The organism is Rhodococcus sp. NPDC003318 (genome assembly GCF_042879035.1).
Lineage (GTDB): Bacteria > Actinomycetota > Actinomycetes > Mycobacteriales > Mycobacteriaceae > Rhodococcus_G.
This window is the reverse complement of sequence record NZ_JBIAOU010000002.1, coordinates 324,684-438,064: the sequence shown is the minus strand read 5'-3', so window position 1 is coordinate 438,064 and position 113,381 is coordinate 324,684. Positions and strand designations below refer to the sequence as shown.

The window sequence follows — 113,381 nt, the reverse complement described above, 5'->3', positions numbered from 1 at the left end:
CACGACGTCGGGTGTAGCGGGCCGTCCCCCGGATCCACAGCGCCGCCCACGCGACGCCGAGTGCCCATCCGGCCATCACGTCGGTGAGCCAGTGCGCGGCCAGATACACCCGCGACAACCCGATCACCAGCGTCCACAAGGCCAGACCCACGAACAGGACCGCGCTGCGCCGGCCCATGACCCGCACCAGGGCCGCGCCGACCACGCACACCAGGATCGCCGACATCATCGCGTGCCCGGACGGGAAGGAGTGCGTGATCTCGTCGACCAGGCGGTCGGGCCTCGGTGGCCGGCCCCGCGCGAACACCAGCTTCAACCCGCTCATCAGCAGGTACCCGCTGATCATCGCCCCGGCGACCATCACCGCGTCCACCGACCGACCGCGAACACGCAGCGCGACCACCACGGCCACGGTGATCACGCCGGCAACCACGGTGTCACCGAAGTGGGTGATCACCTCGACGAGGTCGTCCACCCAGGGTGTTCGCCAACTCAGTATCCAGTCGAGCACCACCTGATCGAGCGGATCACCACCCATCGGTCGCCCCCGGCCCGAGTCGTCGAGCATCCACATGGGTGCGGCCGGAGTCGTCGACCCACCACGGCACCTCGACGTCGGCGTGCACCGCGCCGGTCAGCCGCACCGTCAGCGTCTCGTGCACGACGACGACACCCGACGGCATCGCCCGGCCGGTCACCACGGACGCCAGGACCGCCGTCGGCTCCCGCTCCCACTCCGCGACCCGGCCGACCCCGAGCACCTCGCCCCGCACCGCCTCGGACGCGGGCGGCAGGTCGAGCAGTTCGGCCAGCGCCGCGGCGGACGCGAGATCACCCACGACGAGCCGGTCCGCGGGAACCGCCGCCGCGAACCAGGCCCGGTCCAGCACCACCGCCTGCGCCGGGTCCGCCGTCGTGCCGTCGACGGTGCGGACCGCCGCGGGCGGCGACAGCTCGTCGAGATCGAGGACCCCGGCCGCGGTCGCTTCCGCCAGCAGCCGGTGCGTCCGCACCACGACAGCCGGGGTCGGGTGCCGCTGCGCATCGGCGAGCCGGTCGAGCAGCAACTCGGCCATCGCGGTGCCGTCGACGCGGTCGCCGGCGAGTGCGCCCGACACCGCGGCCGCGTCGGGGTGCTCCAGTGCGTCGAGCAGGACGTCGAAGGTGCCGTCGTCGGGCGCGCGCAGCGAACCGAGGGGCACCCCCGCGACCCGCGCGTGCCTGCGCAGCCACCAGGACGTGTAGCCGTCGCGGTCGGCGAGCTGATTCGCCGTCGCCGGATCCGACGCCAGCAACGTCAGCGCCGCGGGCCAGGCGTCGGGGTCGACCAGGTCGAGGTCGCGGACCGCGACCAGCACCTCGGGATCGTCGGGCAGGGTGTCCCACCACGACGATTCGTCGTCGAGGTCGTGGTCGGGTCCCGTCGGCAGCTCGGCACGCAGCACCGGGAAGCCCCACCCGACGCCGAGCGCCCGCAGGACATCGGGTCCGTGGGCGTCGACGACGGAGTCCGCGACGGTGCCGAACGGTGAGTCCGGGGCCAGGACCGCGGCGAGCGGCGCCCGCGGGAGCAGCAGCTCGTCGGCGGCGCGCAGTTCGCCCTCGGTGTCGGGCAGCGGTAGCAGACCCAGCCAGTCGGGCAGCGCGGCGTGGGTGTCCGCGGCGGCGACCAGCGGCAGCACCACGTCGACGAGTTCCGTTGCGGCGTCGTCGAAGTCGAGGTCGAGGTCCTCGATCCGTTCCCGCAGCGCCGGGTCGGTGAGCACGTCGAGGGCCGTCGCGGACCCCGCACCGAGCCTGGTGAGCAGGGGGTGCGCGGCCTCCGCCGGCACCAGTCGCAGCCAGTCCACGCCCGGTCCGGCCGACCCGAGGTCGTGGCCGACGACGACGGTGCGCGGACCGGTGACGGTGCGCCCGTCGGTCAGCGGGACCGGGATCGCGGCCAGTTCCTCGACCGCGACGGCGTCCACGACCAGCGGGGTGAGCGCCTCGTACAGCTCTGCCCACCACCGCGGTTCCCGCGCGGCGCCGGACAACTGCTCCGCGAGGTGCGCGAGGCCGAGCCGGTGCACACCGACCGCCGTCAACGCACCCGCCGCGGACGGGCCGGACAGGTCCGGGGTCAGCAGTCCCGGCACGACGTCGACGAGCAGGTCGGCGAGTTCGTCCGTGAGCCCCGGCAGCACTGTCGCGTCCCGCGGTCGCAGCTCCCGCCCCGCAACCGCAGGCAGCCAGGGATGCTCGGTGAGCTCGTGCAGCACCGCCTCCCGCAGCTGCGCGTCGACCTCGCCGAGGGTGAATCCCGGCAGCGGCACGAGCACGGGTCGCATCGAACCAGGCAGGGCTGCAACGAATTCCGCGTAGCCGGCGCCGAGGCGGCCGATCGCCGCCCCGGGCAGGATCCGCCGCCGGTCGGGCTGCAGTGCGACGTCGGCGACGACGAGCGCGGGCAGCGAGAGCTCCTCGTCGGACCGGGTCGGGGCGCGCAGCACGTCGCCGTGCGAGGGCGCAGGAACGCCACCGACGATCGGGACCAGCCACCGGGCCGCGGCCGTGGTGTACTGCCACCAGGTGCGATCGCCGACGGCGACCTCGCTCAGTCCGCCGCCGAGTTCCCGCTCCGCGCGCGAGAACTCACGCCCGCAGATCCGAATCGACTGCAGCGCAGTAAGTTCGAGAAGAAGGTCGACCACCTCGTCGCCCATACCCGCCGCGAGCGCGGCACCGTCGACGCCGGGACGCAGCGTCAGCACGACCTCCGTGTCGAATCCCGGCGCCGGGGGGTGGTCGGTGGCCCAGACGAGCCGCAGCACCGGAAGTCCCTGCTCCGGCACGGGAAGTCCGGCGCGGTCCAGTTCGGCGGCCGTCCGGGCAGCGGAGAACGTCACCGATCCCGTGGTCGAGCGCAGGTCGATCTCGTCACTGATCGCACGCACCGCGGTGAACCCGACACCGAACCTGCCGACGCCCTCGCTCTTGCCCGACACCCGCAGCGCCGACAGCGCCTGCACACCGGACCGGTCCAGCGGCGCACCGACATTCGCGACGGACAGCCGGTCGCCGTCGAGCCGCACCTCGAGCCGGCCCGGCACGCCCGCCCGCGCCGCGGCGTCGGCGGCGTTCTGCGCCAGCTCGGTGAGCACGCGATCGCGGTACCCGCCGCGCACCAGGTCCGCTTCCGTCGCGGCGTCCTCCCGCAACCGCGTCGGCGAGGACGTCCACGCCAGCAGGGTCGCGGCCCGCAGCCCGTCCGCGTCGAAGGGGTCGGCTCCCGTCAGTCGGTCGATGCCGCGTCCGTTTCCGTGTCGGCCGGCGTGCTCTCGGCCTGCTCCGGCTCCGCGCTGCCCGCGACCGGCTGCTCGACCTCGGCGCTCGCCCCCGTGGGCTCGGCCTCGGTCTCGGTCCGCGGCGTCTCGGTCTCGGCGCCTTCGGCGCTCGCGCCCCCTGCGGTCGGCGGGAGGGTGACCACCTCGACGGCGCCGTCGTCGAACGCGTCGTACTTCGGGGTGCCCGCGCCGGACGGCAGTTCGGTGTCCGAGTGCGCGCCGCAGCCGTACTCGGCGTGCACCACGTGCCCGTCGGCGGACATCTCGTTTCCGCACACCCCGAACGCGGCGCGCAGCGACCCGGCGAGGGGAAGGTAGAACCCGCACAGCGCGCAGGTCGACGGCGCGGCCTTCGCCATCTCGGTGTCCGGACCGTGGTCGCCGTCGTGCCAGCGCTGCGCGGCGTCCTGTCGACCCTCCAGGCTGAGCACCTGCTTGCGGCCGAGACCGACCTCGCGGGCCAGGTCGTCGACGACCGGGTCGCCGTTCGCGACGTACCCGGGCACCAGCCGCGGGTCGTCGACACGCGGAGCCAGCAGGTCGCCGGGCGTCAGGTCACCGGGGCGAACCCGCTCCTCCCACGGCAGCCACTCGGGCGCCACCAGCGCCTCGGGACCGGGCAGCAGCGCCGACTCGTTGACCGTGACGCGGTCGGAGTCGGGCAGCGCGGACAGCACCACCGCCCACTGCCATCCGTGGTAGCCGGGCAGCGTCGTGTCGAACCGGTGCGTCGCCGTGTACTCGTCGTCGGCGGTGACACCGAGGTGAGCACCCACCGCAACCTCACCGAGATCGGTCAACGCCTGGCGGGCGAACTCCACGGCGTCGGCCAACAGCGGACGCACGGGGGCAAGATCGGGGGCAGACTGCGCACTCACACCCCTATTTTGCCGCATCGTGTGCTCCGTGCACCCGATCGGGCTGCCATGCTTGCCCCTGTGACTGTGCATCGGCTCCTCGGCCTCGTCGCGACACTGACCGCTCTCACCGTCGGCGGGTGCGCCGCGGCCTCCGACACCGGCAGTACCGCGGACTCGCCGAGCCCGGTGCAGCGACTGCACGCCGAGGTCGTCGGCACCGCGCCGCACGACACCGCGGCGTTCACGCAGGGGCTCGAAGTCTCCGGCGGCGAACTCGTCGAGGGGACCGGTCTGGTCGGCCGCTCGTACATCAGCGCCCGCGACCTCGACACCGGCGTCGAACGGGTCCGCGTCCCACTGCCGGACGAGATGTTCGGCGAGGGCCTGACGGTCGCCGGGGACACCGTCTGGCAGTTGACGTGGCAGGACCACGTGGCTTTCGCCCGCGATCGCGACACCCTCGCCGAACGGTCGCGGGTCGAGTACGAGGGCGAGGGGTGGGGACTGTGCGCGCAGCCGGACCGGCTGGTGATGAGCGACGGATCCGACACGTTGACGTTCCGCGATCCGGAGACGTTCGACCCGGTGGGCACCGTCGCGGTGACCCTCGACGGAGAACCGGTCGAGATGCTCAACGAACTCGAGTGCACGGACGACGGGCTGGTGTACGCGAACGTGTGGCAGACCTCGGACATCGTGCGGATCGACCCGGACACCGGCGCCGTCGTCGCGGTCATCGACGCGTCCGGCCTGCTGACCGCCGAGCAGCAACGCGGCGCCGACGTCCTCAACGGAATCGCCGCACTGCCGGGCACGGATCGATTCCTGATCACCGGCAAGCTGTATCCGCTCGTGTTCGACGTGCGTTTCGTCTCCTGACCGGACCACACGCGGTGGGGCCTGTGGTAGTCCACGCGTGAACTAGGAGAGAATTGGACCCGTGACCGGACCGCGCGACCCCTCCGAACCCGACAGGCACCGGGTTCAGGCCGACGCCGGTCGCGGTGGCGTCCACCCCGGTTACGAGAACTACCCCCCGTCGCGGCGCGTGTCCGGACGCCGCGAACCGCTTCCCCCGACCGGCACCCCGCAGTCCGGGGCCAACGGCACGGCCGCACCGAACGACACACCCCGTGAGCAGCCGACCGAGCAGATCCGGTCGTCGAAACCGGGTGGTCCGAAGCCGCCCCCGATTCCGCGCAAGCTGACCGTCACCCGGGTCGCGGCGATGCGCAGCCGGGAGCTGACGAACCGCGGTATCGCCACCTTCCGCCGCGCCGCGACCGCGGACGGCGCCGACGAGTCCGGCCTGACGCACCTGACGTACGCGGTGATGGCGAACTTCGCCACCGACGCCGCGATCGCCGTCGCCCTGGCGAACACACTGTTCTTCTCCGCCGCCACCGGCGAGGACAAGACGAAGGTGGCGCTGTACCTGCTGATCACGATCGCCCCGTTCGCGGTGATCGCGCCGCTGATCGGCCCGGCCCTCGACCGGTTGCAGCACGGCCGCCGACTGGCTCTCGCCGCGTCGTTCGCGCTGCGCACCGTCCTCGCCGTCCTGCTGGTGTTCAACTTCGACAGCTGGGCGCTGTATCCGTGCGCGCTGGGGATGCTGGTGCTCAGCAAGTCGTTCTCGGTGCTCAAGAGCGCCGTGACACCCCGGGTGCTGCCACCGGACATCGACCTGGTGCGCACGAACTCCCGACTGACGGTGTTCGGCCTGATCGGAGGCACGATCTTCGCGGGCGCGGTCGCCGGTCTGGTCGCGATCGCGTTCGGGTCGACCGGCGTGTTGTGGCTGACCGCCGCGATCACCGTCGTCGGCGCCTACCTGAGCATGCGGATCCCGGCGTGGGTGGAGGTCACCGAGGGCGAAGTCCCCGCGACCCTCGCCTACCACCGCGGCGACGCCGTCACCGAGGTCATCACCCGGGAGCAGAAGGACGCGATCTCGCCCGCCACACGGCGGCAGCCCCTCGGCCGCGCCACGATCACCGGGCTGTGGGGCAACAGCACCATCCGGGTCCTGACCGGATTCCTCACCCTCTACATCGCGTTCGTCGCGAAGTCCCGCACCGAACACGACCCACTGGTACAGGCCGCGATGCTCGGCCTGGTCGGCGCCGCGGCCGGCATCGGCAACTTCGCGGGCAACGCCACCGGCGCCCGGCTCAAGCTCGGCCGGCCCGCGGTGATCGTGCTGCGCTGCACCGCGGCCGTGACGTTCGTCGCGATCCTCGCCGCCGTCACCGACAGCCTGCTGTCCGCGGCCCTGGCCACCCTCGTCGCATCCGCGGCGAGCGCGTTGGCGAAGGTCTCCCTCGACGCGTCACTGCAGCAGGATCTGCCCGAGGAGTCCATCGCGTCCGGATTCGGCCGCTCCGAAACGGTGCTGCAACTGAGCTGGGTGATCGGAGGCGCGCTGGGTGTGCTGCTCCCGACGCAGTACTGGATCGGTTTCACCGTCGTCTCGGTCGTGCTGGTCTTCGGGTTGATCCAGACCGTGCTGACGTACCGTGGCCGCACGCTGCTTCCCGGCCTCGGCGGCAAACGCCCCGAGCACGCGAACCAGGAGGCTCCCGCAGAGCCCACACCACAGCATTCGGCCGCAGCCCGGCCGACCGACACGGACCCGTCCCACCGGGCGGGTACGAAGAACGAGAACGGAACCTGATGACCTTGCAAGCCCGGACGAAGAAGATCCTCGCAGCGGTGGTCGTGGTGGTGCTGGTGGCGGCCGGCGGACTCGCCGCGGTCGTCACGATGCTCGTCCGCGACGCCCCCGAGACCCTGCCGACCATCACCGCCTTCGCGCACGGCAACACCGTCGACGTGGAGGCGGGCCTCTGCGACGCGAGCCTGCGCTGCGCGGACCTCACGGTCGCGAACCTGGCGGTGCCCGCCGGGTCGCCGCTGCAGCTCTCGCTGCCGAAGGAGGTCGCCGAGGGCGACTGGCGGCTCAACGTCCAGTTCGGCGATCCGCGCACCGGTGAGGTGTTCGACGGCTACCGGGACTACACCGCGGGCGACGCGTACTCGGTGACGGTGCCCACACGCGAGAACGAGCAGCTGCTCGGCGTGATCATCCAGCAGCCGTCGTCCGGCGACTTCGCTCCCGTGTGGGCGATCCAGACGCTGCCCGAGGACATGCGGGCGCCCGCCGAGCAGTCCGCAGATCAGTCCGCGGAGTAGCCGAGCGCACCCACAGACAACTGGAGCCCCCGGTCGATTCGACCGGGGGCTCCAGTTGTCTGTGCAGCTTGTCGTGCGCAGCCTGCGGGTGGTCAGCTGTCGAGTTCGCGGGCGACCGCCCGGACGACCTCGGAGATACGCTGCGCGGTCTTGCGGTCGGGGTACCGACCCTTGCGCAGGTCCGGCTGCACCTTCGCCTCGAGCAGCGTGATCATGTCCTCGACCATGCCGTGAAGCTCGTCGGGCGTGTGCTTGCGGGTGCCCTCGTCGCGGCGGCTGCCGCCGCTCTGCCGCAGCGTCGGTGCCGGGTCGAGCACCTTCAGGCTCAGCGCCTGCGGTCCGCGGCGTCCGGCGGCCATGCCGAACTCCACCCGCTGGCCGGCCTTGAGACCCTCGACTCCCGCGGGCAGCGCCGACGACCGGACGTACACGTCTTCGCCCTCGTCCTGCGAGAGGAATCCGAAGCCCTTGTCAACGTCGTACCACTTCACCTTGCCGGTAGGCACTGCGTCACCTGCTCATCCACGTCGATTACGACCACATAAACGAACGCGCCCCACCGTGTGTGGGACGCGATGACTCGCATTCTACCCCTGCGTGCCCTGCTCCGGCACACGGGTTTGCGAGGGATACGGTGGGCATGTGGCCCCTCAATCACCCGGCACCGAGACCCCCTCCGACGGCACCGCGCCCGCGTCCGGAGGACTGCTGTTCCGCATTTCCCTGGCCCTGTTCGTCATCGGCGTCGCGGCCGTCGTCGCGATCTTCGTCGTCGCGGCGACCGGGCACACCCCGGGTCTCGCGCTGTACCTGACGGCCCTCGCCTTCCCGCTCGGATTCCTGCTCGGCATCGTGTCCGCACTGCGCGCCGGACGTCGCGTCCGGAGAGATGGGCAAACATGAGACTGATCCTCAACATCATCTGGCTGATCTTCGGTGGCCTGTGGCTCGCGCTCGGCTACTTCGTCGCCGGGGTGATCTGCTGCATTCTGATCATCACGATCCCGTTCGGCATCGCCTCGTTCCGGATCGGCGTCTACGCGCTGTGGCCGTTCGGCAAGACCGTGGTCGACAAGCCGACGTCGGGGGTGGGGTCGCTGATCGGAAACGTGATCTGGCTGATCCTGTGCGGAATCTGGCTCGCCATCGGCCACCTGATCAGCGCGATCGCGATGGCGATCACCATCATCGGTATCCCGTTGGCCCTGGCGAACCTGAAGATGATCCCGATCTCCTTGATGCCGCTCGGGAAGGACATCGTCGACGTCTCCACGCCGTCGTACCCGTCGACGCCGTACCCGTACCAACCCGGCAATCCCTGACGCAGTCCCGGACGACCCCGCCGCGCATCACGGATGCGGGGCGGTCGGCCCCTCCCCTCCGCTCCGGCGCGCTCGCCCTGCCACCGCCGCCGCGTGACCGCCGGCGGGGACCTCGCGCGGCCCGGTGTCCGCGCCCCCGACCGCACCCGCCGCATCCCCCAGGTCGCGCCCACCAAGGCTTGTGATCTGCCTCACGTAACGGTTGCATCACGGCCCGGTCTCGGCCGGACACAGTCGCTTTGACCTGCGGAAACGCGCCAAATTTCGATCAACACGCCGAAAAACACGCGATCTCGGTTGGAGGTGACTCACCGCGGTCGGGCACGTACGGTCGAACCCGGTCGGAGTTCCGGCCAGTCCGGACCGCCGCGCCAAACCTTGTCCCGCGGAACGGATTCCCACAGGAGAACCCAGGGACGAGGACGGGGGACCCACGTCCCCGGTGGACACCGGAAGGCGAGCACACGGCCTTCCTTGGGGTGAAGCCGTTTTTCGCGCCCATCACGGAGCGATCACGGCCGGGCGACCTCTCAGCCCGAACCCGACAGCTGACCTCGCAGGCGCGTGCGGAGAGGAACCTCCATGAGCGCTGGACGCCATCGCAAGCCCACGAACACGCGCAAGACCGCTGCGAAGGTCGTCGTGACCACCGCGGTGTTCAGCGCGGCGGGTGCGGCCTTCGCGGCCCCCGCCAACGCGGCCCCCGACTCCGACTGGGACCGGCTCGCTCAGTGTGAGGCCGGCGGCAACTGGTCGATCAACACCGGCAACGGCTACCAGGGCGGCCTGCAATTCTCCCCCAGCACGTGGACCGCGCACGGCGGCGGGCAGTACGCCGCCACCGCCAACCAGGCCACCCGTGAGCAGCAGATCGCGGTCGCCGAGAAGGTCCTCGCGTCGCAGGGCTGGGGCGCGTGGCCGTCCTGCTCGGCGAAGCTCGGCCTGACCAGCGGCCCGACCCCGCGGACCGCGCCGGTCGCCGAGCCCGAGGCGCCCGCCCCGGCCGAGACCCCGGCCGTCACCAGCATCCCGACCGTCGACGGCACCGCCGACGTGCTCGAGTCCCTGGACAGCACCCTCGAGGCCGTCAAGGCGCAGGGCATCGCCGTCGATCCGCAGATCGAGGCCCTCTACGCGCAGGCCAAGCTCAACCCGCAGGTCATCGAGTTCCTCAAGACCTACGCGCCCCTGCTCGCGCAGGGCTGACGGTCCGGCTCGCGCAACGCCGACCCCTCGGCACGAGAAAGGCCCCGCACCGATTCGGTTGCGGGGCCTTTCTGCGCTCGGTCCGGGTCGTCACCGGTTGATGACGGTAACCGGATGGGTGTAGGGCAGTTCCTCCACCGGACGCGGGAACTCGGTCTCCTCGCCGAACGGGGAGAGTCCACCGGAACGGGCGGACGAGAGTTCGGTGACCGCGTGGTCACCTTCCTCGAGGTGCGACGGCCAGCCCGGATCAACGTAGTTGTTCTTGTTCGTTTTGTTAGCCACGAGGCCATTTTGACACCGAGTCCGTACGCGGTACAGCCCAGGTGTGGGAGAAGGCACCCGGTCGCGCCACCGACAGTGTCCGGCGAATCCCGGTTCGGGACGTACGCCCTACTCTGATAGGCGATGACCGACACGGACCCCGCCCCCGCGACCGACAGCCTCGCGACCTGGCTCGGTGCCCGCAGCGACGATGAGCTGGCCGAACTGCTGCGGTTGCGCCCGGATCTCGCGGTGCCGCCGCCGGCGAACCTGTCGGTGCTGGCCACCCGGGCGGAGCAGCGCGCGTCGGTGCTGCGGGCCGCGGACGACCTGAGCGTGCTCGAACTCACGCTCATCGGTCTGCTCGCGCGGGAGGGCGCCGCCGAGGCGGGGGTACGGCGCGAGCAGCTCGCGGACGCGGTCGCGGGGCGCGCGCCGGTCAGGGCCGTGGACCGGGCCCTGACGGCGTTGCGCGACCGGGCCCTGGTGTGGGGCACGAAGGTGCTGCGGGTGGTGCCCTCGGCCCGGGAGGCGGTCGGCTGGCGGGTCGACCAGTCCGTCACCCCGCTGACCGCCGACCAGATCAGCGCGGCGCTCGCCGAGCTCACCGAGGCGGAGCGCCGCCTGATCGACACCCTCGCGACCAGCTCGCCGATCGGCCGCACCCGGGACGCCGCCCCCGGCACCCCGGCGGATCGCCCGGTGCAACGGCTCCTGGCGGCGGGCCTGCTGGCCTGGATCGACGAGCAGACGGTCGAACTTCCGTATCAGGTCGGTCAGGTCCTGCGCGGCGAGACCGTCACCGATCCCCGCACGCTGACGCCGCCGCCCGTCGCCGGCCGCAAGCACAAGATCGGCGACGTCAACGCGGCGGCCGCGGGTGAGGCACTCGAACTGCTCCGGCACTGCGAGATCCTGCTCGGTGCCCTCGGCGACCACCCCGCGCCGGCGCTCAAGGCGGGCGGCCTCGGCGTCCGTGAGGCGCGCAGGCTCGCGAAGGTCACCGGCGTCGACGAGGCACGGATCAGCCTGCTCGCCGAACTCCTGGCGGCCGCGGGGCTGATCTCGAGCGGCCTTCCCGACCCGTTGCCCGCCGCGGACACCGGCGACGACTACTGGGCGCCGACCTCGGCCGCGGACGCGTGGCGCGACAGCGCACCGGCCCACCGCTGGCAGCTGCTCGCCCAGACTTGGCTCGACCTGGCCCGGCGCCCGTGGGTCGTCGGGCTGCGCGACCCCAACGACAAACCGATCGCGGCGCTGTCGGAAGAGGTGCGGGCGTCGGGCGCGCCGCGGGACCGTCGGTTCGTCCTCGACGTCGTCGCCGAACTCGGTTCCGGCGTCGGTGCGGCCGCGGCCGAGGTGGCCGCGATCGTCGCCTGGCGGCGGCCGCGCTGGTCGGCGCGGCTCGGGGCGTCCGCGATCGAGCACACCCTGTCCGAGGCCACCGCGGTCGGGCTGATCGGCCGGGGCGCGCTGTCCTCGCCGGGCCGCAGCATGCTGCACGGCGCGCCGCCGGAGTCGGTGCTCGCCGAGATGGTCGCGGCCCTGCCGACGCCGATCGACTACGTCCTCGTGCAGGCGGACCTGACGGTGGTGGCGCCCGGACCGCTGGTGCCCGACCTGCTGGCCCGGTTGACGCTGGTCGCGGACGTCGAGTCCGCGGGTGCGGCGACGGTGTACCGGGTCGGCGAGGCGAGCGTGCGGCGCGCCCTCGACGCCGGACGCACCGCGACCGAACTGCACGCCCTGTTCGAGACGCACTCGAAGACGCCGGTGCCGCAGGCGTTGACGTACCTGATCGACGACGTCGCCCGCCGCCACGGCCGGCTGCGGGCGGGGATCGCGCAGTCGTTCGTCCGGTGCGACGATCCGGCGATGCTCGCGGAGGTGCTGTCGTCGCCGGTCGCGGAGTCGCTGGCGCTGCGGGCGCTGGCGCCGACGGTGGCGGTCTCGCAGGCCCCGCTCGGCGACGTGCTCGAACTGCTGCGCGGTGCCGGGTTCGCGCCGGCGGGCGAGGACTCGTCGGGCGCGATCGTCGACCTGCGCCCGCACGGCGCACGGGTCCCCCGACGCCGCGAGCGGGGCACCCGCCGGCTGCCCGCTCCCCCGACCGCGGACCAACTCGACCAGCTCGTCCGGCAGCTGCGGGCCGGGGAGCGCGCGGCGTCGACCCCGCGCGGGAGCGGGGTCCGTTCGGACGGCACCCGCGCGGGCAGCGCCGCGACGATGGCGCTGCTGCAACTCGCGGTCAAGGTCAAGCGCAGCGTTCGGATCGGTTACGTCGACCCGCAGGGCATCGCGTCGGAACGGATCGTCGACCCGGTCAGTGTGGGGGGCGGTCAGCTCGACGCGTTCGACCCCGTGGACGGCGCGATCCGGCGCTTCACGCTGCACCGGGTGACGTCGGTGTCCCTCGTCGACTGAGTCGTCACGGGACGCTCAGGGGCACCGACGGCGCGTAGGCGTCCCACAGCTCGCGGTACGCGCCGCCGCGCCGCAGGAGCTCGTCGTGGGTGCCGACCTCGGCGACCCGGCCGCGGTCGAGGACCACCACCCGGTCGGCCTGCGCCGCCGTGGTCAACCGGTGCGCGACCACGAGCGTGGTGCGGCGCCGGGTGAGTTTCGCGGTCGCCACCCGCACCCGCTCCTCGGTGGCGAGGTCGAGGGACGCGGTGGCCTCGTCGAGCAGCAGCAGGTCGGGGTCGACGAGTTCCGCCCGGGCGAGGGCGAGCAGCTGACGCTGCCCGGCGGACAGGTTGCGGCCGTGTTCTCCGATCGGCTGCAGGTACCCGCGCGGCAGCGCCGCGATCATGGCGTGGGCGCCGACGGCGCGGGCCGCCGCCTCAACCTCGGCGTCGGCGGCTCCCGGCCGTCCGTAGGCGATCGCGTCGCGGACGGTGGCGCCGAACAGGTGCGGTTCCTGTGGCACCACCCCGAGCCGCTGCCGGAACGCGGCGAGGTCGAGGTCCCTGGTGTCGTGGCCGTCCACGCGGACCGCGCCGGAGGTCGCGTCGTAGAACCGCGCGAGCAGTTTGAGCACGGTCGACTTCCCGGCACCGGTCTGCCCCACCAGGGCGACGGTCTCCCCCGGTTCGATCCGCAGCGCCACCCCGCGCAGCGCCTCCCCGGCGCCGGACGCGTAGGAGAAGTGGACGTCGTCGAATTCGACTGCACCACTGAGCTGTTCGACGACCACCGGGTCGTCGGCGTGGGGTGTGGTGGTCGGTGTGCGCATCAGGTCGCGCAGGCGGCCGAGCCCGATGACGGCCTGCTGATACCCGTCGAACACCTGCGAGAGCTGCTGGACCGGGGCGAAGAACAGTTCCACGTAGAGCACGAAGGCGATCAGCGTCCCGACGGTGAGGGTGCCCGCCGAGATCCGGGCGGCGCCCACACCGAGCACCAGCCCGGTCGCCACGACGGACAGGAACTCGACGAACGGGAAGTACACCGCCATGTAGCGCTGCGCCCGCAGCCGCGAGTCGCGGAACGCCCATGCCCGCCGGGCGAATTGGAGTGCGTTGCGGTCCTCCCGGCGGAACGCCTGGGTGACCCGAATGTTGGTGACGTTCTCCTGCAGGGTGGCGTTGACGATGCCGACCCGGTCGCGGGCATCCGCGTACGCGGGCACCGACTTGCGCCGGAAGACCACCGTGGAGATCACCAGGACCGGCACCAGCACCACCAGCGCCAGCGCGAGCCGCGCGTCGATCAGCAGCAGGGTGACCAGCACCCCGCCCATGGTGAACACGCTGACGACGGCCGTGGCGAGCCCGGTCTGCAGGAAGTTCGACAGGCTGTCGACGTCGGTCGTCATGCGGGTCATGATCCGGCCACCGAGTTCGCGTTCGTAGTACTGCAGTCCGAGTCGCTGCAGTTGCGCGAACGTCTTGACCCGCAACGTGTACAGGAGACGTTCGCCGGTGCGTCCGGTGACCCGGATCTGCGCGACGTTCACCGCCCAGTCCGCCAGCACCACCAGCAGCGTCGCCAGCGCGGCGAGCAGCAGCGCGGCGTGGACCCCCGAGAGGACTCCCCGATCGACCCCGGTCCGCACGAGCACCGGCACCGCGATCTGGGCGAGTGCGTCCAGCCCCACCAGGAGCAGGCCCAGCGCGAGCGGTCCGCGCAGGGGCCGGATCAGTCGGCGCAGGCCGAATTCCGGGTCCGCGGCACGGGTGTCCGCGCGCGGAACCTCGGGTTCGCCGGTCAGCGCGGGGAGGCCCTCGATGCGGGCGAGCACCTCGGCGCTGGGCGGTGCCGCGGACAGCAGCCCACCACCCGCACCGCCGCGGACGATGCCGCCCGAGCCGGCCGCCGCGGTCGCGAAAGCCGTCGCAGCCCGCGCGTCGAGGCCGGCCGACTCCGCGACCCCGTCCTCCCGCCGCCACAACTCCGCGGCGACCTCCGCGACCTCGGCACCGTCGGCGAGTTCCTCGGTGTCCCGGTGGCTTTCGGGAACGAGACCCTCCTCCCCCGACAGCAGCGACCGGAACAGCGGACATCGGGCGTCGAGTTCGGCACTGGTGCCGACGTCGACGATCCGCCCCTGCGACAGCACCGCGATGCGGTCGGCGAGGGCGAGCGTGGACCGGCGGTGGGCGATGATCAACGTGGTGCGCTCGGTGGTGGCCGCGTGCACCGTCTCGTGGATCGCCGCCTCGATCCGGGCGTCGACGGCGGAGGTGGCGTCGTCGAGCACCAGGATCCGGGGGTCGACGACGAGAGCCCGCGCGAGGGCGATGCGCTGCCGCTGGCCGCCGGACAGGGTGACGCCGTGCTCGCCGACCACGGTGTCGAGGCCCTCGGGCAGGCGGGCGACGAAGTCGTCGGCCTGCACCGCCCGCAGCGCGGCCCACACGTCGTCCTCGCTCGCGTCGGGACGGCCGTAGGACACGTTGGCGCGCACCGATTCCGACATCAGGTAGCTCTCCTCGAAGACCACCCCGATCGACGACCGCAGCGATTCGAGCGTCACCTGTCGGGTGTCGACGCCGCCGACGGTCACCGCACCGGCGTGCACGTCGTAGAGCCGCGGGACGAGCATCGCGAGGGTCGACTTACCCGAGCCCGCGGCGCCGACCACGGCCACCGTCTCGCCGGGTTCGATGCGCAGCGACAGTCCTCGCAGCAGCGGAGCGGACGGACCGTACCCGAAGGTGACGTTCTCGAACGCGATGCCGAGGGGGCCGTCGGGCAGGGCTCCGGCGCCGGGTGCGTCCGCGATCGAGGGTGCGGCGTCGATCACCTCGCGGACCCGTTCGACACTGGCCCTGCCCTGCTGACCGACGGTGATCAGGGTGGCGAGTTGCCGGACCGGCGAGGCGAATCCCGCGAGGTAGGTGGTGAACGCGACGAACGTTCCCAACGTCAGGTGCCCGCTCAACGCGAGCCAGCCGCCCAGTGCCAGCACCAGCGCCTGCCCGAGCATCGGAACCGCCTGCATCGCAGGGTTGTACCGGCTGGTCAGCCGGGCGACCCGCAGCCGGGACCGGAACAGGTCCCGTGCCCGGACTTCGAGGTCGGCCAGTTCGCGTTCCTCCTGCCCGAAACCCTTGACGACGCGGACCCCGGTGACCGCGGCTTCGACTCCGCTCGCCACCACCGCGGCCTGTTCCTGCGCGTGCCAGTTGGCCGGGAACAGGTCGGTTCGGCTGCGCATCGAGATCCACCACAGCGCAGGCAGAATCGCCAGGGCCACGAGGGTCAGCAACGGCGAGAGCACCGCCATGATCACGAGCGAGATCGCGAACATCACCACGTTGCCCATCAGGTGCGGCAACAGTTGCAGCAGCATCTGGATCAGCGTGATGTCGGAGATCGACCGGCTCACCACCTGTCCGGTCTGCAGGCCGTCCTGGCCCAGCCCGTCGAGCCGCAACAGCGACCGGAAACTGTCGCCACGCAGGTCGTACTGGACGCCGAGCGACACCTGCCCGCTGCGGTATCGCCGCGTGTACGCCGCGCCGAAGCGGATCAGGGCCAGCAGGGTGAGCGCCGCGATCCAGGGTGCCAGTGCGGTGTTCGTGGTCCCGGCGGCGGAATCGATGATGTGGCGGATCGCCAGCGGGAGAAGGGCGGTCGCGGTCGCTGCGACGGCGGCCGCGCCGAGGGCGAGCACCAGGTTGCGGCGGTGCCGCAGGCAGTAGCCGAACAGGTAACGGATCCACCCCGGATCATGCTGTGCCGGTGCGGTGTTCACACCGGCGACGACGGGACAGTCGGGGTCTGTGGTCGTGGAACTCACCGGGCGGACACCAGGCCGGTACTCCGGTCGACGGTGAACTGGTTGACCGGCCGCGGCAGACCGTAGTGGCCGCGCAGCGTGGACTCGGTGTACTCGGTGCGCAGCAGCCCACGCTCCTGCAGGATCGGGACGACGGAGTCGACGAACTTCTCCAGACCCGACGGCAGGACCGCCGGCATGATGTTGAACCCGTCGGCCGCACCGCTGCGGAACCAGTGTTCGATTGTGTCCGCCACCTGTACCGGGGTCCCGGTGAAGGTGCGGTGGCCGCGGCCGCCGCCGAGCCTGCCGATCAGCTGGCGGACGGTCAGCCTCTCCCGCCGGGCGAGGTCGACGATCAGCGTGTACCGGCTCTTCGCACCTTCGATCTCGTCCTCGGACGGCAGGTCGTCGGGCAGCTCCGCGTCCAGATCGAGGTCCTCGGGTTCCCGCTTGAACAGCTCCGCCAGCTGACGCCGGGCGTGTTCCGGGGAGATCAGCCGCTCGAGTTCGGCGTCGAGCTCCCTGGCCTCCGCCTCGGTGTCGCCGATGACGGGCACGATTCCGGGGAGGACGAGCACCTGCTCCGGGTCCCGGCCGACCTTCACCACGCGGTCCTTGAGGTCGGAGTAGAAGGCCGTGCCCTCCTCGAACGTGGGCTGGGCGGTGAAGATCGCCTCCGCGTACAGCGCGGCGAAGTCCTTCCCGTCCTCCGAGGAGCCGGCCTGCACGAGCAGCGGGTACCCCTGCGGGGAGCGGGGCACGTTCAACGGGCCGCGCACCCGGAAGAACCGTCCCTCGTGGTCGACGGTGTGCACCTTCGTCGAGTCGGTGTGGATCGCGAGGTCCTTGTCGGCGAGGACGGCGTCGTCCTCCCAGCTGTCCCAGAGTTTCGTCGACACCTCGACGAACTCCGCGGCCCGCTCGTAGCGGGACCGGTGCGCCGGGGTGTCGTCGAGCCCGAAGTTCCGGGCCGCGTCGGCGCCCGCCGTCGTCACGATGTTCCAGCCGGCGCGGCCGCCGCTGACGAAGTCGAGGGACGCGAACCGGCGGGCCAGGTTGTACGGCTCGTTGTAGCTCGTCGACGCCGTCGCGATCAGCCCGATCCGGGTGGTGGCGGCGGCGATCGCCGTCAGGATGATCGTCGGCTCCAGCTTTCCGCTGGGCCGCCGTTCCGGGCTGGTGAACAGCACGGGACTGTCGGCGAGGAAGACGGAGTCGAACTTGCCGCGCTCGGCCGTCCTTGCGAGCGAGATGTAGTGGTTGATGTCGAGATTCGCGTTCGGGTCGCTCTCCGGAAGACGCCAGGCCGATTCGTGGTGACCGATCGGCATGAGAAACGCGTTGAGGTGCAACTGACGTCGATCCGAGCTCATGAATTCCCCTCACTGGTCGGCCGTGTCGACGCCCGGGACGACGATGGGAACACGGCGAAACATGCTGTTGCCGAGCGCTGTTCGAGCTCAGCGGATCGTCCCGGCCGCCAGTGGCGACCCGGGACACCGAATCTGTTCGCGACGCTAATCGGCGGTGTGGCCCGAGACAATGAATTCGCTACCGCTGAGTGCAATTGCCTGCGGGCCGTCGATGCTCGGCGCACCACCGGCGGAAAGTGTGGACAATGGAGTGGTTGTCCACGCTAGGAGGCGCACGTGACCGACGGACCGCTCATCGTCCAGTCCGACAAGACCCTGCTGCTCGAGGTCGACCACCCGCTGGCGAACGAAGCCCGGCAGGCGATCGCGCCGTTCGCCGAGCTCGAACGCGCCCCGGAGCACGTGCACACCTACCGGGTGACGCCGCTGGCGCTGTGGAATGCGCGGGCGGCCGGACACGACGCCGAACAGGTCGTCGACGCCCTCGTCACGTACTCCCGGTTCGCGGTTCCGCAGCCGCTGCTCGTCGACGTCGTCGACACGATGGCCCGGTACGGCCGGCTGCAGCTGGTGAAGAACCCGGCGCACGGTCTGGTCCTGGTGAGCCTGGACCGGGCGGTGCTCACCGAGGTGACCCGGCACAAGAAGATCGCCCCCATGCTCGGCGCCCGCGTCGACGAGGACACCGTCGTCGTGCACCCCTCCGAACGCGGCCACCTCAAGCAGATGCTGCTCAAGATCGGCTGGCCGGCCGAGGACCTCGCCGGGTACGTCGACGGCGAGGCGCACGCGATCGAACTCGACTACGACGGCCGGTTCCCCGGTTCCGCCGACGGCGGCTGGCACCTGCGCGACTACCAGGAGATGGCCGCCGACTCGTTCTGGGCCGGCGGGTCCGGTGTGGTGGTGCTGCCGTGTGGCGCGGGCAAGACGATGGTCGGCGCCGCGGCCATGTCGAAGGCCAAGGCCACCACACTGATCCTGGTGACCAACACGGTCGCGGGCAGGCAGTGGAAGCGGGAACTGATCGCGCGGACGTCGCTGACGGAGGACGAGATCGGCGAGTACTCGGGCGAGAAGAAGGAGATCCGCCCGGTCACCATCGCGACGTATCAGGTGATCACCCGCAAGTCGAAGGGCGAGTACAAGCACCTCGAACTGTTCGACTCCCGCGACTGGGGCCTGGTGATCTACGACGAGGTGCACCTGCTGCCCGCACCGGTGTTCCGGATGACCGCGGACCTGCAGTCGCGGCGGCGGCTCGGGCTGACCGCGACCCTGGTCCGCGAGGACGGCCGCGAGGGCGACGTCTTCTCCCTGATCGGCCCGAAGCGGTACGACGCACCGTGGAAGGACATCGAGGCGCAGGGCTGGATCGCGCCCGCCGACTGCATCGAGGTGCGGGTCACGCTCACCGACGCCGAGCGGATGGCCTACGCGACCGCCGAACCGGAGGAACGCTACAAGCTGTGCTCGACGGCCCACACCAAGAACACGGTGGTCAAGTCGATCCTGGACCGGCATCCCGATTCGCAGACCCTGGTGATCGGCGCCTATCTGGACCAGCTCGACGAACTCGGTGAGGCGCTCGGCGCGCCGGTCATCAAGGGGTCGACGAAGACGAAGGAACGCGAGGCGCTGTTCGACGCGTTCCGGGTCGGCGAGATCAAGACCCTGGTGGTCAGCAAGGTCGCGAACTTCTCGATCGACCTGCCGGAGGCGTCGGTCGCGGTGCAGGTGTCGGGCACGTTCGGGTCCCGGCAGGAGGAGGCGCAGCGTCTGGGCCGGCTCCTGCGGCCCAAGCACGACGGCGGGCAGGCGCACTTCTACTCCGTCGTCGCCCGCGACACCCTCGACGCCGAGTACGCGGCGCACCGGCAGCGGTTCCTCGCCGAGCAGGGCTACGCCTACCGGATCACCGACGCAGACGACCTGCTCGGCCCGGCGATCGGGTAGGAATAGGACCGTGCGTTCCTTCGACTTCCCGGTAGACACCGCCCATGCCCGTTCGGTCAACGAAACCGTCGGCGACGTCCGCCGGCTGCGCTGGTCCGCGATCATCACCGCGCTGCTGTTCGTCGCGGTCGCGGTGTGGCTGGTCGTGCTCGCCCACCCGTGGTCGTACGTGCTGGCCGCGGTCGCGGTCGTGGTGGCGGTCGCGTCGCTGTGGATGTCGTTCTGGGCGCCCCGCAAGGTCGGGTCGGTCGAGGACCTGTACGCCAACGGCGAGCTGGTGCCCGCCATCGTCGCGGTCACCCGGCCGCGCGGGGCGACGCTGCTGTCGCTGGTGAACACCGCCAAGCCGGGCGCCGACCGTCCGCACTACGCGCTGGTCACCCGCACCGTCCGGTCGTTGCCGGGGCATTCGCTGACGAACGTCGGCGAGCGGGTGCCCTCGATCTCGGTGCTCTCGGACCGCACCACGAACTCGACATCGGAGACCTGGCAGATGGTCAGCCCGATGCCGATCGCGTGGGGCACCCGCGACCCCAAGGTCATCCGCCGCGCGATCGAACGCATCCCGAACGCGGAGTGGAATCTGCTGACCAAGTCGATCCCGCTGACCGAGGACGTCCCCCGCGCCCACAACCAGCAGCTGCCCGTCGACCTGTAAGCGGCTCTACAGGTATTCCTGCTCGGGACGGCCGGTGCTGCCGTAGCGCAGCTGCATGCGCAGCCGGCCCTTCGCGACCAGTGCGGCGAGGTAGCGCTGCGCGGTGGCCCGGGACACCCCGATCTCGGCGGCGACCTCGGCGGCCGACAGCGGTGCGGGGGCGTCGGCGAGCAGGTCGACGATCCGGGCCCGGGTGACGGAATGCTGCGGCGCATCCTCCCGGGGTGGGGCCGCGCGCAGCGACGCGAGCGCGGTGTCGATACGTGCCTGGTCGAGTTCGGCGGCGTCGACGATGCGCCGGTAGTGCGTGTACGCGGCCAACCGGCGGGCGAGTTCGGTGTCGGAGAACGGCTTCACCAGGTAGACCAGGGCGCCGGCGGTCATGGCGTCCCGCACCGCTCGACCCTCGGTCGCGGCACCGAGAACGAATGCGTCACATCGCAATTCGCGGACGAGTTCGATTCCGGAACCGTCGGGGAGGTACACGTCGACGAGCGCGAGGTCGATCGGATGCTCGTCCACGGCGGCCCGTGCGGCCGCGAGCGTCGCCGCGGTGGCCGCCACCCGGAAGCCGGTCATGGCGGACACGATGCGGGCGTGGAGGTCGGCGACACGGAAGTCGTCGTCGACCACCAGAACGGTCAGTTCGGGTCCGGCCACTGCTCGTCTCCTTCACACACGCCGCGCATCGTCGCCACGAACAATGCTCCCCCGGTGGGGTTCTCGTCGGTGCGGCGACCTCCCGGATCACCGATCACGACGTCGCCACCGTGTTTGCGTGCCAGCTGCCGGCTCAGGGCGAGCCCGATGCCGCGGCCACCCGGCCGGTCCCCCGCCGGTTTCGTGGTGACCCCCTCGCGGAACACGTCGTCGGGGTCGGCCTGCGACAATCCCGGTCCGGTGTCGGCGACCGTCACGACGAGATCGCCCTCGTGCTCGACGAGTTCGATCTCCACCTCGACGGGGCGATCCCCCGTGCCGGTGCTCGCGGCGGCGTCGATCGCGTTGTCGACGAGATTGCCCGCGACGGTGGTGACGTCGACCGGATCGCGCAACCGGGCCTGCACCCACGTGTTCTCGCCGAGCACCAGGGTCACGTCGTGTTCGCGGGCGTGAGCGGCCTTCGCCATCAGGAACGCCCGCAGGTACGGGTCGGTGACGGCGTCGATGCCGGGCAGGTCCGCGCCGGCCGGTCCGGCGCCGACGAGCCGGTCGAGGTACGCGGTGGCGGCGGCCGTCTCCCCGCGGGCGAGCAGTCCGTGCAACAGGTGCAGCCGGTTGCCGAACTCGTGTCGTTGGGCGCGCAGGACGGTGCCGAGCGCGGTGACGGCGTCGAGTTCGCGGGTGAGGTTCTGCACGTCGGTGCGGTCGCGGACGGACATCACGATCCCCAGGTCACGCCCATCGCGGACCACGCGGCTGGCCATCGCGAGGACGACCCGGTCGCCGCCCACCGCGGCGGCGACCGGGTCGGCGGTCGGGGCGCGCAGGACGTCCCGAAGGCGCGGCGTGAGCCCGATGTCGTCGACATGGTCACCCGGTCCGCCGTGCAGGTCGAGCAGTCGCACCGCCTCGGCGTTGGCGACGGTGACGATGCCGTCCGAGTCGACTCCGACGATGCCTTCGCCGAGGCCGTGCAGGACCGCTTCCTGTTCGCGGACCATCCGGGCCAGCTGTTCGGGTTCGAGCCCGAGGGTGAGGCGTTTGAAGCGGGACGCGAGCAGGAGCGAACCGCCGACCCCGGCCGCGAGCGCGAGCGCCGCGACGGCGGCCGCCGACCACAGATCGGACCGCAGGTCGGCGGACACCTCGGCGGTGGAGATGCCGACGCTGACCTCGCCGACGACCGTCCCGGTGCCGGGCGCGGTCACCGGGACCTTCGCCCGCACCGAGTCCCCGAGGGTGCCACGCTCCTGCACCACGACCTCGCGGCCGGTCAGCGGTCCCGAGGGGTCGGTGCTCACCCGCTCCCCCAGCCGCTCCGGGTCGGGATGGGCGAGCCGGAGCCCCTTCTCGTCGGTGACCACGACGAACAGCGCCCCGGTCGCGGCGCGCGCCGACTCCGCCGTCAGCTGGACGGCGGAGTCGGCGAGTTCGACGTTCCCCGGCGCCACGACGTCGTCGTCGTCGGCGGCGAAGCGGGCGACCTCGGCGCGGACCGTGGGATCGGCGGCGACGGTGCGGGCGACGGCAAGCGCTCGTTCGCCGTGTTCGTCGGCGACCCGGTCGGCGGTGGTGGTGGCGAAGAACCCGAACCCGATCGCCAGCGCAACCGCGACGACGCCGCTCTGCAGGAGCAGCACCTGCGTGCGCAATCTCATCGTCGCTCCCTGCCGGGCATGCCCTCAGTGTGCACCGGGACGGGTCAGCCCAGCGGGATCTGCCCCAGCAGCACCCCGACGACGAGCATCGCGACCGACACGATCGCGGCGCGCCACAGCACCTTCTTGTGGTGGTCGGCGAGGGACACCCCGGCGAGGGTGACGAGGAGCAGGATCGCGGGCACCAGCGGGCTCTGCATGTGGACGGGCTGTCCGGTGATCGAGGCCCGCGCCATCTCGACGGGTTCGATGCCGTACTGCGCGGCGGTCTCGGTCAGCACCGGCAGCACGCCGAAGTAGAAGGCGTCGTTGGTCATGAAGAACGTGAACGGGATGCTGAGCAGTCCGGTGATCACGGCGAGGAACGGCCCGAGGGAGTCGGGAATGATCCCGCTCAGCCACAGCGCCATCTCCTCGACCATGCCGGTGCCCTGGAAGACGCCGGTGAGGACGGCGGCCGCGAACACCATCGCGACGACGGAGACGATGCTCGACGAGTGCCGCGCGATCGCTTCGGACTGGTCGGCGACGCGTGGGAAGTTCACGGCGAGCGCAACGGCCGCGGCGACCATGAACAGGACCGGGATCGGAAGGATGTCGAGGCCGAGCACGACGAGCAGGGCGACGGTCAGGGCTGCGTTGAACGGCAACAACTTCGGGCGCAGGGTGGCGCGGTTCGGGTCGAGGCCGCCGGCCAGTTGGCCGACCTCGGAGGGTGCGTCGGCGTCACCACCCGCCGACCCTCCGCCACCGCTGCTGCTGCCCGGGGCCGTGCCGACGCCCCAGCCACGCGAGCCGACCTCGGCCAGCAGCGGCTCGGAGGTGAGCACCAGTTTCCCGAGCCGGCGACGCTCCAGCACACCCAGATGCAGCGAGAACAGCAGGACGATGATCAGACCGGCGATCAGCGACGGGATCATCGGGACGAACACGTCGGACGGGGACAGGCCGAGCGCGCTGGCGGCACGGACGGTGGGTCCACCCCACGGGATGATGTTCATCGTCGCGTTCGCGAGGCCGGCGACGACGGTGAGGACGATCGGGCTGACCCGCAGCTTCAGGTAGAGAGGCAGCAGCGCGGAGGTCGTGATGATGAACGTCGTCGAACCGTCGCCGTCGAGGGAGACCACCATCGCGAGGACGGCGGTACCGACGACGAGACGGGCCGGGTCGTCGTCGACCAGTCGCAGGATCAGCCGGACCAGTGGGTCGAACAGGCCGACGTCGATCATGATGCCGAAGAAGATGATGGCGAAGAACAGCAGAGCCGCCGTCGGGGCGAGGCTCTCGATGCCGTCGAGGACCATCGATCCGATGTCGGTGCCCGCTCCGGCGAACAGCCCGAACGCGACGGGCACGAGGATCAGCCCCACGACGGGCGTGGCCCGCTTGGCCAGGACCAGATACATGAACGTGGCCACCATCAGGAAGCCCAGTGCTACGAGCATTGTTGCCCACCTTCTCGTTTCGGGCCGCGGCACGGGACGGGGGCCGGTGTGTCGCGGTTTCGAACGAGTGTGGGCCAGAACACATATCGATCGCTCGGTTGCGTGCGATTGCCACCTTGTGCGCATTCTGCTCAGTACGGCAGGACCGATTCCCACCCGCCCGGGACGGGCGACCGCGAGTCGCCGGCCAACAGTCCCGCGACCCACATGTCGCGGCGCAGACCACGCTGCAGCCCACCGCGACGTGCGACGCCTTCGAAACGGAACCCGACCCGACGCGCGACAGCCGCGGACGCGGTGTTCCCGACGAACGCCCGCCACTCGATCCGCTCGAGGGCCAGGGTGTCGGCGCGGAAGGCGAAGTCGCACACCAGCTGCGCGGCCTCGGTCATCAGTCCGCGACCGCGCGCGGCGGCGCCCTGCCAGAATCCGATCTCCGCGGCGGACTCGTCGAGCGCCCGCAGCCCGATCATGCCGGCCACCGGGCCGTCGGGGTCCAGGCGCAGCGCCCAGGTCGGACTGCGGTCGGCCCACCCCGTCGGGACCATCCTGGTCACGAAGGCCACGGCGTCCGCCCGCTCGTACGGGACCGGCATCGTCGTCCATCGGCCGACGCTCTCGTCCCGGCAGAGCCGCGCGATGGTGTCGACGTCGGCCACGGTCGGCGGCGTCAACGTCAGCCGCCGACCGGACAGGTTCACCACGAACACCAGGGCGTGTCTCTCAATTCCACTCGGATGCACCTGGCGATTGAGCGCCAGGGGCGCCGACAAGGGAATTGGGAGACATGCCCTATCCGCGCAGTGCGGGGATGACTTCGCGTTCGAAGAGTTCGACACCGGACGTGTCGTACGCGGCCTCGGGGAAGTAGCAGATCGCGTAACCGAGGCCCTTCTCGCGCAGCGCGGTGAGGTTCTCGACGATCTGCTCCGGGGTCCCGACGCCCGGCATGCCGCGGTACGCGGACATCGAACCCTCGGCGAGCTCGTCCCCCGCGTACTTCGCGATCCGCGCCTTCGTCTGCGCCAGCCGCTCCTCGACCTCGGCCTCGGTGGCACCGATCACGACGTTGTAGTTCGAGGACCGGACGATGGCGTCGAAGTCCGTGCCGACCGTGGCGCAGTGTTCCCGCAGCAGTGCGGACTTGTGAGTGAACCCGTCGAGGGTGCCGTCGAAGTTGGTGTACTGCGCGTACTTCGCGGCGATCTTCAAGGTGACCTTCTCGCCGCCGCCGGCGATCCACAGCGGAATACCGCCGTCCTGCAAGGGCTTCGGCCGTACGATCGCGCCGTTGACCTGGTAGTGCTTCCCGTCGAGGGTGGCACTGCCGGTGGCCCAGGCCTGCCGCATGATCTGGACTCCCTCGTCCAGCCTTCCGAGCCGCTCACCGGCGGATGGGAATCCGTAACCGTAAGCGCGCCATTCGTGTTCGTACCAGCCGGCGCCGATACCCATCTCGATGCGGCCGCCCGAGATCAGGTCGGCGGTGGCGGCGACCTTCGCCAGGTACGCCGGATTGCGGTAGGCCATCGCCGTGCACATCTGCCCGAGCCGGATCCTCGACGTCACCGCGCCGAGCGCCGACATCAGGGACCACGCCTCGTGCGTGGCCTCCTCGGTCGGCGCGGGCACCGTGTGGAAGTGGTCGTACACCCACGCCGACTCCCACGGGCCGGCCTCGGCGCGCAACGTCAGGTCCTTCATCGTGTTCCACTGATCGGCCGGATCGATTCCCGCCAGGTCGAGCCGCCATCCCTGCGGCACAAAGATTCCGAATCGCATGAGTCCGAACTCTACCGAGGTTCGGGGACGGCAGCAGCGTTCGGCGGCACCGCCTCCCGCGCCACGTCCTCCTGCACAGGTGGACGCGGCCACGGGGAGTAGACGGGGATGTACCGGTACATCACGGCCGCGCCGGCGCCCGAGACCAACCCGATGCCCACGACGGCCAGACCGAGGGGCACCACCGCGGCGAGTGCCCCGACCGCGAGCGGCCCGGTGAACATTCCGGTGTCGTGGGTCAGCCGCCAGGCCGCGAGGAACTCGGCTCGGGTCGCAGGGGGTGCCACGTCCGCGCCGAGGGTCATGATCACGCCGTTCCCCAGCCCGTTGCCGATCCCGAGGAGGATCGAGATCGCGCCGAGGGTGACGAGATCACGCGCGAACGGCAGCAGCACGAACGCCACACCGATCACCACGAGCGACGGGACGGCGATGAACCGCCGTCCGTAGCGGTCCATCAGGTACCCGGCGGGATAGGAGCACAGCAGGTCGACGGCCGCGCCGATGCCGAACAGCACCGACACCGCGGCCGCGTCGACCCCGATGTGGTCCGCCCACAGCGGCAGCACGGCCTCCCGGGACGCGCGTGCGGCGCCCATGAGCAGCGAGCCCGTGCCGAGTGTGGACAGGAGCCTGCGGTGTCGGCGGAGGATCTGCGGCAACGTCGTCACCGTCGGCACTGCGGCCCCGGACTCCCGGGGCGGGTCGGGCACCCGCGCCATGAGTGCGCCGGAGAGCACGACGCCGACGAGCTGGATGGCGAACCCGCCGCGGATCCCGAACGCGACGATGACCGCGGCGCCGAGGAACGGGCCGACGAAGAACCCCAGTCGCCACATCAGCGCGAATGTCGCCATCGCGCGCGCCCGCATCCCGATGGGCACGACCTCGGCGAGATAGCTCTGGCGCGCCAATCCCCAGACGGCGGTGGAGAATCCGGTGAGCACGGCCCCGACCGCCAACGCGATCGGGTTCCACGCGAGCAGAGACAGCAGGACACCGATCGCGCCGAGTGTGCTGCCCCCGATGATCGCGCGGCGTTCGCCGAACGTGGCGACGATCCGGCCCGCGGGGAGGTCTCCGAGCACCGCGCCGAGACCGACCAGCGCGACGATCACGCCCGCGACCGGCACCGACGCACCGAGATCCCGCGCGAGCAGCGCGATGACCGGTGCGCCGGCGCCCTGGCCGATGCCGAAGATCGCGGACGGAACGAAGACCGTCGTGATCAGTGGCCGCAGGTTGTGTGCCGTCGTCACGCGGTGACGGCAGCCGCGGTATGGGCGGCGAAGCGGTTGCCCGGGTCGCCCAGCCCGTAGTGCCCACGCAGCGTCGAGGCAGTGTACTCGGTGCGGAACAGCCCACGCTCCTGCAGGATCGGGACGACGCGGTCGACGAAGTCGTCCAGCCCGCCCGGCAGGTACGGCGGCATGATGTTGAATCCGTCGGCGGCGCCCTGCTCGAACCAGGTCTGCAGTTCGTCCGCGATCTGCTCCGGTGTGCCCGCGAACGTCCGGTGCCCGCGACCGCCGCCGAGCAACCCGATCAGCTGACGCACGGTCAGGTCGCCGTCCGCGGCCAGATCCTTGACCAGCTGGTAACGGCTCTTGTTGCCCTGGATCTCGTCCAGGGTGGGCAGCGGCGGCAGCGGGGCGTCGAGGGCGTGCTCGGTGAGGTCGACGCCGAGCATGGTGGACAGCTGCCGCAGCGAGTACTCCGGCGAGATCAGGTCGGTGAAGGACCGTTCCAGTTCCTCGGCCTCCTCCTTGGTGTCCGCGATGTAGGGCACGATGCCCGGCAGCACCTTGAGGTCGTCGGCGTTGCGGCCGTGCCGCACGACCCGCGCCTTGAGGTCACGATAGAACTCCTGCCCCTGCTCGAGGGTGCGCTGAGCGGTGAACACCGCCTCCGCGTGCCGCGCAGCGAATTCCTTTCCGCTCTCGGACGATCCGGCCTGGACGAGCAGCGGACGTCCCTGCACCGACCGCGGCGAGTTCAGCGGGCCCTGCACCCGGAACCGCCGTCCCTCGTGGCCGACGGTGTGCACCCGGTCCGGATCGGCGAAGGTGCCGGTCTCCTCGTCGAGGACGACGGCGCCGTCCTCCCAGCTGTCCCACAGCGCGAGGGCAACGTCGACGAACTCCTCGGCGCGTTCGTAACGTCCGTGGTGCGCGGGGATGCCGTCGACCCCGAAGTTCGCGGCCTCGTCGGCCCCGGCCGAGGTGACGATGTTCCACCCGGCCCGGCCCCGGCTGATGTGGTCGAGGGACGCGAACTTGCGGGCCAGGCTGTACGGGTCGCCGTAACTCGTCGATGCCGTCGCGATGAGACCGACCCGTTCGGTGGCGACCGCGATCGCGGACAGCAGGGTCACCGGCTCGAAGATCGCCTGTGAGTTGTGCTTGATCCGCGGTCCGACCGCGAGGGCGTCGGCGAAGAAGACCGAGTCCAGCTTGCCACGTTCGGCGATCCGCGCGAGCTCCTGGAAGTGCGCGACGTCGAGGACCCGCTGCGCGTCGGTGCGCGGGTGGCGCCACGCCGCCTCGTGGTGCCCGACCCCCATGAGGAAGGCGTTGAGATGGAATTGCTTGGCAGACTGTGCCATTGGTTTACCTTTCGAGTGCCTTCTCGCCTCACGCACGCCAGCGGGACAGCCGGCGTTCGACGAGGACGAGGACTGCGTTCAGGAACAGGCCGAGCAGCGCGATCGCGACGATCCCGGCGTACATGTTGGGGATCTGGAAGTTCAGCTGCGACGAGGTGATCAGGTAGCCGAGACCGGCCTTGGCACCGACCATCTCGGCGGCGATGAGCACCAGGATGGATGACGCCGCGGCCATCCGGATGCCGGTGAAGATCGTCGGAACGGCGGCCGGCAGCACCACCTTCTGGAACAGTCGGATCGGGGGCAGGCCGAGCGACGAGGCCGACTTGATCAGCAACGGGTCGACCGTGCGCACACCGGAGATCGTGTTGAGGAGAATCGGGAAGGTGCACGCGTAGATGACCAGGGCCACCTTCGACTCCTCACCGATGCCGAGGATCAGCACGAACACCGGCAGCAGCGCCAGGGCGGCCGTGTTCCGGAACAGCTCCAGTACCGGGTTGAGGAACTCGGCCACGGGCCGGTACCAGGCGATGGCGATGCCGAGCGGGATCGCGATCACCACGGCCACGGAGAAGCCGGTCAGCGCACGGGACAGGCTCGCGGACACGTGCTCCCACAGTTCGCCGCTCTGCGCGAGGTCGACGAACGCACCGAAGACGGTGCTGAACGGTGGCAGGAACACCTCGTCGACGAGGCCGAACCGCGGCGCCAGTTCCCAGATCGCGAGGAGCGCGATGATCGCCAGGGACGGCTTGAGGACCCGCACCACCGTCGCCGCGATCCGGGAACCCAGCCCGGGACCACTCTCGGAAACTGTTGGTGCGCTGGTTGTTTCCGGGGCGACGATCGGCGTTTCGGGGCTCGCCAGCGCACTAGACATGGGTCGTCTCCTTCTCGATCACCTGGGCGCGCTCCACCTCGTCGTGCAGCAGGGTCCAGATGTGGTGCCGGTAGTGGCGGAACTGCTCGTCGGAGCGGACGTCGACGGCGGAGCGGTCGATGTCGATGTCCACGAACGCCTTCACGCGACCGGGCCGCGAGGTGAGCACCGCGACGCGCTGCCCGAGGTAGATCGCCTCGTCGATACCGTGGGTGATGAACAGGATGGTCTTGCCGGTCGCCTTCCAGATCCGCAGCAACTCGTCCTGCAGGGATTCGCGGGTCTGGGCGTCGAGTGCGGCGAACGGCTCGTCCATCAGCAGGACCTCGGGGTCGAACGCGAGGCTGCGGGCGATGGCGACGCGCTGCTTCATGCCGCCGGACAGCTCGTGCGGGAATCGGTCACCGAATCCCTTCAGCCCCACCAGTTCCAGGTAGTGCTCGGCGCGCTCGCGCCGTTCGGCCCGGGGCAGACCCTTCGCCTCGAGCCCGAACTCGATGTTGTGCCGCGCGGTGCGCCACGGCAGCAGTGCGTACTGCTGGAAGACGATGCCGCGGTCCAGGCCGGGGCCGCTGATCGGCCGGCCGTCGAGCAGGATCCGGCCCGACGTCGGGGTGGTGAGACCGCCGAGAAGGTCGAGCAGCGTGGACTTGCCGCAGCCGCTGGGGCCGACGAGGACGAGGAACTCCCCGTCGGCGACCTCGATGTCGATGTCCGCGATCGCGGTGAACTTCTCCTTGGACCCACGCACGTCGAACTGTTTCGTGACGTGCTCGAGCCGGAGCTTGGGGCTGGTGCTCATCGTGCCTCCTCTCACTTCGCCGCGAGCGCTTGGCCGTCGGCGCCGCTCTCCGGCGGGTAGGTTCCGTTGAAGTACGGGTTGAACTCGTTGGTGTAGACGTCGGAGGTCTTCAGCGCGCCCTTCTCGAGTTCGCCGTTGCGGACCAGCCAGTCGATCCAGATCTGGATCTCCTGCTCGGCGATGACGCCGCCCGGGCCCGCCACGCCGGGCGACTTCCAGTAGCCGGCGAGGTCGGTGTTCTCGTTGCGGCCGCGTTCGGTGATGATCTCCTTGAACTTGGCGATCACCTCGTCGCGCGGCGTCGTCTGGGTCCAGCGGATGGCCCGTGCCGTGCCCTGCACGAAGTCGGCGACGGCGTCCTTGTTGTCGGCGATGAAGTCGTCTCGCATCAGGTACGTGCCGTAGGTGAAGCTGCCGAAGAGCGACTCGTCGGTGAACAGTGCGCGGAGGTCGCCACGCTCGATGGCCTTGTCGCGGAACACGCCGTTGAGGGTGCCGACGTCGATCTGCCCCTGCCGAAGTGCCGATTCGGTGTTGACGGGCGGAACGACGATGAGCTCGACCTGCTTGATCTCGTCGGGCGTCAGACCTTCCCGGGCCAGCCACTCCCGAACCACGAATTCGTGGTGTGCGCCAAGGGTGTTCATGCCGACCTTCTTGCCGATCAGGTCGCGTGCGGTCCGGATCGGGCTGCCGTCGAGCACGTAGTAGCCGCTGAAGGTCTCCTTGTCGGAGCCGTAGTAGCCGATCACCGACGTGACGGGCGACTTCGCGGCGGCGAGCTTGAGTACCGCGCCGTTGAACGCGCCACCGAAGTCGGTCTGGCCGGTGGCCGTGTTCTGGATGGACTGCGGTCCGCTGGTGTTGTCTCCGACCCAGTTCAGTTCGACCTTGTCGAAGTAGCCGAGGTCGGCGGCCAGCTCGGGGAAGCTGACCTGACCGGCGCTGCCCTCGTACCGGAGGACGGTCTTTCCGTCGGCCGTGGTCGCGGTCGACGACTCCGAGTCGGAGCACGCGGTGGCGAGTCCGGTGAGGGCGAGCAGAGCGGCGGCTGCCGCGAGGGTCCGCGTGAGACGTGGACGAATCATTGAGGGGTTCCTACAGGTGTGAGGCCCGCCGGGCGACGGGAAGAGGGCGCTCCGGCATCCCGCGTTCTCACGAAGGTGCGGCGGAGCGTGTGAAGTGTGGTGCGTCAGAGCGATTCGGTCAGCGGACTCGAATACAACACTCGAACATGGCGCAACTCCCTGGGCGTCTGTGGTCTGGGCACACAGTACGGTTTCCCCTACCCCCAGGGGCAATGATTAGGTGCAGGGCAGATTTTATCTCTGGTCGGCCGCGTAGGATCGGGATCGTGCCCGAATCCGTGCTCGCCGGCGAGTTCGAAGCGCAGCGCAGGCATTTGCTGTCCGTTGGCTACCGCCTGACCGGGTCGGTCGCGGACGCGGAGGACGCCGTGCAGGAAGCGTGGCTGCGACTGCGGGAATCCGACGCCGACACGATCGTGAACCTGCGTGCCTGGCTGACCACCGTCGTCGGGCGGATCTGCCTCGACCACCTGCGCAGCGCCGCGGTTCGCCGGGAAAGCTGTGTCGGCCATAGGATTCCGGAGCCGATCACGGCACCGCTGGCCGGCTCGGCGCCGGTCGACCCCCTGGACGCGGTGGTGCACGACGAGGAGGCCCGGCTCGCCGCGACGATCGTGCTCGACGCTCTCGGGCCGGACCAGCGGACCGCCTTCGTGCTGCACGACGGTTTCGGCGTGCCGTTCGCCGAGATCGCGGCCGTACTCGGGACGTCGGTCGCCGGATCCAGACAGCTCGCCTCGCGGGCACGACGGGCGGCCGCGGCGGCGGACGTGCCGCCGCCGGCCGGCGACCGCGACGGCGCCCTCGGTCGGGTGTGGCCGGGCGGCGTCAGGACCGCGAGTCGGACGCGTCCGCCCACGGAACCCGGCACGAATCGGTGCTGAACCCCTGGTCGACGATGCCGAGAGCCGAGTTCATCCGGGACCGCTGGTTCTCCAGGGCGATCTGGTAGGTCAGTTCCACCACCCCGGCCTTGCCGAATCGGCGCTCGAGGTCCGCGACCTGCTCGTCGGTGACGGTGGTGGGGGTGGTGGTCATCGCGTCGGCGTAGTCGATGGCTGCGCGTTCGTCGTCGCTGTAGCGCGGCGACGTGCGGTACTCGTCGATGTCGCGCAGCCGGTCGATGTCGAGGCCTTCGAGCCTCATCATCATCGACCCGAAGTCGACGCACCACGAGCAGCCGATGGTGTACGCGACGCGGTACACGGCGATGTCCCGGACGGCGGCGGGCAGCACCGTCGACGCCTTCTGCGCGGACAGTTCCGCCACCGCGGACGTCGCGAACAGCTTGCGGTGGTGCGCGAGCACGGTGAACGGTTCGGGGACCCCACCGAACCGGCGGCCCGCGAAGCGGTACGCGAGACGGACGAGCGGCCCGGCCTGCTCCGGGGCGAGTGGGGTGATACGGGTCATGACGGCATCCTCCTGTCGCCGGGGCGGCGTGGAACCACCCTCACACACTGGACGAGATGGGGCCCGCGAACGTGACAGTGGGCGCGCCGCCCGCCCGTGCACGCTCGATAAGCTGTGACGATGCCCGCCGCACCGCACTGCCAGACGGTCACCCGCCTTCAGCCCTTCACATCGACCATCTTCGCCGAGATGACGGCGCTCGCGGTCCGCACCGGCGCGATCAACCTCGGGCAGGGCTTCCCGGACACCGACGGCCCCGCCGCGATGCTGGAGGTGGCGCGCGCCGCGATCGCCGACGGGCTCAACCAGTACCCGCCCGGCCCGGGCATGCCGGTGCTGCGGGAGGCCGTCGCCGCCGACCGCGCGCAGCGGTTCGGGCAGGGCTTCGACCCGGACACCGAGGTGCTGGTGACGGTCGGCGCGACCGAGGCGATCAGCGCCACCCTGCTCGGCCTCGTCGAGCCGGGACAGGAGGTGGTGCTGATCGAGCCGTACTACGACTCGTACGCCGCGGCGGTCGCCCTCGCCGGCGGGATCCGGCGGACGGTGCCGCTCGTCGCGGACGGTGACGGATTCGCCCTCGACGTGGACGCGCTCCGGGCCACGGTCGGTCCGGACACCCGGATGATCGTCGTCAACACCCCGCACAATCCGACCGGCACAGTCCTGAGTGCGGCCGAACTCGCCGCGATCGCCGAGGTCGCGGTCCGCCACGACGTGCTGGTGCTCAGCGACGAGGTGTACGAGCACCTGCTGTTCGACGGCCGCGCCCACACCCCGATCGGCCTGCTGCCCGGGATGGCGCAGCGGACGGTGACGGTGTCGAGCGCGGCCAAGACGTTCGCCGTCACCGGATGGAAGACCGGCTGGGCGTGCGGTCCCGCCGAGCTGATCGACGCGGTCCGGGCGGCGAAGCAGTTCATGTCGTTCGTCGCGGGCGCCCCGTTCCAGCCCGCCGTCGCCCATGCGCTGCGCCACGAGCAGGACTGGGTGATCGGCCAGCGAAACGCTCTGCAGCGCAAGCGCGACCTTCTGAGTTCGGCGCTCGCCGACGCCGGGTTCGGCGTGCGGGCCAGCGCCGGAACGTATTTCGTCTGCGCCGACATCTCCCCGTTCGGCATCTCCGACGGCGTGGCGTTCTGCCGCGCCCTGCCCGAGCGCGTGGGCGTCGCCGCCGTCCCGGTGAGCGTGTTCGCGGATCACAAGGAGCCGTGGAATCATCTGGTGCGCTTCGCCTTCTGCAAGCGGGACGACGTGCTGGCCGAGGCGACGCGAAGGCTGCACGACCTGGCGGCGCGGTGGTGATCGTGCGTGGGTGACCAGGTGACGAGCGGACGCACCGTGCCTGCGGATTTCGTGCGGCGTGCGGCCACTCTGGCCGCGGGCGCCGGTTTCGACATGGCCGCGCCGATGGCCGCGGCCGGCATCTCCCCGGCGATCCTGGGTGAGAGCGCCGGACCCATCACCCCCGAACAGCTGACCCGGTTCACCCAGGCGGCGTGGCGGCTGACCGACGACGAACTGTTCGGCCTCGGCGCCGCACCGGTGCCGCGGGGCACGTTCCGCGTGGTGTGCCTGACGCTGATCCACCGGCCCGACCTGGGCAGCGCGCTGGAGCGGCTCGCCGACGTGATCCGGGTGTTCCCGGGTCTGTCGCCGCTGCGCCTCGACACCGGACCCGAGACCACGGTGCTGCACATCCAGAAACTGCGGCGGGGTGACGGGCTGCCACCCGAGATCGCCGACGCGGCCGACCGGTTGCACATCGACTTCATCCTGATGCTGCTGCACAGGTTCGCGGCGTGGCTGGTGGGCCGCCGCGTCAAGCTCGTCGCGGTGCGGGTGCCCCACCCCGAGCCGGACCGGACGCTGGCCCGCACGTACGACGCCATCTTCGGGGTCCGAGTCCACTTCGGCGCCGACCACGCCGCGATCGAACTGGACAACGCGGTGCTGCGCGCCCCGATCATCCAGACGGAGGAGACGCTCGAGGAGTACCTGCGGGAGTCGCCGAATCTGCTGTTCTCCGAACGGGATTACGACAGCACCGCCGCCGCGCAGGTCCGCAAGGCCCTCGAACGGGGTGCGGCCATGCGGGCGGCATCCGCCGAGGACATCGCGGAGATGCTCTCGATCAGCGCCGCCCACCTGCGGCGCCTGCTGCGGCACGAGGGGACGTCGCTGAACCAGCTGCGCGAGGAGGTGCTACGCGACACCGCGATCTCCGGGCTGGCCCGCGGCGAGTCCGTCGACGAACTGTCCACCCGGCTGGGGTTCTCGGAGCCGAGCGCCTTCCGGCGCGCCTTCAAACGCTGGACGGGCACCACTCCCGGGGCCTACCGCTAGGGCTTGCAGTCGGACGACGGTCGCGCAGGGTGCATCCGAGAGGGCCTCAGCAAACGCAGAATTCGTTGCCCTCGGGGTCGGCCAACGTGATCCACCGGAACGGTCCCTGCTCGCCGTCGTGGAGGAACGTCGCGCCGCGCGCGATCAGGGCCTCCGCGACCGCCTGCCTGTCGTCCCCGACCTGCACGTCGAGATGCACCCGGTTCTTCACCGTCTTGCCCTCGGGCACGAGCTGGAACAGGACCCGGGGACGATCGGGATGCTCGGGATCACGGATCGCGGCGCCCACCCTCCACACCAGGACGCCGTCGTAGACGAGCGTGTCCTCCTCTCGGGCCCGTCCGGCCTCCACCAGACCGCGGATGAAGCCCTCGTCACTGGGCTCGACCTCCCAGCCGAGCGTCTGCGCCCACCACTTCGCCTGATCGTGGGGTCGCTGCGAATCGAAGGTGACCTGGAATTCGTGTCCCATGCCCGGACGCTACCGCCGGACTCCGACACATCACCCGACTTCGCCCCGACCACGCGCACATTCCGGCGAAAGAGGCGTCCGTGCCCTCCCCGGGATTGCAGCATTCCGTGCAGCGGAATGGTTGGTATCCATGGGGTCGCGGAGTCTATAGCCTCCCCTCGGAGACCAAGCCGGCGCTCTCGATCGAGGCGGCCCCTTGGACTCGAAGAGACGTTGCTCTCGAACGGACGTCGCTCTTGAAGACCGTACGGATGGCTGGAACAACCGAGGACAAAGGAGCGGATTGATGGGGCATGCACACCAGGACGTCGACGGCTGGTTCAGCGGCAAGGCGGCAGTGGTCACCGGGGGGTCGCGCGGCATCGGACGCGCCGTGGTCGGGCAACTCGCAGCACGAGGCGCGTCGGTGGTCCTCAACGGGCGCGATCAGGAGGTTCTGGATCTCGCGGTGAAGGAGATCCGGGAGGCCGGCGGCTCGGCGATCGGGGTTCAGGGCGACTTCACCGACCCCGACTTCCCCGCGAAGCTGGTCGGTGCCTGCACTTCCGAGTTCGGCCGAATCGACTTCGTGGTCAACAACGCGGCGGCCAGCGCACATTCGGGACGGGTCCTGGACTGCGACCGGGAAGCCTTCGCGACGACGATCCTGTCCAACACCTGGCCGGCCGTGTCGATCGTCCAGGCAGCCGTGGCGGCCGGTCTCCCGGACGGTTCGGCGATCGTCAACATCTCGTCGCTCGGTGCGCGACGCGTCCACGAACTGGCGGGTGTCTACACCGCCGGCAAGCTCGCACTCGAAGGTCTGACCTTCACGCTCTCACGCGAACTCGGACCGCGCGGTGTCACGGTCAACGCCATCGAACCCGGCATCATCAAGACCGATCTCGCCGGAACGATCTGGAGCGGCGACCGCGAAGCCGCGGAGAGCCGGCTCGTCCCGATGGGTCGTCTCGGACTCCCGTCGGACATCGCGAGCGCCGTGCTCTATCTCCTCGGCCCCGACGCGCGATGGATCAACGGCTCGGTGTTCCGCATCGACGGCGGCCGCTTCCATGTGGGGTTCGAGTCCGCCGACAAGATCGGCGTCTACGAATGACACCTCCCTCGGAGTTCCCCGAACCACAAGCGTGACTGCCGGAAAACCGGCAACCTTATCGAACGGATGGGTACAGAAAACATGACAGTAAGAGTTGGTGTGGTCGGCCTGAGCGCGGCGGGAAGCTGGGCGTCGTACTCGCATCTGCCCGCGCTGCGGGCCGTCGAGGGCTTCGAACTCCGCGCGGTGGCGACGAGTTCCCCCGAATCGGCGCAGGCCGCGGCCGAGAAGTACGGGGTGCCGTTGGCATTCTCGAGCGTCGCGGATCTCGCTCGCAGCGACGAGGTCGACCTCGTGGTGGTGGCGGTCAAGGTCCCCCATCACCGGGAGCTCGTCCTCGAGGCCCTGGCCGCGGGGAAGCCGGTGCTGTGCGAATGGCCCCTCGCCAACGGGGTTGCCGAGGCCGAAGAACTGGCCGCCGCCGCCGAGGGCAAGCGCTCGTACGTCGGCTTCCAGAGCACGGCTGCCCCCGCGGTGCGCTACCTGAAGGACCTGATCGCCGACGGATTCGTCGGCGAGGTGATCTCCACCAGTCTGATCGCGACGTCGGGCCCGTGGGGTGGGCCGGTCGGGACTCGCACCGAGTACCTGCTCGACAAGTCCAACGGCGCGACCCTGCTGTCGATCGTCTTCGGCCACCTCGTGGACTCGTTCAGCTACATCGTCGGCGACCTCACCAGCCTGAACGCCACCACCGCGGTGCGGCACCCCAAGGTGCTCAACACCGAATCCGGTCAGCTCGTGACCGCCACGGCGGAGGACGAGATCGCCGTGACGGGCACCCTCACCGGTGGCGCGGTCGCTTCGCTCCATCTCCGGGGCGTCAACGACCACTCCAGCAAGTTGCTGTGGGAGATCAACGGCACGGAGGGTCACCTTCGGATCGAGGGCACCGGGGCCACGCTGGCCAACCCGGTGACCATCCGGGGTGCGCGCGGCGATGCCGAGCTGAGCGAACTGCCGGTTCCCGACAGCTACGAGAGCCACGCGGATCTGGTCGGCCCCGCGCACGCCATGGCCCACGCGTACGACCGTATCCGCGCAGACCTCACCGAGGGCAACGGGCAGGCACCGGACTTCGCGCACGGCCTCCAGCGCCACCGTTTGCTCGACGCCATCGAGCGTGCCGCCGAAACCGGTGCACGCCAGGACATTCGCAACCAGTGAGCGAGGGCCGCATGAACTCGGACGACCAACTGCAGCAGTTGCTGGCCATCGAATCGATCAAGAGGATGCGTGCCAGTGTCGCGCGCTTCCTGGACACCAAGCGGTGGGACGATTTCGGGGACTGCTTCACGGTCGATGCCACGCTCGAAGCGCCCGAGGCGAATCTCCGCTGGGAGGGTCGGGCCGCGATCGTGCAGGGACTCGTCGCCGGCATGGGCGAGGTACGGAGCGTGCACCACCTGCACGCCCCGGAGATCGAGATCACCGGTCCGGACTCCGCGACGGGCGTGTGGGCCATGTCGGACATCCTCGAGCGCGACTCCCCGGCGGGGCCGACGACCATGGGCGGCTACGGCCACTACCACGAGAACTACGAACGGCAGGACGGAGTGTGGCGGATTCGATCGTTCCGCCTGGAACGACTCCGCATCGACAGCTGACACGTAGGTGGTTCGCCCCAGAGGCGATGGCGAGGCGCCGTCGGGATCATCCCGGCGGCGCCTCGTGGTTTCTCGCCCTCGGCGGGTCGCGCTTGACCTTGACACCGTGACAAGCACTTCACTGGTCGCCGAAGGAGGTGGCAGACCATGAACACCACACGCCATCTGAACGCCGCGTTGACCGACCCCCGCTCGTCCACCCGACTGCGGGCGGCACTGGCCGCAGGCACGCACGACGACCCGGCCCTCGTCGAGACCCTCGTCGCCAGGTGCGCGGTCGAGCCCGACTTCTTCGTCCGCGACATGCTGACGTGGGCGCTGTGCCGCCGGCCCGCCCAGCTCACCGTACCGAGGCTGCTCGACGAGCTCGGATCGGTGTCGCCGCAGGCCCGCAGTCAGGCACTGCACACGCTGTCGAAGATCGGCGACCGGCGCGCCTGGCCGGTGGTGTCGACGATGCTGCACGACCCCGACCACGAGGTCGCACGCAGCGCGTGGCGGGCCGCCGTGGCCCTGGTTCCCGACGACGAGAAGGGCGCGCTGGCAAGCACTCTCGTAACAGCACTCGGCCGGGGTGACGGGGACATGCAGCTGAGCCTGAGCCGCGCTCTGGCGGCACTCGACGAGGCCGCCTCGAGCCCCCTGGACGCCGCGCGCACGCACCCCGACCCGCGGGTCCGCGCGCACGCGGACGCGACGGAGCGGCTGCGCGCCGACCCCGACAGCGGATTCGCCGTCGAGGAGGCCAAACGTGTTGCGGTCGCGGGGCCGCAGGCGTAGGAGGGACGCATGCTGATCGGTGAGGTGTCGCGGCGCTCCGGGGTGAGTGCGCGCATGTTGCGTCACTACGACCGGTTGGGGCTCGTGCAGCCCACCGGACGCACGTCCGGCGGGTACCGCGAGTACTCGCCCGACGACATCCGCCGGCTCTTCCACGTGGAGAGCCTGCGGACGCTGGGGCTGTCGCTGGACGACGCGCGCCGGGCACTGGACGAGCCCGGCTTCGCACCGTCCGAGCTGATCGGCGAACTGGTCCGGCACACCCGGCAGCGGATCGCGGCCGAGCAGGAACTGCTGACGCGGCTCGAGCGGGTGGACGCCGCCGCGCCCGCGCAGTGGGGTGACGTGCTGAGGATCGTCACCCTGCTGCGCGGCCTCGAGTCGGAGTTCGAGGCGCGCCGGCAGCAGGCGGTCCTCTCGCAGGACGCCGAGTTGCCCGTCGACGCGCTCGTCGAGGCGGCGCTCGCCGAGGACGACCCGAACGTGGCCGGTGCGCTGCGCTGGTCGCTGGCCCGGTCCGGCGGTGACGGACTCGGCGGCCTGGCCGCCGGGCTCGAATCGGATTCCGTCGACGTCCGGCGCCGCGCCGTCGCCGCTCTGGGAGCCGTGCGCACCGCGGAGGCGACCGCCCTGCTGCGGCACGTGCTGGACGACCCCGACCGCGACGTGCGGGACCGGGTGGCGATCACACTCGGTGCACGAGGCGACGCCGACGCGATCCCCGCCCTCCTCGAGATGGCCGTCGAGGGGCGGCGGGACGTCGAGGCCGCCGAGACGCTGGGACTGCTCGCGGAGACCTCGGGGTCGGGCGAGGACATCGTCTCGGCTCTGCGCGGCGCGCTCGACGCCTCCGAGCCGGCTGCGCGCCTGCGAATCACGCAGGCGCTGGCCGAGATTCCGGGGCCGGCGGCCGTCGCGGCACTGGCTGCGCTGACCCGGGACGCCGACCGGACCGTCGCGGCCACCGCGGCGGCGATCGCCACCCGGCGCGGAGAGTGATCGAACTCGTGTTCGATCACTCGTAGGATGGCGCCGTGGAGCTTTCCCTGCAGGCGTCACTGTTCGACGACCCCACCGACGGCGCGCGGTTCGGACCGCTCGCCGACGGGATGCGCCGACGCCACCTCACCGCCGGCGCGTGGGTCGACGTCCTCCCCGGTTGGCTCAGCGGATCCGACGCGCTGTTCACCCACCTCGCGGACGCCGCGCACTGGCGGGCCGAACGCAGGCAGATGTACGACCGCGTCGTCGACGTGCCGCGGCTGGTGGCGTTCTACGACGAGGACGCCCCGCTCCCCGACCCGCTGCTGGACGAGGCGCGCGATCTGCTCAGCCGCCACTACCTGCCCGAGCTGGGGGAACCGTTCGCCACCGCCGGCCTGTGCTGGTATCGCGACGGCCACGACAGCGTCGCGTGGCACGGCGACACCATCGGCCGCAGCGCCACCGAGGACACGATGGTCGCCATCCTGTCCCTCGGTGCGGCGCGCCCACTGACCCTGCGACCCCGCGGCGGTGGCGAGGTGCTCAGGTTCGCCCTCGGCCACGGCGACCCGATCGTGATGGGCGGATCGTGTCAGCGCACCTGGGAGCACGCCGTCCCGAAGACGACGCGTCCCACCGGCCCGCGGATCAGCGTGCAGTTCCGGACGCGCGGCGTGCGGTGACGACCGCCTCGGCGAGGCGGTCCAGCTGCGCGGCAGTGGTGTTCCAGTCGATGCAGGCGTCGGTGATGGACCGCCCGTAGGTCAGCTCGTCCGCCTTGCCGAGCGTGAGGTCCTGACGTCCGGCCTCGATGAAGCTCTCGAGCATGATGCCGACGACGCCCTTCTCCCCCGCCGCGATCCGCGACGCGATGTCGGTGACCACGTCGACCTGACGCTCGTGGTTCTTCTGGCTGTTGCCGTGGCTCGCGTCGATCACGACACGCTCCGGCAGACCCGACTTCCCAAGACGCGCAAGGGTGTCCGCGACGGACTCGCGATCGTAGTTCGGGCCGGCGCTGCTGCCGCGCAGGATGACGTGGCAGTCGGGGTTGCCGACGGTGCGGATCAGCGCGGAGTGCCCGTCGAGGTCGGTGCCCGGGAAGACGTGACTGGCGCCGGCGGCGCGGGTGCCGTCGACCGCCACCTGCACGTCGCCCTCGGTGGAGTTCTTGATGCCGACCGGCATCGACAGCGCACTGCACAGCTGCCGGTGCACCTGGCTGGCGGCGGTGCGGGCACCGATCGAGCCGTAGCTGACCAGGTCGGCGATGTACTGCGGGGTGATCGGGTCGAGGAACTCGCAGCCGACGGGCAGCCCGAGTTCGGTGATGTCGACGAGCAGCTTGCGGCCGATCCGCAGGCCGGTGTTGATGTCGAAGGTGCCGTCCAGATGCGGGTCGTTGATCAGACCCTTCCAGCCCAGCGTGGTGCGCGGCTTCTCGAAGTACACCCGCATCACGACGTGCAGGTTGTCGCGGTGCTCCGCGGCCTTCGCCGCGAGCCGCCGCGCGTAGTCCGTCGCGGCCTCGGTGTCGTGCACCGAGCACGGCCCGACGACGACCATCAGCCGGTCGTCCCGACCGGTCAGGATGTCGACGGTGGCGGCGCGACCAGCGCGAACGGTGGCGGCCACGGCCTCGTCGGCGGGGTGCTCGGCGCGGATCTCACGCGGCGCGGCGAGCGGGGAGATCGAGATCGTCCGCTGGTCGTCGAGGTCGCGGGCGGTGTCAATCGTGAGGGTCATCAGTCGTCCTGTTCTGGTGGCTGCTTGGTGGAGGCCGACCCAGGAGACGTGATTGCATCCGCGAGCCGGTCTGTTCCGGCTCGGGGTGGAGAAGTCAGCGCGCGGTTACGCCGACCGACCCACCCGGGGCCGGCCTGCTAAACCAGAAATATGCGCGCTGCATGGCGGCCACTGTAGCAGGGCCTCAGGCGGGGTGTGTGAACGGCCACCCTTGTCGGCCATTCGTCAAGGTGGTCGGCGACTTCGTCATCATGGCTGGCCGAGGCCCGGGTGATGCGGCAGACTCGCTCCTCCCACCAGGTTGACGAGAGGATCACAGGTGTCCGGACAGCTCGATGAGGGACCGTTCTTCCATGGCACGATCGCGGACCTGCACGTGGGTGAGTTCCTCACCGCAGGCCGGCCGTCGAACTACCGTCCCGAGATCGTGATGAACCACATCTACTTCACCGCCGTCGTTGACGGAGCCGGCCTCGCTGCGGAGATCGCTGCAGAACTCTCGGAGAGTGACGCAATTCCACGGGTTTACGCAGTGGAGCCGACCGGGGAGTTCGAGAACGACCCGACGTGACCGACAAGAAGTTCCCCGGTAACCCCACTCGGTCGTACCGCAGTAGCGCCCCACTGCGGGTCGTCGGAGAGATCACCGAGTGGACGCGACTGACACCCGAACAGCTGCAGACCTGGAGAGATCGGCTGTCGGCGCTTCTCTCGAGCGAGCGTGGCGAGATCCTCAATTGAGGCGCACGTGGAACTGTCGTTGGACGCCTGGATCTGACACCCCGCGGCCAGAGCCCGGCCGCTGTCACACCCTCCGCAACCGACACCAGCGCGTTCGGTGATCATCGTTTCGACCGCCGTCGGCCTGGGTATCCACACGCTGACCCGCACGGTCGATCCTGACGCCCCTCCTCCGGAGATGAAGACAATGTCTACCTCTACCCACGGCCCCATCCACACCCATCCCGACATCGTCGAATTGCGTCAGCGCTACGACGAGGCGGCCGAACAACCACCCGCGCAGATCGCCGACGGGCTCATGCTCATCGCCGGCCTGTATGCGGCCGCGTCGGCCTGGATTGTCGGCTTCGCGGGGCAGATGTCGCTGACCATGAGCAATCTGATCACCGGACTCGCGATCGCGGCACTGGCGGTCGGTTTCCTGTCCGCATACGGACGCACCCACGGTATGACGTTCGTTGCCCCGGTCCTCGGGATCTGGTTGATCGTCTCTCCGTGGATCGTGGTCGGCGTGGACACAACCACCTCGATGATCTGGTCCAACGTGGTCGCCGGAGCGGCGGTCTGCATCCTTGCCCTCGCCATGGCCGCCACCGGCCCCAATCTCATGAGGCGCTCGCGACAGCGGTGAACCGAGGAGCCGGAGCGGTACGACTTGCGGCGACTACCGTCTCCTCGCGGACCCTGCCCGTCCGTTTCCAGGAGTGCTGCATACGTCGACTCCAGGCGCGCCCCTCCGGCCCGAACAAATGGCAACCATGGTGACGAGGCCGAACGCCGGTTTCGTCACCATAGTTGAGCCCTCGCGTCCTCGTGCGGCGCCTGTGTCGGTGTCTGCTTTCCAACCGCCGTCGCGGGCGATCGGGCAGGTCGTCAGGGTGGGATGTCGTGTCGGCCAATATGATCCAGGGGTTCGGGGAAGCTTGACAGGGCGTGCCCCTGCGCATGATCCGAAACAGCTGGTCCGTTCCACCCACACGACATTCCAGAGGAAGTGTTCATGAGCGTCCACAACTTCACCGTCGCGACCGCCGACGGCACCACCGAGGACCTGAGCGGCTACGCCGGCAAGTACCTGCTCATCGTCAACGTCGCCAGCAAGTGCGGTCTGACCCCGCAGTACGAGGGCCTCGAGGAACTGAACCGCAAGTCCGACGTTCTGGGCCTGCAGATCATCGGGTTCCCGTGCAACCAGTTCGCGGGCCAGGAGCCGGGCACGGACGCCGAGATCCAGGAGTTCTGCCGCATCAACTACGACGTCACCTTCCCGGTGTACGGCAAGATCGACGTCAACGGTGACGACGCGCATCCGCTGTACCAGCACCTGCGCGCCGAGGCGCCCGGCGACTTCGGCCCGGAGCACGGTTTCCTGTACGAGCACATCAGCAAGACGATGCCCGAGTCGATCGGCACGGACGCGGTGAAGTGGAACTTCACCAAGTTCCTCGTCGACCCCGAGGGCAAGGTCGTGCAGCGCTTCGAGCCGACCGTCCTGCCGGCGGACATCGAGGCGGCGCTCGCCGACCTGGTCTAGACGCAGCTCGGAATCCAGCTCACCGCCCCGGGGGACCGGACCGCACCGGTCCGGTCCCTCGGGGCGGTTCCGTGAGCGCCACAAGGACTGCCGATTCATCCACGCCTTCCGGAGCGCACACCACACGTCGGCGAACTCGGCTCCGAGTTCGTTGTCGCGCAACGACGAATCCGTCTCCCACGGCAGTCAGGCTCGACACCGCCGATCTCCCTCCTGCGGCGGCCGATTCCCAGTGACCGTCACGTGACCCGACGGCACGTTGGGGACGCGGAAGCGGTCCCGGGGACATGCTGCGAGGGTATCGGCCTCCTCTTCGACTGCGACACGAAAGCGGGTCGACAACAGGAGATTTCACGGCCTGTGGTTGACAATGAGTTGCCCGGGCGGCCGCCCGGAGCAACTGGGATCGGTCATTCCTACGGAAGGGGAAGGGTCATGTCCGAACCATCATCGACCAAGCAGGCGTGGGCGGAGGGTGCGACGCTCGGTGCCGCCATCATCATGGTGACCGTCGGCATCGTGCAGTTCTTCCAGGGAATCGCGGCCGTCGCCAAGGACGAAGTGTTCGTGGTCGGCATCGAATACGTCTACAAGTTCGACCTGACCACGTGGGGTTGGATTCACATCGTGCTCGGTGTGATCGTCGCGGTCGTCGGCTTCGCACTGTTCACGGGTGCGGGGTGGGCGCGGATCTCCGCGATCGTGGTCGCGGCGATCTCGATCATCGCGAACTTCCTGTGGATTCCGTACTACCCGTGGTGGTCGATCCTGATCATCGCGCTCGACGTCGTCGTGATCTGGGCCGTGTCGACCTGGAAGCCGGCCGCCGTCTGACACTCCGCGACCCGGCCCGATGCGCGTCAGCGCTCGGGCCGGGTCGTCGGGGTTACCGGGTCGGCGGGGACGCGGGGCAGGAGCGCCGCCGCGACGAAACCGACCGTTCCCGCGGCGGCCAGCACGATCATGGCGAGGGCGTACGACCGCTCCGGGGTGGCGGTGATCCCCGCGACGAGGACGGTGCCGGCGATCGCGGCGCCGAGGGACGAGCCGAGGTTGGACACACTCCGCGAGAGCCCGGATATCTCCCCCTGGAGGTGCTCCGCGAATGCGGACTGCACGATGTTGACCGACGGCGTGAGCATCACCCCGAGACCCAGACCGATCAGCAGGAGTCCCGGCACGAACGCCCAGGCGGTCGCCGCCCCGCGCACCATCGTCAGCAGGACAGCGATGCCGGCGATCACCACGACGAAGCCCGCCAGGACGAGGGTACGTTGCGCACAGCGTTTCGCGAGCCTTCCCGCCGCGAGGGACGCCACGAGAAGCCCGGCCGTTTCCGCGGTGAACACCACCCCGGTCTCGATCGCGTCGTACCCGCGCACCACCTGCAGGTACGCGGACACGACGAACGAGATGCCGGTCAGGAGCAGCCACTGGGTGTTCTGGGTGACCAGTCCCAGATTCGAGGTGCGGACGTGGAACAGCGCAGTCGACAGCAGCGCCTCTACCCCGGCGCGCTCCTTCGCTCGGGTGGCGCGGAAGAACCACACCAGTACGACGGCTCCGGTGGCGATCAGACCGACCATCAGCCAGGCGTTCTCGTCGGCGGCGAGAATGCCGGCCACCACGAGGACGAGGCCGCCCGCCGACAGCATCGCGCCGCCGGTGTCGAACGGTCGGTCGCGGTCCGCGGGCAACGGATCGGTGATGCTGCGGGCCAGCCACACGATCACCACGATGACCAGGGCCTGGAACACGAATGCCGCCCGCCAGCTGATCGCGGACGTGATCAGGCCCCCGATCAGCGGACCTGTGGCCGCGCCGATGCCTCCCATCGCGCTGATCGCCCCGAATGCGCGCGCCCGCGAGGTGATCTCGGTGAACAGCAGCGTCGTGAGGATGTACACCGGCGGGATGAGCAGTGCGGTGCCGACACCTTCGAGGATCGAGTTGCCGATGATCAGCACTCCGAGATTCGGCGCGGCCGCGCTGAGGAGGGCACCGACCGCGTAGACGACGAGGCCTACCGTGAAGCACCGCTTCCGCCCGAACTTGTCGGTCAGCTTGCCTCCCGGGATCATCAACGCCGCCATCACCAGGAGGAAGATCGTGATCGCGACCTGAACTCCCTGCACGGTGGTGCCCAGGTCCGTGCTGATGTCGCTGATCATCACGTTCATGTTCGAACCCGCGAAGCTGCAGATGAACTGGGCCAACGCCAGCGGGATCAGCACCCGGCGGAGGGTGGTGGGGCGCCGTACCGGCTCGTCTCGCGTAGTCATCTCGCACCTGCTTCTCGGTGTACAACGCCTGGTGCCACGGTTCGACGGTCGCTGACCCTACCCGCTGATCGCGGCCGCGGCCTGTCGAGTTCCGGCCTCCGGCGGAGGAGAGCGTCGATGCGCTGCGTGGAGCGCTTCGAGCGGTGACAATGGACCGGCCCGGCGTGACACCTGTCGTCACAACGGCGTCCGGCAGCGGGAGATCGGCATGCGCATCGAGGACTACGGGCTCGTCGGGGACCTGGAGACTGCAGCTCTCGTCAGTCGGGACGGCAACATCGACTGGCTGTGCCTGCCCCGTTTCGACTCGGCGTCGTGCTTCGCCGCCCTCGTCGGCGACGATCGGCACGGTCGCTGGAGCCTGTTCCCCGACTGTGAGATCCGAGGAAGGGCCCGACGCTACCGGCCGGGAACGCTGGTGCTCGAGTCCGAGATCGAGACCACCGACGGCGCGGTGCGCGTCATCGACTTCATGCCGCGGCGCGCGGACGGACCACCGCGGCTCATGCGGATCGTCGAGGGTATCCGTGGCCGGGTGCCGATGCGGATGCGGCTGGTGATCAGCCCCGACTACGGTTCCGTTGCACCCTCGGTGGATCCGGCGCCGGACGGGATCCGCGTCACCGCGGGACCGGACACGTTCCGCCTGGCCACCGTGGTGCCGCTGCGTGTCGACGACGGAGCCGTGGAGGCCGGCTTCACCGCCACCGAGGGGCTCCGCGCCCGATTCACCCTGTGCTGGCATTCCTCCTTCGAGGAGGCGCCGCCGGTCGAGGACGCCGACTCGGCGCTGGCCCGCACCGAGCAGTGGTGGCGGCAGTGGAGTGGGCGCTGCGTGTACTCGGGCCCCTACCGCGAGGAGGTGCTGACCTCACTGATCGTGCTCAAGGCCATGACCTCGGCGACCACGGGCGGGATGGTGGCCGCGCCCACCACCTCCGTTCCCGAGGACCTCGGCGGGGAGCGCAACTGGGACTACCGCTACTGCTGGCTCCGGGACTCCGCGCTCGCGCTCGAGGCGCTCCTCGACGCCGGGTACACCGACGAGGCGCTCGCGTTCCGCGACTATCTCACCCGCGTCGGCACCGGCGACCCCACGCAGATCCAGATCATGTACGGCATCGGCGGGCAGCGGCGCCTGACCGAGTTCGAACTCGACCACCTCCCCGGCTACGAGAACTCGAGGCCGGTCCGTGTCGGCAACGCCGCGTCCGAACAGTTCCAGCTCGACGTCTACGGCGAGGTGATCGACATGGCGTTCACCGGTGTGGAGATCCTCGGACGCATCGACCCCCGGTTGTGGCCACGGTGGCGTGCCGTGATCGAACACGTCGAGACCATCTGGCACAAACCGGACGACGGCATCTGGGAGACCCGCGGTCCCCGCCGGCACTTCACCCACTCCAAGGTCATGGCCTGGGTCGTCTTCGACCGCGCCGTCCGCATCGCCGAACGTCACGGCCTGCCCGCCCCGCTCGAGCGGTGGGCCGCCGTGCGCGACGAGATCCACCGCCAGGTCTGCGATCTCGGATTCGACCCGGAGCGCAACACCTTCACCCAGTACTACGGGTCCACCGAACTCGACGCCAGCGTGCTCACCATCCCCCTGGTCGGGTTCCTGCCGGGCACCGATCCCCGGGTCGGCGGAACCATCGACGCCGTCACCCGGGAACTCGGCCGCGACGGCTTCGTCTCGCGGTACTCGACAGCACAGACCGACGACGGCCTGCCCGGCGGCGAAGGACAGTTCCTCGCCTGCTCCTTCTGGTTGGTCAGTGCGCTGGCGATGAACGGGCACACCGACCAGGCGCGGGCCCTGTTCGAGCGGCTCACCGCCCTGAGCAACGATCTCGGTCTGCTCGCCGAGGAGTACGACGTCGCCCGCGGCCGCCTGGTCGGCAACTTCCCCCAGGCGTTCAGTCACCTCACCCTCATCGGCGCCGCGTACGCCATCGCCCACGCCGACGAACAGCACCACGACAACCCGATGTGACGTCACGGCACCGAGTTCACGCGGGCGCCGCGCCACCTGGCCGGGCACGACACTCGGACGAACGTCGCGATGCGAAAGTTGCCCGCCCGCAACGACACGCGCTGAACCGGTACGCCGACCCGGGTCGAAGGCCACCGGCCACCTCGGTCGTGTGCGGTCGGTCGGTGACAATCGGCCCTAACCCGTGGACCGGTCGCGGAGGGACACTGGTCTCGTGCACCGGAACCGGCACCGCGAGGGCCGGGGGTCGACGGGCCGAAACTGGAGACGACCGTGAACACCACCATTCCCGACGAGAACGTGATCCGAATTGCGGTGGACCTCGCCGGTCGTGCGCCGTCGGTCCACAACAGTCAACCGTGGCAGTGGGCGTACGCGGCGGGACAGCTGGAACTGCACGCCGACCGCAGTCGCCTGTTGCCGGAGGCCGATCCGACCGGTCGGCAACTCGTGGTCAGTTGTGGTGCGGCCTTGCACCACCTGGAGACGGCGTTGACCACACTGCGATGGGCGACGGACACCGTGCGACTTCCCGACGGCGCGGATTCCCTGCACCTGGCGACGGTACGTTTCCACCGGGATGCGCAACCACGGTCGCACGATTTCGATCTGCTCACCGCGATCCGGCACCGGTACTCCGATCGCAGGCCGTTCGGAGCGGTCGGCGGGAGCCGGCAGCTTCCGCACGCGTTGCCGGAACTGGTGGGTCGGCGCGCCGTTGCACTCACCGTTCTGCCGCCGGATGCGCGGCCGACGCTGGCCGCCGCGACCGCGGCGACGGCATCCGCACGCAGGTACGACTCCGCGTACCAGGCGGAGTTGCACTGGTGGACCGGTCATTCCGCGCCCTTCGGCGGCATTCCTCCGGAGGCGCTGGCAACGGCCGAGAGCCGTTCCCGTGTCGACATCGGTCGAGGATTCCCCGCCGGGGAGGACGACGACACCACCGGGGCGATCGACGCGGAGGCGATCGACCACTCGACGGTTCTGGTCCTGAGCACGGACACCGACGGACCGCGCGATTGGCTGCGCGCCGGTGAGGCACTGTCGGTGGTGCTGCTCGAAGCCACTGTCGACGAACTCGCGACGTGCCCGCTCACCCACGTCACCGAACTGCGGCAGAGCCGCGCGATGATTCGCGAACTCCTCCCCTCCGGCGGGTTTCCGCAAGTTCTCGTCAGGATCGGCGTCACGGCGAGAGCGGCCGCTCCCCGCCAGACCCCGCGGCGCCCCGTCGAGACGGTGCTGTCCGTGGGGACACCTCGCACCGGCCCGTGAGGGCGCCCGGACGCCCGGGCGCGTCAGGCCGAGGGCGGGGGCTCCGGTGCACGGGCCCGATCGAGCAGGATCCGACGTTCGGCGGCCGCGATCACGCGCCGGGTGCGGGCGGACACGTCCGGGGCCACCGACACCGACGTGATCCCCTGCCGGACCAGGTGCTCGGCGAACTCCGGGCTCGTCGACACCGCCTGCCCACACAGTGACGTGGTGAGCCCCGCACGGGTCGCCCGTCGGATGATCGTGTCCACGGCGTCGAGAACGGCCGGGTCCATCGTGTCGAACAGGTCCCGGCAGATCTCGGAGTCGCGGTCGACCCCGAGGACGAGTTGCGTGAGGTCGTTCGTACCGATCGACACTCCGTCGATGCCGAGGGTCGCGTAGTGCGGAATCCAGTAGGCGACCGACGGGACCTCGGCCATGATCCACCGCAGCATCCGCCGGTCCGACCCGAGTGGATGGGCGTCGAGGTGCCGCAGGCAGCTCTCGAGTTCCCACCGGGTCCGCACGAACGGAATCATCAGGTGCACGTTCGGGCTGTGCTGCCGGACGGCGTGGACCACGTCGAGGTCGAGGGCGAACAGCTCCGGCTCCCGCACGTACCGGTAGCAACCGCGGTAGCCGATCATCGGATTGTCCTCGACGGGTTCGGTGTCACCGCCGACGAGGTTCGCGAATTCGTTGGTGCGCAGGTCGATTGCGCGGTACACGACCGGTCTGGGCGCGAAGGCCGCGGCGATCCGACGGACCCCGTCGGCCATCTTCGCGACGTACTCGTCGCGGCGGCCCTCCGCGAGCAACGTCGCGGGGTGCGTCCCCTGCAGCGCGTCCATGATCATGAACTCCGCGCGCAGGAGTCCGACCCCGTCGACATCGGTCGCCGCGACCCGATCGGCGGCGTCCGGGGTGGCCAGATTGACGTACACCGCGGTCGCGGTGGTTTCGGCCCGCGCGGGTTCGGCAGCGAACGCGCCTGCCGGGGCCGTGACGGTGACGCGGGCCGGCGTGACCACGGCGCCCTCGGACACGGTGCCCGCATCGCCGTCGACAGTGACGACGCCGCCGTCGACGAGCACCGTCGTGGCGTTCCGGGTGCCGACGATGACGGGCCGGCCCAGTTCCCGTCCGACGATCGCGGCGTGGCAGGTGATTCCGCCGCCGTCGGTGACGATCGCCGACGCGCGACGCAGCGCGGGCAGCCAGTCGGGCCGGGTCATCGGGGCAACGAGGACGTCACCGTCGTGCAGCCGGTGCGCGTCGGCCACCGACCGCAGCACGCGTGCGGGACCGGACACCGTTCCCGGGCTGGCACCGAGTCCCTGAGCGAGAATGCGGCCGGTCGGCGCCGACGCCGTGTCGGCCTGCTCCCGTGCGGCGCCGAGGGTCGTGATCGGGCGGGTCTGGACGAGCCAGAGGTCGTCACCGGCGAACGCGAACTCGACGTCCTGCGGAGCCGCGTAATGCTCCTCCACCGCGGCGACCAGGCGCCCGAGGCGCTCGACCTGCTCGTCGGTGAGGACTCGTCTGCCGCGTTCGGCGATCGGGATCTCGACGCGGTGTTCGCCGGTGCCGTCGGCGGTGATCGCGAAATCCTGTGCGCCGACGTGTACGTCGAGCAACCGGTACCCGTCCTTGGCCACCACGTAGGTGTCCGGTTCGACCTCGCCGCCCACCACCACCTCACCGAGGCCGGCCGCCGCCTCGACCACGATGCGATCCCGGGCGCCGGTTCGCGGGTCGGCGGTGAAGGCCACCCCCGACCGGTCCGAGGGCACCATCGTCTGGACGACGACCGCGATCGCCGGCTCCGTCTCGACCGCCTGGACACTGCGATAGGTGAGCGCCCGCTCGGACCACAACGACGCCCAGCACTTGCTGACGGCCTCGACGAGGGCCTCCGGACCGACGACGTTGGTGAAGCTGTCGTGGATACCGGCGAAGGATGTGTCGGCGGCATCCTCCCCCGGCGCCGAGGACCGCACCGCGACCCGGACCTCGTCACCGAGGTCGTGGTAGGCCGATTCGATCCGGGCGCACAGGTCGTCGGGCACGGATGCACCGAGAACGAGGGCGCGCAGTTCCCGGGCGGCGACGGAGAGTTCTTCCTCCGTGGCCCCGGCGGGCGGGACGCTCCGGGCGCGCAGGGTGTCCCGCACGCCCGCACCGTCCATCGCGGCGAGGTAAGCGTCCTTGGTCACGACGAAGCCCGCGGGGACCGGGAAGCCCGAGCACGTCAGCTCACCGAGGTTCGCGGCCTTGCCGCCGACACCGGGTGTATCGGTCAGACGGAGGCGATCGATCTTGCGCAGCCAACGGTTCTCGACGGGTGCTGGGGTGGTGGTCATCGGAACTCCTCGTCGTCTCCTTCCAGCCAACACCGCAGCCGCGTCGATCGGACAGGGCCGAATGTCATCGCTGCGGCCGCGCCGAGACCGGCCGCCGACGCGCCGCACAGCCGTCGGACGGGCAGGAAGGGACGAACGACCCTTCCCCGCCCGGCCTCCGGTGGCGACGCTGGATTCGAGGGGAAGGAGCCGTCATGCACGCGCGACACATCATGAGCAGCCCGGTCACCACGGTCACCGAGGCGACTCCGATCGACGAGTGCCTGCGCATCGTCGAGGAGTCCGGGTTCACCGTCCTGCCCGTGGTCGACGACGCCCACAAGCTCGTGGGCATCGTCTCGGAGGGGGATCTGCTCCGGGAGAAGTTCCGCCGTCATCCCAGCCCCGACGCGTCGGCGGCGGAGACGATGACCAGTCCGGTGGTCGCGATGCGTCCGGACGCCGACGTCAGCGACCTCGCGTCCGCGATGCTGCGGTCGGGCCTGCGCGGCATCCCCATCGTCCAGGACCACGACATCGTGGGAATCGTGACCCGGCGCGACCTGATCGGTCTCCTGGCCATGGACGACAGTCACATCCAGCGCGAGGTGCAGCACCGGCTCGACGTGTACGCGGGGGCGCGCCGCTGGACGGTCGAGGTGCTCGACGGCCGGGTCGAGGTCGCCGGACTCACCGGGGACGACCCGGAAGCGGGGGTGGTCACCGCGCTCGCCGAGACGGTTCCGGGGGTGACGGCCGTCCGGTTCCCGCAGGGCTGATCCGCCCCGTCCGCCTCGCTCCTGTCACGTGTGTCGCGACGGGTGCGTGTCCCTGCCGTGGTCGGCCCGATCGTCCCCGTCCGCGACCGAGGTCCGGAAATCGGTGGCGACCGCGGGATCGGTCGGCGGCCGACGATCGACGTCCGGGCCGGGCACCACGGTCGTGTCCACATCGTCCGGACACAGCGTGAGCACAGCACGAAATCCGTCTACGAGCGACCGAATCAGCTCGTCGAGATCCGGCACGGCGACGACGTCGGCGTTCACCCCGACGCCGTACCGCGACGTGTGGGACAGCAGGGTCACGTTGAACGCCGACCCGAGGGTCGGGCTGAACGCGTAGAACCGGAGGATCTCCGCACCCGCCGTGAACAACCGCACCGGTGAACCGACCACGTCGGAGGCGACGAAGTCGACGTGCGCGAGCATCTCGCCCAACACCGACGCGGGAAGAAGGTTCAGCGCGCCGGCGATCACGGGAGAGAGCGACACCGCCGGCTCGTGACGCCACCGCCCGACGACCGCGTGGACGTGGCGGATCAGCTCGGCAGGGTCGTCGATGTCGGTCGGCAGTTCTAACCGTGCGAGCGTGATGCGGTTGCCTCCCACGGGGTCCCGTTCGGTGCGCAGGCTGATGGGCATGGTGAGCCGTAGGCGGGAGACGTCGCTTCCGTGGTGTCGGTGGTACCGGGCCATGCCGAGCAGGACCGACGCGAGGAAGGCGTCGTTGACGGAGCCCCCGGCCGTCGCGGCCGCGGTGTCGAGCGCCTGCGCAGGCACGTCCAGCACTGCGAGGTGTCGCCGCGTACTGCGCTCGGTCATCACCGGCGACAGCGTGCTCAGGACCGGACGGGTGAGCCGCATCGTCGATCTCACCGCGGCGACGCCCGCACGCAGGGCGCCCACCGGGTGGCGGGTGAGGCCGATGCCCTGCCGGGCCAGAGCCGTCGGCGCCCCCACCAACCGGATCGCTGAGTTCCGGTAGCCGCCGAACCGCGAGGACGCCCCCTCCGGTGTTGCCGGTGTGCCGACGGGCGAGACCTCCCGGCGACCGCCCTCCCGGCTGAAGTCCACGATCTCCCGGGTGATCTGCATGCCGCCGACTCCGTCGGTCAGGCTGTGATGCACCTTCATCACGAGTGCGGCCCGCCCGCCGTCGAGGCCGTCGAGCACGGTGAACTCCCAGAGCGGACGCTCCTTGTCGAACGCTGTCATCGCGCACACTCGGGCGAAGTCGAGCACCTCGGACCAGCCGCTGCCGGCGGGGAGCGCGAGACGGCGCAGATGCCAACTCGGGTCGAAGTCGGGGTCATCCATCCATCGGGGCGGAGCCGGCCGAAACCGGGCCGTGACGACCTTGCGCCGCAAGGCCGGCATCCGCTGCGTGCCGCGTTCCATCATCTCGACGAACCGCGGCCAGTCCGGTGGCCGATCGAGCAGCGCGACGGCGACGATCGTCGAACGCAGGATCGGATCCGACTCCATCCGCCACGACATGAAGTCCGTCTGTGTCATGTGGTTCATGGGGACCTCCACGGCGCTGCACCCCGCCGTTCCACAGTGTCCCGCGAACTCGTGCACCGTCACAGGGTCTTTCGACCTCGCGTTGCCCGCGTCCCCGCCGCCCGTGACGTTTCCCCGAGAACACCCGTGAGGTCGTTCGGCCCTAGCCCGCGACCGGGGTGAGCGGGTTTCATGACAGGCAGTGGCCCTGCGCCGCAGGGTTGTCCGAGCCGCAGGGTCGTTGAAGGAGGAATCGTCATGCGGACACTCGTCGTCTACGAATCCATGTTCGGAAACACCCGCCACGTCGCGGAAGCGATCGCGCGGGGTGCTGCCGCATCCGGTGCCGTCACAACCCTTCCGGTGTCCCAGGCCCGGCAGGAGGACCTGTCGGGATACGACCTGGTGGTCGTCGGAGGTCCGACGCATGCACACGGGATGAGCCGGCCGTCGACGCGACGCGGAGCGGTGAAGACCGCGAGCGACCCGGACAACGACGTCACGCTCGAACCTCACGCCGCGGACGACGGCATCCGGGACTGGCTCGCGTCCCTTCCGCACGGCCACGGCAACGCCGCCGCATTCGACACCCGGGGGCACGCGCCCGCGTTCCTGACCGGCAGGGCGTCCAAGGGAATCGGGCGCAAGCTCCGCCACCTGGGGTACGACCTCGTCGTCGACTCGGAGAGCTTCCTGGTCGACAAGCAGTCGCATCTCGAGGACGGTGAAGAGAACCGGGCCGAGCAGTGGGGACGGTCGCTCGCACGACAGGGCTGACCGCACGGAGCCCTCGACGCGTACACCCGGCGCCACAACCGGACTCGCTGCCGCTCCTCGGCAGCGAGTCCGGCCGCGGTGCACCCCCGGGACGGCTCAGGTCCTCTCTCCGGCGACGACGGTTCTCCTCGGCGGACCGGGACACGGGTCACCGCACCCGGTCGACGATCTCAATGCGAATGGACGATCAGCAGTGGACGGCCGACGGTGTGCAGCAGTGCCCGGCTCGTGGACCCGAGCAGCAGGCCGGCGAATCCGCCCCGCCCCCGACATCCGACGACCACGAGCTGCGCCTGCACCTGCGCCGACCGCTCGGCCGGTTCTCGTGCGGGCCGGTCCCTGGCTACGGCGCGAGTGACCCGAGCATGACACCGGTCACCTCGCCGAGTCCGCGCGACCCGCCCAGGGACGAAGGTCATCGTTCCCTCGTCATCGGTCGTGCCCGTCGCGGCGCGGTTCGTGCCGCCGGAATCGATCTCCCAGCCCTGCCCGCGGGGCGTGGAACTGAAGTACGGTGGGACTGGCTGCGAAGCTGCGGGCACGGAGGTTGCCGCATGATCAAGGTCTTTCTGGTCGACGACCACGAGGTGGTTCGTCGGGGTCTGGTCGAGCTTCTGGAGTCGAATCCCGACCTCGAAGTGATCGGGGAGGCAGGCAACTGCTCCACCGCGCTCGCTCGGATCCCTGCTCTGCGGCCGGACGTCGCCGTTCTCGACATGCGACTGCCGGACGGCGACGGGATCGAACTGTGCCGCGAACTGATGGGGCGGCTACCCGACCTGCACTGCCTGATCCTGACGTCCTTCACGGACGAGGAGGCGATTCTCGGCGCGATCCTCGCCGGGGCGAGTGGATACGTGGTCAAGGACATCAAGGGATTCGAACTGGTCCGGGCGGTGCACGACGTGGGTCTGGGCAAGTCCACGCTCGACTGCAACGCCACGGCCGCGCTGATGGCGAGGCTACGGGCCGGCGACCAGGAGGAAGGGAGCCCCTTCTCCGGGCTGTCGGATCAGGAACGGAAACTGCTCGAACTGCTCGGTGAGGGATTGACCAATCGGCAGATCGCAGCGCGAATGTTCCTGGCGGAGAAGACCGTCAAGAACTACGTCTCACGTCTGCTCACCAAGCTCGGGGTCGAGCGACGCACCCAGGCGGCGGTTCTGGCGACGAAGATCGAACCGAGGACGCGCTCGTGACGACGGCGGAGGCCGGCCGGTGATCCTCGGAGGGGACCGATCGTGACGAGGGACGATCCGGACGTCAGCGACCGATTCCTCGACGTCACCCGTGCGCGGGACCAGGTGGGCGGACTGCTCGCCGCGATGCTCGGAGTGGCCTCCGGCCTCGATCTCGACAAGACGCTGCGAACCATCGTCCATGCCGCGATCAGCCTGGTCGATGCACGGTACGGTGCGCTCGGGGTGCGTGGCGCAGGCACCGAGTTGACCGAGTTCATCTACGAGGGCATCGACGAGCACACCCGGGACCTGATCGGCGACCTTCCCCGCGGCCGCGGAGTCCTCGGTGTCCTGATCGCGAACCCCGAGCCGATCCGGCTGGCGAATCTCTCGGAACATCCTGCATCCGTGGGATTTCCGCGTAATCATCCGCCGATGCGAACCTTCCTGGGGGTGCCGGTCACCACCCACGACACCGTCTTCGGAAATCTGTACCTGACCGAGAAGGCGAACGGGCGACAGTTCACCGCGGACGACGAGGCCGTTCTCGAGGCACTGGCCGCGGCCGCGGGCATCGCGATCGAGAATGCGCGTCTGTACGCGCGGTCCCAGCGGGAGCGGGCCTGGCTGGAGGCGACCCGTGAGATCACCGTCGCGCTGCTCGGCGGAGACGAGCCGCCCGCGGTGCTCCAGCTCGTCGCGGACAAGGTGGTCGCACTGAGCGGATCGGACTGTTCCTTCCTCGCCGTCCCGGACGATCCCGACGCCGAGCAGGATGCGCTGACCGAACTGGTGGTCAGCGTGACCTCCGGAACGGCGCCCTCCCATCTGATCGGCCGCCGGATACCGCTGTGCGGGTCGGTACTGGGCGAGGCTTTCCGACGTCGCAGTCCGGCGCAGACCGACCGTCTGGATCTCGATTCCGACGGCGGCTCGACGCCCGTACCCGGTGCGGTGCTCGCGCTGCCGCTGCGCGCCGCCGGCGCGGTCTCCGGTGTTCTCGTGTGCCTGCGCGGTGCCGATCGTGAGCCGTTCACGTCCGAGGAGTGGGACCGGATGTCGGCGTTCGCCGATCACGCGGCCGTCGCCCTCCGCCTCGCGAACGCCCAACGGCAGATGCGTGAACTCGACGTGCTCGCCGATCGTGATCGGATCGCCCGGGACCTGCACGACCACGTGATCCAGCGCTTGTTCGCCACCGGACTGTCGTTGCAGGGGACGGTGCAACGCGCGAAGTCGCCCGAGGTGCACCGGCGGCTCGTCGACACGGTGGACGACCTCCAGGAGATCATCCAGGACATCCGCACCGCGATCTTCGACCTGCACGACGACGCCGACAGCGCCACCCGGCTGCGACGGCGGTTGCACAAGGTGGTCGCGGACACCACCGCCGACTCGGGTCCGAGGACCACGGTGCACATGTCGGGCCCGCTGTCCACGGTCACCGCGGACCTGGCCGACCATGCCGCGGCGGTGCTCCGCGAAGGGCTCAGCAACGTGACGCGGCACGCCCGGGCGACGGCGGTCACGGTCGCCGTCACCGTGGACGACGACCTGACCGTCGAGATCAGCGACAACGGACGCGGAATCGTGCCGGGCCCGCGTGGACGCGGCCTCGACAATCTCCAGGCGCGCGCCGATGCGGCCGGCGGCTCGATGACCGTCGACAGCACCCCGACAGGGGGGACCACGGTTCGCTGGCGGGCACCGGTGCACCGATGACCGGCACGGACGACGCGACCCGGCCCGTCATCGACCTGCGCCGGCACCACGTCGTCGTCTTCGACCTGGACGTGGTGACGCCGGTCGCCGACCGGTATCGGTCGATCGACGCGACGGCCGCGCTGGCGGACCGGCTGCGCGGCGCCGATGCGGCATGTGCGGTGTACTCGGCCGGACGCGAGTCGGCCCTGCTCGAGACGGCTGAGGTCGTGCGGTGTTTCTCGGCCCGCACCCGCACGGCCCGGCCGCAGGACGCCGTGGCCGAGCTCGGCATGTCGCTGTCGGGCGCCGTGCTCGTCGCCTGCGGCGAACACCTCCTCGACGCGGCCGCCAGCGCGGGATTCGCGCTCGTGATCGCCGTGGACACCCCGCAGCGCGCGGCCGAGTTGCTGCGACTCGGGGTCGACGCGGTCGTGCCGACGACGGCCGAGATCGACCTGCGAGCCGGTGACGCCTTCGTCACCGACATCCCCGACGCCCTCACACTCCGCGACGAGCTGGCCGCTCCGTTGCGCATCCGCAGGCCCACCGTCCTGCTGGACTTCGACGGAACCCTCTCCGAGATCGCGACCGAGCCCGCGGCTGCCGCCCTCGTCGACGGTGCGGCCGCCGCACTCGACCGGCTGGTGGCAGCGGACTGCACGGTCGCCGTGATCAGTGGACGCGATCTGACGGACGTGCGGGCGCGGGTCGGGGTGCCCGGCATCTGGTACGGCGGCAACCACGGGTTCGAGCTGTCCGGACCCGCGGGCCAACGGTACGAGAATCCCGATGCGGCAGCGTCGATTCCGGCGCTCGAACGGACCGCGCGGCGACTCGGCGAGCGGCTGCGGCACGTCACGGGGGCCCGTGTCGAACGCAAGCGGTTCACCGTGACGGTGCACCTGCGCACCGTCGCCGCCGAGCGGGTGGACGAGGTGGCGGCCGCAGTGCACGACGTGGCCGCCCCGGAGCCCACCCTGCGCGTCGTGGCCGGCCGCAAGGTGCTGGAACTGCGCCCCGCCGTCGCCTGGGACAAGGGCCGGGCGGCGCGGTGGCTGCTCGAGCACTTCGCCGATTCACCACCGACGCTCCCGCTCTTCGTCGGGGACGACCTCACCGACGAGGACGGCTTCGACGCGGTCACGCCCGGCGGTGCGGGGATCGTGGTGCGCAGTCCCGAGTCCGAGGATCGGCGGTCCGGCGCCCGGTTCGCCGTCGACGGGCCGGACGGGGTGCGAGAACTGTTGGAGCGCCTCGCCGATGTCGCGGACCGGGATCCGAGCGGCACGTCCCGGGGCGACGGCTGGATCGTCGAATTCGACGGGTACGACCCCGGCAGTGAGCGGCTGCGCGAAGCGCTCTGCACGGTGGGCAACGGGTACTTCGCCAGCCGCGGTTGCGCACCCGAGGCCGCGGCGGGCCCCGGCCACTACCCGGGCACCTACGTGGCAGGCCTCTACAACCGCCTGCACGAGGAGCGGGCGGGTGTGGCCATCTCGAACGAGAGCCTGGTGAACGCGCCGAACTGGTTGACGACGACGTTCCGCGTCGACGGCGGGCGGTGGTTCGACGTCGACGACGCCGACCTGCTCGCGTACCGGCAGACGCTCGACCTACGGCACGCCGTTCTCACACGCCGGTTCCGGTATCGGGACGGGGACGGACGGACGACGAGCGTCGTGCAGCGGCGGTTCGTCGCGATGGACCAGCCGCACGTGGCCGCACTCGCGACGACGCTGGTGGCCGAAGACTGGTCCGGCACGGTCGAATTCCGTTCGGCACTCGACGGTTCGGTGCGCAACACCCTCGTCGATCGGTATCGCGACCTCGCCAGTGACCACCTCGAACGACTGCACGCCGGCGAGCCCGCGCCGGATTCGGTCCTGTTGACCGTGCAGACCAGCCAGTCGCGCGTCCCGATCGCGACGGCCGCGCGCACGGTGGTGCGACGCGATCACGCCCCGGAGGAGGGCAGGCGGCGGTGGTTCGACTCCGCCGGTCTCGTGGGCCACGACATCTGCGTCGACGTCGAACGGGGGCAGTCCGTCACGGTGGAGAAGACGGTGGCCCTGTTCACCGGACGCGACCACGCGGTGTCCGACCCCGCCGACGCGGCGGTACGCCGGGTGGCCGGGCTGGGAGGGTTCGACGACCTCCTCGCCGGGCACGCGCTGGCCTGGGAACAACTGTGGGATCGGGTCGGCATCCACCTCGCCGACCACCTGGTGGCGTCTCGGATCCTGCGGTTCCACCTGCTGCATCTGTTACAGACGGTGTCCCCGACCACGGCCGACCTGGATGTGGGGGTGCCGGCGCGCGGGCTGCACGGAGAGGCCTATCGCGGCCATGTCTTCTGGGACGAACTCTTCGTCCTGCCGGTGTTGAACCTGCGGGTGCCGTCGTTGACGCGGGCCCTGCTGCGCTACCGGTACCGGCGGTTGCCGGAGGCCCGCCGCGCCGCCCGCACCGCCGGGCACGACGGCGCGATGTTCCCGTGGCAGTCGGGCAGCGACGGCCGTGAAGAAAGCCAGCAACTGCACCTCAATCCCCTTTCCGGACGGTGGCTTCCGGACGTCAGCTGGCGGCAGCACCACATCGGGATCGCGATCGCGTACAACGTCTGGCAGTACTACCAGGTCACCGGTGACGTCGAATTCCTCGCCGACCACGGAGCGGAGTTGCTGGTGGAGATCGCTCGCTTCTTCACGAGTCTGGCCTCGTACGACCGGGATCGCTCCCGGTTCGTCATCACGGGTGTGGTGGGCCCGGACGAGTTCCACACCGGGTATCCGGACGCGCCGTTCGACGGTGTCACGAACAATGCGTACACCAATGTCATGGCGGTGTGGGTGATCCGGCGGGCGCTGGACGCCCTGGACACGCTCTCCCCCGCGAACCGGACCGAACTGGTGGACGGGCTCCACCTGGGGGCCGGGGAGATCGCCCGCTGGCTCGACATCGGCCGACGCATGTTCGTGCCGTTCCACGACGACGTGATCAGCCAGTTCGAGGGATACGCCGACCTGGCCGAACTGGACTGGGACGGCTACCGGGACCGGTACCCGGACATCCGGCGACTGGACCGCATTCTCGAGGCGGAGGGCGACGACGTCAACCGCTACCGGGCCTCCAAACAGGCGGACGTGCTCATGCTCTTCTACCTGCTGTCCGCTGACGAACTGCGGGACCTGTTCGGCCGTCTCGGCTACCGGCTCGAGCCCGAAGCGATTCCCCGCACCATCGACTACTACATCGCGCGCACGTCGGAAGGGTCGACGCTCAGCGCAGTCGTGCACTCGTGGGTGCTCGCCCGCGCCAACCGCGACAGGGCGATGGAGTACTTCGAGAGGGTGCTCGCCTCCGACATCACCGACATCCAGGGCGGCACCACCGCCGAGGGAATCCACCTCGCCGCGATGGCGGGAAGCATCGACCTGGTGCAGCGGTGCTTCACCGGTCTGGAAACCCGCGGCGACCGATTGACATTCGGGCCGTACTGGCCGGAAAGCCTGGGCGCCCTGGAGTTTCCGATCTCGTACCGCGGGCACCGATTGTGGTTGACGATCACCGGCCGCGAAGTGCAGGTGAGCGCGGCCACCGGCGATCGACGGCCGATCGAGATCGAGTGCCGCGGCCGGACCGCGTGGCTGTTGCCCGGCGGCACCGTCACTCTCGGTTAGGGCATGTCTCCCAGTCCAGTGCGTCGACGCCAGGCACGACGACATCGGCGCCGCTGCGCACGAGCGCCGTCGCGCGCAGCGGCGGGGCGATGCCGACGACCAACCCGAAACCGCCGTGCCGAGCGGCCTGGACACCCGATTCGGCATCCTCGACCACGGCCGCGTCCGTCGGCGCTACCCCCAATCTCCGGGCCGCTTCGAGGAACAGCGCGGGATCCGGTTTCCCCGGAAGCCTCAGTCGGGCCGCCTCCAGTCCGTCCACCCGGACGTCGACGGCGTCGGCGAGACCTGCGGCGGAGAGTACCTCTGCCGCATGACGACTGGCGCTCACCACCGCGACCGGAATCCGTCCGTGACGCAGCCGGCGGATGAGACCGACGGACGGCGCGATCGGATGGGGCCCCTCCGCGGCGAGGAGGTCGCGGAACATCCGGTCCTTGCGCTCGGCGAGCCCGGCGACGGTGTCACGGTCGTCGCTGGTGGACGATTCGTCGAGGCTGATCGAGCGTGCCGACAGGAAGGACCGGGTTCCGTCGGTCCGGGTCTTCCCGTCGACGTAGGTCAGGTAGTCCTGCTCGGTGAAGTGCTGCTGCGTCGGGTCGTATCGAGCGAGGAACTCGTCGAAGACCGCGGTCCACGCGCGGCGGTGGAGGACAGCGGTGTCGGTGATCACCCCGTCGAGGTCGAAGATCACCGCACGCACCGCTCGACCGCACACCGCGACCAGAGACGGGGGCCGGGGCACGTGTGCCGACATCGTCTCGTCAACTCCCGTCCGGCGAACCGGCAGGGCCGGATCGGACGATCATGAGTGGGCAGGTCGCCGTGTGCAGCAGTTCGGCACTGGTCGAGCCGAGCAACATGCCCGCGAGACCTCCCCTGCCCCGGCTGCCGACCACCAGCAGTTCGGCATCCGCCGAGCGTTCCTGCAGTTCCCTGGCCGGCTTGCCCTGCGCGACCACTCGATCGACGCGGGTCTGCGGGTAGCACTCCGACCACCCGGCGAGACTCTCGGCGAGAACCGCTTGCTCCGCGACTCCGGATGCGTCGGAGGACAATCCGAGTTGGTCGACGAAAACCGAGGATTGCGAGAACTGCGACCAGGTGTGGACCGCGACGACACCGACCCCGCGCAGCGCCGCTTCCTCGAAGGCCGTTGCGAGTGCCGGTCGGCTGTTGTCGGTGCCGTCCACACCCACGACGACGGATCCGGTGTCGGAGGTCTGTCCGGCGTGTCCACGTATGACGACGACGGGACTGTGCGCGTGGGCACCGAGCGCCGTGGCGACGGAACCCGCCAGGACCGCCGTCATCTGTCCGAGACCTCGGCTGCCGACCACAACCATCCGGGCGCTCTTCGAAGCCTCGATCAGTGCCTGCCGCTCGCCGCCCTCCAGGATCGCGGTGGTGATCTCGGCGTGCGCGGCGTCGGGGTACGTGGTCCGCGCGATCGCCGACGCTTCGTCGAGGTGCCCGCGAATCACCTCATCTCGCTTCACGAAATAGTCCGGCGGCAGGCTGATTTCGTCGTACGGACCGAGCGCGCCGACCGCGGAGACGATCCTCAGTGCACATCGGTGGAGCTGAGCCTCGCGGGCGGCCCAGGCAACGGCCGCATACGCGGAGGTCGACCCGTCGACGCCGACGACGACCGGCGCGTCCTGGCTCGTCTCGTCCACGGCGAACACCTCCACGACGGGCTGATGGTCCCAGCCTCCCGCCGACGGCCCGGATTCGGTAGGGCCGAAGGTCACCGGGCAGAGGAGGCCGGGGGTCCGGCGCGGGACACGCCGACGAGGGTTTGCCGAATGAACTCGGGGGTATTTGTCGTTACGGTCGCAGGGAACCGAATTGGGAGGCCGTGATGATCGTTCGCCGTATCGCCCGTCCGCTGCTCTCCACCGTCTTCATCGCCGGTGGTATCGACTCGTTGCGCAACCCGGCCGCCAAGGTGCCCGCCGCGAGCGCCGTCGAGCAGGCCGCAACCAAGCTGCCCGCCTCGGTCCGGGACAAGATTCCCACGGATCCGGAAACGCTGGTCAAGATCAATGCGGCGGTGCAGGTGGGCGCGGGTGCACTGCTCGCGGTGGGGAAGGCGCCCCGGCTCGCGTCGCTGACTCTGGCCGCCAGCCTCGCCCCGACGACCGTGGTGAGCCACTCGTTCTGGAACGTCGAGGACCCCGCCGAGCGGTCTGCGCAACGGATCCAGTTCTTCAAGAACCTGTCACTGCTCGGCGCCCTCCTGATCGCGGCCGTCGACACCGAGGGCAAGCCGTCGCTCGGATGGCGGGGCCGGCGGGCCGTCCGGCACGCGCAGGACCGGGTGACGGAGGTGTTCGCGAACGACTCCGGGCATCCTGCGCTCGCCGCCGTGTCCGACCGCGCGCAGGAGGCGGCCGAGCATGCCGGAGTACTCGGCAGCGAGGCCCTCGGGGTTGCCCGGGAGCGCGGCAGCGAGGCCCTCGAGGTCGCCCGCGAACGGGGCGGCGAATGGGCCGACCTGGCCCGCGAACACGGCACCGAACTCGCCGAACTCGCTCGCACCCGTGGGGGCGAGCTCGCCGAGCTGGTCCGCGAGCGCGGCGGGGAACTCGCGGAGCTCGCCCGCGGGCGCGGCGGGGAACTGGCGGAGATCGCCCGCGAACGCGGCGGGGAACTGGCCGAGATCGCCCGGGAGCGGGGCGGCGAATGGGCCGCGACAGCCGGAGGACAGGCCGAGGTGTTCGGACGTCGCGCGCGTCGGCAGGCGCAGCGTGCGATCGAGTCCGCCCGGGAACGCGCCGTCGAGCTCCACCACTGAGTTCCGGCGCCTCACCGCCACACCGGGACCAACGACACCGGCGCCTCACCCGCGGTCCGGACCACACCGGGACCAACGACACCGGCGCCTCACCCGCGGTCCGGACCACCCCGCGTGCGCGGCGGGTTCGTGACCGGCCACTCGAGACCCGTGTGCGCGGCCAACTCCGACCGCCGCGCCTCGACGGCCTCCTCCACGGTGCGGTGGCACTCGAAGTGATCGAGCAGACCGGTCACCAGAAGGGGCCGCACGACCGCCCGCCCACCCGGCACCAGCAGCATGACGACGTCCCGCCCTTCGGCGTACATCTGCTCGACGGCAAGGAGTTGTGCTCCGGCGAGTCCGAGAAAGTCGACGCCCGTCAGGTCGACGATCAACGTCTGCGGTGTGGCGTCGACGGCGGTACGGATCTCGGTGGCGAATCGGTACGCGGCCGGCTCGTCGATGTCCCCCGTGACCGCGGCGACCACGGTCCCGGCCGAGGGCGCTGTGCATGATCCGGGCCCGATGCCCGGGTCGAGGTACCGAAGTGTCACGGGCATGAGTGGCCTCCCTTCCTCGACGCGACGCGGCCGGCGAGACGCACGGGGACTCGACTTCCGGCAACGCCGTGTCGCATCCGCGGTGAATCGTGAAATCGCAGGGCATTTCCCTGTAGAACGTCGAACTCCGCTCCCCGCACCCGGCGGAGAGGACTGTTCGGGAGAGACCACCGTCCAGAGCCGGGCTCTGGACGGTGGAGCGGCGCCGGGTCAGGCCTCGACGGCCTTGCTCTCACCCGAATTGGACACCGCGATCACCGCCGGCTGCGCCATCGTCCCGAGCACCTGTCGTGCCAGTCGGTCGAAGTCACGGAAGGGATCGGTACGCATCAACATCGCTGTCACCTCCGGATACTTAACTTCGCTTGGTTCTGACGGTTATCTATCTCAACCACCATAGATTTATGGTGCCATCGTCGCTAGCATGATTCAAGAGGCATCACTTCCGGCACGAAGGAAATCATGGCAACGGACCCGACCGCCCGCTCACGGCTGGGGGTGTACGGCATCTCGGTGGCGTCCGAGCTGTCCGGAATCGAACCTCAGACGCTGCGCCTCTACGAGCGTCGGGGCCTGCTCACCCCGGCCAGAACGGGCGGGGGAACGCGCCGCTACAGCGACGACGACCTGGTCCTTCTGCAGCGCATCGGCGAACTGGTCGAAGCCGGCGTCAACCTGGCCGGCATCGCGCGGATCCTGCAACTGGAGGCCGACAACCTCCGTCTCGCGGTCGACAACGCAGACCTTCGGGCACGGCTCGACGTTGTGTCAGCGGATCTGCATGACGAGAACTGACCACGCCCCGCCACCCCGACCTCCAAATCTATGTCTTGAACACCAGAGAACTGTTGTCACAACGATGAGCATTTCCCGGCGGTCGGTCTCGGCGTCGGCAATGCGTGCAGGGCGCGTCAGCCGGGTACCTCGTACGCCGTCTCGGGCGACGGCATCGCGAGGAGCCGGTCCAGCCAGCCGACCGCATCGAGCAGTGCCAGGGCCTGCTGCGCCGCCCCCGTCACGTGTACGACCGGGAACAAGCGCTCCGACACCTCGATCAGCTCACCACCGAGCCGGACGGTCACGGCCTCCCACACGTGGCACAGAGGGGCGGGCAACTCGTCGATCGGCGTGAACGTGCCGTCCGGCGTCTGGATGGTGATGGAGATGTCGCCGGTGTCGTCGTTGCCCGAATCCATCTTCTCGACGATCAGGTCCGCGATCGAGATCACCACCCACTCGAGCACGTCTCCGTACCGGCGCGGGTGGTCGGGCGCTTCGGGTAGCACCAGCGACGTCACCGCTTCGAGGAGCGCGGACTGGTTGCGGTCGCCCGCCAACGTCAGCAGGCGGCCGCCGTACTCTGCTCCGGGATGAACTGCCATGGCGGTTGGGTTCCCGAAAGCGCGTGGTTCACACCTGTTTCACCGCGCTTGCGGCCGAGTGCCGCGGGTGAGCCGGTCGGCGGCGATGTCGGCGGTCCACACCGGTTGGAGCATGTGCCAGTCGGCCGGGTGAGCGGCGATTCCGGCCTCGAACCGGTCGGCCAGAAGCTGCGTCGCCCGTTCCACGCCACGGCCGGTGTCGATCGGCTCGCCCACGTGGAATCCCCAGCCGCCGGGGGTGAACCAGCAGCTGACCGGCAGCAGTGGCACGCCGGTGTCGATCGCCAGGCGCGCCGGGCCCGCCGGCATGCGGGTCGGTTCGCCGAAGAACCTGACCGGGACGCCCGCACCGGTCAGGTCGCGTTCGGCGAGGAGGCCGACGATCCGACCCTGCCGGAGGCGGCCGACGAGTTGATCGAACGGCGGCGTCGCCCCACCGGTGAGCGGGATGATCTCGAACCCCAACTGCTCGCGGAACCGCACGAACCGCCGGAACAGCGACTCCGGTCGGAGCCGCTCGGCGATGACGGTGGGTGATCCGACCCGCTGTGCCAGCCACACACCCGCCACGTCCCAGTTCCCGCTGTGCGTCAACGCCAGCACGGCGCCGCTGCCCTGCCCGACCGTCTCCCGGATGTGGTCGAGTCCGGTAGCCGAGGACTCGACGACCTCGGCCAGACCCACCGGATCGACGGACGGCAGCCGAAAGGCTTCGCACCAGTAGCGGGCGTAGGAGCGCAGGCTCGCCTGCACGAGGTCGTCGGGAACCCGGTCCGGCCGCGTGGACGTCACCCGAGCGAGATTGCGGCGCAACTGATCCGGTCCACCACTGCGGGCAGCACGATCGGCCGCCAGGTCGAACAGGCGCATTGCCCACTGTTGCGGAAGGGCGCGCACCAGCCGCCAGCCGGCGGCATAGCCGAGATCCCAGACTCGATCGATCATCGCCATCCGATCGCCGAAGGGTGCCCTGTCGACGGTACCCCGCTCGGGGCGCACGAACCCCGATCTCCGCGATATCGAGGCCTACTGAAGCACGAACCGCCACCTGATCACCGGGTCCGTACTGGAGGTCGGCGAACGGACCTACACCGAGACCTTCGGCGAGGACGTCCAGCGTGGACACCCGAAGATCGAAGAGTTGTCCGGGCAACCGGTCACCCGATTCTCGTACCCGTACGGCCGTTTCGACGACGGCGCCCTCGCGGCGGTCCGGGAACTCGGCATCGACGTCGCCTGCTCCAGTGTGCCCATACCGGCCGTCACCAGCGACCACCGAGCGGCGCTGCCACGACTATAGGCGACGGAGATCGACGGCGACCGGTTCACCCGGTGGCTCCGAACGGGCCACGGCCTGCTCACCCGGGCCGGGATCTGACAGCCTCGGGGCCACCACTCGGCCGCTCGACCCGTGGTGCGCCGGTTTACCCCTCCGGTCGCACGGGTACGGGTGTCGCATGAGCACCGTTACCGAAGCAGTAGACGTCGATGTCCCGGTCCGCGTGGCCTACGACCAGTGGACGCAGTTCGAGACCTTTCCGCAGTTCATGGACGGGGTCCGCGAGATCCGGCAACTCGACGACCTTCACATGCACTGGGTGCTGGACATCGCGGGGCAGACCCGCGAGTTCGACGCCACCATCACCGAGCAGCATCCGGACGAGCGGGTGGCCTGGCACTCCGACGCCGGACCCGACCATTCCGGAGTGATCACCTTCCACCGGCTCGACGACACCCACACCCGGGTGACCGCGCAGATGGACATCGACCCGGAGGGATTCGTCGAGAACGTCGCCGACAAGGTCGGTGTCCTGAGCCACCGGGTCAAGGCCGACATGAAGAACTTCAAGCACTTCATCGAGGAACGCGGCTCCGAGACCGGCGGCTGGCGCGGCGACGTCGACCGTCCCGGGCCCTGAGCCAAGGACGCCGGTGGCCCGGCCCGGAGTTCGCCGGGCCGGGTCAGCTTCCCGTCCGCCGGGCGACCATCTCGGCGATCCAGGCGGGTGCGTACGGCGACGTGCAGTTCGGTGGCGTCGGGTAGTCCTTCAGCACCTCGAGACGTTCGCCGATGTCGAGCGCGCGGGCGCGGTGGTCGGCGTGGTCGATCCCGATCTGGGCCAGACAGTGGTTCATCGCCCACTGCAACCGATCCGGCGCCTCCTTCATCTCCCCCTCGATGACATCCAGCAGTGCCGGCAGGTCGAGATCCTCGGGCTTCTTCGCCACCCGGTCGGTCGTGAGTGCCCACCCGGCGCTCGCGACCACCGGATCGGGATCGGCCATCCACACCGAACGCAGATCCTCCGCGTGGGAGCTCTTCTTCACCACGTAGTTGACCAGCCAGTCGTGCACCTTCGGTGTGCGCGCCTCTCGCAACATGGCGTCCAGTTCGTCACGGCCGAACGCCTTCGGACGGCAGATCAGGAGGGCGAGCAACCGGGCGGCGCTGTCCCCGGTCGCCCAGAGTTCGAGCGCGAGATCCTGTCGCGTCTTCAGCCGCTTGGCGATCGCGCGGAGCTTGGTCAGGTTGACGCCGTGATCGTCGCCGTGCCGCTCGTTCACCGCACGGGCCTTCGGGTCCTCGAGCGCGGCCAGCTCGGCCATCACCTCGGCCACGGTCTCGGCCATGTCGCCTCCCGTCTCTCGAGTGCCTGCCCACCATACGAGAGCGGAGCGCCCGGCTCCGCACGCGTCACGACGGAACGCGTCCCCGCGCGTTCGCGAGCGGACCGGTGAGGTAGCCGTCGATGACCGGTCCCACGGCCATCACCAGCTGGTCGACGGTGCAGTCGCGGATCTGCGGCGCCCGCAGGATGTAGCGCATCAGCCCGATCCCGAAGATCTGGGTGGCCACGAGGCCGAGCCGGACCTCCGGGCGGTCGGCCGCGACGACGGAGCCCAGCGCGGCGCGCAGGGCACCGATCTGGAAGTCGCGCAGCAACGCGGCGACGTCGTCGTGGGTCATCGCCACCCGGAGCAGTGCGGTCATCCGCGTCCTGACGTCGGGATTGTCCTCCCAGTACCCGAGGAGGCGGCGGGCGAACTCGGTGCCGACCGAGTCGACGTTCTCGATGTCGGCGAAGTGCGTGGCAAGGTCGATGTCGGGTTTCAGTGCCGCCATCAGGAGGGTGTTCTTGTTCGTGAAGTAGTGGTGGATCAGGGCCGGGTCGACGTCGGCTCGGGCGGCGATGGCGCGCATGGTGGTGCGTTCGTAACCCTTGTCGGAGAACAGTTCCCGCGCGGCAGCGAGAATCAGGTCGCGTTTGCTCACGCTCGACGCGGCGGCCCGGGGACGACCTCGACCCGTCACGGGTGCGACCCACGGGCAAGGACCAGCATGCGTTCCTCGATGGTGGCTCGCACCTCCTCGAGGCGGGCGTCGATCCCGGCGGACGACAGCACCGCCCGCAGCTTCTGTTCGTCGGTGTCGGGTACCCGGATGGCGCGGCCGGAGAGGATCACCGGGATCCCGGCGTCGTTCAGGGCGGCGAAAGCTCGCGTCCAGTCCGCACAGTGGACGGCGACGGTGTGGGTGTCGCCGACGATGTCGTCCTCGTCGCCGGCGGCGACCAGGCGGCCGTTCGACATCAGGAGCAGCCGGTCGCACTGCTGCGCTTCCTCCATGTAGTGCGTGGTGACGAGTACCCCGGCACCGCGGTCGGCCTGCTCGCGGATGGTGTCCCACAGCCGGGAGCGGGACAGTGCGTCGACCCCGGACGTCGGTTCGTCGAGCACCAGCGCCTCGGGGGTGTGCGCGAGCGCGACGGCGAAGGCGGCCTGGCGTTGGGTGCCGAGCGGCAGGTCGCCGACGAGTGTGTCGGCGCCCTCGGCCAGCGCCGACGAGAGCGCGGGCGCGGTCACGCCGTAGGCGTGCGCACTGAACTCCAGGTTCTCCGCGACGGTCATGTCCCGGTACAGACCGAGATTCTGTGGCACGTAACCCAACCGGGCCCGTCGCGGCAGGTCGGGGGGTCCGTCGAACAGCGTGACCTGTCCCTCCGTCGGTGCGAGCAGACCGAGCATCATGCGGATCAGCGTCGTCTTGCCGGCACCGTTGGCGCCCAACAGGCCGACCACCTCGCCGGCACTCACCTCGATGCTGACGCCGTCGACGGCGGTGAAGGAACCGAACCGACGGGTCACCGCGTCGGTCCGGAGGATCGCGGTCACGGGGCGACCCGCAGCCGCTGGGCCAGTGACATCGCGATGACGATGTCCTCCAGGTCCGGATCGACCCGCGGGGCGTCGGTCTGCACCGACTCCCCCGGCCAGTACTCGTGCCGTTCCCGGCCCCGACGCCACGACCATTCGCGCCGGACGGGCTGCGCACCCCGTGTGATGGTGCCCTCGAAGCCCGAGTGCACGTCGTCGTAGGAACCCTGCACCAGGATCCGGCCGGCGTCGAGGACCACCAGATGTGCGGCGCGTTCGGCCTCGTCGAGGTACGTGGTCGACATGATCACCCCCGCTCCCGCGGCCGCCGCCTCGGATATCATGCGCCACAGGTCGATTCGGCTCACCGGGTCCACGCCGGTGCTCGGCTCGTCGAGGATCAGCAGGTGCGGGCGGTGGATCATGGCCATCGCGGCCGCGAGCTTGCGGCGCATACCACCCGACAGCGCCGACGCCAGCCGGTCCGCGGCCACGGTGAGCCCGCAGCGTTCGATCATCGCCTCCCGCCGCGACCGCAGCTCGTCGCCGCCCAGTCCGTAGGCGCCGCCGACGAAGTCGAGGTTCTGCCGCACCGTCAGGGCACTCCAACTCCCGGGACCGGCCGGGAGGAATCCCATCTCGTGCTTCTCGGGGGAGGTGACGGTTCCGGACTCGGGGATCACCTCGCGAGCGAGAGCCCGCAGCAGCGTGGTCTTGCCGGCGCCGTCGCCACCGACGACAGCGACGACCGCTCCGGCCGGGACGTCGATGGTGACCCGGTCGAGGGCGACCCGCTCCCCGAAGCGGACCGTCACGTTCTCCGCCGCGGCGATCACGACCGGCCCGCCTCGGCGCCGGTGCGGCGAGGCGCCGACTTCACGTTCGGCGCGAGGTCCCGTCGGAAGCGCAGGGTCGCACCGGTGAAGACGACGACGGCCATCACGGTGAGCACCAGAAGCGGCAGCCACAGCGTGGTGATCGGGGCGCCGCGCAGCATCACACCCTGGGAGATCATCGTGAAGTAGGTCAACGGCAACAGGTAGCCGATCCAGCGGACACCGGCGGCCATGGCGTCCAGCGGGAAGATCATGCCGGACAGCAGGATCTGCGGCAGGAGGAAGAAGAACGCCGTCTGGATCGCCTGACCGACCGTGTGGGAGACCGTCGAGATCAGCACGCCGAGCCCGAGGACGACGAACAGGAAGATCGCCGCCCCCAGCGCGAAGACCAGGACGTTGCCGTTGAACGGCACACCGAAGAGCACCATGCCGAGCACGGTCACCACGGTCATGTCGAGCGCCGCCAGCAGGAAGTAGGGCACGATCTTGCCGAGGATCACCTGGCTCGGGCGGATCGGCATGACCGCCAACTGTTCGAGGGTGCCCGCCTCGCGTTCGCGGACCAGACCGATGCTGGTGATGATCGTGCCGATGAACGTCAGGATCAACCCGATGATCGCCGGCACCATCACCCACGACGTCTTCAGGTCCGGGTTGAAGAGCACCTCGGTCTGCACCGCGCCACCGGCCTTGTTGAGCACCGAGACGCTCGACTGCGCGGCGAACAGGTTCGAGCCGTCGACCAGCGCGGCGGACGGCGCACCGGGCGACGAGGTCACGATCGCGACGTCGACCTTGTTGTCGCGCAACAGGTTCTCGGCGTCGGACCGGGTGTCGTCCGGTGCGGTCACGGTGACGTCGAAGTACTCGGGCAGCGCCGCCGCAACCTGGGTGGCCTGGGGTCCCACGACGGCCGTCTTCACCGACGAGACGTAGAAGTTCGCCGCGTAGCCGAAGACCACCAGCAGCAGCAGCGGCAACACGACCAGCATGGCCAGAGTACGACGGTCCCGCCGAAGCTCGCGGAACTCCTTGACGATCATCGCCCGCATGCTCGGAGCGTAGGCCGACCTCGCGCCGGAGGTCAACGATCGTTGAATTCTCTCCCGGAGCTTCTGTCCACCGGCCGCCGCGGCATTTCACACACAACAGGTGAGGCGCGCCGGCCGGGTCCGTGCCCACGATGGACGCATCGACCGGGTATCCGATACGAGGGGCTGACACCGATGCCAGTGGACTACAACGATCGCACCGACTTCGACAACGCCGATCGCGGATTCATCGCGACCATCGAGCCGATGGTGATCCGCAACGACGCCGGCGAACCGGTGTTCGACCTGACCGGGTACGGCTACCTCGACGGAGACTGCCCCGACACCGTCAACCCGAGCCTGTTCCGCCAGGCCCAGCTCGTGCGCAAGAACGGCCTGTACGAGGTCACCCCCGGGATCTACCAGATCCGCGGTTTCGACCTGTCGAACATGACCCTGGTCGAAGGCGACACCGGTGTCATCGTCATCGATCCGCTCATCTCGGCGGAGTGCGCTGCGGCCGGCCTGGCGCTCTACCGCGAGCACCGCGGCGACCGTCCCGTGACGTGCGTGATCTACACCCACTCCCACGTCGACCACTTCGGCGGTGTGGGTGGCGTGCTGCCCGACGGCCGCGGCGACGTGCCGATCCTCGCCCCGGAAGGCTTCATGGCCGAAGCCGCCTCGGAGAACGTCTACGCGGGCACCGCCATGAACCGGCGGGCCACCTACATGTACGGCTACGCGCTGCCCGTCTCCGGCGAGGGACAGGTCAGCACCGGACTCGGCATCCGCGGCTCCTCCGGGACCATCGGCCTCATCCCGCCGACCGTGGACATCACCCACACCGGCCAGCAGGAAACCGTCGACGGGGTGCCCATCGTGTTCCAGGTGACCCCGGGCACGGAGGCTCCGGCCGAGATGAACTTCCACTTCCCGCGCCACCGCACCCTCTGCCTCGCCGAGAACGCCACACACAACCTGCACAACCTGCTCACCCTGCGGGGTGCGCAGGTCCGCGACTCCCGGGCGTGGTCGCACTACATCGACGAGGCGATCGAACTGTTCGGCGCCGACACCGACGTGGCGTTCGCCTCGCATCACTGGCCGACCTGGGGCAACGAGAACATCCTCGACTTCCTCACCGTGCAACGCGACCTGTACATGTACCTGCACGACCAGACCCTGCGCCTGCTCAACCAGGGCCTGACCGGAGCCGAGATCGCCGAGGAGATCGAACTGTCGCCCGGCCTGGCCGACGCCTGGTCCGCGCGCGGCTACTACGGCTCGGTCAGCCACAACGTCAAGGCGATCTACCAGCGTTACCTCGGCTGGTTCGACGGGCACCCGACCTCCCTGTGGCAGCATCCGCCCCAGGCCCAGGCCACCCGCTACGTCGAAGCGTTCGGCGGTGTGGACGTGGTCGTGGCCAAGGGCAAGGAGTACGCCGACCGGGGCGACCTGCGCTTCGCTGCCGAACTGCTCAAGCACGCGGTGTTCGCCGAGCCCGACAACGGTGCCGCCACGGAAGCCCTCGCCGAGGTGTACACCGCACTCGGCTTCGGCGCCGAGAACGCGACGTGGCGCGGGTTCTACCTCACCGGCGCGGAGGAACTTCGCCACGGCGTCGTCCCCACACCGATCAGTACCGGCACCGGCCTGGCCGCGGCCCTGTCCGTCGAGCAGCTGTTCGACACCGTGGCGATCCGCGTGAACGGCCCACGCGCGGCACAGGACTCGTTCCGCATCGACTGGCGCTTCACCGACCTCGACCAGACCCTGCGCCTGACCCTGTCCAACGGCGCGCTCATTCGCACCCTGAACCCCCGAACCGAGGCGAAGGTCGACCTGACCGTCACCCTCACCAAGCCCGACCTCCTCGGCCTGCTCACCGGCAGCGGACTCGACGGGCTGAACCACACCGGCGACGCCGGGGTGATCACGCGACTGCTCGGTCTCCTCGACCACCCCGAAGCGAACTTCCCGATCGTCACCCCCTGAGCGATCGGCGTCACTCGCGAGCGATCAGTTCCCGCACGCGGCGGACGGCGCTGCGCGCGTTGCGTTCGTACACCTGCGGGCACCGGATCGCCGCGTCGACCTCGTTGTCGCGCAACGACGAGGGCGCGTCAGCGACGACGATGGCGCCGCAGGCCGGCGGACTCGGACGGCCGAACTCCTCCGGCCTGGCCGATGTCGTCGACACGATCCTCGACAAGGGACCGGTGATCGACGCGTTCGTGCGCGTCTCGCTCGTCGGCATCGAGCTGGTGACGATCGACGCCCGCGTGGTCGTCGCCAGTGTCGACACCTACCTCCGGTTCGCGGCGCCGGCGGATCTCTCTGCAGCCCCGTGCCTCACTGTCCGGATACGTCCGGTCCCCCGAACATCCCCGTCCACGGGGGTTTGGCGGCACCTTGCAGGGGAACCCAGACGACCGACGAGGCAAGCACGCCCTTCGAGGCGCGTCCGGCACGAACATCGGACGGAAAGGGCAGGCGACGACATGGGTCTCTTCTCCGCAATCCTGGGACTTCCACTCGCACCGCTGCGTGGTGTCATCTGGCTCGGCGAGGTGATACAGCAGCGGGTCGAGCAGCAAATGACCGACCCCACCGTCATAAGACGAGAACTCGAAGCCATCGACGAGAAGGCCCGGGCCGGCGAGCTGTCACCCGAAGAGCAACGCGCCGCCCAGAGCCAGGTGCTGGGGCGCCTCATTCCCCAACCCGCCACCCCCGCTCCCCCCGCGGACGAGCACTGACCGCGCAGTGGTGCACTTTCGGACGCTCTGACATCCGAAAGTGCACCACTGCGGAAGCACCACGGGCTTCGACGCTCCGACGTCAGGCGCTGACGCCGGCCGTCAGGATGGAGGCGAGTTCGCGGTAGGCGCTCGCGTCGTCGAGGCCGGTGTCGGCGCGGACGCCGCCCTGTTGGATGCGCACCATCATGGTCGCGGCGAGGTCGGCGGCGAAGGCGGCGTGCACCCGCCGGAAGTCGCCGGACGCGACGCCGTCGGTGATCAGTTCCTGCACGCGGCGGGCGGCGATGCGGGTGTTGCGTTCGTAGACCGCCCGGGCCGGGGCGAGGGCGTCCATGTCGGCCAGGAACTTCTCCGACGCGACGCCGAGGGCCTCGCCGACCTCCGTCAGGTAGGCGGCGATCCGCTCGCGCGGACCCGTGGTGGCGGCGACCCTTTTCTCGACGCGCTCGGTGGCACGTTTGAAGAAGTGCACCGTCGCGGCGGTGACGAGCTGTTCCTTGCTGCCGGCGAGGGTGTAGAGGGTGGACTTGGAGCACTTGAGCCGGGCCGCGATCGCGTCGAGCGTCAGGTGCGCGAAGCCCTCGGCGAGGAACAGCTCGACCAGGGCGTCGAACAGTTCGGTACGGCGGGCGGTCGCGAAGGACGAGCGGGGCTCCATACGAGGGATAGTACTGCGGGACTGCTTGCAGTACTCATCGGTCGACAGTACTGTGGCTCGTAATCCAGTACTGCCTTCCGTGTCATCTGCGAGGAGAACCCTGTGGCCGTCGACCGCCTGCTGCCCACCGACGAGGCGCGGGACCTGATCCAGCTCACCCGTGACGTCGCCGACAAGGTCCTGACCCCGATCGTCGACGAACACGAGAAGACGGAGACCTATCCCGAAGGCGTGTTCGCCACCCTCGGCGAGGCCGGGCTGCTCAGCCTGCCGTACCCGGAGGAGTGGGGCGGGGGCGGTCAGCCCTACGAGGTCTACCTGCAGGTGCTCGAGGAGATCGCCGCGCGGTGGGCCGCCGTGGCGGTGGCGGTCAGCGTCCACAGCCTGGCCTGTCACCCGCTGATGGCGTTCGGCACCGACGAGCAGAAGCAGCGGTGGCTCCCGGACATGCTGGGCGGCGCCACGATCGGCGCCTACAGCCTCTCCGAGCCGCAGGCCGGATCCGACGCCGCGGCCCTCGCGTGCAAGGCCACCGCGACCGACGGCGGCTACCGCGTCAACGGCGCCAAGGCGTGGATCACCCACGGCGGCATCGCCGACTTCTACAACCTCTTCGCGCGCACCGGCGAGGGCTCCAAGGGCATCTCGTGCTTCCTCGTCCCGAAGGACACCGAGGGATTGAGCTTCGGCAAGCCCGAGGAGAAGATGGGCCTGCACGCCGTGCCCACCACCTCCGCCCACTACGACGACGCGTTCGTCCCGGCGGAGCGCCGCCTCGGCGCCGAGGGACAGGGCCTGCAGATCGCGTTCAGCGCACTCGATTCCGGGCGGCTCGGCATCGCGGCGGTCGCGGTCGGTCTCGCCCAGGCCGCCCTCGACGAGGCGGTGGCCTACGCACAGGAGCGGACGGCGTTCGGCCGCAAGATCATCGACCACCAGGGGCTCGGCTTCCTGCTCGCCGACATGGCGGCGGCAGTCGACTCGGCCCGCGCCACGTACATCGACGCCGCGCGTCGCCGCGATGCCGGACTGCCCTACTCCCGCAACGCGTCGGTGGCCAAGCTGGTCGCGACCGACGCCGCGATGAAGGTGACGACCGACGCCGTCCAGGTGCTCGGCGGCTACGGCTACACCCGCGACTTCCGCGTCGAGCGGTACATGCGTGAAGCCAAGATCACCCAGATCTTCGAGGGCACCAACCAGATTCAGCGCCTCGTCATCAGCCGCCACCTCGCCGGCTGACCTTCCCTTCCCCCTGACGAAAGAAGCTCATGACGACTTCCGTGATCGTTGCCGGTGCCCGCACCCCGATGGGGCGTCTTCTCGGTTCCCTGAAGGACTTCTCCGGATCGGACCTCGGCGGCATCGCCATCGCGGGGGCCCTCGACAAGGCCGGGGTGTCCCCCGACCAGGTCGAGTACGTCATCATGGGCCAGGTCCTCACCGCGGGCGCCGGTCAGATCCCGGCGCGGCAGGCCGCTGTGAAAGCCGGTATCCCGATGGACGTTCCGGCCCTCACCATCAACAAGGTCTGCCTGTCGGGCCTGACCGCGATCGCCATGGCCGACCAGCTGATCCGCGCCGGCGAGTTCGACGTCGTCGTCGCCGGCGGCCAGGAGTCGATGAGCCAGGCGCCGCACCTGCTCGAGAAGAGCCGCACCGGTTTCAAGTACGGCGACGTCACGATGCGCGACCACATGGGCTACGACGGCCTGCACGACGTCTTCACCGATCAGGGCATGGGCAACCTCACCGAGTACGCCAACATCGACGAGCGGGCTGTCTCCCGTGAGGAACAGGACGCCTTCTCCGCCGCGTCGCACCAGAACGCCGCCCGCGCCTGGAAGGACGGCCTGTTCGACGACGAGGTCGTCCCGGTGCCGATCCCGCAGCGCAAGGGCGACCCCATCCTGTTCGCGGCGGACGAGGGGATCCGCCCCGACACCACCGTCGAGTCGCTCGCCGCGCTGCGTCCGGCGTTCGCCAAGGACGGCACCGTCACCGCCGGGTCGGCGTCGCAGATCTCGGACGGCGCGGCCGCGGTCGTGGTGATGAGCAAGACCAAGGCCGAGGAACTCGGGCTGACCTGGATCGCCGAGATCGGCGCGCACGGCGTCGTCGCCGGCCCCGACTCGACGCTGCAGTCCCAGCCGTCGCGTGCCATCGCCAAGGCCTGCGACCGCGTGGGCATCGACCCGACGGACCTCGACCTCGTCGAGATCAACGAGGCGTTCGCCGCCGTCGGCGTCGCGTCCGCCCGCGAACTCGGGCTCGATCCGCAACGCGTCAACGTCAACGGCGGCGCCATCGCGCTCGGGCACCCCCTCGGCATGTCGGGGGCCCGCATCGCCCTGCACCTGGCCCTCGAACTCGGCCGTCGCGGCGGCGGCACCGGCGCCGTCGCACTCTGCGGCGGCGGCGGTCAGGGTGACGCCCTGATCATCCGCGTGCCCGAGAAGGCGTCCTGACCAGGAACATTCACCGAACCATCGTCGAGCACGGCCAGCGGCCCGCCCACTTCGGGCGGGCCGCTTCTCGTTGCCGTCCCCTGGATATAAGTTGTGCACAATCAAAACGTCCACTACCGTGTTGATCGTGACCGACGAACTCGCACTCGACCAGCAGCTGTGCTTCGCGCTGTATGCGGCGTCGCGAGCCACCACCGCGGTGTACCGGCCGTTACTCGACGAACTCGGCATCACCTACCCGCAGTACCTCGTGCTGATGGTGTTGTGGGAGCGTGACGGTCGCGGCGTGCGCGAGATCGGCGCCGAGCTCGACCTCGACACCGGCACGCTGTCGCCGCTGCTCAAGCGGATGGAGGCCCTCGGCCTGATCGAGCGTCGACGACTGGCCACCGACGAGCGCCGCGTCGAGATCCACCTGACCGACTCCGGCCGGGATCTGCGTGAGCAGGCACTCGGCATTCCCCGCCGACTCGCGGCCTGCGTGGGACTGCCCACGGAGGACATGATCGAACTGCGGTCCACCCTCGAACGGCTCACCCACGCACTGCGTTCCGCCGCCGATCCCCTGTCGGCACCCGATTCACCCACCACAAGGAGAAACACATGAGCGCCATCTACACCGCCGAAGCCCTCGTCACCGGCGACGGCCGCAACGGCCAGGGCCGCACCTCCGACGGCCGCCTCGACCTGACCTTCGCGATCCCCGCCGAGATGGGCGGCACCGGCGAGGGCACCAACCCGGAGCAGCTGTTCGCCCTCGGGTACGCCGCCTGCTACCTCTCCGCGCTGCGAATGGTGGGCCGGCAGGACGGCGCCGACGTCACGGACTCCGCAGTCGGCGCCCGCGTCTCGATCCTCACCCTCGAGGGCGGCGGGTTCACCCTCGACGTGACCCTGGAGGTCTCGCTGCCGCACCTGACCCGCGAGGCCGCACAGGAACTCGCCGAGAAGACCGACCAGGTGTGTCCCTACTCGAACGCCACCCGCGGAAACATCAACGTCACCATCCTCGTCGTCGAGGACTGATCCGGCGGTCACCCGCGGTCGGCAAGCCAGGCGCGGGCGCGGGTGACCGCGGTGTCGAGGGCGCCGAGGATCTCGTCGGTCGATTCGACGACGTTCTCGCGGCCGACCACGTCGGTCAGACCGCTGCGCTCGAGTATCCGGGTCAATGTCGGTGTGACTCCCGCGATCACGAGGAGGCTGCCGTTGCTCTTCAGGGTGGTCGCGTGCCGCGTCAGAGCCCGGACGACCGTGGCCGACGGAACGTCCGGCAGCGTCCGCACACTCAGAATCACGACACCGCCGTGCGTGTTGCGGATGGTCGGCCACGACTCGTCGATGCGCGGAACCTCGGCGAACAGCCCGACACCTTCGTAGTGCAGGACCGTGATCCGACCGCTGGGACACTCCGCGGGGAGGGCCACGGTCCGCCACCGGCCGCGCTCCGCCGGCTCGAGCGCGACAAGTTTCGCGTAACGCGCCGCCTGCACGCAGTACAGCAGCAACGACAGCACCGCACCGATGAGAATCGCGTTTTGGAGCGGAAGTTGGGTCGTCGCGAGGAAGGTGAGGACCATGGCCACCGCCGACCACGGGGCCGTGCGGAACACCAGGAGAATGTCCGGCCAGCGGCCCGTGACGAGTTCGACCCCGATGACGAGGACCAGGCCGCCGATCACGGCCATCGGAATGATCTCGGCAACCGATCCGGCGACGAGGACGAGCCCGATCAACCAGAGCCCGGCGAAGATTCCGGCCCAGCGGGTCCGCGCACCGGCCGACACCGCGACGCCGGTGCGCGAGAGGGAGCCGCCGGTCGGCAGCGCACCGAAGAACCCACCGGCAACGTTCGCCGCACCCTGGGCGACGAAGTCGCCGGACGCATTCGGACGGCTGCCGTCGGGGTTGGGGACGGCGCTCGAGATTCCGGCGGCCTGGGCGAGCGCCACCAACGCGACGGCGAACGCTCCGACGAGCAGTTCCGGGAACGCCGACAGGGCAGGCACAGTCGGGGCGGGGAAGGCATTCGGGATCGCGGCGATGTCGCCGACGTTGTCGACGTCGACGTCGAGGGCCGCGACCACCGCCGTCACCACCACCAGTGCGATCAGAGTCGCCAGCGACGCAACCGGTTTCACGAGGCGGAACACGGCCCACACCGCGACCGTCGCCACGGTGACCGCGACCGTCGTCCCCTGCCAGGATCCGACGTGGGCGATCGAGTCGACGATCTTGGCGATCGTGTTGTGCCGGTCGGTGTCGTAGCCGGTCGCGTCGCCGAGCACTCCCGCGACGATCTGCACGGCGATGCCGGTGGTGAAACCTGTCATCACTGCGCTCGACACGAAATTCATGATCGATCCCGCCCGGAGCAACCCGAGGACCGCCATCACGACACCCACGAGGACCACCAACGTCGCGACGTTTCGCGGGTCGGTCGGGTCCAGCCCTGCCGAGGACAGCACGCTCTGCGAGGAGAGGGCGATCGCACTCGTCAGCGTGGTCACCATCAGCACCGTGCGAGCGAAGAACGATCCGACCAGGGTCGGGATCATCCCGGAATAGAGACCGGCGACCGGGTTGAATCCGCCGATGCTGGCGTACGCCATACCCTCCGGGATCGAGAACAGCCCGGTGACGAGACCGGCGATCACGTCGCGCGGTGTCGGTCGGCCGAGTTTCCGACCGGCCGAGCGCAGGGTGCGGTGTGGAACCAGCACTCTCATCGCCCCCTCGCGCCCGTCTGTCGGCTGTGCAGAGGTCCTTCTCGGGTCAGAATCCGCCGAGCCCCTTGCCGATCACCGCGGCACCCATGACCAGCAGCACGATCGCCATCACCTGGTGATTGTTCGCCTGCAGCCAGTCCTTCAGCGACGCGAGCGGACCGCGCAGCAGGTCGGCCGCGACGGCGTACCCGATCACCGGGATCAGCACGGTCGTCGCGGCGAGGAGCGTGAACACGATCAACGCGACCACGTCTCCACCGGCATCGAGGCCGCCGGTGCCGATCACCACACCGGCCGAGACGCACAGCAGCAGGTTCTTCGGGTTCACCGCCGAGAGGACCACCCCGAGGCCGGCCGCCTTCGGCAGCGTCAACCGGTCGACGGCCTGCATCCACTTCGGCGGTGTCGTGTCGGCGCGGTCGCGCCACTGTTTGACGGCGAGCAGCACCAGCAGCACGCCGAGCACGATCTTGACCCAGGACACCGAAGTGGATCCGCCGTCGTCCGAGGTGTCGACCGTGCCCGACAGCAGCACGAAAATGCCGGTGGCGACGAGGATCCCGAAGACCCACCCGATCCCGAAGCCGAGGCTGGTGCCGCCGGCGTTCGCCGAGAGAAGCATGAGGATCGCCGCTACGATCGGAATCGGCGAGATCGCGACGCCCACCGCGAGGGGAAGAAGATCACCGATGACAGCGCCCATGAGCCGACAGTAAGCGATGCTCACGGGCGGTGCTCTCCGAAATGCGTGAACTCGACCCGGATTCACCACCTTCGGGTGAGGCCACGGCGAGGACGACCGGGAAGGTGCGGAAACGGCCAGCGAAGGGACGGGCATGGGACACCAGCCGAAACCACCGACCGAAGCCACGATCGCCGCCAACCGTGAGGCGGCGGCGCTGTACGACATGGCGAATCGGCAGGACTTCACCGATTCGCGGCGCGGCCTGATCACCGAACTGCCCGGCAACGTCCTCGCCGACTCCGACGGGTCGGTGGTGTTCGACCCGCACGACTTCGACTTCATCTCCGACGACGCGCCCTCCCCCGACTCGGTAGAGCCGAGCCTGTGGCGACAGTCGCAACTGATCAAGCAGGGCGGGCTGTACAAGGTCACCGACGGCGTCCACCAGGTACGCAACAACGACATCGCCAACCTCACGGTCGTCGAGGGAGACGACGGCCTGATCGTGATCGACTGCATGGCGGGCGTCGAATCCGCCTGTCAGGGAATTGATCTGATCCGCGAGCACGTCAGCGACAAACCGGTCGCGGCGGTGATCTACACCCACACCCACACCCACATCGACCACTACGGCGGCGTCAAGGGGGTCGTCGACCCCGACGACGTCGCGTCGGGCAAGGTGCCGATCATCGCGCCCGGCCACCAGTTCGACAAGTACGCGATCGGCGAGAACGTCGTCGCGGGAAACGCCATGGCGCGCCGCAGTTTCTACGCCTTCGGCGGCCTCCTCGACCACAACGCGCACGGCGCCGTCACGTGCGGCATCGGCATCGCCGCCACCCGCGGTCCGGCCGTCTCGTACATCTCGCCGACCGACCTGATCACCGAGACCGGGGTCCGCCGCGAGATCGCGGGCATCGAGTTCGAGTTCCTGTACGCCCCCGACACCGAGGCGCCCGAGGAGATGCACATCTGGATCCCGCAGCTGCGGACACTGACGTGCGCCGAGAACGCCAACCACTCCCTGCACAACATCCAGACGCTGCGCGGCGCCCGCACCCGCGACGCCCGCAACTTCGCACGCTACCTCGACGAGACCCTCGAACGCTGGGGTGACGAGGTCGAGGTGCACTGGGGGCCGCACACATGGCCGGTTTGGGGCAACGCCGACGTGGTGGCCTTCGTCGAATCCCAGCGCGACGCCTACAAGTACATCCACGACCAGTCCCTGCGGCTGGCCAACAAGGGCTACACCCCGCTCGAGGCCGCCGAGGTGATCGAACTGCCCGAGGAGCTGCGCCGGAACTGGGCCAACCGCGGCTACCACGGCACCCTGCACCACGACGTGCGCGCGGTGTTCACGAAGGAACTGGGCATGTGGGACGGCGACCCGGTGTCGCTGCACCCGCATCCCCCGGTCGAATCGGCCAAGCGATTCGTCGAGTTCGCCGGATCCGACGCCATTCTCGCCGAGGGACGGCGGGCGTTCGACGCCGCGGACTACCGGTGGGCGGTCGAGATCCTGCACAAGCTGGTCTTCGCGCAGCCGGACAACAAGGAGGCGCGCGAACTGCAGGCGGACGCCTACGAGCAGATGGGCTACCAGGCGGAGGGCCCGCAGTGGCGTGGCATCTTCCTCAGCGCCGCCCTCGAACTCCGGGAAGGCCCCCAACCCGCGCCGTACGTGACGGCCAGCCACGACACGATCCTCGGGATGCCGATCGACATCCTCTTCGACTACGTCGCGATCCACGTCGTCGGGGAGAAGGCCGCGGACGCGGACATCCGCATCGACCTCGACTTCACCGACCTGGACGAGCGCTGGACGATGCGGCTCGCGCGGGGTGTCCTCAATGCCCGACGCGGCGCGTCGAGTACCGCACAGACAACCGTCTCGGGACCCAAGGCCGCCCTGGTCGGTGTGCTGCTGCAGCCGGGCAGTGCGACACGGTTGTCCGTCGTGGGCACCGTCACGATCACGGGCGACGGGACCGCGCTGGACCGGCTCGCCGCCGTCCTGGACGAGTTCGATCCGTCGTTCCCGATCGTCACCCCGTGACCCGCCGGCGAGCCGGGGAGCGCGGGGGGCATGTCGATCAGTCGAATGACACAAAAGATCACGGGTTCTCCCGCCCATCGGGCAATACTTGAATTCGTCCGCTAATTTCCTATGTGTTACTGGAAGTGAACCGGCAACTGGTCGATTCCGGGGGAGGGATTATGCCCGCTGGTCGTCTGTCCGCCGTCACCACGACGGCGCAACCATGTGCGCCCGAGAGCGCACCGGGGCCGGGCGTGGAGATCCCGGGCCTGGCGTTCGCCGTGATACCTCGCCGTGACCTGTACGAACGGATCGACAGGGCGCTGCCACCGCGGTCCGGACACGTACTGCTGATGTCCGGACCGGCGGGCACCGGGAAGACGGTGCTGGCCGCGCAGTGGGCCGATCTGTACCGCCGCCTGCACCCCGACACGATTGTTGCGTGGCTGACGCTGACCCCGTCGTCCGCCGGCGCCGAGTGCCTGTGGCCCGCCCTGCGCACCAGTCTCGGCCTGACCGGCGAGGCCCCGCTCGACGTCGCCGACCCGACCGCGGAGGCCGCCGCGTTGGTCGAGGCGGTGGCCGCGCTCGGTACGCCGACCCTGCTGGTGCTCGACGACACGCACGTGGTGACCGATCAGCTCGCGCTGGCCGGGCTCGAACACCTCCTGCATCACGCACCGGCGAATCTCACGGTGATCGTGATCGGACGGTACGACCCGCCCCTGCGCTGGCACACGCTGGCGATGACGGGACACCTGGCCAGGGTCGGCACCGACGACCTCGCGTTGCGTGACAACGACATCGCGGACCTGTTCCGCCAGCACGACTGCACACTGAGCACCGACGAGATCGCGACCATCTCGCACCTGACGGGCGGCTGGGCGGCGCTGGTGCGCATCGCGGCGATCTATCTGGCTGCGCACACGGCGGATCGCGCCGCCGCGATGGCACTGCTCGCGCACTCGCCTCGGGCGGTGTCGGACTTCCTCGTCGGGGAACTGCTCGACGCCGTGCCACCGGAGACCCGCGAATTCCTGGTGGCGACCAGCATCCCGGACTCCTTCGACGCGGCGCTGGCGGAGGAGATCGCGGGACCGGACGCATTGCGCATCCTCGGCACGCTCGAGCGCACCAACTTCCCCATCACGCACGTGGTCCGCGGCTCCGACACCTGGTACTCGTACCATCCGATGCTGCGCTCCCACCTGCTCGCCGAACTGCAGCGCACCGACCCGTCCCGTGCCCACCTCCTGCACGACCAGGTCGCCCGATGGTTCCTCGCCGCCGGCCTGCCGATTCGCGGACTTCCCCACCTCCTCGCGCAGGCGGGTCACCCGCACCTCGCGGACTTCGTCCGTGACTACGGGCTCGGTCTGGTCCTCTCCGGTGAGGGGCCCACCCTGTTCCGGTACCTCGACGTCGTACCCGACGTCAGCGACGACCCGTTCGTGTGGCTGCTGCGGACGATCAACGCGCTCGAGCACGCCCGACCCGTCGAAGCAGCAACCTATCTCGAACTGCTGCGGGCGCGGGACGCGACCGCGTCCGTGGTGGCGCCGCCGCCGTGGATCTCCGCGCTGACCCGGGCCGTCGGCGCGGACATCCACACCGCGACCGGCGCCGAGATCCGCGACTACACCCCGGGCGCACCCATTCCGTCCACCGGGCATCTCGATCTGGACTGCTACATCCACCTGCAACTCGCCACCGCGCAGGTGTTCCACGGCGAGTTCGCCGCGGGCGAGGAGGGTCTGCGCGCTGCCCTCGCCCTCGCCGAGCAGACGGGCCACCCGCACCTGTCGGTGCGGGCGACGACCCGGCTGGCGATGGCGGCGGGCATCTCCGGATCCATCTCGACCATGCGCACCCGCGCGGTCCGCGCCCAGGAACTCGCGGCCGACCTGCGATCGCCGCTCCCCGGCGACGCCGCGCACGCCGCCTCGATGGCCGCTCTCGCCGCATACCTGCAGGCCGATCACCTCGTCACCGAAACACTCACCGACGCCCTGGTCGAGGTCGCGAGGGCCGACGGCTCCGCGGGCCCGGCCGCCGGCTGGCACGCCCACATCGTCGCGCAGCTGGTGCTGTTCGACCAGGCCGCCGACAAGCATGCGGCAACGCGTGCACTGCGCACGAGCATGCACACGCTCCTCGACGAGACCCCGAATCCCGCCGCCAGCGGCGGACTGTTCCCCCACGTCACCTGGGTGCTGCTGCGTCAGTGCGAGCACGAGTGGGCCCAGCAGCTGGTCGAGCACGGTCGCCGCGTGCTCGGCGATCCCCCCGACGTCGCGGTGGCGCTGGCCGCGGTCACCGCCGCCGCCGCCCGGCCGCAGGCGGCCCTGTCGATCACCGAGCGACTCCTCGATCGAGCCGAGGAACTCCACCCCGTCACGGCCACCACCGCATGGCTGCTCCACGCGACGGCCAGCGACGCACTGGGCCGTCGGATCAAGGCGTACCACAGCCTCACGCAGGCCCTGGCGCGCGCGTCACAGGACCAGTTGATCCGACCCTTCCTCGACGCCCCCGGCGCCCTCGACCTGCTCGACGGCAACCACGGCCGCTTCGGCCACCACGACCGGTTCGCCAATCGCATCCTCGAACACCGCAGGGCCACCGCGCATCACGCCGGAACGAACCTGACCGACACCGAACTCCTCGTGCTTCGGCAGCTGCCCGCCGCCAAGACCGCGAAGGAGACCGCCGACGACCTGGGGGTCTCGGTCAACACGGTCAAGACGCACCTGCGCGGGATCTACGCGAAGCTCGGCGTCGGCAGTCGCCGGGAGGCCGTCGTGACCGCACGACGGGTCGGTCTGCTGTGACGAGTACGGACATCATCCGGTTCGGATGATGCCCTCGGGTGTCGGGTCGGGCGATAGTCGAAGGCACACCACGCCACTTCGCCGATCCTCTGTCGACGGCCGTAGCCACCGGAGGCGCGATCATGCCGGAACCGCTCCGCTACCAGTTCGTCATCGCCGGCGAGCTGTCCGCCCGGGTTCTGGCCGCGTTCCCCGAACTGAGGGCGTCGACGCACCAGTACGGCGGAGTCACCAATCTGTTCGGCCCGGTGTCCGATCAGACCGAGCTGCGCAGCATCATGGCCCGGATCGACTCGCTGGGGCTCAATCTCGTCGAGATGCGGCAGCTGCCGGACTGATTGGACGGGCCCCGGGTCAGCGGTCGGCGAAGATGCGCTGCCACACGGTCGGATCCGTGCGCGGCCCGCCCGGGGTGTCGGCGCCGTAGCGCTCGATCTCGGCGGCGAGGTCCAGCGGACGGGTCGGCGGCATTCCGGGCACCAACTCCTCCTCCACCCGGGCGTCCGGGACCAGCCAGCACACCTCGAACTCGATCCCGTCGGGATCGCGCGCGTACAGCGCCTTGGTCGAGCCGTGGTTGCTCGCCCCGGTCAGCGCACCCGCGGCCGACAGCCGTTCCCGCAACGCGGCGAGCTCGGAAAGGGTGCCCACCTCCCAGGCCAGGTGGTACAGACCGACGTCACCCGGTCGGCGCACCCCGGGCCCGTGCGGACTCTGGAACAGTCCGAGGTCGTGATCGTTCGCGGAGTCCCCCGCCTGCAGGAAGGCGGCTCCGGCGAACCCTCCGGGCAGCGGCCGGAAGCCGAGCACGTCGCAGTAGAAACCGAGGCTGCGCTCCAGGTCGGAGACGAACAGGACGGCGTGGTTCAGGCCTCGAATCATCGCGCTACCCCGTCGAACCGGTAGGTGACGCCGGTGAGGCGCTCGGACTCGCTCCACAGCGCCGCCGCGACGGCCCGGTCGTGGGACTTACCGCTCGACCGCACCACCTTCGGGTGGCCACGCTGCTCGAAGGGTCCGTCCGGACCGATGAAGCCGCCGGACACCGCCGACGGCACCGTCGCCGCGTACAACTCGGGCAGCGCTCCCATCGCGGCGCTCTGGGCGAACAGGTTCCCGACCCCCATCAACCGGTCCCAGATCGAGTGGGTGTGCGACTGCAGTCCCGTCGACGCGTAGCCGGGATGCGCGGCAAGCGATTTCACCGTCGATCCGGCGGCAGACAGCCGACGGTCGAGTTCGTAGGCGAAGAGCAGGTTCGCCAGCTTCGACTGGCCGTACGCGGGCCAGCGACCGTAGCGGCGCCGCTGCCAGTTCAGATCGTCGAGGTTGACGGTGCCGATGCGGTGCAGCGCGCTCGACATCGTGACCACCCGGTCGGTGATCCGGTCGAGGAGCAACCCGGTCAGTGCGAAATGGCCCAGATGGTTGGTACCGAACTGCATTTCGAACCCGTCGACGGTGGTGGACTTCGGAACCGCCATGACGCCCGCGTTGTTGATCAGCACGTCGACGGCGTCGACGCCGGCGGCGAACTCCCGCACCGAGGCCAGGTCGGCGAGGTCGAGGCGACGCACCTGGGCGTTCGCCCCGATCTGCGCCGCCACCGGTGCGGCCTTGTCGACGGTGCGGCAGGCCAGGATCACCGTTGCGCCGGCGGCACCGAGGGCCTTCGCCGCCTCCGCTCCGAGTCCGCTGTTGGCGCCCGTCACCACGAAGGTGCGGCCGGTCTGGTCACCGATGTCGTCCGCGGTCCATTTCCCCATGCGGTCAGCCTACGTCGCACCCGGCGCGCGGGGAGGGTGACGGGACCCCGGCGCGCGGGGTCGAGCGGCCCCGACCGCGGGCGGTAGGGTTCTCGGGTGCCCGCTGCCCCACTGCCCGTGCGCGACGGCCTGAACCCGACCCGGCTGCGACTGCCGGCCGACGACACCTGTACGACGGTGCTGGACTACCTGCTCGCCCGTTTCCCCGAGGACGCCGACCGCCTCCGGGAGAAGGTCGACGCCGCCGAGGTCGTGATCACGGACGGTACCGCCGTCACTCGCGAGACACCCTACCGCGCAAACACCTTCGTGTTCCTGTACCGCGACCCGCCGGCCGAGCCGCGAGTGCCGTTCGAGGTGGAGGTGCTGTACCGCGACGACGATCTGCTCGTCGTCGACAAGCCGCACTTCCTGTCCAGCACTCCGCGCGGACGTCACGTGGTGGAGTCGGCGCTGGTGCGCCTGCGGCGCGATCTCGACCTCCCGGACCTGACTCCCGCGCACCGCCTGGACCGGGTGACGGCGGGCGTCCTGATGTTCACGATCCGGCCGGAGGTGCGCCGCGACTATCAGGAACTGTTCGCGCACAGGCGAGTTCGCAAGGAGTACGAGGCGATTGCCCCCTTCGACCCGACGCTGACGCTGCCGGCGACCGTCCGCAGCCGGATCGTCAAGCCGGAGGGAGAACTGCGCTGCGTCGAGGTTCCGGGCGAGCCGAACGCGCAGACCCGCATCGAACTGATCGCCGCCCGTGCCGGACTGGGCCGGTATCGACTGGTCCCCGACACGGGCCGCATGCACCAACTGCGAGTGCACCTGAACTCGCTCGGGATCCCGATCGTCGGCGACAACTTCTATCCGACCCTGTACGACATCGCGCCCGACGACTACTCGAGCCCGCTGCAACTGCTGGCGCGGTCGCTCTCCTTCACCGACCCCAGGAGTGGGCGGCCGCGGGTTTTCACGAGCGGGCGACAGCTCGCCGCGTGGCCCTGACCAGGGACTCCACCTCCCTACTACGCAAAGTAGTGGGCTGCGTCACACTATCTTGCATCTCAAATGCAAGATTAATACCGTCGGGTCATGAGCCTTTCCGCAGCCTCCACCGAAGTCATCCGCGCGACCCTGCCCGCCGTCGGCGCGGCCATCGGGGACATCACCCCGCTCTTCTACAAGAAGATGTTCGCGGCCCACCCGGACCTCGAGCGCAACCTGTTCAACCGCGGCAACCAGGCGCAGGGCCAGCAGCAGAAGGCGCTCGCCGGCTCCATCGCCGCCTTCGCCGCGCTGCAGGTCAGCGAGGACGCTCCGAGCACCGACCTGATCATGTCGCGGATCGCGAACAAGCACGCCTCGCTCGGCATCACCGCCGACCAGTACCGGATCGTGCACACCCACCTGTTCGCGGCGATCGTGGAGGTGCTCGGCGACGCCGTCACCCCCGAGGTCGCGGCGGCCTGGGACGAGCTGTACTGGCTGATGGCCGACACCCTGATCGGCATGGAACACCGGTTGTACGCCGACGCGGGCGTGGAGGACGGGAAGGTCTGGCGCACCGTCACGGTGACCCGCCGGGTGCTGCAGTCGGCGGACACCGCCACCTTCGTCCTGAGGTCCGCGGACGATTCCCCCCTCCCCGACTACCTTCCCGGCCAGTACATCTCGGTGGCGGTGACGCTGCCGGACGGCGCCCGGCAGATCCGGCAGTACAGCCTCGTCGGCTCACCGACCGCCGACGACTGGCAGATCAGCGTCAAGGCGGTACCCGCGACGGCAGACGGGCCCGCCGGCGAGGTGTCGAACTTCCTGTACGACAACGTGTTCGAAGGCGACAGCCTGCAGGTCTCGCTGCCCTTCGGCGACCTGGTGCTCGAGCAGGGCGACGCCCCGCTGCTCCTGGTCTCCGCGGGCATCGGGTGCACGCCGATGATCGGCATCCTGCACCACCTGGCCGCCACCGCCGACGAGCGCCCGGTGTCGGTGCTGCACGCCGACCGCTCCCCCAGCCGCCACGCGCACCGCGCCGAACTGACCGAACTCGTGCAGAAGATCCCGTTCGCCACGATGCATCGCTGGTACGAGGACCTGGGCACCCGAGAGGAGCAGGGCACCACGTATCGCGGCCGCGCCGACCTGTCCGCCGTCGAGATCGCCGACGGCACCGATGTGTACCTGTGCGGGCCGATGCCGTTCATGCTCGCGGTCCGCGAATCCCTCCTGGCCCGGAACGTCCCCGCCGAGGCGATCCACTACGAGGTCTTCGGCCCGGACAGCTGGACCCCCGCCGCCCACTGAACCCCGAGGAACGCCCGTGGCCCCGACTCGACAGTCGGGGCCACGGGCGTTGTCGATCGTCGTCGGTCAGCCGGAGACGCCGGTGATCTCGTTCGGGATCTCGGCCAGTTCCACGCTCGCCACCACCGCACCGGTGGTCAGGTCCACGGCGTGCAGGGTCGTCGCCGCCGGTTCCGTCACGTAGGCGGTGGCACCCTCGACGAACAGCGTCGGCCGTGGGTCCTGCCACCGCACGGGTTCGGTCCACGCGTCGACGACGTCGATCGTGCGCGTGACGGTCGCGGTGACCGGATCGATCACGTGCAGCGCACCGTCGGTGCCGAGGACGAGCGCCTCGCCCTGCGGACCGCGGCCGAGCGACCGGAAGCTGTAGCTCGTGCCGAGGTCGACGGGCGTCAGGCGGTTCGCGACGGTGTCGAGCAGCATCACCCGCTGCGGCCGCTCCAACTCGGCGTCGGGCTCGGTCTTGTAGTCGCCGAGGACGATCGGCGACGCGTCGCTGCCTGCCTGATTCCCGATTCGCCCGTACGCATCGGGGCTCTGCACCTTGGTGATCACGCCGTCGCGGTGGACGAGGACGCCGTCCTGGCACCCGAAGACCAGTGCACCGTCCGCGGCCGCGGCCTCGCCGTGCACACCCGGGCACTGCTCGTTGCGGGTCACCTCGTTCCGGTCCCGGTCGAGGACGACGATGCCGGAGCGGGACGCCTCGTTGCCGATGGTGGTGACGAGTCCGCCGCCGGGCAGCGCGACGGCGACACCGTGGTGCGCCTCCGGGGTCTGCTCGACCCGCGTCTCGGGACGCCCCTCGGCCAGCTCGCGCGGGTCGAAGGACTCGATCCGTCCCGTGCCGTCCGCGAACAGCACCGTGACCCCGGCATGCGTGACCACGTGCCCGGGCCCGTCGGCGTCGAAGGACCAGTCAGCCAATACCGGTGGGGCCGTGTAGGAATGCCCGTGGTCGCCGTGCTGGTCGGTCCACGCTCCGGTGTCGAGCACCGCGAACCGCGATGCGGCGGTGATCAGTACGTGGCGCCCGTCCCCGGCGGGATCGAGTCGGGTGAACCCCTCGAGCGGGAACTCGTCGACCGCTTCGAGCGTGGCGGCGTCGAGGACGGTCACACCGCCGTCGTGGGTGACCGCGAGACGCGGCGTCGGCCCGGCCGCCTCCACGCGTGCCGCCGAGGTCGGCGCCGAGATGACGGCGGAGTCGGATTCGTCCGCGGAGGCCGAGCAACCGGCCAGAAGGAATGCGGTGGCGACCGCCGGAGCGACGCCACGAAGCGTTGAAGTCATGGCGCCAGCATCGGCGTTAATGAAAACTATTGTCAAAGTAGGTTATGTGCATGAATCGATTTCGCGACAGGCCGCGGAAGTATTGACCTATTCCAGAAAAGTGGGTCATATTGACGGTGTGTCCTCGACACGGAGCCTCGCAGGGCGACTGCGCGCAATGCAGCGACGAGCGACCCGACCCCGGGTCGCCCCGATGGCGGCGGTCCGTGTTCGGCGAGACGCCGACACCGGCGCGATCCACCGCGGAGCCCGAGCCGCCCCGCCCCGGATCCCGTCAGGTCATCTCGACCGTGCCGCTCGACAAGGCCGAGGCACACCGTCACATCTGTGATCACAGCCCGATCACCCACTCCCGAAAGGAACGTTGTGACTTCCGACAGCCGCCCACCGACACCCGACAACGACACCCGCAGCACCAGCGAGAGCGAGAACCCGGCCATCCCGTCTCCGACGCCGAAAACACATGCCCCGCTGACGAATCAGGACTGGTGGCCGGAACAGATCGACGTGTCGGTCCTGCACGCACACTCGCCGAAATCCAACCCGCTGGGCGCGGACTTCGACTACGCCGCCGAGTTCGCGAAACTCGACGTCGACGCCCTCAAGCGTGACCTGTTCGACCTCATGACCACGTCGCAGGACTGGTGGCCCGCCGACTACGGGCACTACGGCGGCCTGTTCATCCGGATGAGCTGGCACGCCGCGGGCACCTACCGGATCAGCGACGGGCGCGGCGGCGGCGGCCAGGGCGCTCAGCGCTTCGCCCCGCTCAACAGCTGGCCGGACAACGCGAACCTCGACAAGGCGCGCCGGCTGCTGTGGCCGATCAAACAGAAGTACGGCAACAAGATCTCGTGGGCCGACCTCCTGGTCTTCGCCGGCAACGCCGCCCTGGAATCGATGGGATTCGAGACGTTCGGCTTCGGCTTCGGACGCCCCGACATCTGGGAACCGGAGGAGGTGCTGTGGGGCCTCGAGGACGAGTGGCTCGGGACCGACCAGCGTTACTCCGGCGAGCGGGAACTGGCGAAACCGTTCGGCGCCACCACGATGGGCCTGATCTACGTGAACCCCGAAGGCCCCGAAGGCAAACCCGATCCGATCGCCGCGGCCTACGACATCCGCGAGACGTTCGGCCGGATGGCGATGAACGACGAGGAGACGGCCGCCCTGATCGTCGGCGGGCACAGCTTCGGCAAGACCCACGGCGCCGGTGACGCCGACCTCGTCGGCCCCGAACCGGAAGCCGCTCCGATCGAGCAGCAGGGCCTGGGCTGGAAGAGCTCGTACGGCACCGGAAAGGAGAAGGACCAGATCACCAGCGGACTCGAGGTGGTGTGGACGCCGACTCCGACCAAGTGGGACAACAGTTTCCTGGAGACGCTGTACGGCTACGAGTGGGAACTGACCCAGAGCCCCGCCGGCGCCTGGCAGTACACGGCGAAGGACGGAGCCGGGGCGGGCACCATTCCCGACCCGTTCGGTGGACCGGGACGTGCCCCGACCATGCTGGTCACCGACGTCTCGCTACGTGAGAGTCCGATCTACAAGGACATCACCCGCCGGTGGCTCGACCACCCCGAAGAGCTCTCCGTCGCGTTCGCCAAGGCCTGGTACAAGCTGCTGCACCGCGACATGGGACCGATCTCCCGGTACCTCGGTCCCTGGGTCCCGGAACCCCAGCTGTGGCAGGACCCGGTCCCCGCCGTCGACCACGCACTGGTCGACGACCAGGACGTCGCGGCGCTGAAGGGCAAGCTCCTCGAGTCGGGCCTGTCGGTGGCGCAGCTGGTCCGCACCACCTGGTCGGCGGCCGCCAGCTTCCGCGGCACCGACAAGCGGGGCGGCGCGAACGGTGCACGAATCCGGCTGGAGCCGCAGAAGAACTGGGAGATCAACGAGCCCGCGGAGCTCGCCCAGGTGCTTCCCGTGCTCGAGCGGATCCAGCAGGACTTCAACGCTTCCGCCGCCGGCGGAAAGAAGATCTCGCTGGCCGACGTGATCGTGCTGGCGGGCTCGGCAGCCGTCGAGAAGGCCGCACGGGACGCCGGATTCGACGTGACCGTGCCGTTCACGCCGGGACGCACCGACGCCACCCAGGAGCAGACCGACGTGGAGTCGTTCGCGGTGCTCGAGCCCCGGGCCGACGGTTTCCGCAACTACGCGCAGGAAGGCGAGAAGATTCCGCTCGAACGGCTGCTGCTCGAGCGGGCGTACCTGCTGAACCTGACCGCCCCCGAAGCGACCGTGCTCGTCGGTGGCCTGCGGGCGCTCGGCGTCAACCACGGCGGAAGCGGGCACGGGGTCTTCACCGACCGCCCCGGAACGCTGACCAACGACTTCTTCGTGAACCTGCTCGACATGGGCACGGAATGGAAGCCGTCCGAGTCGACGGAGAACGTGTACGAGGGCACCGACCGCGCCACCGGCGAGAGCAAGTGGACCGCCACGGCCGTCGACCTGGTGTTCGGCTCGCACTCGCAGCTGCGGGCACTCGCCGAGGTCTACGCGTCCGACGACGCGAGCGGCAAGTTCGTCGACGACTTCGTCGCCGCGTGGGCGAAGGTGACCGATCTCGACCGGTTCGACGTCTGATCCTCCGCCGCGCGAAAGGCCCCGCGGGACCACGGTCCCGCGGGGCCTTTCGCATACCGCGTTCGCCGGGCGTTCCGCCGCGGGGCAGGCCTTACAGTGTGCGAATGATGTCGCAACAGGGGTGGGAGCAGCGCACCGAATGGCCGATGGCCGGTGCCGCCCTCGCCTTTCTCGTCGCCTACAGCGTCCAGGTCCTCGTCCAGCCGACCGGCGCATGGGGCGCCCTGTGCGCCGCGGTGATCTCGGGCAGCTGGATCCTGTTCGTGGTCGACTACTTCGCCCGGCTGTACCTCGCCGAACGACGCCTGCACTGGTTCTTCCGTCACCTGCTCGAATTCGTGGTGGTGGTGTTGCCCGCGATCCGCCCGCTCCGCCTGCTGCGTCTGGTGGCGATGGTCACCGTCATGCAGCGCGCGATCGGTGGGGCGATCCGCGGCAAGGTGCTGATCTACACGATCGCGACATCGTCGCTGCTGATCTACGTCGCGTCGCTGGCGATGCTCGAGGCCGAACGCGGGCATCCCGACGCGACCGTGAACTCGTTCGGCGAGGCGCTGTGGTGGTCGATGACGACGGTGACCACCGTCGGGTACGGCGACTACTCGCCGGTGACGACAACCGGCCGGTTCATCGCCGCGGGCCTGATGATCGGCGGGATCAGCCTGATCGGTGTGGTCACCGCCACAATCGCGTCGTGGATCGTCGAGCAGGTCGCCGAGGAGGACAGCGCGAAGCAGGCGGCCACGGCGCGCGAGATCGAGGAGCTGCGGTACGAGGTCCGGCGCCTCACCGATCGTCTCCCACTCGACCCCCTCCGGGCGGAATGAAAAACGAGAAGAGCCCCGGCGTCGACACGATACCGGGGCTCTGATCTGCGTGATGGTGGCCAGGGCCGGGATCGAACCGGCGACCTTCCGCTTTTCAGGCGGACGCTCGTACCAACTGAGCTACCTGGCCGGGCGGCACCCGAACCGAATGCCATCGCTTGTGAAGCGACCCTGACGGGACTCGAACCCGCGACCTCCGCCGTGACAGGGCGGCGCGCTAACCAACTGCGCCACAGGGCCTTGCTCTATCTCTTTGTTCGAGAACCACTGGCTGTGGCTCTCCGTCTTGCTCGGATTGAAACTTAGCAGGCGAACCCGCTACTTCCAAAATCCGTACCCCCTACGGGATTCGAACCCGCGCTACCGCCTTGAAAGGGCGGCGTCCTAGGCCGCTAGACGAAGGGGGCCCACCGAATCTCTCCGGCAAGTACCCTCAACGGCTGGTCCGTTGGGAGCTCGCATAGCTTAGGACACTTCGTTCGCAGAACTCAAATCGGCTGGTCATAGCCTGTTTCTTGGTCGTTTTCGGCAGTGCCGGGCGCCATCGGGGTCAGCTCCTGCCAACCCTCGCGACGCCAGTTCTCCAGCCACTGCTCCGACGCCATCGCCTCGAGCACCACCCCGAACGCCTCCTCGAACCGGTCACGCAGGCCGGTGGTGTCGAGGGTCAGGTCGAGCATGTAGCGCTGGCCGGCCAGGCAGGCTCCGAGGACACGGCTGAACACCGCCGGATCGGCGCCCGGCCGCAGCAACCCTTCGCGCTGCGCCCGCAGCACCAGCGCGTGCGCGGTGTGCCCCCACACCTGGCTTCCGCCGGCCCGGACCTCGGCGTAGAACTCGGGTTCGATGATCAGCCGGAACTCGGCCTGCACGATGACCTCGGTGGAAAAGCGCTCCGCCAGCTCCACGATGATCGCGTGCAGGATCTGGAACGGATCCGCGTCGAGGTTCTTCCACCGCTCGATCGCCTCGGTGTACCGCTCGAGCGCGGAGGCCAGCACGGCTCGCGCGAGATCCTCCTTCGATTCGAAGTGGAAGTACATCGCACCCTTCGTCGCGTGCGAGCCCTCGAGAATCGTGTTGACCGACGCTGCCGCGTATCCCCGACGCGCGAACTCGACAGCTGCGGCGTCGACGATCGCGGCGCGCGTACGTCGCGCGCGTTCCTGTTGACGTGCCATGTGAGCTTGTCTCGCCTCCGAAACCTGCAAGTCGTGTTTTCCGCCCCGACAGGTCACCAGAAGACCTCGACTCCACACTAACCCCGTTGGCGGCGGATTGACCGGCATCTGGAAGGCAGGCTTCTTACTCGCGAGTAGGTTCCGGGCGCGATCGAGAACACACCGGGTGGTACGCTTTTCCCAACTCGGGTGCGCCGCAGGGGGGTGCGCACCCGAGCCGCCACCCCGCCGGCCGCGTCACAGCCAGCCGCGTCGCTTGAAACTCCCCCACAGCCCGAATCCGAGCCCGAGCAACAGCACCGCACTGAGCCAGAACCCCGCCGACTCGCCGAATCCGGGGAACGGGACATTCTGCCCGAAGTAGCCGGTCACGCCCGTCGGAATCGCGATGATCGCGGCCCACGCCGTCAGCTTCTTCATGATCTCGTTGAGCGAATTACCTTGCATGGCAAGGTGAGTGGCGAGAATCGACTCGATCGTGTCGCGCAGACCGTCGATCCGCTCCGTGGCGCGCAGGGTGTGATCGTAGACGTCCTGGTAGTAGGGGACCATCTCGCCGTCGAGGACGTGCGCGCCCTGCCGCAACAGCGCACTGAACGCCTCGTTCATCGGCAGCACCGCCCGCCCGAGATGTGCGACCGCCTTGCGCAGCACGAAACTGCGCAACTGGACGGCATTCTTCGGGCCGCCGCCGAGTAACAGCTCGTCCTCGAGAGACTGAATCTGATCGTCGAGGGTGTCGATGGCCTCGAAGTAGCCGTCGACGACCGCGTCGAGGACGGTGTGCAGCAGGAATCCCACTCCGTAGGCCACCAGATCCGGATTGTCGTCCCAGTCCGCGAGGATCGGGTCGAGCGCGAACCGCTCGTCGCCGCGGATCGTGATCAGTGCCCGCGGGAGGATGAAGATCGACAGGTCCGTGCCGTCGAGTCGGTCGGTCGCGGCGTCGAAGCGGACCGCGCGGGTGTGCAGGAGGCTGTGGTCGCGGAACCGGACCAACCGCGGCCGCTGACGACCCGAGATGGCCCCCTCGACCGCGAGCGGATGCAACTCGACCTCCCCACCGACCAACGGCGAGAGCGCCGCGATGTCCGGCACCGACGGGGCGAGCAGGTCCACCCAGATCAGTGCCCCTGCGTCCGCCCGGTGTTCGGCGAGCTCCTCGAGCGGCAGGTCGGTCCCCACCAGCACCCCGTCGACGTACAGCCGGTTGCGCACCGCGCAGGCCACCCGCACGCGCTCGCCCTCCGGTCGTTCCATGTGTCCCATCCTCGCGTGCGCACCGGCGATTGCAGCGAAACCTGGCCTTCCGCGCGCCCTCGCCGAATCTCGTAAGTCTTGCTGTCTACTCTCTGCGAGCTGCGGGCCGTTCTTCCCGGAATACGATGGCAGTTAAGTCAGCTAAACTTATCGAGTACTGCCCGCGTAGACCCCGAACCGAGGCACCATGACCGACACCGCGGACGCGATCGAACTCCGCGAGAACATCGCCACCTTCTTCCGCCGACTCCGCTCCCAGCGCGCCGAACACATGCTCACGCCGTCGCAGCTGCAGGCACTCGGACACCTCGAACGCGGCGGGTCGATGACGGCGTCCACGCTCGCCACCCACGAGCAGGTCACCCCGCAGTCCATCTCGCGTACCGTGGCCCTGCTCCTCGACGCCGGCGCCATCGCCCGCGAGGCCGATCCCGCCGACGCCCGCGCCAGCCTCCTCACCCTCACCGACCACGGCCGTGCGGTGCTGGCCGCGGACCGCGAACGCCGCACCCGCTGGCTCGCCGCCGCCCTCGACGCCGACTGCACCGAAGCCGAACGGGAACTGCTCTACATCGCCGGACGCATCCTGCGGCGACTCGGCGCGGAGCAGCCGGTGGAGCCGCAGCTGTGACCAGCGTCGTCGACACCCGCGACCGCGCCGTCCCCCGCCGGCTCAGCGTCGGCCTGGGCTCCGGAACGATCCTGCAGCCGCTGAACTCGTCGATGATCGCCGTCGCGATCGTCGGCATCGGCGTCCACTTCGGAACCACCACGGGCACCGCGTGGGTGATCTCCGCGCTGTACATCGCCACGGCGGTCGCCGCACCGACCGCCGGACGGCTCGGCACCCTCTTCGGTGCGCGCCGCGTCTACCTCGGCGGACTGGTCCTGGTCGCCGCCGGTGCACTCGCCGGCGCGCTCGCCCCCAGCCTGGGCTGGCTGATCGCCGCGCGGGTCCTGCTCGGTCTCGGCACCGCCACCCAGTACCCGACGGCGATGACGATCGTCCGGCAGTACTCCGAACGCGTCGGCGCCCAGCCGCGCACCGCGATCGCCACCCTCGCCGCGTGCGCGCAGGTCGTGGTCGCGCTCGGCCCGACACTCGGTGGACTGCTCGTCGGCGCCTTCGGCTGGCAGTCGATCATGTGGGTGAACCTCCCCGTCGTCGTGATCTCCGCCACCTGGGTGCTCGCCGTGGCGCCACCCGACGGGCCTCGCGAGACGCGCGGCAGCACCCGCGCCGTCCTCCGGTCACTCGACCCGGCCGGGACGGTGCTGTTCGTGGCGGGCACGTCGACGCTGATGCTGTTCCTGCTGTCGCTCACCAGCACCCCGCTGTGGTGGACGGCCGCGGTGTCGACGGCGACGTGGCTGCTCTTCGTCGGCTGGGAGGCGCACTACCGGGAACCGTTCATCGACGTGCGAGCACTGGTCGCCAACCGCGTCCTGAGTGCCACCCTCGCCCGCACCCTCGTCACCTACACCGCGTTCTACTGCATCTTCTTCGGGCTGCCTCAGTGGCTGCAGAGCGGACCGGGTTTCTCCCCCGCGACGGCCGGGCTGCTGATGCTGCCGGTCGCCGGCGTCGGGGTCTTCGCCACCATGACGGCCTCCCGCCTCTACGGCCGCTACGGCGCGCGCCCCACCCTGTTCGTCGGTACCACGGGCCTGCTGGCGGGCGGCCTGCTGCTCGCGTTCGTCGAGAGCTCCTCGACCCCGATCTGGGGAATCCTGATCGTCTCCGCGGTCGTCGGCATCCCCAACGGGTTCAACAACATGGCCAACCAGAACCTCGTCAACGCGTCCTCCGGCGTCGGCGACGTCGGCACCGCCATCGGGATGTACCGGACGATCCAGTACGTCGGCGCGAACCTCGCCGCGGTCGTGATCGAGGTGACCATGCACGGCGGACCCGACGACACCGGGCTGCACCGCACCGGTGTCGTCATCGCCGTGATCGGCGCCGCGCTCCTGGCGGGGGTGCTGTTCTCGCGGTCACTACGCGCACACTAGACTTCAGCAGCACTGCCCCTTTAGCTCAGTTGGTAGAGCTACGGACTTTTAATCCGCAGGTCCTCGGTTCGAGCCCGAGAGGGGGCACCACTCTGGCCAGGCGATGCCTGGCCAGTTTGCGTTTCAGGGGTTTTCGGGACCGGGAGCCGGCCCGGTCATCCTCCGGGTGCCCTGCGGCCGGGGATATCGTTGTCCCGGCTGTGCACTCCGGGACCCGCAGGACCCGTGAGCGTCCCGACGACACGCGATGGGTTGTGGGTCATGGTGGAACGGTTGGGTGAGCGGTGCGCGGTTCGCCTCCCGTGCACGCCGCGACAGCAGGATCCCGCGGTACCGACATGACGTGGGCGTTACCCGCGATCGCTGCGGTCCTGCTCGCCTACTCGGCGATCTCGAGGCGCACCGCGGGAACTCCGATCACCGGCCCGATCGTCTTCACGGCCGCCGGCCTCCTCCTCGGCGGAACCCTGGCAGGGCTGATCGACGTGCACGTCACCGCCGAGACGGTGAAACTGCTCGCCGAGGTGACCCTCGGGCTGGTGCTGTTCTCCGACGCATCCCGCGTCGACCTGTCCGCGCTGCGCACCGAGATCTCCCTTCCCGCGCGACTACTCGGGCTGGGCCTGCCCCTGACCATCGTGGCGGGTTTCGGCGCCGCGCTGGTCCTGCTCGGCGACCTCGCCTGGCCCGAGGCACTGCTGCTCGCGGTGATCCTCGCCCCGACCGACGCCGCCCTCGGGCAGGCCGTGGTGACACTTCCGATGCTGCCGTCTCGGGTGCGTCAGGGGCTGAACGTCGAAAGCGGGCTCAACGACGGGATCTGCGTGCCGCTGTTCCTCGTCGCCCTGGCGATCGCGCACGCCGAAGCGGGGGCCCTCGGGGGCGGCGCAGCGGTCCGGCTGGTCTTCGAGCAGATCGGGTACGGCATCCTCGCCGGCCTGGTTGCCGGGGTGGCCGCCGCGGCGATCCTGGTCACCGCCGGCCGCCGCCACTGGATCGACCCGTTGTGGGCGCAGATCATTCCCGTGACGGCGGCCGCGCTCGCCTACACCGCAGCCGTGCCTCTGGGTGGCTCGGGGTTCATCGCCGCGTTCGTCGGCGGGCTGGCCTTCGGCGCGCTCCGCCACCGCGCCGCCGACGACCGCGACGGTGACGGTGACGGTGACGAGAACGACGCCGACATGCTCGACGAGGCCGGCGACCTGTTCAGCGCCGTGACCTTCATCGTCTTCGGCGCCGTCGTCCTCGGTCCCGCGCTCGGGCACCTGTCCTGGGCGGTGTTCGGCTACGCCGTCGTGAGCCTGACCGTCGTCCGGATGGTTCCCGTCGCGCTGTCGCTGATCGGGACGCACCCCCGAGGACCGACCGTCGCCTTTCTCGGCTGGTTCGGTCCCCGGGGACTCGCCACCGTCGTCTTCGTCATCCTCATCGTCGAAGAATCCGCCACCCTGCCCCACGAAGATCTGCTCGTGACCACCGCCGTCGTCACCGTCGGGCTCTCCGTCCTGGCCCACGGTCTCAGTGCCGCGCCCCTCGCCGCCCGCTACGCGGCGTGGTCTCACCGTCAGTAGAAGAGGGTGCGGCGCAGCAGCATCGACAACCGCTTGCACTCCCGTTCGTATCCTGCCGTCCAGATCCGGTTCCGCCACTGGCTCAGGGGGACGTCCCACGCGCCGACGTAGTCGGTGATCTCCCTGTTGAAGCTGCGTTTGAACGTGCCGATGCCGTAGAAGTAGTGGTCCGGGTTGTCGGCCTCGGCCGACGGCGGTGTGCCGCACAGGTCGTACTCGAGCGCACCGGCCTCCTTGGCCCACCGAACGACCGCCCACTGCAGGGCGTGACCGATGCCCTGCGAGCCCAGCCCGTTGGTGGCGGAGTCGCCGGGAGACTTGCGCACCGACCCCTTGTGCAGGCCGATCGCCTTGGCGCCCAGCCTCATCTCGAAGGACGCCGTCGCGACCTTCCCGTCGCTGCGGGCGAAGAACATCTGCCCGTTGCCGCTCGCGGCGTACCGCTGGTAGGTGAACCGGCTGTACTCGCGACTGCGGACACCGAACCGCCCGTCGCCGGTCTGGGCGACCAGCTCGTACAGGATGTCGCAGTTCTCGTCGGTGGCCGGTACACGCTCGACCTGCACGCCGTCCCGGGCCGCGCGTTTGAGCGCCCGGCGCGCACCCTTGCTGAAGCCGGCGAGGATCTCGTCCTCGGTGCGGTCCAGGTCCACGATCACCGTGTGCTTGTTGGGCGTGACCTGTCCGGCGGGCCGGTAGCCCTCGGCGAGCAGTCGCCGCGTCGTCTCCGCGTCGGCCTCGACGCGGGGGTCGATGCGAAGCACGAAGGCGCCCTGCGTGGCCGCGTAGAACGCCAGTGCCTGCGCCTTGGGCAGCACCTCGGCGATGGTCGCCCCCGACGGACCGCTCGGCACGATCCACAGGGGTCCGAGCAGGGGAACGTTCTTGACGTGGACGGTCACGGCGTCGTCGCCGACGAACAGGTACCGGATCGCGTATCCGAGGGTTTCCTTGGCCTTCGCGTTGTCCTGGCCCCGCCAGACGTCTCCTCCGTCCGCGGCTCTCGTGACGTGTTCGTCCCATCGCTCCACCTCGAGCGGATTCGCCTCGCGTACAACCCCGACCTGGTCGGACACCGTCACAGCGCCACTCCTCATCCCGCGGGCGGGTGTGACCGCCCGGACTCGTCCACCGAATTCCTCGGCGGTCCCGGGCCGGCTGCTTCGTGTCGCAGCCGGTCACCGGCGTTGTTCCATCGGTGGTGACATCGATCCCTCCGACGCGGACGTTTCGCCGAATCGGCCGTCGAACGCATGACATGCACACGCCGGACATGTTGGTGTGACGCGGATTTCGGGACAGTTCCGTGACGCGAGATCGTCCGTTGCACCCACACTTCACTCGTGACGCACAGTGCGGCAACGAGATTCGAAGAACCGAGGGTCGCAGCGTCCCGCCGCGGCGAGGTCCCGCGCGAGACTCGACTTGGTAACGCTTCCCGCCGCCACCCCGACAGGGTTTTCCGAACGACGACCCGTCTGCTACCACTGAGAGGGTGGCGATCGGAGCACATCGGCCACATCGATTACGAGTCAAGTTGATTCGCAATCGCACGGGGGCGGTGTCGCCTGCTCACGAGGACTTCGACGTGCCCGAGTGGCAGAGAGCGATGACGAGACACTTCGACGTCACGGCCCCCGCCCACCCGCGTTCCGCGACGTTGCCCCGCCCCTCCGCCGGGTCTGTCGCCGACGCCGCAACGCAGTGCTCGACCGACGCCGCCCTCGGCCATGCCACCTTCCGGACGCTCGGGGACATGGCGACCTCCGCCCTGACCGACGAGCAGGCCGCCTGCCTCGGACGCCTGGTCCGCATCGTCAACGGTCCCGCAGGCCTTCCCGGCGGCTTCGACACCGCCGAGGAGCTGTACCGCAGCCACCTCGCCACCTGGTTCGCCGCGGCCACCGGGCAGCAGACCCGTGCTGCGGTGCAGCGCGCACTGGACGGCCTCCGCACGCCTGCAGCCACACCCTGACCCGGTCGCGAACACCGCGTTCGGGCAATCCGGTCGACCCGGATCTTCCGGGTCGACACCGCGCTCGATCCGGGATCAGAATGGTTCACGGGGATCGACGAGCGCTGGGAGGTCACCATGACTGTCAATGTCGAAGACGCACGCGAGAACTACGCGAGTGCCCGGGACGCCGAACACATCCGGGAGGTGCGCCGGGACATCCTGGTCGTGACCACGGGCGTCGCGCTGGTTCTGCTCAGCATGTGGGTGCCCGTCCACGGCGACCTCCAGATCACCGGCACGATGCTGATCCTGGGCATGATCGCCTACTCGGTCGGCCTGTGGGCCATGACGACGGAGTCGCGGTCGAGCCACTGGGGTCTGGTGATCCTCGGGGTCGCACTGCTGCTCGCCCCGCTCGCGATGGTCTTCCCCAGCGGGACCGCCGTCGCCGCGGCCGTCGCCGTGGTGGCGGGCGCGATCATTGCAGCCGTGGGAGTGCTCGGCCTGATGAACCAGCGTCCGCAACGCGCCGTCGCGCAGCACCGCAGGTAGCGCCGGCCGTCTCGGCACGCCCGCCGCGGGCGAGGCGCACCGAGACGGCGAGTGCGAGAAGGAACAGCACGCCGACGCAGCCCGTCGCCCACGGCCACCCACCGAACTCGTAGGCGACACCGGCTCCCGCGCCCGCCACGCTCGAGCCCAGGTAGTACGCGCAGAGGTAGAGCGCCGACGCCTCCGCACGGTGCCGCGTGGCGAGCGACCCCACCCAGCTGCTGGCCACCGAGTGCGCCGCGAAGAATCCGCCGGTGAACAGCAGCAGCCCGACCAGCACCCACGGCAGCGACGGGGGGAGCATGCAGGCCAGTCCCGCGCCGCTGACGGCCACACCCGCGAGCAGCACCCGATACCTGCCGAGGCGGTCGGCGAGCCGGCCCGCCACCGACGACGTGACCGTGCCCACGAGATAGATCAGGAACACCAGACCGACCACCGTTTCCGGCAGCGCGAACGGCTCGTCCAGCAACCGGAAGCCGATGCAGTTGTAGACCGAGACGAACCCGCCCATCAGGATGAACCCGAGCAGGAACAGCAGGCGCAACCGGCGGTCACGCAGATGACCGGTCAGATTCGCCGCCAGCACCCGGGGGCCGACCGGCTGCGGTCGAAAGTGCCGCGACGCGGGCATCACCCGCGTCATCACCAGGGCGAAGGCCAGCGACGCCATCGCGGCCGCCTCCATCGCCCACCGCCAGGTCGAGACGTCGACCACCGCCGACGAGATCAGCCGCCCGGCCAGCCCGCCGATCGTCGTGCCCGCGACGTACCGTCCCATCGCCGCTCCGAGGGTGCTCCCCTGGACCTCCTCGGCGAGGTAGGCCATCGCCACGGCCGGGATACCGGCGACCGCGACGCCCTGTAGAGCCCGTCCCACGATCAGGATCTCGATCGACGGACTCAGCGGGAGCAGGGCACCGATCGCGGCGGACGCGATCGCCGACACCGTCATCACCCGGGTTCGTCCGAACCGGGCGGACAGCGCACTCGCCGGAACGATGACGAGCGCGAGCACGCCGGTGGTCGCGGACACCACGAGCGCCGCGGCGCCGGGCCCGACGCCGTAGTCCTCGGACAGCGCGGGCAGCAGCGCCTGCGCGGCGTACATGGAGATGAAGGTCGCGAGACCGGCGGCGAACAGGGACAGGGTGATCCGGCGGTATCCGGCCGTGCCCCGGCGGTACGGCTCGGTGTCGGGGTCGGCGACGATGCGCGTGTCGAGTGTCATGAGCACCTCCGCGACCCATCGTCGACCCCGATCCTTGATCCGCAAAATGCGGGAGACAAGCCTTTTTCATGTTCAAATTGCATATGCTGAGTTCAGAGCTGCGCTGGTTCGTCACGCTGGCCGAGGAAGGACAGGTGACCGCCGCCGCGGCCGAACTCGGGATCGCCCAGCCGACGCTCTCCCGCCGCCTCGCCGCGCTCGAACAGCGGATGGGGATCGACCTGTTCGACAGGCACGGGCGCCGACTGCGGCTCAACGTCCACGGCCGCCTGCTCTACGACCACGCGCGCCGCGCCCTCGACGAGCTCACCGCCGCCGAAGACCGGATCGCCGAACTGACGAGCGCCTCGGAGGGCACCGTCCGCCTGGACTTCCTGCATTCCCTCGGCCCCTGGCTGGTACCGGAACTCATCCGCGAATTCCGCGTGGATGCGCCCCGAATCCGGTTCGCACTGCACCAGGACGCGTCCGGACGCCTCGCCGAACGCGCGCTGGCCGGCCACAGCGACCTGGCCGCAGTGTCTCCGCGCCCGCGGGCCGAGGGACTCGCCTGGCTGCTCCTCGACCACCAGCAGCTCGCGCTCGCGGTCCCCGCCGGACACCGGTTGGCCGGTCGCGCCGACATGGATCTGACCGAGGCCCGCTCCGAACCGTTCATCGCCATGCACCCCAACTACGGGATGCGCCGGCTGCTCGACGAGGCCGCCGAGCGGGCGGGGTTCGCGCCCCGGATCGTGTTCGAGTCGAGCGAGCTGGCCACCGCGACGGGCCTGGTGTCGGCGGGACTCGGCGTCGCGCTCGTACCGGTGCGCGAGGCCGAACCCGAGCCGGCCGGGGTGGTGGCCGTCCCCCTGCGCGGCGCGTCCCGCGAGGTGGGGATGGTGTGGGCGTCGGGTCGCTCGCTCACGCCGCCCGCCGCCCGGTTCCGCGACTTCGTCGCCGCCCGGAGGGCGTGACACCCGCGTCGGTCGGCGGCGCGCGCAGCGTCCCCGGCCGGGACGCGCATAACGGTCACGCATCACACCCGGGGCGCCGAGCCGTCACGTCGGTAACACCGGCCACTCCGGCACCGATGAGTCGCGCAGGGCACCCGAATCGCGATCTACTTTCGCCGGCCGTGACCCGATGGAAGCAATTTCGAACATGGTTACGGTCCCGTAGGCTAGTTTGAGCCGGTTCCGCAACCCATGGAGGACAGTGATGGCCAGAGCGTTGACCCAACTCGAGTTGTTGAAGGAACTCGAACCCGTCGCCGAGGCAAACCTCAACCGCCACCTGTCCATGGCCAAGGACTGGCATCCCCACGACTACGTCCCGTGGGACGAGGGCCGCAACTTCGCCGCGATGGGTGGGGACGACTGGGCCGAGGAGCAGTCCCGCCTCGACCCCGTCGCGAAGGCCGCGATGATCACGAACCTGCTCACCGAAGACAACCTGCCCTCGTACCACCGGGAGATCGCGGAGAACTTCTCCCGGGACGGCGCGTGGGGCACCTGGGTCGGCCGCTGGACCGCGGAGGAGAACCGGCACGGCATCGTCATGCGCGACTACCTCGTGGTGACACGCGGCGTCGATCCGGTCGCCCTCGAAGATGCCCGCATGGTCCACATGACCAACGGCTACGCCTCCCCCGGCGAGACCGAGGGCCTGCTGCACTCCGTCGCCTACGTCACGTTCCAGGAGCTGGCGACCCGCGTCTCGCACCGCAACACCGGCAAGGCGTGCGACGACGACGTCGCGGACCGGATGCTGGCCCGCATCGCGGCGGACGAGAACCTGCACATGATCTTCTACCGCAACATCTGCGAGGCGGCTCTCGACGTCTCGCCGGACCAGGCGATCCTCGCCGTCAACGACATCGTCCAGCGGTTCGAGATGCCCGGCGCGGGCATGCCGAACTTCCGCCGCAACGGCGTCCTGATGGCCAAGCACGGCATCTACGACCTGCGCCAGCACCTCGACGAGGTCGTCATGCCGGTGCTGCGCAAGTGGAAGATCTTCGAGCGCACCGACTTCACCGGTGTCGGTGAGCAGGCCCGCGAAAGCCTGTCGGCGTTCCTCGACGACCTGGGCGTGCAGGCCTCGAAGTTCGAGGAGCAGCGCGACCGCATGCTCGCCCGCGAAGCCGCCAGGCGGGAGATGCAGGAACAGGCGTCCTGAGAATCGGGCGGTCAGCCCGGAACGGCTATCCTGTGCCCGGCACCGAACTTCGGTGCCGGGCACACTTTTTTCGAGGAATGTCGATGTCAACGCCTGACCACCCGCTCCGGATCGGCTCGCTGGAACTGCGCAGCCCCGTCGTCCTCGCCCCGATGGCGGGCATCACGAACGTGGCCTTCCGCACACTGTGCCGCGAGCTCGAGATGGAGCGTTCCGGGAGCACGTCGGGGCTGTACGTCTGCGAGATGGTCACCGCGCGGGCCCTGGTCGAGCGGCAGCCGGCGACGCTGCACATGACGACGTTCGGGCCGACGGAGACGCCGCGGTCGCTGCAGCTGTACACCGTCGACCCGGACACCACCTACGCGGCGGCGAAGATGATCGTCGACGAGAACATGGCCGACCACATCGACATGAACTTCGGCTGCCCCGTCCCGAAGGTCACCCGCAAGGGCGGCGGCGCGGCGCTGCCCTACAAGCGCACCCTGTTCGGGCGGATCGTGGCCGCCGCGGTCAAGGCCACCGAGGGCACCGACATCCCGGTGACGGTGAAGTTCCGGGTCGGCATCGACGACGAGCACCACACCCACCTGGACGCGGGCCGGATCGCCGCCGGAGAGGGTGCGGCCGCGGTCGCGTTGCACGCCCGCACCGCGGCGCAGCGGTACTCCGGCACCGCCGACTGGACCGAGATCGCACGGCTGAAGGAACACGTCACCGAGGTCCCCGTGCTCGGCAACGGCGACATCTTCGCCGCCGAGGACGCGGCCCGGATGATGGCGGAAACGGGCTGCGACGGCGTCGTGGTCGGGCGCGGATGCCTGGGCCGGCCGTGGCTGTTCGCCGAGCTCAGCGCAGCACTGAACGGGACCGCGATGCCGACACCGCCGACGCTCGGCGAGGTCGCCGCGATCATCCGCAGGCACGCGGAGTTGCTCGCCGATCACCACGGCGAGGACAAGGGCCTGCGCGAGCTCCGCAAGCACGTCGCCTGGTACCTGCGCGGGTTCCCGGCCGGTTCGGACATGCGGGTGGCGATGGCGATGGTCTCGACCCTCGACGAGTTGGACGGCCTGCTCGCGCAGCTGCCGCCGGACGTGCCGTTCCCCAAGGACGCCGAGGGCCCCCGCGGCAGGCAGGGCTCGCCGGGGACCGTCGCACTGCCCGACGGGTGGCTCGACGACCCCGACGACTGCCTCGTCCCGGCCGGCGCCGACCTCATGCATTCGGGCGGCTGAACTGCGCGGATTCGGCTCCACTAGCCACCGGCGGCCGGATCAGTATCATGTTGACACCGTCGCGAGCCGGCGGCGACGAGTCATGCCGGAACCGACCGCGAGAGATGTGAGGACACCAGTTGGGCGACGATCACGATCCGGGCTCAGCGCCCGAGGGTCGCGCCCCCTGGGAGAGACCGATTTCCCACGTCAGCAGGCCGGTCCCCCGCCCCCGTCCCGAGCCGCAGCGACCGGAACCGACCCGTCCGGAACCACCCTCCCCGGAACCGACCCGCGAGCCCAGTGACCGGCTCTCCGTCGCCGAACTGATGGAGCGCGTCGGCCGCGAGGACGAGGACCCGACCGTCGTCGCCTCCGCGGCCGTGGCCGCCGACGGGGAGCCGGCTCCCCGCAAGGCCACCGGCTGGATGTACCGGGCCGCACCGAAGGCGGTCGGCGCGGACGGACCGGCCCAGGTCGGGGTCCCGACCACGTCGCGGCTGGCGGCGAGCAAACTGCGCAGGAAACGTCGGCTGCGAGTGGTCGGGCGGACGGGCACGGCGCTGGTCGCGGTGATGGTCCTCGTCCTCACCGGCGTCGTGTGGGGGTACTTGCGTGCCACCGACAACGGATTCAGCCAGGTCGCGGCGCTGGACCTGGAGAGCACCGACGTCGTCGACCCCGGCGGACAGTACGGCGACGAGACGTACCTGATCGTCGGCACGGACACCCGGGCGGGCGCGAACGGGGGCGTCGGCGCCGGCACGGTCGAGGATGCCGAAGGCTCGCGGTCCGACACGGTCATCCTCGTCAACATCCCGGCCGACCGGAGCCGGGTGGTGGCGGTGTCCTTCCCCCGCGACCTCGACATCGTGCGTCCGAGCTGCCAGGCCTGGGACAACGACACCGGCACCTACACCGACGCGATCGACCCGGGCGCCGACAGCGACAAGCTGAACTCGGCGTACGCCTACGGCGGCCCCAAGTGCCTGGTCAAGGTGATCCAGAAGCTGTCCGGCCTGAAGATCGGGCACTTCATCGGAATGGACTTCTCCGGTTTCGAGTCGATGGTCGACGAGGTCGGCGGCGTCGAGGTCTGCACGATCACCCCGCTCGTCGACGACGAACTCGGCGTGGTGCTCCCGACCGCAGGAAGGCAGACCGTCAACGGCGCGACCGCACTGAACTACGTGCGCGCCCGGAAGGTCGAAGCCGAGGGCAACGGCGACTACGGACGCATCAAACGGCAGCAGATGTTCCTGTCGTCGCTCCTGCGCTCCGCGCTGTCGAACAAGGTGCTGTTCGATCCGGGCAAGCTCAACGGATTCATCACCGCCTTCACCCGCGACACGTTCGTCCAGAACGTCGACACCAAGTCGCTGGTGACGCTGGGCCGCTCACTGCAGAAGGTGGAGGCGGGCGCCGTCACCTTCCTGACGGTGCCGACCGCGGGCACCAACGACTACGGGAACGAGATCCCCCGCCTCGACGACATCGACGCGATCTTCCGCGCGATCATCGACGACGAGCCGCTGCCCGGCGAGGAGCGGAAGGCGGACACCGCGGCGGCGGGCACGTCCGCCCCCGCTGCCCCGCCGACCGCGGTCACCCCGCAGCCGACACCCGAGGTCCTGGCCCTCGACCCGGCCATGGTGTCCGTGCAGGTGTCGAACGCGTCCGGCGTGACCGGTGTCGCCGCTCAGGCCGCGGAGGTCCTCGGCGCACACGGCTTCTCCGTCTACAGCGTCGGCAACTACAGCGGAACCAGCTCGTCGACCCTGGTCCGGTTCGGTCCGGGCCAGGAGGCGGAGGCGGCGACCGTCGCCGCCGCCATCCCCGACGCGCAACTGGTCGAGACCGACGACCTCGACGGGATCGTCGACGTCGTGCTCGGCACCGACTTCGACGGCACCGTCGTGGCGCCGGCATCGGTGGGCACCGCACTGAACCCCGTCATCGTTCCGAGGTCGACCGTCATCTCCGGGACCACCGTCGAGGAATTGCCCGCGGACCTCGCGTTCACCAACGCCGGCGACGACACCTGCGCCTGAAACCGGTTCATTCCGGCCATGTCGGGCCTGACGTGCACCGTCATTCATCCGGTGTTCACCCTGTACTGGTGACGTGGCCCCCTTCGCGAACTAGGCTGTGAGCTCATGCGCGTGGCTTACAACGAACAGATGACCGAACTCGCCGACATGCTCGGCGAGATGGCGGGTCTCGCCGGATCGGCAATGGAGAAGGCGACCCAGTCGCTGCTCCAGGCCGATCTGACGCTCGCCGAGGCGGTCATCGGGGACCACGACCAGATCACCGAACTCAGCGTCGCGGCCGAGGAACGGGCGTTCGCCCTCCTCGCACTGCAGGCGCCGGTGGCCGGTGATCTGCGTTCCGTGGTCAGCGGACTCCAGATCGTCGCCGACATCGAACGCATGGGCGCCCTCGCCCTGCACGTCGCGAAGATCGCGCGCCGCCGACATCCGAACCACGTGCTGCCGGAAGAGGTCAACGGCTACTTCGCCGAGATGGGCCGTCTCGCCGTCGCCCTCGGTGCCGGCGCAAAGGAGGTCCTCGAGACCCGCGACCCCGAGCGCGCCGCGAAGCTCCGCGAGGAGGACGACGCGATGGACGACCTGCACCGGCACCTGTTCACGGTCCTGATGGACCGCGAATGGAAGCACGGTGTCGCCGCGGCCGTCGACGTCACCCTCCTCGGCCGGTTCTACGAGCGGTTCGCCGACCATGCCGTCGAGGTCGCCCGGCGCGTCATCTTCCTCGTCACCGGGAAGCTGCCCGTCGACCCCGAGGACTCCGGCGAACTCTGACCATCCCACCACCACGACGATGCCCCGGCCGGATCGGCCGGGGCATCGTCCTCTGTCACGGCGGGGTCAGCGCGGGGCGAGGGCGCGGACCATCGGCGCCGGATCCCCGTCCACCGTCAACGCGATCACCGGGGTCGTGACACCGGCATCGACGTACCGCTCGATGTGCTCCCGGCACTTCTCGGCCGGACCGTGCACGATCAGCTGGTCGACCACCTCGTCCGGGATCGCGGCGAGCGCACCCTTGCGGTCGCCCGCCTCCCACGCCGCCCACATCGGACCGAACGCCTCACCACGACCGAGCCATTCGTGGAACGCGCGGTAGACGGGCACGTTCATGTACGCGGCGATCATCCGCCGCCCGATGCCGCGGGCGGTGTCGGCGTCGAGGCCCGGCAGGACGAAGATGCGGGCGACGACTTCCGGATCCGACACCCCCTTCGACGCGGCGCCCTCCCGGACGTGCTTCGCGACGGTCGGCACGTCGTCGGCGCCGAGCCAGTTCACGATCGCACCGTCACCCTCCCGACCCGCGAGCCGCAGCATCGACGGACGCAACGCGGCCAGCAGCACCGGCGGCGCCGGATCAGCGACCACCGCGGGCACGAAACCGTCGATCTCGAACGTGTCGTACTTCGCGGTCACCTTCTCCCCGCGCAGCGCGGCATGCAGGAACCGCAGCGTGTCCCGCGCCCGCTTGTACGGCTCGTCGAACGCGATACCGTTCCACTTCTCGACGATGACGTTCGACGACGTGCCGATCCCGAGCGCGAACCGCCCCGGCGCCGCCTGCGCCAGAGTCGCCGCCGACATCGCCAACGTCGCAGGACCCCGCGTGTACACCGGCACGATCGCGGTGCCCAGCCTCAACTCCGGCGCCCACACGCTCGCCAACGCGAGCGGCGTGAACGCATCCGCCGCATTGGCTTCCGAGGACCACACATCGGTGTAACCGAGGCCCGGCAGCTCCGCGATCAACTCGCGCTGCTCCGCCACGGTACCGGGGAGCGGAATCGTCAAACCCCATCGCTTCTCAGTCATACGGACACCCTATTGGCCGTGGCCCGGCTACACAGATGCCTCGGCCGGGGCGCCGGGCATGATCGACGGGTGAAGTACAGCGAGACCTACCGGCACTCGGCGGGCATCTTCGCCACGACGTGCGGTCTGCTCGGCGCCGCGGCGGTGCTGGCCTCGGTGGTGCGCGTCGAGGTGCGTCCGGTGGTGCTGCTGGCGGGCTGGATGCCGGTGTGGGTCGGTGTCGCACTCGTCGGGGCGGTCGTCGCCGCCGCGGCAGGGCGGTGGGTCGCCCAGGCGCTGTGCATGGTGGTGTGCGTGCTCGGGGCCTGGCTCCTCGCCCCGCTGTACGTCCCCGACTCCGCGACCGTCGAGGGCCCGACGTTGACCGTCATGCAGGCCAATGTCAAACGGGGGCAGGCCGATCCGGCGCTCCTCGTCCAGACCGTGCGTGAGCGCAACGTCGACGTCCTCACGGTGCAGGAACTGACCGACGAGACCGTCGACGGCGTCGCGGCCGCCGGGATGGGGGACCTGCTGCCCCACCGGATCGAGATCTCGCACGGTCCGAGCGGCCTCGGCGGCGGCATCTACAGCCGGTTCCCGCTGTCGAACGTACGGGAGCTCGACGGCTTCCTGTCGTCGAACATCGTCGCGGACGTCGACGTCGGTCTCGGCGAGCCGGTGGCGGTGCTGGCCGTGCACCCGGCGCCCGCCTACCTGTTTCCCGCCCCGATGTGGGCGTCCGAACTGCGCGCCCTCGGAACGGAATTCGACACGCTCTCCGACCGCGACAACGTCATCGCAGTTGGCGACTTCAACGCGAGCTGGCCGCAGCGCCAGTACCGCGACCTGCTCACCGACGGTTACACCGACGCCGCCGACCAGGTGGGCGCCGGGCTGCTGCCGACGATGCCCGCCCACCGCTGGTACCCCGCCGTCACCGGCATCGACCGCATCGTCACCAAGGGCGCCACGGTGTCGGAACTCGAGCGGATCACCATCGCCGGTTCGGACCACCACGGGCTCGTCGCAGTGGTGGGGGGGGGGGGGGGGGGGGGGGGCGGGGGGGCCCCCACCCCGCCCCCCCCCCCCCCCCACAGCGCCCCGACGCCGACGACAGCGAGGGGCGGGCCGCCCTCGGCGCG

The 113,381-nt window shown here is 69.9% G+C and carries 101 protein-coding genes, 4 tRNA genes, 3 pseudogenes and 1 riboswitch (1 of these 109 only partly in view); of the genes and pseudogenes, 59 read left to right on the top strand and 49 right to left on the bottom strand.

Translation table 11 applies throughout. The features are described from left to right. The 3 genes in view from ACFYVR_RS07265 to ACFYVR_RS07255 are tightly spaced (each overlapping or abutting the next) and all read right to left on the bottom strand, a layout consistent with a single transcriptional unit that may run on beyond the window. Window positions 1-538 carry the 5' portion of a phosphatase PAP2 family protein gene (locus tag ACFYVR_RS07265; RefSeq protein ID WP_387471142.1) on the bottom strand. 56 nt of this gene lie to the left of the window's left edge, so 538 of the gene's 594 nt are visible here — the first part of the coding sequence; the start codon lies at window positions 536-538; its stop codon lies off the left edge, out of view. Continuing rightward, complete coding sequence (locus ACFYVR_RS07260) at window positions 528-3,278, bottom strand: sacsin N-terminal ATP-binding-like domain-containing protein (protein WP_387471216.1); 2,751 nt, start codon at window positions 3,276-3,278, stop codon at window positions 528-530. The genes ACFYVR_RS07265 and ACFYVR_RS07260 overlap by 11 nt, the downstream gene beginning before the upstream one ends. Further along, the gene (locus ACFYVR_RS07255; RefSeq protein WP_387471140.1) at window positions 3,275-4,222 is read right to left on the bottom strand and encodes a DUF3027 domain-containing protein; all 948 of its coding nucleotides are present in this window, start codon (window positions 4,220-4,222) and stop codon (window positions 3,275-3,277) included. Before ACFYVR_RS07255 ends, ACFYVR_RS07260 begins: the two co-directional genes overlap by 4 nt. 30 nt (window positions 4,223-4,252) lie before the next feature. On the opposite strand from ACFYVR_RS07255, the gene ACFYVR_RS07250 reads away from it, so the two are divergent. The 3 genes from ACFYVR_RS07250 to ACFYVR_RS07240 all read left to right on the top strand — a co-directional run bounded on the left by ACFYVR_RS07250 (window position 4,253) and on the right by ACFYVR_RS07240 (window position 7,381). Then, window positions 4,253-5,065: a glutaminyl-peptide cyclotransferase gene (locus ACFYVR_RS07250; RefSeq protein WP_387471138.1), complete on the top strand. Its 813-nt coding sequence runs from the start codon at window positions 4,253-4,255 to the stop codon at window positions 5,063-5,065. Window positions 5,066-5,126: 61 nt separating this feature from the next. Then, entirely contained in the window at window positions 5,127-6,863 is a 1,737-nt protein-coding gene (locus ACFYVR_RS07245; protein WP_387471136.1) for an MFS transporter, read from the top strand. Beyond that, window positions 6,863-7,381 (top strand): DUF2771 family protein, encoded by a 519-nt coding sequence (locus ACFYVR_RS07240; RefSeq protein WP_387471134.1) that lies wholly within the window; start codon window positions 6,863-6,865, stop codon window positions 7,379-7,381. Before ACFYVR_RS07245 ends, ACFYVR_RS07240 begins: the two co-directional genes overlap by 1 nt. Before the next feature lie 92 nt (window positions 7,382-7,473). Here ACFYVR_RS07240 and ACFYVR_RS07235 read toward each other — a convergent pair whose 3' ends face one another. Then, window positions 7,474-7,887: a cold-shock protein gene (locus ACFYVR_RS07235; RefSeq protein ID WP_387471132.1), complete on the bottom strand. Its 414-nt coding sequence runs from the start codon at window positions 7,885-7,887 to the stop codon at window positions 7,474-7,476. A gap of 136 nt (window positions 7,888-8,023) precedes the next feature. On the opposite strand from ACFYVR_RS07235, the gene ACFYVR_RS07230 reads away from it, so the two are divergent. The 3 genes from ACFYVR_RS07230 to ACFYVR_RS07220 all read left to right on the top strand — a co-directional run bounded on the left by ACFYVR_RS07230 (window position 8,024) and on the right by ACFYVR_RS07220 (window position 9,909). Next, window positions 8,024-8,284: a hypothetical protein gene (locus ACFYVR_RS07230; protein ID WP_387471130.1), complete on the top strand. Its 261-nt coding sequence runs from the start codon at window positions 8,024-8,026 to the stop codon at window positions 8,282-8,284. Further along, window positions 8,281-8,703: a YccF domain-containing protein gene (locus ACFYVR_RS07225; RefSeq protein ID WP_387471128.1), complete on the top strand. Its 423-nt coding sequence runs from the start codon at window positions 8,281-8,283 to the stop codon at window positions 8,701-8,703. Before ACFYVR_RS07230 ends, ACFYVR_RS07225 begins: the two co-directional genes overlap by 4 nt. A gap of 374 nt (window positions 8,704-9,077) precedes the next feature. After that, window positions 9,078-9,282: riboswitch (cyclic di-AMP (ydaO/yuaA leader) on the top strand. Between the two features lie 3 nt (window positions 9,283-9,285). Then, window positions 9,286-9,909 (top strand): transglycosylase family protein, encoded by a 624-nt coding sequence (locus ACFYVR_RS07220; protein WP_387471126.1) that lies wholly within the window; start codon window positions 9,286-9,288, stop codon window positions 9,907-9,909. 90 nt (window positions 9,910-9,999) lie between these two features. Here ACFYVR_RS07220 and ACFYVR_RS07215 read toward each other — a convergent pair whose 3' ends face one another. Continuing rightward, on the bottom strand, window positions 10,000-10,194 hold the full coding sequence (locus ACFYVR_RS07215; RefSeq protein WP_387471124.1) for a hypothetical protein: 195 nt from the start codon (window positions 10,192-10,194) through the stop codon (window positions 10,000-10,002). A gap of 123 nt (window positions 10,195-10,317) precedes the next feature. Between ACFYVR_RS07215 and ACFYVR_RS07210 the strand changes: the two genes are divergently transcribed. Next, window positions 10,318-12,600, top strand: coding sequence for a helicase-associated domain-containing protein (locus ACFYVR_RS07210; protein ID WP_387471122.1), 2,283 nt, complete (start codon window positions 10,318-10,320; stop codon window positions 12,598-12,600). Window positions 12,601-12,604: 4 nt separating this feature from the next. Here ACFYVR_RS07210 and ACFYVR_RS07205 read toward each other — a convergent pair whose 3' ends face one another. Both ACFYVR_RS07205 and ACFYVR_RS07200 read right to left on the bottom strand, forming a co-directional pair. After that, complete coding sequence (locus tag ACFYVR_RS07205) at window positions 12,605-16,378, bottom strand: ABC transporter ATP-binding protein (RefSeq protein ID WP_387471214.1); 3,774 nt, start codon at window positions 16,376-16,378, stop codon at window positions 12,605-12,607. A 41-nt stretch (window positions 16,379-16,419) separates the two neighbouring features. Continuing rightward, window positions 16,420-17,778, bottom strand: coding sequence for an LLM class flavin-dependent oxidoreductase (locus ACFYVR_RS07200; RefSeq protein WP_387471120.1), 1,359 nt, complete (start codon window positions 17,776-17,778; stop codon window positions 16,420-16,422). A 276-nt stretch (window positions 17,779-18,054) separates the two neighbouring features. Here ACFYVR_RS07200 and ACFYVR_RS07195 point away from each other — a divergent pair, with 276 nt between their 5' ends. Both ACFYVR_RS07195 and ACFYVR_RS07190 read left to right on the top strand, forming a co-directional pair. Further along, entirely contained in the window at window positions 18,055-19,734 is a 1,680-nt protein-coding gene (locus ACFYVR_RS07195; protein ID WP_387471118.1) for a DNA repair helicase XPB, read from the top strand. Between the two features lie 10 nt (window positions 19,735-19,744). Further along, entirely contained in the window at window positions 19,745-20,392 is a 648-nt protein-coding gene (locus tag ACFYVR_RS07190; protein ID WP_387471116.1) for a DUF3239 domain-containing protein, read from the top strand. A 6-nt stretch (window positions 20,393-20,398) separates the two neighbouring features. Here ACFYVR_RS07190 and ACFYVR_RS07185 read toward each other — a convergent pair whose 3' ends face one another. The 10 genes from ACFYVR_RS07185 to ACFYVR_RS07140 all read right to left on the bottom strand — a co-directional run bounded on the left by ACFYVR_RS07185 (window position 20,399) and on the right by ACFYVR_RS07140 (window position 31,321). Next, the gene (locus ACFYVR_RS07185) at window positions 20,399-21,052 is read right to left on the bottom strand and encodes a response regulator (protein WP_387471114.1); all 654 of its coding nucleotides are present in this window, start codon (window positions 21,050-21,052) and stop codon (window positions 20,399-20,401) included. Then, complete coding sequence (locus ACFYVR_RS07180) at window positions 21,034-22,713, bottom strand: ATP-binding protein (protein ID WP_387471112.1); 1,680 nt, start codon at window positions 22,711-22,713, stop codon at window positions 21,034-21,036. Before ACFYVR_RS07180 ends, ACFYVR_RS07185 begins: the two co-directional genes overlap by 19 nt. 44 nt (window positions 22,714-22,757) lie before the next feature. After that, the gene (locus ACFYVR_RS07175) at window positions 22,758-24,161 is read right to left on the bottom strand and encodes a CitMHS family transporter (RefSeq protein ID WP_387471110.1); all 1,404 of its coding nucleotides are present in this window, start codon (window positions 24,159-24,161) and stop codon (window positions 22,758-22,760) included. Window positions 24,162-24,292: 131 nt separating this feature from the next. Further along, window positions 24,293-24,871 carry a GNAT family N-acetyltransferase gene (locus tag ACFYVR_RS07170; RefSeq protein WP_387471108.1) on the bottom strand — a complete coding sequence of 193 codons (579 nt, stop codon included), beginning with the start codon at window positions 24,869-24,871 and terminating at the stop codon, window positions 24,293-24,295. An 82-nt stretch (window positions 24,872-24,953) separates the two neighbouring features. Next, on the bottom strand, window positions 24,954-25,943 hold the full coding sequence (locus ACFYVR_RS07165; RefSeq protein WP_387471106.1) for an LLM class F420-dependent oxidoreductase: 990 nt from the start codon (window positions 25,941-25,943) through the stop codon (window positions 24,954-24,956). An 11-nt stretch (window positions 25,944-25,954) separates the two neighbouring features. After that, window positions 25,955-27,202 carry an MFS transporter gene (locus ACFYVR_RS07160; RefSeq protein ID WP_387471104.1) on the bottom strand — a complete coding sequence of 416 codons (1,248 nt, stop codon included), beginning with the start codon at window positions 27,200-27,202 and terminating at the stop codon, window positions 25,955-25,957. Then, window positions 27,199-28,548 (bottom strand): LLM class flavin-dependent oxidoreductase, encoded by a 1,350-nt coding sequence (locus ACFYVR_RS07155; protein WP_387471102.1) that lies wholly within the window; start codon window positions 28,546-28,548, stop codon window positions 27,199-27,201. Before ACFYVR_RS07155 ends, ACFYVR_RS07160 begins: the two co-directional genes overlap by 4 nt. A 28-nt stretch (window positions 28,549-28,576) precedes the next feature. Beyond that, window positions 28,577-29,431 (bottom strand): ABC transporter permease, encoded by an 855-nt coding sequence (locus ACFYVR_RS07150; RefSeq protein WP_387471100.1) that lies wholly within the window; start codon window positions 29,429-29,431, stop codon window positions 28,577-28,579. Next, on the bottom strand, window positions 29,424-30,233 hold the full coding sequence (locus ACFYVR_RS07145) for an ABC transporter ATP-binding protein (protein WP_387471098.1): 810 nt from the start codon (window positions 30,231-30,233) through the stop codon (window positions 29,424-29,426). Before ACFYVR_RS07145 ends, ACFYVR_RS07150 begins: the two co-directional genes overlap by 8 nt. Before the next feature lie 11 nt (window positions 30,234-30,244). After that, a complete protein-coding gene (locus tag ACFYVR_RS07140; protein WP_387471096.1) occupies window positions 30,245-31,321 on the bottom strand; it encodes an ABC transporter substrate-binding protein in 1,077 nt (358 codons plus the stop codon). 266 nt (window positions 31,322-31,587) lie between these two features. Between ACFYVR_RS07140 and ACFYVR_RS07135 the strand changes: the two are divergent. Continuing rightward, window positions 31,588-32,136 (top strand): annotated as a pseudogene (locus tag ACFYVR_RS07135) (sigma-70 family RNA polymerase sigma factor); the annotation flags it as partial. 13 nt (window positions 32,137-32,149) lie between these two features. Here ACFYVR_RS07135 and ACFYVR_RS07130 read toward each other — a convergent pair. Further along, on the bottom strand, window positions 32,150-32,734 hold the full coding sequence (locus tag ACFYVR_RS07130) for a carboxymuconolactone decarboxylase family protein (RefSeq protein ID WP_387471094.1): 585 nt from the start codon (window positions 32,732-32,734) through the stop codon (window positions 32,150-32,152). A 120-nt stretch (window positions 32,735-32,854) separates the two neighbouring features. On the opposite strand from ACFYVR_RS07130, the gene ACFYVR_RS07125 reads away from it, so the two are divergent. Continuing rightward, on the top strand, window positions 32,855-34,039 hold the full coding sequence (locus tag ACFYVR_RS07125) for a pyridoxal phosphate-dependent aminotransferase (RefSeq protein WP_387471092.1): 1,185 nt from the start codon (window positions 32,855-32,857) through the stop codon (window positions 34,037-34,039). Between the two features lie 18 nt (window positions 34,040-34,057). Beyond that, window positions 34,058-35,080, top strand: a complete 1,023-nt coding sequence (locus ACFYVR_RS07120) for an AraC family transcriptional regulator (protein WP_387471212.1) — start codon at window positions 34,058-34,060, stop codon at window positions 35,078-35,080. Between the two features lie 46 nt (window positions 35,081-35,126). Here the strand turns inward: ACFYVR_RS07120 and ACFYVR_RS07115 are convergent, their stop codons facing one another. Then, window positions 35,127-35,552 (bottom strand): VOC family protein, encoded by a 426-nt coding sequence (locus ACFYVR_RS07115; protein WP_387471090.1) that lies wholly within the window; start codon window positions 35,550-35,552, stop codon window positions 35,127-35,129. A gap of 286 nt (window positions 35,553-35,838) precedes the next feature. Here ACFYVR_RS07115 and ACFYVR_RS07110 point away from each other — a divergent pair, with 286 nt between their 5' ends. The 6 genes from ACFYVR_RS07110 to ACFYVR_RS07085 all read left to right on the top strand — a co-directional run bounded on the left by ACFYVR_RS07110 (window position 35,839) and on the right by ACFYVR_RS07085 (window position 40,702). Next, on the top strand, window positions 35,839-36,648 hold the full coding sequence (locus ACFYVR_RS07110) for an SDR family NAD(P)-dependent oxidoreductase (protein ID WP_387471088.1): 810 nt from the start codon (window positions 35,839-35,841) through the stop codon (window positions 36,646-36,648). 81 nt (window positions 36,649-36,729) lie between these two features. Then, window positions 36,730-37,815 carry a Gfo/Idh/MocA family protein gene (locus ACFYVR_RS07105; RefSeq protein WP_387471086.1) on the top strand — a complete coding sequence of 362 codons (1,086 nt, stop codon included), beginning with the start codon at window positions 36,730-36,732 and terminating at the stop codon, window positions 37,813-37,815. An 11-nt stretch (window positions 37,816-37,826) separates the two neighbouring features. After that, entirely contained in the window at window positions 37,827-38,255 is a 429-nt protein-coding gene (locus ACFYVR_RS07100; protein ID WP_387471084.1) for a nuclear transport factor 2 family protein, read from the top strand. 147 nt (window positions 38,256-38,402) lie between these two features. Then, a complete protein-coding gene (locus tag ACFYVR_RS07095) occupies window positions 38,403-39,035 on the top strand; it encodes a HEAT repeat domain-containing protein (RefSeq protein ID WP_387471082.1) in 633 nt (210 codons plus the stop codon). Window positions 39,036-39,044: 9 nt separating this feature from the next. Continuing rightward, window positions 39,045-40,034 carry a HEAT repeat domain-containing protein gene (locus ACFYVR_RS07090; protein WP_387471080.1) on the top strand — a complete coding sequence of 330 codons (990 nt, stop codon included), beginning with the start codon at window positions 39,045-39,047 and terminating at the stop codon, window positions 40,032-40,034. Between the two features lie 35 nt (window positions 40,035-40,069). Next, window positions 40,070-40,702, top strand: coding sequence for an alpha-ketoglutarate-dependent dioxygenase AlkB (locus tag ACFYVR_RS07085; RefSeq protein ID WP_387471078.1), 633 nt, complete (start codon window positions 40,070-40,072; stop codon window positions 40,700-40,702). Here ACFYVR_RS07085 and ACFYVR_RS07080 read toward each other — a convergent pair. Then, window positions 40,668-41,765 (bottom strand): 3-deoxy-7-phosphoheptulonate synthase, encoded by a 1,098-nt coding sequence (locus ACFYVR_RS07080; protein ID WP_387471076.1) that lies wholly within the window; start codon window positions 41,763-41,765, stop codon window positions 40,668-40,670. The genes ACFYVR_RS07085 and ACFYVR_RS07080 overlap by 35 nt on opposite strands. A gap of 319 nt (window positions 41,766-42,084) precedes the next feature. On the opposite strand from ACFYVR_RS07080, the pseudogene arr reads away from it, so the two are divergent. The 4 genes and pseudogenes from arr to ACFYVR_RS07060 all read left to right on the top strand — a co-directional run bounded on the left by arr (window position 42,085) and on the right by ACFYVR_RS07060 (window position 44,874). Then, window positions 42,085-42,506 (top strand): annotated as a pseudogene (gene arr, locus ACFYVR_RS07075) (NAD(+)--rifampin ADP-ribosyltransferase). A 187-nt stretch (window positions 42,507-42,693) separates the two neighbouring features. Continuing rightward, window positions 42,694-43,137, top strand: a complete 444-nt coding sequence (locus tag ACFYVR_RS07070) for an SPW repeat protein (protein WP_387471210.1) — start codon at window positions 42,694-42,696, stop codon at window positions 43,135-43,137. 369 nt (window positions 43,138-43,506) lie between these two features. Continuing rightward, window positions 43,507-44,040 carry a glutathione peroxidase gene (locus ACFYVR_RS07065; RefSeq protein ID WP_387471074.1) on the top strand — a complete coding sequence of 178 codons (534 nt, stop codon included), beginning with the start codon at window positions 43,507-43,509 and terminating at the stop codon, window positions 44,038-44,040. A 435-nt stretch (window positions 44,041-44,475) separates the two neighbouring features. Further along, window positions 44,476-44,874 (top strand): hypothetical protein, encoded by a 399-nt coding sequence (locus ACFYVR_RS07060; RefSeq protein ID WP_387471072.1) that lies wholly within the window; start codon window positions 44,476-44,478, stop codon window positions 44,872-44,874. Window positions 44,875-44,900: 26 nt separating this feature from the next. Here ACFYVR_RS07060 and ACFYVR_RS07055 read toward each other — a convergent pair whose 3' ends face one another. Continuing rightward, window positions 44,901-46,322: an MFS transporter gene (locus tag ACFYVR_RS07055; RefSeq protein WP_387471070.1), complete on the bottom strand. Its 1,422-nt coding sequence runs from the start codon at window positions 46,320-46,322 to the stop codon at window positions 44,901-44,903. A 208-nt stretch (window positions 46,323-46,530) separates the two neighbouring features. On the opposite strand from ACFYVR_RS07055, the gene ACFYVR_RS07050 reads away from it, so the two are divergent. Continuing rightward, the gene (locus tag ACFYVR_RS07050; protein WP_387471068.1) at window positions 46,531-48,315 is read left to right on the top strand and encodes a glycoside hydrolase family 15 protein; all 1,785 of its coding nucleotides are present in this window, start codon (window positions 46,531-46,533) and stop codon (window positions 48,313-48,315) included. Window positions 48,316-48,588: 273 nt separating this feature from the next. Further along, entirely contained in the window at window positions 48,589-49,593 is a 1,005-nt protein-coding gene (locus ACFYVR_RS07045) for an Acg family FMN-binding oxidoreductase (RefSeq protein WP_387471066.1), read from the top strand. A 23-nt stretch (window positions 49,594-49,616) separates the two neighbouring features. On the opposite strand, the gene ppsA is transcribed toward ACFYVR_RS07045, so the two are convergent. Continuing rightward, on the bottom strand, window positions 49,617-51,938 hold the full coding sequence (gene ppsA / locus ACFYVR_RS07040) for a phosphoenolpyruvate synthase (protein WP_387471064.1): 2,322 nt from the start codon (window positions 51,936-51,938) through the stop codon (window positions 49,617-49,619). Window positions 51,939-52,132: 194 nt separating this feature from the next. Here ppsA and ACFYVR_RS07035 point away from each other — a divergent pair, with 194 nt between their 5' ends. Then, the gene (locus ACFYVR_RS07035) at window positions 52,133-52,696 is read left to right on the top strand and encodes a CBS domain-containing protein (protein WP_387471062.1); all 564 of its coding nucleotides are present in this window, start codon (window positions 52,133-52,135) and stop codon (window positions 52,694-52,696) included. A 24-nt stretch (window positions 52,697-52,720) separates the two neighbouring features. Here ACFYVR_RS07035 and ACFYVR_RS07030 read toward each other — a convergent pair whose 3' ends face one another. Then, entirely contained in the window at window positions 52,721-54,220 is a 1,500-nt protein-coding gene (locus tag ACFYVR_RS07030) for a wax ester/triacylglycerol synthase domain-containing protein (protein WP_387471060.1), read from the bottom strand. A gap of 237 nt (window positions 54,221-54,457) precedes the next feature. Here ACFYVR_RS07030 and ACFYVR_RS07025 point away from each other — a divergent pair, with 237 nt between their 5' ends. Next, window positions 54,458-54,976 (top strand): flavodoxin family protein, encoded by a 519-nt coding sequence (locus ACFYVR_RS07025; RefSeq protein ID WP_387471058.1) that lies wholly within the window; start codon window positions 54,458-54,460, stop codon window positions 54,974-54,976. 170 nt (window positions 54,977-55,146) lie between these two features. On the opposite strand, the gene ACFYVR_RS07020 is transcribed toward ACFYVR_RS07025, so the two are convergent. After that, the gene (locus ACFYVR_RS07020; RefSeq protein WP_387471056.1) at window positions 55,147-55,518 is read right to left on the bottom strand and encodes a universal stress protein; all 372 of its coding nucleotides are present in this window, start codon (window positions 55,516-55,518) and stop codon (window positions 55,147-55,149) included. Window positions 55,519-55,530: 12 nt separating this feature from the next. On the opposite strand from ACFYVR_RS07020, the gene ACFYVR_RS07015 reads away from it, so the two are divergent. From ACFYVR_RS07015 to otsB, 3 genes are read left to right on the top strand one after another with little or no spacing between them, the layout of a single operon-like run. Continuing rightward, a complete protein-coding gene (locus tag ACFYVR_RS07015) occupies window positions 55,531-56,175 on the top strand; it encodes a response regulator (protein ID WP_387471054.1) in 645 nt (214 codons plus the stop codon). A 42-nt stretch (window positions 56,176-56,217) separates the two neighbouring features. After that, entirely contained in the window at window positions 56,218-57,879 is a 1,662-nt protein-coding gene (locus ACFYVR_RS07010; protein ID WP_387471052.1) for a GAF domain-containing protein, read from the top strand. Then, window positions 57,876-61,541: a trehalose-phosphatase gene (gene otsB / locus ACFYVR_RS07005; protein WP_387471050.1), complete on the top strand. Its 3,666-nt coding sequence runs from the start codon at window positions 57,876-57,878 to the stop codon at window positions 61,539-61,541. The genes ACFYVR_RS07010 and otsB overlap by 4 nt, the downstream gene beginning before the upstream one ends. Here the strand turns inward: otsB and ACFYVR_RS07000 are convergent. Together ACFYVR_RS07000 and ACFYVR_RS06995 are read right to left on the bottom strand one after the other, a co-directional pair. After that, window positions 61,528-62,298, bottom strand: a complete 771-nt coding sequence (locus ACFYVR_RS07000) for a beta-phosphoglucomutase family hydrolase (RefSeq protein ID WP_387471048.1) — start codon at window positions 62,296-62,298, stop codon at window positions 61,528-61,530. The two genes, otsB and ACFYVR_RS07000, sit on opposite strands and share 14 nt — an antisense overlap. A gap of 7 nt (window positions 62,299-62,305) precedes the next feature. Further along, entirely contained in the window at window positions 62,306-63,295 is a 990-nt protein-coding gene (locus ACFYVR_RS06995) for a universal stress protein (RefSeq protein ID WP_387471046.1), read from the bottom strand. A gap of 110 nt (window positions 63,296-63,405) precedes the next feature. On the opposite strand from ACFYVR_RS06995, the gene ACFYVR_RS06990 reads away from it, so the two are divergent. After that, window positions 63,406-64,341, top strand: coding sequence for a DoxX family membrane protein (locus ACFYVR_RS06990; RefSeq protein WP_387471044.1), 936 nt, complete (start codon window positions 63,406-63,408; stop codon window positions 64,339-64,341). A gap of 89 nt (window positions 64,342-64,430) precedes the next feature. Here the strand turns inward: ACFYVR_RS06990 and ACFYVR_RS06985 are convergent, their stop codons facing one another. Then, on the bottom strand, window positions 64,431-64,883 hold the full coding sequence (locus tag ACFYVR_RS06985; RefSeq protein WP_387471042.1) for an STAS domain-containing protein: 453 nt from the start codon (window positions 64,881-64,883) through the stop codon (window positions 64,431-64,433). Between the two features lie 210 nt (window positions 64,884-65,093). After that, entirely contained in the window at window positions 65,094-65,219 is a 126-nt protein-coding gene (locus ACFYVR_RS06980) for a hypothetical protein (protein WP_387471222.1), read from the bottom strand. Window positions 65,220-65,345: 126 nt separating this feature from the next. Between ACFYVR_RS06980 and ACFYVR_RS06975 the strand changes: the two genes are divergently transcribed. Further along, window positions 65,346-65,678: a helix-turn-helix transcriptional regulator gene (locus tag ACFYVR_RS06975; protein ID WP_387471040.1), complete on the top strand. Its 333-nt coding sequence runs from the start codon at window positions 65,346-65,348 to the stop codon at window positions 65,676-65,678. 116 nt (window positions 65,679-65,794) lie between these two features. Here ACFYVR_RS06975 and ACFYVR_RS06970 read toward each other — a convergent pair whose 3' ends face one another. Both ACFYVR_RS06970 and ACFYVR_RS06965 read right to left on the bottom strand, forming a co-directional pair. Next, complete coding sequence (locus ACFYVR_RS06970; protein ID WP_387471038.1) at window positions 65,795-66,265, bottom strand: hypothetical protein; 471 nt, start codon at window positions 66,263-66,265, stop codon at window positions 65,795-65,797. A 39-nt stretch (window positions 66,266-66,304) separates the two neighbouring features. Continuing rightward, the gene (locus ACFYVR_RS06965) at window positions 66,305-67,216 is read right to left on the bottom strand and encodes a phosphatidylinositol mannoside acyltransferase (RefSeq protein WP_387471036.1); all 912 of its coding nucleotides are present in this window, start codon (window positions 67,214-67,216) and stop codon (window positions 66,305-66,307) included. Between the two features lie 97 nt (window positions 67,217-67,313). Here ACFYVR_RS06965 and ACFYVR_RS06960 point away from each other — a divergent pair, with 97 nt between their 5' ends. Beyond that, window positions 67,314-67,565 carry a polysaccharide deacetylase family protein gene (locus ACFYVR_RS06960; RefSeq protein WP_387471208.1) on the top strand — a complete coding sequence of 84 codons (252 nt, stop codon included), beginning with the start codon at window positions 67,314-67,316 and terminating at the stop codon, window positions 67,563-67,565. 157 nt (window positions 67,566-67,722) lie between these two features. After that, window positions 67,723-68,184, top strand: a complete 462-nt coding sequence (locus ACFYVR_RS06955; protein WP_387471034.1) for an SRPBCC family protein — start codon at window positions 67,723-67,725, stop codon at window positions 68,182-68,184. Between the two features lie 43 nt (window positions 68,185-68,227). Here the strand turns inward: ACFYVR_RS06955 and ACFYVR_RS06950 are convergent, their stop codons facing one another. The 5 genes from ACFYVR_RS06950 to ACFYVR_RS06930 all read right to left on the bottom strand — a co-directional run bounded on the left by ACFYVR_RS06950 (window position 68,228) and on the right by ACFYVR_RS06930 (window position 72,311). Then, complete coding sequence (locus tag ACFYVR_RS06950; RefSeq protein WP_387471032.1) at window positions 68,228-68,896, bottom strand: DNA alkylation repair protein; 669 nt, start codon at window positions 68,894-68,896, stop codon at window positions 68,228-68,230. 64 nt (window positions 68,897-68,960) lie between these two features. Continuing rightward, a complete protein-coding gene (locus ACFYVR_RS06945; RefSeq protein WP_387471030.1) occupies window positions 68,961-69,539 on the bottom strand; it encodes a TetR family transcriptional regulator in 579 nt (192 codons plus the stop codon). A 35-nt stretch (window positions 69,540-69,574) separates the two neighbouring features. Further along, window positions 69,575-70,429 (bottom strand): ABC transporter ATP-binding protein, encoded by an 855-nt coding sequence (locus ACFYVR_RS06940; protein ID WP_387471206.1) that lies wholly within the window; start codon window positions 70,427-70,429, stop codon window positions 69,575-69,577. 5 nt (window positions 70,430-70,434) lie between these two features. Beyond that, window positions 70,435-71,256, bottom strand: coding sequence for an ABC transporter ATP-binding protein (locus ACFYVR_RS06935; RefSeq protein WP_387471028.1), 822 nt, complete (start codon window positions 71,254-71,256; stop codon window positions 70,435-70,437). Beyond that, window positions 71,253-72,311 (bottom strand): ABC transporter permease, encoded by a 1,059-nt coding sequence (locus ACFYVR_RS06930; RefSeq protein ID WP_387471026.1) that lies wholly within the window; start codon window positions 72,309-72,311, stop codon window positions 71,253-71,255. Before ACFYVR_RS06930 ends, ACFYVR_RS06935 begins: the two co-directional genes overlap by 4 nt. A gap of 174 nt (window positions 72,312-72,485) precedes the next feature. Here ACFYVR_RS06930 and ACFYVR_RS06925 point away from each other — a divergent pair, with 174 nt between their 5' ends. The 3 genes and pseudogenes from ACFYVR_RS06925 (at window position 72,486) to ACFYVR_RS06915 (ending at window position 75,055) form a co-directional block, all read left to right on the top strand. Beyond that, on the top strand, window positions 72,486-74,291 hold the full coding sequence (locus tag ACFYVR_RS06925) for an alkyl/aryl-sulfatase (RefSeq protein WP_387471024.1): 1,806 nt from the start codon (window positions 72,486-72,488) through the stop codon (window positions 74,289-74,291). A gap of 140 nt (window positions 74,292-74,431) precedes the next feature. Then, a pseudogene (gvpJ, locus tag ACFYVR_RS06920) lies at window positions 74,432-74,617 on the top strand (gas vesicle protein GvpJ); the annotation flags it as partial. A gap of 180 nt (window positions 74,618-74,797) precedes the next feature. Then, the gene (locus ACFYVR_RS06915; protein ID WP_387471204.1) at window positions 74,798-75,055 is read left to right on the top strand and encodes a gas vesicle protein GvpG; all 258 of its coding nucleotides are present in this window, start codon (window positions 74,798-74,800) and stop codon (window positions 75,053-75,055) included. Between the two features lie 82 nt (window positions 75,056-75,137). Here the strand turns inward: ACFYVR_RS06915 and ACFYVR_RS06910 are convergent, their stop codons facing one another. Beyond that, the gene (locus ACFYVR_RS06910; protein WP_387471022.1) at window positions 75,138-75,716 is read right to left on the bottom strand and encodes a TetR/AcrR family transcriptional regulator; all 579 of its coding nucleotides are present in this window, start codon (window positions 75,714-75,716) and stop codon (window positions 75,138-75,140) included. A 102-nt stretch (window positions 75,717-75,818) separates the two neighbouring features. Between ACFYVR_RS06910 and ACFYVR_RS06905 the strand changes: the two genes are divergently transcribed. The 4 genes from ACFYVR_RS06905 (at window position 75,819) to ACFYVR_RS06890 (ending at window position 79,210) form a co-directional block, all read left to right on the top strand. Beyond that, window positions 75,819-76,958 carry an acyl-CoA dehydrogenase family protein gene (locus tag ACFYVR_RS06905; RefSeq protein ID WP_387471020.1) on the top strand — a complete coding sequence of 380 codons (1,140 nt, stop codon included), beginning with the start codon at window positions 75,819-75,821 and terminating at the stop codon, window positions 76,956-76,958. Between the two features lie 29 nt (window positions 76,959-76,987). Beyond that, a complete protein-coding gene (locus tag ACFYVR_RS06900; protein WP_387471018.1) occupies window positions 76,988-78,184 on the top strand; it encodes an acetyl-CoA C-acetyltransferase in 1,197 nt (398 codons plus the stop codon). A 127-nt stretch (window positions 78,185-78,311) separates the two neighbouring features. Beyond that, entirely contained in the window at window positions 78,312-78,791 is a 480-nt protein-coding gene (locus ACFYVR_RS06895) for a MarR family winged helix-turn-helix transcriptional regulator (RefSeq protein ID WP_387471016.1), read from the top strand. Further along, window positions 78,788-79,210, top strand: coding sequence for an organic hydroperoxide resistance protein (locus ACFYVR_RS06890; RefSeq protein ID WP_387471014.1), 423 nt, complete (start codon window positions 78,788-78,790; stop codon window positions 79,208-79,210). The genes ACFYVR_RS06895 and ACFYVR_RS06890 overlap by 4 nt, the downstream gene beginning before the upstream one ends. Window positions 79,211-79,218: 8 nt before the next feature. Here the strand turns inward: ACFYVR_RS06890 and ACFYVR_RS06885 are convergent, their stop codons facing one another. After that, window positions 79,219-80,913, bottom strand: a complete 1,695-nt coding sequence (locus ACFYVR_RS06885) for a SulP family inorganic anion transporter (protein ID WP_387471012.1) — start codon at window positions 80,911-80,913, stop codon at window positions 79,219-79,221. 46 nt (window positions 80,914-80,959) lie between these two features. Further along, window positions 80,960-81,616: a GAP family protein gene (locus tag ACFYVR_RS06880; protein ID WP_387471010.1), complete on the bottom strand. Its 657-nt coding sequence runs from the start codon at window positions 81,614-81,616 to the stop codon at window positions 80,960-80,962. A gap of 133 nt (window positions 81,617-81,749) precedes the next feature. On the opposite strand from ACFYVR_RS06880, the gene ACFYVR_RS06875 reads away from it, so the two are divergent. The 3 genes from ACFYVR_RS06875 (at window position 81,750) to ACFYVR_RS06865 (ending at window position 86,808) form a co-directional block, all read left to right on the top strand. Beyond that, window positions 81,750-83,657 (top strand): alkyl/aryl-sulfatase, encoded by a 1,908-nt coding sequence (locus ACFYVR_RS06875; protein WP_387471008.1) that lies wholly within the window; start codon window positions 81,750-81,752, stop codon window positions 83,655-83,657. A 161-nt stretch (window positions 83,658-83,818) separates the two neighbouring features. Then, window positions 83,819-86,470, top strand: coding sequence for a LuxR C-terminal-related transcriptional regulator (locus ACFYVR_RS06870; RefSeq protein ID WP_387471006.1), 2,652 nt, complete (start codon window positions 83,819-83,821; stop codon window positions 86,468-86,470). A 122-nt stretch (window positions 86,471-86,592) separates the two neighbouring features. After that, entirely contained in the window at window positions 86,593-86,808 is a 216-nt protein-coding gene (locus ACFYVR_RS06865; protein ID WP_387471004.1) for a hypothetical protein, read from the top strand. 16 nt (window positions 86,809-86,824) lie between these two features. Here the strand turns inward: ACFYVR_RS06865 and ACFYVR_RS06860 are convergent, their stop codons facing one another. Both ACFYVR_RS06860 and ACFYVR_RS06855 read right to left on the bottom strand, forming a co-directional pair. After that, window positions 86,825-87,352 carry a VOC family protein gene (locus tag ACFYVR_RS06860; RefSeq protein ID WP_387471002.1) on the bottom strand — a complete coding sequence of 176 codons (528 nt, stop codon included), beginning with the start codon at window positions 87,350-87,352 and terminating at the stop codon, window positions 86,825-86,827. Further along, window positions 87,349-88,236 (bottom strand): oxidoreductase, encoded by an 888-nt coding sequence (locus tag ACFYVR_RS06855; protein ID WP_387471000.1) that lies wholly within the window; start codon window positions 88,234-88,236, stop codon window positions 87,349-87,351. Before ACFYVR_RS06855 ends, ACFYVR_RS06860 begins: the two co-directional genes overlap by 4 nt. A gap of 96 nt (window positions 88,237-88,332) precedes the next feature. Here ACFYVR_RS06855 and ACFYVR_RS06850 point away from each other — a divergent pair, with 96 nt between their 5' ends. Continuing rightward, entirely contained in the window at window positions 88,333-89,232 is a 900-nt protein-coding gene (locus tag ACFYVR_RS06850; protein ID WP_387470998.1) for a pseudouridine synthase, read from the top strand. A gap of 87 nt (window positions 89,233-89,319) precedes the next feature. Beyond that, window positions 89,320-90,531 (top strand): globin domain-containing protein, encoded by a 1,212-nt coding sequence (locus ACFYVR_RS06845; protein ID WP_387470997.1) that lies wholly within the window; start codon window positions 89,320-89,322, stop codon window positions 90,529-90,531. 66 nt (window positions 90,532-90,597) lie between these two features. On the opposite strand, the gene aztD is transcribed toward ACFYVR_RS06845, so the two are convergent. Continuing rightward, the gene (gene aztD, locus ACFYVR_RS06840) at window positions 90,598-91,827 is read right to left on the bottom strand and encodes a zinc metallochaperone AztD (protein ID WP_387470995.1); all 1,230 of its coding nucleotides are present in this window, start codon (window positions 91,825-91,827) and stop codon (window positions 90,598-90,600) included. A gap of 366 nt (window positions 91,828-92,193) precedes the next feature. Between aztD and katG the strand changes: the two genes are divergently transcribed. Next, window positions 92,194-94,422, top strand: coding sequence for a catalase/peroxidase HPI (gene katG, locus ACFYVR_RS06835; RefSeq protein WP_387470993.1), 2,229 nt, complete (start codon window positions 92,194-92,196; stop codon window positions 94,420-94,422). A 104-nt stretch (window positions 94,423-94,526) separates the two neighbouring features. Further along, window positions 94,527-95,249 (top strand): potassium channel family protein, encoded by a 723-nt coding sequence (locus ACFYVR_RS06830; RefSeq protein ID WP_387470991.1) that lies wholly within the window; start codon window positions 94,527-94,529, stop codon window positions 95,247-95,249. Window positions 95,250-95,302: 53 nt separating this feature from the next. On the opposite strand, the gene ACFYVR_RS06825 is transcribed toward ACFYVR_RS06830, so the two are convergent. The 5 genes from ACFYVR_RS06825 to ACFYVR_RS06805 form a co-directional block, all read right to left on the bottom strand. Next, window positions 95,303-95,379 (bottom strand) — tRNA-Phe (locus tag ACFYVR_RS06825). Window positions 95,380-95,415: 36 nt separating this feature from the next. Beyond that, window positions 95,416-95,489 (bottom strand) — tRNA-Asp (locus ACFYVR_RS06820). Between the two features lie 94 nt (window positions 95,490-95,583). Further along, window positions 95,584-95,656: transfer RNA gene (locus ACFYVR_RS06815), tRNA-Glu, on the bottom strand. Window positions 95,657-95,737: 81 nt separating this feature from the next. Beyond that, window positions 95,738-96,430: a ScbR family autoregulator-binding transcription factor gene (locus tag ACFYVR_RS06810; RefSeq protein ID WP_387470989.1), complete on the bottom strand. Its 693-nt coding sequence runs from the start codon at window positions 96,428-96,430 to the stop codon at window positions 95,738-95,740. A 237-nt stretch (window positions 96,431-96,667) separates the two neighbouring features. Further along, a complete protein-coding gene (locus ACFYVR_RS06805) occupies window positions 96,668-97,690 on the bottom strand; it encodes a magnesium transporter CorA family protein (RefSeq protein ID WP_387470987.1) in 1,023 nt (340 codons plus the stop codon). Between the two features lie 187 nt (window positions 97,691-97,877). Here ACFYVR_RS06805 and ACFYVR_RS06800 point away from each other — a divergent pair, with 187 nt between their 5' ends. The 4 genes from ACFYVR_RS06800 to ACFYVR_RS06785 all read left to right on the top strand — a co-directional run bounded on the left by ACFYVR_RS06800 (window position 97,878) and on the right by ACFYVR_RS06785 (window position 101,274). Next, window positions 97,878-98,321 (top strand): MarR family winged helix-turn-helix transcriptional regulator, encoded by a 444-nt coding sequence (locus ACFYVR_RS06800; protein ID WP_387470985.1) that lies wholly within the window; start codon window positions 97,878-97,880, stop codon window positions 98,319-98,321. Next, window positions 98,318-99,703 carry an MFS transporter gene (locus ACFYVR_RS06795; RefSeq protein WP_387470983.1) on the top strand — a complete coding sequence of 462 codons (1,386 nt, stop codon included), beginning with the start codon at window positions 98,318-98,320 and terminating at the stop codon, window positions 99,701-99,703. The genes ACFYVR_RS06800 and ACFYVR_RS06795 overlap by 4 nt, the downstream gene beginning before the upstream one ends. A gap of 14 nt (window positions 99,704-99,717) precedes the next feature. Further along, window positions 99,718-99,793: transfer RNA gene (locus tag ACFYVR_RS06790), tRNA-Lys, on the top strand. 248 nt (window positions 99,794-100,041) lie between these two features. Beyond that, the gene (locus tag ACFYVR_RS06785) at window positions 100,042-101,274 is read left to right on the top strand and encodes a cation:proton antiporter (protein ID WP_387470981.1); all 1,233 of its coding nucleotides are present in this window, start codon (window positions 100,042-100,044) and stop codon (window positions 101,272-101,274) included. Here ACFYVR_RS06785 and ACFYVR_RS06780 read toward each other — a convergent pair. Further along, window positions 101,268-102,356 carry a lipid II:glycine glycyltransferase FemX gene (locus ACFYVR_RS06780; protein ID WP_387470979.1) on the bottom strand — a complete coding sequence of 363 codons (1,089 nt, stop codon included), beginning with the start codon at window positions 102,354-102,356 and terminating at the stop codon, window positions 101,268-101,270. The two genes, ACFYVR_RS06785 and ACFYVR_RS06780, sit on opposite strands and share 7 nt — an antisense overlap. 506 nt (window positions 102,357-102,862) lie before the next feature. Here ACFYVR_RS06780 and ACFYVR_RS06775 point away from each other — a divergent pair. Together ACFYVR_RS06775 and ACFYVR_RS06770 are read left to right on the top strand one after the other, a co-directional pair. Then, on the top strand, window positions 102,863-103,249 hold the full coding sequence (locus ACFYVR_RS06775; RefSeq protein WP_387470978.1) for a hypothetical protein: 387 nt from the start codon (window positions 102,863-102,865) through the stop codon (window positions 103,247-103,249). Window positions 103,250-103,366: 117 nt separating this feature from the next. Then, the gene (locus tag ACFYVR_RS06770) at window positions 103,367-103,783 is read left to right on the top strand and encodes a hypothetical protein (RefSeq protein ID WP_387470976.1); all 417 of its coding nucleotides are present in this window, start codon (window positions 103,367-103,369) and stop codon (window positions 103,781-103,783) included. Here the strand turns inward: ACFYVR_RS06770 and ACFYVR_RS06765 are convergent. Continuing rightward, entirely contained in the window at window positions 103,710-105,014 is a 1,305-nt protein-coding gene (locus ACFYVR_RS06765) for an MFS transporter (protein WP_387470974.1), read from the bottom strand. The two genes, ACFYVR_RS06770 and ACFYVR_RS06765, sit on opposite strands and share 74 nt — an antisense overlap. Window positions 105,015-105,097: 83 nt before the next feature. On the opposite strand from ACFYVR_RS06765, the gene ACFYVR_RS06760 reads away from it, so the two are divergent. The 5 genes from ACFYVR_RS06760 to phoU all read left to right on the top strand — a co-directional run bounded on the left by ACFYVR_RS06760 (window position 105,098) and on the right by phoU (window position 111,216). Then, window positions 105,098-105,970, top strand: coding sequence for a LysR family transcriptional regulator (locus ACFYVR_RS06760; RefSeq protein ID WP_387470972.1), 873 nt, complete (start codon window positions 105,098-105,100; stop codon window positions 105,968-105,970). Window positions 105,971-106,214: 244 nt separating this feature from the next. Continuing rightward, entirely contained in the window at window positions 106,215-107,174 is a 960-nt protein-coding gene (locus ACFYVR_RS06755) for an acyl-ACP desaturase (RefSeq protein WP_387470970.1), read from the top strand. Between the two features lie 83 nt (window positions 107,175-107,257). Continuing rightward, window positions 107,258-108,412, top strand: a complete 1,155-nt coding sequence (dusB, locus tag ACFYVR_RS06750; protein ID WP_387470968.1) for a tRNA dihydrouridine synthase DusB — start codon at window positions 107,258-107,260, stop codon at window positions 108,410-108,412. 119 nt (window positions 108,413-108,531) lie between these two features. Next, the gene (locus ACFYVR_RS06745; protein WP_387470966.1) at window positions 108,532-110,442 is read left to right on the top strand and encodes an LCP family protein; all 1,911 of its coding nucleotides are present in this window, start codon (window positions 108,532-108,534) and stop codon (window positions 110,440-110,442) included. A gap of 105 nt (window positions 110,443-110,547) precedes the next feature. Beyond that, window positions 110,548-111,216: a phosphate signaling complex protein PhoU gene (gene phoU, locus ACFYVR_RS06740; RefSeq protein ID WP_387470964.1), complete on the top strand. Its 669-nt coding sequence runs from the start codon at window positions 110,548-110,550 to the stop codon at window positions 111,214-111,216. 66 nt (window positions 111,217-111,282) lie between these two features. Here the strand turns inward: phoU and ACFYVR_RS06735 are convergent, their stop codons facing one another. Next, window positions 111,283-112,257, bottom strand: coding sequence for an LLM class F420-dependent oxidoreductase (locus tag ACFYVR_RS06735; protein WP_387470962.1), 975 nt, complete (start codon window positions 112,255-112,257; stop codon window positions 111,283-111,285). A gap of 69 nt (window positions 112,258-112,326) precedes the next feature. Here ACFYVR_RS06735 and ACFYVR_RS06730 point away from each other — a divergent pair. Continuing rightward, window positions 112,327-113,381, top strand: a 1,055-nt coding sequence (locus ACFYVR_RS06730) for an endonuclease/exonuclease/phosphatase family protein (RefSeq protein WP_387470960.1), incomplete at its 3' end; no start/stop codon positions are given.

What these genes read in the sequence shown, in the direction of transcription:
- ACFYVR_RS07255 (WP_387471140.1), bottom strand. Translation starts at nt 4,222, where the DNA reads ATGCGGCAAAATAGGGGTGTGAGTGCGCAGTCTGCCCCCGATCTTGCC.
- ACFYVR_RS07250 (WP_387471138.1), top strand. Translation starts at nt 4,253, where the DNA reads ATGCTTGCCCCTGTGACTGTGCATCGGCTCCTCGGCCTCGTCGCGACA.
- ACFYVR_RS07240 (WP_387471134.1), top strand. Translation starts at nt 6,863, where the DNA reads ATGACCTTGCAAGCCCGGACGAAGAAGATCCTCGCAGCGGTGGTCGTG.
- ACFYVR_RS07225 (WP_387471128.1), top strand. Translation starts at nt 8,281, where the DNA reads ATGAGACTGATCCTCAACATCATCTGGCTGATCTTCGGTGGCCTGTGG.
- ACFYVR_RS07220 (WP_387471126.1), top strand. Translation starts at nt 9,286, where the DNA reads ATGAGCGCTGGACGCCATCGCAAGCCCACGAACACGCGCAAGACCGCT.
- ACFYVR_RS07210 (WP_387471122.1), top strand. Translation starts at nt 10,318, where the DNA reads ATGACCGACACGGACCCCGCCCCCGCGACCGACAGCCTCGCGACCTGG.
- ACFYVR_RS07200 (WP_387471120.1), bottom strand. Translation starts at nt 17,778, where the DNA reads ATGAGCTCGGATCGACGTCAGTTGCACCTCAACGCGTTTCTCATGCCG.
- ACFYVR_RS07180 (WP_387471112.1), bottom strand. Translation starts at nt 22,713, where the DNA reads ATGAGATTGCGCACGCAGGTGCTGCTCCTGCAGAGCGGCGTCGTCGCG.
- ACFYVR_RS07175 (WP_387471110.1), bottom strand. Translation starts at nt 24,161, where the DNA reads ATGCTCGTAGCACTGGGCTTCCTGATGGTGGCCACGTTCATGTATCTG.
- ACFYVR_RS07165 (WP_387471106.1), bottom strand. Translation starts at nt 25,943, where the DNA reads ATGCGATTCGGAATCTTTGTGCCGCAGGGATGGCGGCTCGACCTGGCG.
- ACFYVR_RS07155 (WP_387471102.1), bottom strand. Translation starts at nt 28,548, where the DNA reads ATGGCACAGTCTGCCAAGCAATTCCATCTCAACGCCTTCCTCATGGGG.
- ACFYVR_RS07150 (WP_387471100.1), bottom strand. Translation starts at nt 29,431, where the DNA reads ATGTCTAGTGCGCTGGCGAGCCCCGAAACGCCGATCGTCGCCCCGGAA.
- ACFYVR_RS07145 (WP_387471098.1), bottom strand. Translation starts at nt 30,233, where the DNA reads ATGAGCACCAGCCCCAAGCTCCGGCTCGAGCACGTCACGAAACAGTTC.
- ACFYVR_RS07140 (WP_387471096.1), bottom strand. Translation starts at nt 31,321, where the DNA reads ATGATTCGTCCACGTCTCACGCGGACCCTCGCGGCAGCCGCCGCTCTG.
- ACFYVR_RS07130 (WP_387471094.1), bottom strand. Translation starts at nt 32,734, where the DNA reads ATGACCCGTATCACCCCACTCGCCCCGGAGCAGGCCGGGCCGCTCGTC.
- ACFYVR_RS07125 (WP_387471092.1), top strand. Translation starts at nt 32,855, where the DNA reads ATGCCCGCCGCACCGCACTGCCAGACGGTCACCCGCCTTCAGCCCTTC.
- ACFYVR_RS07115 (WP_387471090.1), bottom strand. Translation starts at nt 35,552, where the DNA reads ATGGGACACGAATTCCAGGTCACCTTCGATTCGCAGCGACCCCACGAT.
- ACFYVR_RS07110 (WP_387471088.1), top strand. Translation starts at nt 35,839, where the DNA reads ATGGGGCATGCACACCAGGACGTCGACGGCTGGTTCAGCGGCAAGGCG.
- ACFYVR_RS07105 (WP_387471086.1), top strand. Translation starts at nt 36,730, where the DNA reads ATGACAGTAAGAGTTGGTGTGGTCGGCCTGAGCGCGGCGGGAAGCTGG.
- ACFYVR_RS07100 (WP_387471084.1), top strand. Translation starts at nt 37,827, where the DNA reads ATGAACTCGGACGACCAACTGCAGCAGTTGCTGGCCATCGAATCGATC.
- ACFYVR_RS07095 (WP_387471082.1), top strand. Translation starts at nt 38,403, where the DNA reads ATGAACACCACACGCCATCTGAACGCCGCGTTGACCGACCCCCGCTCG.
- ACFYVR_RS07090 (WP_387471080.1), top strand. Translation starts at nt 39,045, where the DNA reads ATGCTGATCGGTGAGGTGTCGCGGCGCTCCGGGGTGAGTGCGCGCATG.
- ACFYVR_RS07080 (WP_387471076.1), bottom strand. Translation starts at nt 41,765, where the DNA reads ATGACCCTCACGATTGACACCGCCCGCGACCTCGACGACCAGCGGACG.
- ACFYVR_RS07070 (WP_387471210.1), top strand. Translation starts at nt 42,694, where the DNA reads ATGTCTACCTCTACCCACGGCCCCATCCACACCCATCCCGACATCGTC.
- ACFYVR_RS07065 (WP_387471074.1), top strand. Translation starts at nt 43,507, where the DNA reads ATGAGCGTCCACAACTTCACCGTCGCGACCGCCGACGGCACCACCGAG.
- ACFYVR_RS07060 (WP_387471072.1), top strand. Translation starts at nt 44,476, where the DNA reads ATGTCCGAACCATCATCGACCAAGCAGGCGTGGGCGGAGGGTGCGACG.
- ACFYVR_RS07055 (WP_387471070.1), bottom strand. Translation starts at nt 46,322, where the DNA reads ATGACTACGCGAGACGAGCCGGTACGGCGCCCCACCACCCTCCGCCGG.
- ACFYVR_RS07050 (WP_387471068.1), top strand. Translation starts at nt 46,531, where the DNA reads ATGCGCATCGAGGACTACGGGCTCGTCGGGGACCTGGAGACTGCAGCT.
- ppsA (WP_387471064.1), bottom strand. Translation starts at nt 51,938, where the DNA reads ATGACCACCACCCCAGCACCCGTCGAGAACCGTTGGCTGCGCAAGATC.
- ACFYVR_RS07035 (WP_387471062.1), top strand. Translation starts at nt 52,133, where the DNA reads ATGCACGCGCGACACATCATGAGCAGCCCGGTCACCACGGTCACCGAG.
- ACFYVR_RS07030 (WP_387471060.1), bottom strand. Translation starts at nt 54,220, where the DNA reads ATGAACCACATGACACAGACGGACTTCATGTCGTGGCGGATGGAGTCG.
- ACFYVR_RS07025 (WP_387471058.1), top strand. Translation starts at nt 54,458, where the DNA reads ATGCGGACACTCGTCGTCTACGAATCCATGTTCGGAAACACCCGCCAC.
- ACFYVR_RS07015 (WP_387471054.1), top strand. Translation starts at nt 55,531, where the DNA reads ATGATCAAGGTCTTTCTGGTCGACGACCACGAGGTGGTTCGTCGGGGT.
- otsB (WP_387471050.1), top strand. Translation starts at nt 57,876, where the DNA reads ATGACCGGCACGGACGACGCGACCCGGCCCGTCATCGACCTGCGCCGG.
- ACFYVR_RS07000 (WP_387471048.1), bottom strand. Translation starts at nt 62,298, where the DNA reads ATGTCGGCACACGTGCCCCGGCCCCCGTCTCTGGTCGCGGTGTGCGGT.
- ACFYVR_RS06990 (WP_387471044.1), top strand. Translation starts at nt 63,406, where the DNA reads ATGATCGTTCGCCGTATCGCCCGTCCGCTGCTCTCCACCGTCTTCATC.
- ACFYVR_RS06985 (WP_387471042.1), bottom strand. Translation starts at nt 64,883, where the DNA reads ATGCCCGTGACACTTCGGTACCTCGACCCGGGCATCGGGCCCGGATCA.
- ACFYVR_RS06980 (WP_387471222.1), bottom strand. Translation starts at nt 65,219, where the DNA reads ATGTTGATGCGTACCGATCCCTTCCGTGACTTCGACCGACTGGCACGA.
- ACFYVR_RS06975 (WP_387471040.1), top strand. Translation starts at nt 65,346, where the DNA reads ATGGCAACGGACCCGACCGCCCGCTCACGGCTGGGGGTGTACGGCATC.
- ACFYVR_RS06970 (WP_387471038.1), bottom strand. Translation starts at nt 66,265, where the DNA reads ATGGCAGTTCATCCCGGAGCAGAGTACGGCGGCCGCCTGCTGACGTTG.
- ACFYVR_RS06965 (WP_387471036.1), bottom strand. Translation starts at nt 67,216, where the DNA reads ATGGCGATGATCGATCGAGTCTGGGATCTCGGCTATGCCGCCGGCTGG.
- ACFYVR_RS06955 (WP_387471034.1), top strand. Translation starts at nt 67,723, where the DNA reads ATGAGCACCGTTACCGAAGCAGTAGACGTCGATGTCCCGGTCCGCGTG.
- ACFYVR_RS06950 (WP_387471032.1), bottom strand. Translation starts at nt 68,896, where the DNA reads ATGGCCGAGACCGTGGCCGAGGTGATGGCCGAGCTGGCCGCGCTCGAG.
- ACFYVR_RS06930 (WP_387471026.1), bottom strand. Translation starts at nt 72,311, where the DNA reads ATGCGGGCGATGATCGTCAAGGAGTTCCGCGAGCTTCGGCGGGACCGT.
- ACFYVR_RS06925 (WP_387471024.1), top strand. Translation starts at nt 72,486, where the DNA reads ATGCCAGTGGACTACAACGATCGCACCGACTTCGACAACGCCGATCGC.
- ACFYVR_RS06915 (WP_387471204.1), top strand. Translation starts at nt 74,798, where the DNA reads ATGGGTCTCTTCTCCGCAATCCTGGGACTTCCACTCGCACCGCTGCGT.
- ACFYVR_RS06910 (WP_387471022.1), bottom strand. Translation starts at nt 75,716, where the DNA reads ATGGAGCCCCGCTCGTCCTTCGCGACCGCCCGCCGTACCGAACTGTTC.
- ACFYVR_RS06900 (WP_387471018.1), top strand. Translation starts at nt 76,988, where the DNA reads ATGACGACTTCCGTGATCGTTGCCGGTGCCCGCACCCCGATGGGGCGT.
- ACFYVR_RS06890 (WP_387471014.1), top strand. Translation starts at nt 78,788, where the DNA reads ATGAGCGCCATCTACACCGCCGAAGCCCTCGTCACCGGCGACGGCCGC.
- ACFYVR_RS06885 (WP_387471012.1), bottom strand. Translation starts at nt 80,913, where the DNA reads ATGAGAGTGCTGGTTCCACACCGCACCCTGCGCTCGGCCGGTCGGAAA.
- ACFYVR_RS06880 (WP_387471010.1), bottom strand. Translation starts at nt 81,616, where the DNA reads ATGGGCGCTGTCATCGGTGATCTTCTTCCCCTCGCGGTGGGCGTCGCG.
- ACFYVR_RS06875 (WP_387471008.1), top strand. Translation starts at nt 81,750, where the DNA reads ATGGGACACCAGCCGAAACCACCGACCGAAGCCACGATCGCCGCCAAC.
- ACFYVR_RS06870 (WP_387471006.1), top strand. Translation starts at nt 83,819, where the DNA reads ATGCCCGCTGGTCGTCTGTCCGCCGTCACCACGACGGCGCAACCATGT.
- ACFYVR_RS06865 (WP_387471004.1), top strand. Translation starts at nt 86,593, where the DNA reads ATGCCGGAACCGCTCCGCTACCAGTTCGTCATCGCCGGCGAGCTGTCC.
- ACFYVR_RS06860 (WP_387471002.1), bottom strand. Translation starts at nt 87,352, where the DNA reads ATGATTCGAGGCCTGAACCACGCCGTCCTGTTCGTCTCCGACCTGGAG.
- ACFYVR_RS06855 (WP_387471000.1), bottom strand. Translation starts at nt 88,236, where the DNA reads ATGGGGAAATGGACCGCGGACGACATCGGTGACCAGACCGGCCGCACC.
- ACFYVR_RS06845 (WP_387470997.1), top strand. Translation starts at nt 89,320, where the DNA reads ATGAGCCTTTCCGCAGCCTCCACCGAAGTCATCCGCGCGACCCTGCCC.
- aztD (WP_387470995.1), bottom strand. Translation starts at nt 91,827, where the DNA reads ATGACTTCAACGCTTCGTGGCGTCGCTCCGGCGGTCGCCACCGCATTC.
- ACFYVR_RS06830 (WP_387470991.1), top strand. Translation starts at nt 94,527, where the DNA reads ATGATGTCGCAACAGGGGTGGGAGCAGCGCACCGAATGGCCGATGGCC.
- ACFYVR_RS06810 (WP_387470989.1), bottom strand. Translation starts at nt 96,430, where the DNA reads ATGGCACGTCAACAGGAACGCGCGCGACGTACGCGCGCCGCGATCGTC.
- ACFYVR_RS06805 (WP_387470987.1), bottom strand. Translation starts at nt 97,690, where the DNA reads ATGGAACGACCGGAGGGCGAGCGCGTGCGGGTGGCCTGCGCGGTGCGC.
- ACFYVR_RS06800 (WP_387470985.1), top strand. Translation starts at nt 97,878, where the DNA reads ATGACCGACACCGCGGACGCGATCGAACTCCGCGAGAACATCGCCACC.
- ACFYVR_RS06785 (WP_387470981.1), top strand. Translation starts at nt 100,042, where the DNA reads ATGACGTGGGCGTTACCCGCGATCGCTGCGGTCCTGCTCGCCTACTCG.
- ACFYVR_RS06770 (WP_387470976.1), top strand. Translation starts at nt 103,367, where the DNA reads ATGACTGTCAATGTCGAAGACGCACGCGAGAACTACGCGAGTGCCCGG.
- ACFYVR_RS06765 (WP_387470974.1), bottom strand. Translation starts at nt 105,014, where the DNA reads ATGACACTCGACACGCGCATCGTCGCCGACCCCGACACCGAGCCGTAC.
- ACFYVR_RS06760 (WP_387470972.1), top strand. Translation starts at nt 105,098, where the DNA reads ATGCTGAGTTCAGAGCTGCGCTGGTTCGTCACGCTGGCCGAGGAAGGA.
- ACFYVR_RS06755 (WP_387470970.1), top strand. Translation starts at nt 106,215, where the DNA reads ATGGCCAGAGCGTTGACCCAACTCGAGTTGTTGAAGGAACTCGAACCC.
- dusB (WP_387470968.1), top strand. Translation starts at nt 107,258, where the DNA reads ATGTCAACGCCTGACCACCCGCTCCGGATCGGCTCGCTGGAACTGCGC.
- phoU (WP_387470964.1), top strand. Translation starts at nt 110,548, where the DNA reads ATGCGCGTGGCTTACAACGAACAGATGACCGAACTCGCCGACATGCTC.
- ACFYVR_RS06735 (WP_387470962.1), bottom strand. Translation starts at nt 112,257, where the DNA reads ATGACTGAGAAGCGATGGGGTTTGACGATTCCGCTCCCCGGTACCGTG.